General features: G+C 67.5%; 106 protein-coding genes, 1 pseudogene and 1 riboswitch (1 of these 108 running past the window's edge). Of the genes and pseudogenes, 45 read left to right on the forward strand and 62 right to left on the reverse strand.

Going from position 1 to position 112,001, the window contains the following annotated elements:
- Window positions 1-36: 36 nt before the first annotated feature.
- Window positions 37-229: riboswitch (cobalamin riboswitch) on the forward strand.
- A gap of 215 nt (window positions 230-444) precedes the next feature.
- From BLA15945_RS00005 to BLA15945_RS00015, 3 genes are all read left to right on the forward strand, one after another.
- Window positions 445-2,373, forward strand: coding sequence for a TonB-dependent receptor domain-containing protein (locus BLA15945_RS00005; protein WP_174991132.1), 1,929 nt, complete (start codon window positions 445-447; stop codon window positions 2,371-2,373).
- Window positions 2,374-2,483: 110 nt separating this feature from the next.
- A complete protein-coding gene (locus tag BLA15945_RS00010) occupies window positions 2,484-3,056 on the forward strand; it encodes a TetR/AcrR family transcriptional regulator (protein WP_059240471.1) in 573 nt (190 codons plus the stop codon).
- Between the two features lie 22 nt (window positions 3,057-3,078).
- A complete protein-coding gene (locus tag BLA15945_RS00015) occupies window positions 3,079-4,089 on the forward strand; it encodes an alpha/beta hydrolase (protein ID WP_174991134.1) in 1,011 nt (336 codons plus the stop codon).
- Window positions 4,090-4,103: 14 nt separating this feature from the next.
- Here BLA15945_RS00015 and BLA15945_RS00020 read toward each other — a convergent pair whose 3' ends face one another.
- Window positions 4,104-4,742 carry a LysE family translocator gene (locus BLA15945_RS00020; RefSeq protein ID WP_059240469.1) on the reverse strand — a complete coding sequence of 213 codons (639 nt, stop codon included), beginning with the start codon at window positions 4,740-4,742 and terminating at the stop codon, window positions 4,104-4,106.
- Window positions 4,743-4,858: 116 nt separating this feature from the next.
- Here BLA15945_RS00020 and BLA15945_RS00025 point away from each other — a divergent pair, with 116 nt between their 5' ends.
- Complete coding sequence (locus BLA15945_RS00025; RefSeq protein WP_174991136.1) at window positions 4,859-5,320, forward strand: Lrp/AsnC family transcriptional regulator; 462 nt, start codon at window positions 4,859-4,861, stop codon at window positions 5,318-5,320.
- A gap of 173 nt (window positions 5,321-5,493) precedes the next feature.
- Here BLA15945_RS00025 and BLA15945_RS37990 read toward each other — a convergent pair whose 3' ends face one another.
- The gene (locus BLA15945_RS37990; protein WP_230950387.1) at window positions 5,494-6,282 is read right to left on the reverse strand and encodes a collagen-like triple helix repeat-containing protein; all 789 of its coding nucleotides are present in this window, start codon (window positions 6,280-6,282) and stop codon (window positions 5,494-5,496) included.
- Window positions 6,283-6,307: 25 nt separating this feature from the next.
- Between BLA15945_RS37990 and BLA15945_RS37995 the strand changes: the two genes are divergently transcribed.
- Together BLA15945_RS37995 and BLA15945_RS00035 are read left to right on the forward strand one after the other, a co-directional pair.
- Complete coding sequence (locus BLA15945_RS37995; protein ID WP_407045077.1) at window positions 6,308-6,853, forward strand: hypothetical protein; 546 nt, start codon at window positions 6,308-6,310, stop codon at window positions 6,851-6,853.
- A gap of 373 nt (window positions 6,854-7,226) precedes the next feature.
- Window positions 7,227-7,682 (forward strand): cupin domain-containing protein, encoded by a 456-nt coding sequence (locus tag BLA15945_RS00035; protein ID WP_059240465.1) that lies wholly within the window; start codon window positions 7,227-7,229, stop codon window positions 7,680-7,682.
- A gap of 9 nt (window positions 7,683-7,691) precedes the next feature.
- Here BLA15945_RS00035 and BLA15945_RS00040 read toward each other — a convergent pair.
- The 5 genes and pseudogenes from BLA15945_RS00040 to BLA15945_RS00060 form a co-directional block, all read right to left on the reverse strand.
- Window positions 7,692-8,009, reverse strand: a pseudogene (locus tag BLA15945_RS00040) (copper-binding protein).
- A gap of 91 nt (window positions 8,010-8,100) precedes the next feature.
- On the reverse strand, window positions 8,101-8,892 hold the full coding sequence (locus tag BLA15945_RS00045; protein ID WP_174991140.1) for a DUF2182 domain-containing protein: 792 nt from the start codon (window positions 8,890-8,892) through the stop codon (window positions 8,101-8,103).
- The gene (locus BLA15945_RS00050; protein ID WP_059240463.1) at window positions 8,889-9,533 is read right to left on the reverse strand and encodes a DUF1326 domain-containing protein; all 645 of its coding nucleotides are present in this window, start codon (window positions 9,531-9,533) and stop codon (window positions 8,889-8,891) included. Before BLA15945_RS00050 ends, BLA15945_RS00045 begins: the two co-directional genes overlap by 4 nt.
- Window positions 9,534-9,700: 167 nt before the next feature.
- Entirely contained in the window at window positions 9,701-10,000 is a 300-nt protein-coding gene (locus tag BLA15945_RS00055) for a hypothetical protein (protein WP_059240462.1), read from the reverse strand.
- A gap of 104 nt (window positions 10,001-10,104) precedes the next feature.
- Window positions 10,105-11,007, reverse strand: a complete 903-nt coding sequence (locus tag BLA15945_RS00060; protein ID WP_059240461.1) for a LysR family transcriptional regulator — start codon at window positions 11,005-11,007, stop codon at window positions 10,105-10,107.
- Window positions 11,008-11,221: 214 nt separating this feature from the next.
- Here BLA15945_RS00060 and BLA15945_RS00065 point away from each other — a divergent pair, with 214 nt between their 5' ends.
- The 3 genes from BLA15945_RS00065 (at window position 11,222) to BLA15945_RS00075 (ending at window position 15,119) form a co-directional block, all read left to right on the forward strand.
- Window positions 11,222-12,991 carry an adenine deaminase C-terminal domain-containing protein gene (locus BLA15945_RS00065; protein WP_233464088.1) on the forward strand — a complete coding sequence of 590 codons (1,770 nt, stop codon included), beginning with the start codon at window positions 11,222-11,224 and terminating at the stop codon, window positions 12,989-12,991.
- Between the two features lie 185 nt (window positions 12,992-13,176).
- Window positions 13,177-13,887, forward strand: coding sequence for a YczE/YyaS/YitT family protein (locus BLA15945_RS00070; RefSeq protein ID WP_059240459.1), 711 nt, complete (start codon window positions 13,177-13,179; stop codon window positions 13,885-13,887).
- A 155-nt stretch (window positions 13,888-14,042) separates the two neighbouring features.
- The gene (locus BLA15945_RS00075; RefSeq protein WP_407045080.1) at window positions 14,043-15,119 is read left to right on the forward strand and encodes a porin; all 1,077 of its coding nucleotides are present in this window, start codon (window positions 14,043-14,045) and stop codon (window positions 15,117-15,119) included.
- A 103-nt stretch (window positions 15,120-15,222) separates the two neighbouring features.
- Here the strand turns inward: BLA15945_RS00075 and BLA15945_RS00080 are convergent, their stop codons facing one another.
- The 6 genes from BLA15945_RS00080 to BLA15945_RS00105 form a co-directional block, all read right to left on the reverse strand.
- Entirely contained in the window at window positions 15,223-15,471 is a 249-nt protein-coding gene (locus tag BLA15945_RS00080) for a hypothetical protein (RefSeq protein WP_059240458.1), read from the reverse strand.
- Between the two features lie 115 nt (window positions 15,472-15,586).
- Window positions 15,587-16,114 (reverse strand): acyltransferase, encoded by a 528-nt coding sequence (locus BLA15945_RS00085; protein ID WP_174991144.1) that lies wholly within the window; start codon window positions 16,112-16,114, stop codon window positions 15,587-15,589.
- A 2-nt stretch (window positions 16,115-16,116) separates the two neighbouring features.
- Entirely contained in the window at window positions 16,117-17,061 is a 945-nt protein-coding gene (locus BLA15945_RS00090; protein WP_174991146.1) for an electron transfer flavoprotein subunit alpha/FixB family protein, read from the reverse strand.
- Window positions 17,062-17,077: 16 nt separating this feature from the next.
- On the reverse strand, window positions 17,078-17,827 hold the full coding sequence (locus tag BLA15945_RS00095; protein WP_174991148.1) for an electron transfer flavoprotein subunit beta/FixA family protein: 750 nt from the start codon (window positions 17,825-17,827) through the stop codon (window positions 17,078-17,080).
- A 38-nt stretch (window positions 17,828-17,865) separates the two neighbouring features.
- Entirely contained in the window at window positions 17,866-18,654 is a 789-nt protein-coding gene (locus tag BLA15945_RS00100) for an SDR family NAD(P)-dependent oxidoreductase (RefSeq protein WP_059240454.1), read from the reverse strand.
- Window positions 18,655-18,716: 62 nt separating this feature from the next.
- The gene (locus BLA15945_RS00105) at window positions 18,717-19,553 is read right to left on the reverse strand and encodes an alpha/beta fold hydrolase (protein ID WP_059240453.1); all 837 of its coding nucleotides are present in this window, start codon (window positions 19,551-19,553) and stop codon (window positions 18,717-18,719) included.
- 137 nt (window positions 19,554-19,690) lie between these two features.
- Between BLA15945_RS00105 and BLA15945_RS00110 the strand changes: the two genes are divergently transcribed.
- The 6 genes from BLA15945_RS00110 (at window position 19,691) to dmpG (ending at window position 26,455) form a co-directional block, all read left to right on the forward strand.
- The gene (locus BLA15945_RS00110; RefSeq protein ID WP_059240452.1) at window positions 19,691-20,470 is read left to right on the forward strand and encodes an SDR family oxidoreductase; all 780 of its coding nucleotides are present in this window, start codon (window positions 19,691-19,693) and stop codon (window positions 20,468-20,470) included.
- A 153-nt stretch (window positions 20,471-20,623) separates the two neighbouring features.
- Window positions 20,624-22,189: a DUF1302 domain-containing protein gene (locus BLA15945_RS00115; RefSeq protein WP_174991150.1), complete on the forward strand. Its 1,566-nt coding sequence runs from the start codon at window positions 20,624-20,626 to the stop codon at window positions 22,187-22,189.
- 37 nt (window positions 22,190-22,226) lie between these two features.
- A complete protein-coding gene (locus tag BLA15945_RS00120) occupies window positions 22,227-23,609 on the forward strand; it encodes a DUF1329 domain-containing protein (RefSeq protein WP_059240450.1) in 1,383 nt (460 codons plus the stop codon).
- Window positions 23,610-23,711: 102 nt separating this feature from the next.
- Window positions 23,712-24,494: a 2-oxopent-4-enoate hydratase gene (dmpE, locus tag BLA15945_RS00125; protein WP_174991152.1), complete on the forward strand. Its 783-nt coding sequence runs from the start codon at window positions 23,712-23,714 to the stop codon at window positions 24,492-24,494.
- A 13-nt stretch (window positions 24,495-24,507) separates the two neighbouring features.
- Window positions 24,508-25,407 carry an acetaldehyde dehydrogenase (acetylating) gene (locus BLA15945_RS00130; RefSeq protein WP_059240448.1) on the forward strand — a complete coding sequence of 300 codons (900 nt, stop codon included), beginning with the start codon at window positions 24,508-24,510 and terminating at the stop codon, window positions 25,405-25,407.
- A 16-nt stretch (window positions 25,408-25,423) separates the two neighbouring features.
- Window positions 25,424-26,455: a 4-hydroxy-2-oxovalerate aldolase gene (dmpG, locus tag BLA15945_RS00135; RefSeq protein WP_059240447.1), complete on the forward strand. Its 1,032-nt coding sequence runs from the start codon at window positions 25,424-25,426 to the stop codon at window positions 26,453-26,455.
- 143 nt (window positions 26,456-26,598) lie between these two features.
- Here dmpG and BLA15945_RS00140 read toward each other — a convergent pair whose 3' ends face one another.
- Window positions 26,599-26,883 carry an HU family DNA-binding protein gene (locus tag BLA15945_RS00140; protein WP_059240446.1) on the reverse strand — a complete coding sequence of 95 codons (285 nt, stop codon included), beginning with the start codon at window positions 26,881-26,883 and terminating at the stop codon, window positions 26,599-26,601.
- Between the two features lie 639 nt (window positions 26,884-27,522).
- Here BLA15945_RS00140 and BLA15945_RS00145 point away from each other — a divergent pair.
- Together BLA15945_RS00145 and BLA15945_RS00150 are read left to right on the forward strand one after the other, a co-directional pair.
- A complete protein-coding gene (locus BLA15945_RS00145) occupies window positions 27,523-28,599 on the forward strand; it encodes a porin (RefSeq protein WP_174991154.1) in 1,077 nt (358 codons plus the stop codon).
- A 408-nt stretch (window positions 28,600-29,007) separates the two neighbouring features.
- The gene (locus BLA15945_RS00150; protein ID WP_233464090.1) at window positions 29,008-30,387 is read left to right on the forward strand and encodes an MFS transporter; all 1,380 of its coding nucleotides are present in this window, start codon (window positions 29,008-29,010) and stop codon (window positions 30,385-30,387) included.
- Between the two features lie 43 nt (window positions 30,388-30,430).
- On the opposite strand, the gene BLA15945_RS00155 is transcribed toward BLA15945_RS00150, so the two are convergent.
- The 3 genes from BLA15945_RS00155 to BLA15945_RS00165 all read right to left on the reverse strand — a co-directional run bounded on the left by BLA15945_RS00155 (window position 30,431) and on the right by BLA15945_RS00165 (window position 32,984).
- Complete coding sequence (locus tag BLA15945_RS00155) at window positions 30,431-30,673, reverse strand: hypothetical protein (protein ID WP_059240443.1); 243 nt, start codon at window positions 30,671-30,673, stop codon at window positions 30,431-30,433.
- Window positions 30,670-31,917, reverse strand: a complete 1,248-nt coding sequence (locus BLA15945_RS00160) for an alkaline phosphatase family protein (protein ID WP_174991157.1) — start codon at window positions 31,915-31,917, stop codon at window positions 30,670-30,672. The genes BLA15945_RS00155 and BLA15945_RS00160 overlap by 4 nt, the downstream gene beginning before the upstream one ends.
- 170 nt (window positions 31,918-32,087) lie before the next feature.
- Window positions 32,088-32,984: an AraC family transcriptional regulator gene (locus tag BLA15945_RS00165; protein WP_174991159.1), complete on the reverse strand. Its 897-nt coding sequence runs from the start codon at window positions 32,982-32,984 to the stop codon at window positions 32,088-32,090.
- A 167-nt stretch (window positions 32,985-33,151) separates the two neighbouring features.
- Between BLA15945_RS00165 and BLA15945_RS00170 the strand changes: the two genes are divergently transcribed.
- Window positions 33,152-33,931, forward strand: a complete 780-nt coding sequence (locus BLA15945_RS00170; protein ID WP_174991161.1) for an SDR family NAD(P)-dependent oxidoreductase — start codon at window positions 33,152-33,154, stop codon at window positions 33,929-33,931.
- A gap of 113 nt (window positions 33,932-34,044) precedes the next feature.
- Window positions 34,045-34,854, forward strand: coding sequence for an alpha/beta fold hydrolase (locus BLA15945_RS00175; RefSeq protein ID WP_059240440.1), 810 nt, complete (start codon window positions 34,045-34,047; stop codon window positions 34,852-34,854).
- 171 nt (window positions 34,855-35,025) lie between these two features.
- Here the strand turns inward: BLA15945_RS00175 and infA are convergent, their stop codons facing one another.
- From infA to BLA15945_RS00275, 20 genes are all read right to left on the reverse strand, one after another.
- The gene (infA, locus tag BLA15945_RS00180; RefSeq protein WP_006483034.1) at window positions 35,026-35,289 is read right to left on the reverse strand and encodes a translation initiation factor IF-1; all 264 of its coding nucleotides are present in this window, start codon (window positions 35,287-35,289) and stop codon (window positions 35,026-35,028) included.
- A 467-nt stretch (window positions 35,290-35,756) separates the two neighbouring features.
- Entirely contained in the window at window positions 35,757-35,960 is a 204-nt protein-coding gene (locus tag BLA15945_RS00185) for a cold-shock protein (RefSeq protein WP_006483056.1), read from the reverse strand.
- A gap of 281 nt (window positions 35,961-36,241) precedes the next feature.
- Window positions 36,242-37,321 (reverse strand): Rieske 2Fe-2S domain-containing protein, encoded by a 1,080-nt coding sequence (locus BLA15945_RS00190; protein ID WP_059240439.1) that lies wholly within the window; start codon window positions 37,319-37,321, stop codon window positions 36,242-36,244.
- Window positions 37,322-37,388: 67 nt separating this feature from the next.
- On the reverse strand, window positions 37,389-39,851 hold the full coding sequence (locus BLA15945_RS00195; protein WP_059240438.1) for an efflux RND transporter permease subunit: 2,463 nt from the start codon (window positions 39,849-39,851) through the stop codon (window positions 37,389-37,391).
- A gap of 94 nt (window positions 39,852-39,945) precedes the next feature.
- Window positions 39,946-40,908: a WD40/YVTN/BNR-like repeat-containing protein gene (locus tag BLA15945_RS00200; RefSeq protein WP_174991163.1), complete on the reverse strand. Its 963-nt coding sequence runs from the start codon at window positions 40,906-40,908 to the stop codon at window positions 39,946-39,948.
- A gap of 149 nt (window positions 40,909-41,057) precedes the next feature.
- Window positions 41,058-42,263, reverse strand: coding sequence for an acetyl-CoA C-acyltransferase (locus tag BLA15945_RS00205; protein WP_059240436.1), 1,206 nt, complete (start codon window positions 42,261-42,263; stop codon window positions 41,058-41,060).
- Between the two features lie 17 nt (window positions 42,264-42,280).
- The gene (locus tag BLA15945_RS00210; RefSeq protein ID WP_059240435.1) at window positions 42,281-42,766 is read right to left on the reverse strand and encodes a MaoC family dehydratase; all 486 of its coding nucleotides are present in this window, start codon (window positions 42,764-42,766) and stop codon (window positions 42,281-42,283) included.
- Window positions 42,766-43,566 (reverse strand): SDR family oxidoreductase, encoded by an 801-nt coding sequence (locus BLA15945_RS00215; RefSeq protein ID WP_059240434.1) that lies wholly within the window; start codon window positions 43,564-43,566, stop codon window positions 42,766-42,768. Before BLA15945_RS00215 ends, BLA15945_RS00210 begins: the two co-directional genes overlap by 1 nt.
- A complete protein-coding gene (locus tag BLA15945_RS00220; RefSeq protein WP_059240433.1) occupies window positions 43,563-44,759 on the reverse strand; it encodes an acyl-CoA dehydrogenase family protein in 1,197 nt (398 codons plus the stop codon). The genes BLA15945_RS00215 and BLA15945_RS00220 overlap by 4 nt, the downstream gene beginning before the upstream one ends.
- Window positions 44,756-45,988, reverse strand: a complete 1,233-nt coding sequence (locus BLA15945_RS00225) for an acyl-CoA dehydrogenase family protein (RefSeq protein WP_174991166.1) — start codon at window positions 45,986-45,988, stop codon at window positions 44,756-44,758. The genes BLA15945_RS00220 and BLA15945_RS00225 overlap by 4 nt, the downstream gene beginning before the upstream one ends.
- Window positions 45,989-45,991: 3 nt before the next feature.
- A complete protein-coding gene (locus BLA15945_RS00230; protein WP_174991168.1) occupies window positions 45,992-46,870 on the reverse strand; it encodes an SDR family oxidoreductase in 879 nt (292 codons plus the stop codon).
- Between the two features lie 33 nt (window positions 46,871-46,903).
- The gene (locus BLA15945_RS00235) at window positions 46,904-48,055 is read right to left on the reverse strand and encodes an acetyl-CoA C-acetyltransferase (protein WP_174991169.1); all 1,152 of its coding nucleotides are present in this window, start codon (window positions 48,053-48,055) and stop codon (window positions 46,904-46,906) included.
- Window positions 48,052-49,122: an acyl-CoA dehydrogenase family protein gene (locus BLA15945_RS00240; protein ID WP_174991170.1), complete on the reverse strand. Its 1,071-nt coding sequence runs from the start codon at window positions 49,120-49,122 to the stop codon at window positions 48,052-48,054. Before BLA15945_RS00240 ends, BLA15945_RS00235 begins: the two co-directional genes overlap by 4 nt.
- A 35-nt stretch (window positions 49,123-49,157) precedes the next feature.
- Complete coding sequence (locus BLA15945_RS00245; RefSeq protein WP_059240428.1) at window positions 49,158-50,327, reverse strand: acyl-CoA dehydrogenase family protein; 1,170 nt, start codon at window positions 50,325-50,327, stop codon at window positions 49,158-49,160.
- Complete coding sequence (locus BLA15945_RS00250; protein WP_174991171.1) at window positions 50,324-51,139, reverse strand: enoyl-CoA hydratase family protein; 816 nt, start codon at window positions 51,137-51,139, stop codon at window positions 50,324-50,326. The genes BLA15945_RS00245 and BLA15945_RS00250 overlap by 4 nt, the downstream gene beginning before the upstream one ends.
- Before the next feature lie 19 nt (window positions 51,140-51,158).
- The gene (locus tag BLA15945_RS00255) at window positions 51,159-52,259 is read right to left on the reverse strand and encodes an NAD(P)H-dependent flavin oxidoreductase (RefSeq protein WP_174991172.1); all 1,101 of its coding nucleotides are present in this window, start codon (window positions 52,257-52,259) and stop codon (window positions 51,159-51,161) included.
- Window positions 52,256-53,176 carry an enoyl-CoA hydratase gene (locus BLA15945_RS00260; protein ID WP_059240425.1) on the reverse strand — a complete coding sequence of 307 codons (921 nt, stop codon included), beginning with the start codon at window positions 53,174-53,176 and terminating at the stop codon, window positions 52,256-52,258. Before BLA15945_RS00260 ends, BLA15945_RS00255 begins: the two co-directional genes overlap by 4 nt.
- Before the next feature lie 8 nt (window positions 53,177-53,184).
- Window positions 53,185-53,982 (reverse strand): CoA-transferase subunit beta, encoded by a 798-nt coding sequence (locus tag BLA15945_RS00265; protein WP_174991173.1) that lies wholly within the window; start codon window positions 53,980-53,982, stop codon window positions 53,185-53,187.
- A gap of 10 nt (window positions 53,983-53,992) precedes the next feature.
- Entirely contained in the window at window positions 53,993-54,886 is an 894-nt protein-coding gene (locus BLA15945_RS00270; RefSeq protein ID WP_059240423.1) for a CoA transferase subunit A, read from the reverse strand.
- Window positions 54,887-54,895: 9 nt separating this feature from the next.
- A complete protein-coding gene (locus BLA15945_RS00275) occupies window positions 54,896-55,792 on the reverse strand; it encodes a VOC family protein (RefSeq protein ID WP_059240422.1) in 897 nt (298 codons plus the stop codon).
- Window positions 55,793-55,995: 203 nt separating this feature from the next.
- Between BLA15945_RS00275 and BLA15945_RS00280 the strand changes: the two genes are divergently transcribed.
- Entirely contained in the window at window positions 55,996-57,351 is a 1,356-nt protein-coding gene (locus BLA15945_RS00280) for an acyltransferase family protein (RefSeq protein WP_217468141.1), read from the forward strand.
- 136 nt (window positions 57,352-57,487) lie between these two features.
- Here the strand turns inward: BLA15945_RS00280 and BLA15945_RS00285 are convergent, their stop codons facing one another.
- The gene (locus BLA15945_RS00285; protein WP_174991175.1) at window positions 57,488-58,228 is read right to left on the reverse strand and encodes a hypothetical protein; all 741 of its coding nucleotides are present in this window, start codon (window positions 58,226-58,228) and stop codon (window positions 57,488-57,490) included.
- 935 nt (window positions 58,229-59,163) lie between these two features.
- Between BLA15945_RS00285 and BLA15945_RS00290 the strand changes: the two genes are divergently transcribed.
- The 3 genes from BLA15945_RS00290 (at window position 59,164) to BLA15945_RS00300 (ending at window position 61,986) form a co-directional block, all read left to right on the forward strand.
- Complete coding sequence (locus BLA15945_RS00290; RefSeq protein WP_174991176.1) at window positions 59,164-59,889, forward strand: lysozyme inhibitor LprI family protein; 726 nt, start codon at window positions 59,164-59,166, stop codon at window positions 59,887-59,889.
- 223 nt (window positions 59,890-60,112) lie between these two features.
- Complete coding sequence (locus BLA15945_RS00295; protein WP_174991177.1) at window positions 60,113-60,778, forward strand: class I SAM-dependent methyltransferase; 666 nt, start codon at window positions 60,113-60,115, stop codon at window positions 60,776-60,778.
- Between the two features lie 11 nt (window positions 60,779-60,789).
- The gene (locus BLA15945_RS00300; protein ID WP_233464091.1) at window positions 60,790-61,986 is read left to right on the forward strand and encodes an acyltransferase family protein; all 1,197 of its coding nucleotides are present in this window, start codon (window positions 60,790-60,792) and stop codon (window positions 61,984-61,986) included.
- A 131-nt stretch (window positions 61,987-62,117) separates the two neighbouring features.
- On the opposite strand, the gene BLA15945_RS00305 is transcribed toward BLA15945_RS00300, so the two are convergent.
- The 7 genes from BLA15945_RS00305 to BLA15945_RS00335 all read right to left on the reverse strand — a co-directional run bounded on the left by BLA15945_RS00305 (window position 62,118) and on the right by BLA15945_RS00335 (window position 70,396).
- Window positions 62,118-62,891, reverse strand: coding sequence for an SDR family NAD(P)-dependent oxidoreductase (locus tag BLA15945_RS00305; protein WP_059240418.1), 774 nt, complete (start codon window positions 62,889-62,891; stop codon window positions 62,118-62,120).
- A gap of 32 nt (window positions 62,892-62,923) precedes the next feature.
- Window positions 62,924-64,510, reverse strand: coding sequence for a FadD3 family acyl-CoA ligase (locus tag BLA15945_RS00310; RefSeq protein ID WP_275054990.1), 1,587 nt, complete (start codon window positions 64,508-64,510; stop codon window positions 62,924-62,926).
- Between the two features lie 39 nt (window positions 64,511-64,549).
- Entirely contained in the window at window positions 64,550-65,593 is a 1,044-nt protein-coding gene (locus BLA15945_RS00315) for a ferredoxin--NADP reductase (protein ID WP_174991179.1), read from the reverse strand.
- 15 nt (window positions 65,594-65,608) lie between these two features.
- Window positions 65,609-66,127, reverse strand: coding sequence for a flavin reductase family protein (locus BLA15945_RS00320; protein WP_059240415.1), 519 nt, complete (start codon window positions 66,125-66,127; stop codon window positions 65,609-65,611).
- Entirely contained in the window at window positions 66,124-67,884 is a 1,761-nt protein-coding gene (locus tag BLA15945_RS00325; protein WP_059240414.1) for an FAD-dependent oxidoreductase, read from the reverse strand. Before BLA15945_RS00325 ends, BLA15945_RS00320 begins: the two co-directional genes overlap by 4 nt.
- Before the next feature lie 10 nt (window positions 67,885-67,894).
- Window positions 67,895-69,088: an acyl-CoA dehydrogenase family protein gene (locus BLA15945_RS00330; protein ID WP_174991180.1), complete on the reverse strand. Its 1,194-nt coding sequence runs from the start codon at window positions 69,086-69,088 to the stop codon at window positions 67,895-67,897.
- Window positions 69,089-69,256: 168 nt separating this feature from the next.
- Entirely contained in the window at window positions 69,257-70,396 is a 1,140-nt protein-coding gene (locus BLA15945_RS00335) for an LLM class flavin-dependent oxidoreductase (RefSeq protein ID WP_059240412.1), read from the reverse strand.
- 260 nt (window positions 70,397-70,656) lie between these two features.
- Between BLA15945_RS00335 and BLA15945_RS00340 the strand changes: the two genes are divergently transcribed.
- Entirely contained in the window at window positions 70,657-71,007 is a 351-nt protein-coding gene (locus tag BLA15945_RS00340; RefSeq protein WP_047903137.1) for a VOC family protein, read from the forward strand.
- A gap of 47 nt (window positions 71,008-71,054) precedes the next feature.
- Here BLA15945_RS00340 and BLA15945_RS00345 read toward each other — a convergent pair whose 3' ends face one another.
- On the reverse strand, window positions 71,055-71,915 hold the full coding sequence (locus BLA15945_RS00345; protein ID WP_059240411.1) for a LysR family transcriptional regulator: 861 nt from the start codon (window positions 71,913-71,915) through the stop codon (window positions 71,055-71,057).
- Between the two features lie 158 nt (window positions 71,916-72,073).
- On the opposite strand from BLA15945_RS00345, the gene BLA15945_RS00350 reads away from it, so the two are divergent.
- Window positions 72,074-73,462 carry a DHA2 family efflux MFS transporter permease subunit gene (locus BLA15945_RS00350; protein ID WP_059240410.1) on the forward strand — a complete coding sequence of 463 codons (1,389 nt, stop codon included), beginning with the start codon at window positions 72,074-72,076 and terminating at the stop codon, window positions 73,460-73,462.
- A 9-nt stretch (window positions 73,463-73,471) separates the two neighbouring features.
- Here BLA15945_RS00350 and BLA15945_RS00355 read toward each other — a convergent pair whose 3' ends face one another.
- Window positions 73,472-73,852, reverse strand: coding sequence for a DUF4377 domain-containing protein (locus BLA15945_RS00355; RefSeq protein ID WP_059240409.1), 381 nt, complete (start codon window positions 73,850-73,852; stop codon window positions 73,472-73,474).
- A gap of 222 nt (window positions 73,853-74,074) precedes the next feature.
- Here BLA15945_RS00355 and BLA15945_RS00360 point away from each other — a divergent pair, with 222 nt between their 5' ends.
- Window positions 74,075-75,250, forward strand: a complete 1,176-nt coding sequence (locus tag BLA15945_RS00360; protein ID WP_059240408.1) for a helix-turn-helix transcriptional regulator — start codon at window positions 74,075-74,077, stop codon at window positions 75,248-75,250.
- 152 nt (window positions 75,251-75,402) lie between these two features.
- A complete protein-coding gene (locus BLA15945_RS00365; RefSeq protein WP_174991181.1) occupies window positions 75,403-76,596 on the forward strand; it encodes a tyrosine-type recombinase/integrase in 1,194 nt (397 codons plus the stop codon).
- A gap of 34 nt (window positions 76,597-76,630) precedes the next feature.
- Here BLA15945_RS00365 and BLA15945_RS00370 read toward each other — a convergent pair whose 3' ends face one another.
- The 7 genes from BLA15945_RS00370 to BLA15945_RS00400 all read right to left on the reverse strand — a co-directional run bounded on the left by BLA15945_RS00370 (window position 76,631) and on the right by BLA15945_RS00400 (window position 81,917).
- The gene (locus BLA15945_RS00370; RefSeq protein ID WP_059240407.1) at window positions 76,631-76,849 is read right to left on the reverse strand and encodes a YXWGXW repeat-containing protein; all 219 of its coding nucleotides are present in this window, start codon (window positions 76,847-76,849) and stop codon (window positions 76,631-76,633) included.
- Between the two features lie 61 nt (window positions 76,850-76,910).
- Entirely contained in the window at window positions 76,911-78,068 is a 1,158-nt protein-coding gene (locus BLA15945_RS00375; protein ID WP_407045078.1) for a DUF1501 domain-containing protein, read from the reverse strand.
- A gap of 2 nt (window positions 78,069-78,070) precedes the next feature.
- Complete coding sequence (locus tag BLA15945_RS00380) at window positions 78,071-79,465, reverse strand: DUF1800 domain-containing protein (RefSeq protein WP_174991183.1); 1,395 nt, start codon at window positions 79,463-79,465, stop codon at window positions 78,071-78,073.
- A gap of 224 nt (window positions 79,466-79,689) precedes the next feature.
- Window positions 79,690-80,193 carry a periplasmic heavy metal sensor gene (locus tag BLA15945_RS00385; protein ID WP_059240404.1) on the reverse strand — a complete coding sequence of 168 codons (504 nt, stop codon included), beginning with the start codon at window positions 80,191-80,193 and terminating at the stop codon, window positions 79,690-79,692.
- A complete protein-coding gene (locus BLA15945_RS00390; RefSeq protein ID WP_059240403.1) occupies window positions 80,190-80,609 on the reverse strand; it encodes a hypothetical protein in 420 nt (139 codons plus the stop codon). The genes BLA15945_RS00385 and BLA15945_RS00390 overlap by 4 nt, the downstream gene beginning before the upstream one ends.
- The gene (locus BLA15945_RS00395) at window positions 80,606-81,391 is read right to left on the reverse strand and encodes an RNA polymerase sigma factor (RefSeq protein WP_174991184.1); all 786 of its coding nucleotides are present in this window, start codon (window positions 81,389-81,391) and stop codon (window positions 80,606-80,608) included. The genes BLA15945_RS00390 and BLA15945_RS00395 overlap by 4 nt, the downstream gene beginning before the upstream one ends.
- A 226-nt stretch (window positions 81,392-81,617) precedes the next feature.
- The gene (locus BLA15945_RS00400) at window positions 81,618-81,917 is read right to left on the reverse strand and encodes a YXWGXW repeat-containing protein (RefSeq protein ID WP_059240402.1); all 300 of its coding nucleotides are present in this window, start codon (window positions 81,915-81,917) and stop codon (window positions 81,618-81,620) included.
- 301 nt (window positions 81,918-82,218) lie between these two features.
- On the opposite strand from BLA15945_RS00400, the gene BLA15945_RS00405 reads away from it, so the two are divergent.
- The 8 genes from BLA15945_RS00405 (at window position 82,219) to yddG (ending at window position 91,704) form a co-directional block, all read left to right on the forward strand.
- Entirely contained in the window at window positions 82,219-83,904 is a 1,686-nt protein-coding gene (locus tag BLA15945_RS00405) for a purple acid phosphatase family protein (RefSeq protein WP_059240401.1), read from the forward strand.
- A 97-nt stretch (window positions 83,905-84,001) separates the two neighbouring features.
- On the forward strand, window positions 84,002-84,289 hold the full coding sequence (locus tag BLA15945_RS00410) for a hypothetical protein (RefSeq protein ID WP_174991185.1): 288 nt from the start codon (window positions 84,002-84,004) through the stop codon (window positions 84,287-84,289).
- Between the two features lie 234 nt (window positions 84,290-84,523).
- Window positions 84,524-85,255: a GntR family transcriptional regulator gene (locus BLA15945_RS00415; RefSeq protein WP_059240399.1), complete on the forward strand. Its 732-nt coding sequence runs from the start codon at window positions 84,524-84,526 to the stop codon at window positions 85,253-85,255.
- A gap of 85 nt (window positions 85,256-85,340) precedes the next feature.
- Window positions 85,341-86,660, forward strand: coding sequence for an NAD(P)/FAD-dependent oxidoreductase (locus BLA15945_RS00420; RefSeq protein ID WP_174991186.1), 1,320 nt, complete (start codon window positions 85,341-85,343; stop codon window positions 86,658-86,660).
- Between the two features lie 135 nt (window positions 86,661-86,795).
- A complete protein-coding gene (locus tag BLA15945_RS00425; protein ID WP_174991187.1) occupies window positions 86,796-88,127 on the forward strand; it encodes an MFS transporter in 1,332 nt (443 codons plus the stop codon).
- 81 nt (window positions 88,128-88,208) lie between these two features.
- Window positions 88,209-89,117 (forward strand): dihydrodipicolinate synthase family protein, encoded by a 909-nt coding sequence (locus BLA15945_RS00430; protein WP_174991188.1) that lies wholly within the window; start codon window positions 88,209-88,211, stop codon window positions 89,115-89,117.
- Window positions 89,117-90,619: an aldehyde dehydrogenase gene (locus tag BLA15945_RS00435; protein ID WP_174991189.1), complete on the forward strand. Its 1,503-nt coding sequence runs from the start codon at window positions 89,117-89,119 to the stop codon at window positions 90,617-90,619. Before BLA15945_RS00430 ends, BLA15945_RS00435 begins: the two co-directional genes overlap by 1 nt.
- 140 nt (window positions 90,620-90,759) lie before the next feature.
- On the forward strand, window positions 90,760-91,704 hold the full coding sequence (yddG, locus tag BLA15945_RS00440) for an aromatic amino acid DMT transporter YddG (RefSeq protein ID WP_155627282.1): 945 nt from the start codon (window positions 90,760-90,762) through the stop codon (window positions 91,702-91,704).
- Window positions 91,705-91,763: 59 nt separating this feature from the next.
- Here yddG and BLA15945_RS00445 read toward each other — a convergent pair whose 3' ends face one another.
- Both BLA15945_RS00445 and BLA15945_RS00450 read right to left on the reverse strand, forming a co-directional pair.
- The gene (locus BLA15945_RS00445; RefSeq protein ID WP_059240979.1) at window positions 91,764-92,396 is read right to left on the reverse strand and encodes a LysE family translocator; all 633 of its coding nucleotides are present in this window, start codon (window positions 92,394-92,396) and stop codon (window positions 91,764-91,766) included.
- Window positions 92,397-92,514: 118 nt separating this feature from the next.
- On the reverse strand, window positions 92,515-93,411 hold the full coding sequence (locus tag BLA15945_RS00450) for a LysR family transcriptional regulator (RefSeq protein ID WP_174991190.1): 897 nt from the start codon (window positions 93,409-93,411) through the stop codon (window positions 92,515-92,517).
- A gap of 314 nt (window positions 93,412-93,725) precedes the next feature.
- On the opposite strand from BLA15945_RS00450, the gene BLA15945_RS00455 reads away from it, so the two are divergent.
- Window positions 93,726-94,574 carry a sulfite exporter TauE/SafE family protein gene (locus BLA15945_RS00455; protein WP_059240392.1) on the forward strand — a complete coding sequence of 283 codons (849 nt, stop codon included), beginning with the start codon at window positions 93,726-93,728 and terminating at the stop codon, window positions 94,572-94,574.
- Between the two features lie 369 nt (window positions 94,575-94,943).
- Here BLA15945_RS00455 and BLA15945_RS00460 read toward each other — a convergent pair whose 3' ends face one another.
- On the reverse strand, window positions 94,944-95,894 hold the full coding sequence (locus tag BLA15945_RS00460) for a LysR substrate-binding domain-containing protein (RefSeq protein WP_174991191.1): 951 nt from the start codon (window positions 95,892-95,894) through the stop codon (window positions 94,944-94,946).
- Here BLA15945_RS00460 and BLA15945_RS00465 point away from each other — a divergent pair.
- From BLA15945_RS00465 to BLA15945_RS00475, 3 genes are all read left to right on the forward strand, one after another.
- Window positions 95,893-97,323, forward strand: coding sequence for a D-serine ammonia-lyase (locus tag BLA15945_RS00465; protein ID WP_174991192.1), 1,431 nt, complete (start codon window positions 95,893-95,895; stop codon window positions 97,321-97,323). The two genes, BLA15945_RS00460 and BLA15945_RS00465, sit on opposite strands and share 2 nt — an antisense overlap.
- A gap of 53 nt (window positions 97,324-97,376) precedes the next feature.
- Complete coding sequence (locus BLA15945_RS00470) at window positions 97,377-97,634, forward strand: hypothetical protein (protein ID WP_174991193.1); 258 nt, start codon at window positions 97,377-97,379, stop codon at window positions 97,632-97,634.
- Window positions 97,635-97,929: 295 nt separating this feature from the next.
- The gene (locus BLA15945_RS00475) at window positions 97,930-98,229 is read left to right on the forward strand and encodes a DUF4148 domain-containing protein (RefSeq protein ID WP_059240977.1); all 300 of its coding nucleotides are present in this window, start codon (window positions 97,930-97,932) and stop codon (window positions 98,227-98,229) included.
- A gap of 98 nt (window positions 98,230-98,327) precedes the next feature.
- Here BLA15945_RS00475 and BLA15945_RS00480 read toward each other — a convergent pair whose 3' ends face one another.
- From BLA15945_RS00480 to BLA15945_RS00490, 3 genes are all read right to left on the reverse strand, one after another.
- Window positions 98,328-100,103 carry a sensor domain-containing diguanylate cyclase gene (locus tag BLA15945_RS00480; RefSeq protein WP_059240389.1) on the reverse strand — a complete coding sequence of 592 codons (1,776 nt, stop codon included), beginning with the start codon at window positions 100,101-100,103 and terminating at the stop codon, window positions 98,328-98,330.
- Window positions 100,100-101,230 (reverse strand): extracellular solute-binding protein, encoded by a 1,131-nt coding sequence (locus BLA15945_RS00485; protein ID WP_059240388.1) that lies wholly within the window; start codon window positions 101,228-101,230, stop codon window positions 100,100-100,102. The genes BLA15945_RS00480 and BLA15945_RS00485 overlap by 4 nt, the downstream gene beginning before the upstream one ends.
- Window positions 101,231-101,399: 169 nt before the next feature.
- The gene (locus BLA15945_RS00490) at window positions 101,400-102,122 is read right to left on the reverse strand and encodes a FadR/GntR family transcriptional regulator (protein WP_059240976.1); all 723 of its coding nucleotides are present in this window, start codon (window positions 102,120-102,122) and stop codon (window positions 101,400-101,402) included.
- Window positions 102,123-102,390: 268 nt separating this feature from the next.
- Between BLA15945_RS00490 and uxuA the strand changes: the two genes are divergently transcribed.
- The 6 genes from uxuA (at window position 102,391) to BLA15945_RS00520 (ending at window position 109,319) form a co-directional block, all read left to right on the forward strand.
- Window positions 102,391-103,452: a mannonate dehydratase gene (uxuA, locus tag BLA15945_RS00495; protein WP_174991194.1), complete on the forward strand. Its 1,062-nt coding sequence runs from the start codon at window positions 102,391-102,393 to the stop codon at window positions 103,450-103,452.
- Between the two features lie 71 nt (window positions 103,453-103,523).
- Window positions 103,524-104,834 (forward strand): MFS transporter, encoded by a 1,311-nt coding sequence (locus BLA15945_RS00500; RefSeq protein WP_174991195.1) that lies wholly within the window; start codon window positions 103,524-103,526, stop codon window positions 104,832-104,834.
- A 130-nt stretch (window positions 104,835-104,964) separates the two neighbouring features.
- Window positions 104,965-106,398: an aminotransferase-like domain-containing protein gene (locus BLA15945_RS00505; protein WP_174991196.1), complete on the forward strand. Its 1,434-nt coding sequence runs from the start codon at window positions 104,965-104,967 to the stop codon at window positions 106,396-106,398.
- A gap of 101 nt (window positions 106,399-106,499) precedes the next feature.
- On the forward strand, window positions 106,500-106,895 hold the full coding sequence (locus BLA15945_RS00510; RefSeq protein WP_174991197.1) for a hypothetical protein: 396 nt from the start codon (window positions 106,500-106,502) through the stop codon (window positions 106,893-106,895).
- A gap of 205 nt (window positions 106,896-107,100) precedes the next feature.
- The gene (locus BLA15945_RS00515) at window positions 107,101-108,885 is read left to right on the forward strand and encodes a nitrite/sulfite reductase (protein ID WP_174991198.1); all 1,785 of its coding nucleotides are present in this window, start codon (window positions 107,101-107,103) and stop codon (window positions 108,883-108,885) included.
- Window positions 108,882-109,319, forward strand: coding sequence for a DUF934 domain-containing protein (locus tag BLA15945_RS00520; protein ID WP_059240382.1), 438 nt, complete (start codon window positions 108,882-108,884; stop codon window positions 109,317-109,319). Before BLA15945_RS00515 ends, BLA15945_RS00520 begins: the two co-directional genes overlap by 4 nt.
- Window positions 109,320-109,401: 82 nt before the next feature.
- Here BLA15945_RS00520 and BLA15945_RS00525 read toward each other — a convergent pair whose 3' ends face one another.
- Together BLA15945_RS00525 and mprF are read right to left on the reverse strand one after the other, a co-directional pair.
- Window positions 109,402-110,682 (reverse strand): virulence factor family protein, encoded by a 1,281-nt coding sequence (locus BLA15945_RS00525; protein ID WP_174991199.1) that lies wholly within the window; start codon window positions 110,680-110,682, stop codon window positions 109,402-109,404.
- Window positions 110,679-112,001, reverse strand: partial view of a bifunctional lysylphosphatidylglycerol flippase/synthetase MprF gene (mprF, locus tag BLA15945_RS00530; protein ID WP_174991200.1) — the 3' portion only. Its footprint extends 1,272 nt past the window's final position; the window shows 1,323 of its 2,595 coding nt (coding positions 1,273-2,595); its start codon lies beyond the right edge, outside the window; it ends in the stop codon at window positions 110,679-110,681. Before mprF ends, BLA15945_RS00525 begins: the two co-directional genes overlap by 4 nt.

Consider the following 112,001-nt stretch of genomic DNA (forward strand, 5'->3'; position numbering starts at 1 on the left):
ACGGTGCTTTGATAGATTTTGAAGAACTTTGGTGCTATGGTTCTTCGCTACGATGGTTCCCGGAGACGGGATCAAAAGGGAACGCAGGAGGGGCAACGCCTCGAAGCTGCGGCTGCCCCCGCAACTGTGAGCGGCGAATCCGTGCCACTGCATGCCACTGGGAAACCGGGAAGGCCTGCACGGATGACGACCCGCGAGCCAGGAGACCTGCCATCGACCCGAGGTCCAGCAGCCGCACCGGGCGGGGTGTCCCGATGCGCAAGCACCGCCGTTGGCGGTCGCCCGTTGCATGGACGACCCGACCTCAGGATCCGTCAGATGTCCTTCGTTCCCGAATCCGCTTCCCAGCCGGAAGCGTCGCACCGACACGCCGTCGGCATGCACAACCTGCCCGCCCTTCGCTCGCGACCGCCGTACGCGCAACACGCCTTCTCCCGCTGTCTCATGAACATTCGCCATCTGCTCGCCACGTCCGCCGCCACCGCGCTGCTCGCCCCGATCGCCCATGCCGCCGGCGACACCGCGCTCCAGCAGCCGCCCCAGCCGGCGGAAAGCGTCGACCTGCCGACGATCAGCGTGACCGACACGCGTCGCCTGCCCGAATCGTTCGACGGGCGCTATGCGACGACCCAGGTCCTCACGCGAACCGACCTCGACCGGCTGTCGCCGAGCGACCCGAGCATCACTCAGGCGCTTGCGACGCTGCCCGGCGTGACCGTTTCGCAGAACGGCGGCCCCGGTTCGTCCGCATCGGTCAGCATCCGTGGCTCGTCGGCGAGCCAGGTCGCCGTGTTCATCGACGGCATCCGCATCGGCTCACCCACCACCGGCATCGCGCCGTGGGCCGACCTGCCGACGGAAGCGTTCGAACGGGTCGAAGTGATCTCGGGCCCGGCCGCCGCGTCGTTCGGCGCCAACGCGATGGGCGGTGTCGTGCAGCTGTTCACGCGCCGCTCGTCGAGCCAGCCGAACCAGACCACCGTGTCGTTCGGCGGTGGGTCGAACAAGACGTTCGACACGCAGTTGCGCACGTCGGGCACAGTGCCGTCGACCGGGCCGCTCGCCGCGCTCGGCGGGCTCACCTACTCGCTCGGCCTGCACACGTACAACACGGCCGGCATCGATTCGACGCGGCCGGTCTTGCCGTATCACGAGGACGGCCGCAATCCGTATCACGCGCAGGATCTCGATGCGCGCCTCGGTTACGCGCGCGACAACTGGTCGGTCTCGACGTTCGCGCTGTATCACCGCTCCGACCTGTCCTACGACAACAGCGGCTATCCGAACCGCCAGCTCGATCACCAGCTGACGACCGGTCTCGCGTTCCATCTCGACATCACGCCCGATACGCAGTTCGACCAGTCGTTCGGTTATGCGAACGATCGCCAATTCCTCTACGCGAGCGATCCGGCCATCCCGACCGACCAGATCAATTCGCAGCGCATCAGCACGTCGACCTCCCTGACCCATCAGGAGCGCGGGTTCCACCTGTTCGGCCTGCCGCTATCGGGCGAGAGCAAGCTCGGGTACGACTTCACGCGCGAACAGGCGTTCCTGCCGATCGACGCGCCCGGCGGCATACCGACGCGCAACGACTCCGCGTTCTCGCTGCATCAGTCGGCCACGCTCGGCAGCGTGACGCTGTTCCTCGCGGGGCGTCGCGAGATCATCGCCGGGCAAGGCGTGAACACCGGCAATGCCGCGCTGTCGTGGGCGATCACGCCGGTCTATACGGCGCGCGTGTCGTACGGCAATGCGTTCCGCCTGCCGAGTTTCAACGACCTGTACTACCCCGGCTACGGCAATCCGAACCTCAGCCCGGAACGCAGCACGTCGGTCGAGGCCGCGCTCGACGCGAACACGTCGTACGGCACGTTCACCGCCGCGATCTACGACACGCGCGTCAGCAACCTGATCGCGTACAACCCGGCGACGTATTCGCCGATGAACATCGGCCGCGCGCATATCCGCGGGATCGACCTGTCGTACAAGGGGACGATCGGCCGCTACACGCCGGTGAGCGTCGCGATCGGCCTCCTGAATCCGCAGGACGAGACCCATGACAGCTGGCTCAACCGCCGGCCGCGCCAGACGGTCAGCCTGAACGTGGACCACACGTGGGACGAACTGCACCTGCACGCGCTCAGCACGGGGGCGTCGCTGAACTACGGCGGGACGACCTTCGACGATCCGGTCAACACGACGTACCTGCCGTCGTACCTGACCGTGAACCTGCGCGCGTCGTACCGGATCAATTCGCACCTGACGGTGTCGGCCACGCTGTCGAACCTGTTCGACCGGCAATACATGACCGCGTACGGCTACAACACGCTCGGGCGGACTGCGTTCGGCAAGGTCAGCTACACGTTCTGACGGCGCGTCGCCTCGGCGCCTGCGTCGCGGGCGCCGGCACGCACGGGAAATTGACATCGCAGCAAAAACTAATAGAATTAGGTTTTTGACTAACCTACATAGCATCCGTCATGGCACGTGCCGGCATTACCGTGGACAAGCTCGTCGAAGCTGGCGCGCAGCTCGCCGATGAAACCGGCTTCGAACAGCTCACCGGCGCAGCGCTCGCGCGGCATTTCGACGTCAAGCTGGCCAGCCTGTATTCCCATATCCCGAGTTTCGACGACCTGAAGAGCCGGATCGCGCTGTTCGCGCTGCAGGAGCTCGCCGATCGCGCGACCGACGCACTGGCCGGCCGCACCGGCAAGGACGCGCTGGCCGCGCTCGCGAACGTCTATCGCGACTATGCGCGCGCGCATCCCGGCCGCTTTGCGGCCGCGCGCCATCCGGTGAGCGCCGAGCGCGCCGCCGGGAGCGCGGGCGGCCGGCTCGTGAGGATGACCTCGGCCGTACTGCGCAGCTACGACCTGCCGGATGCCGAGCAGGCCCATGCGATCCGCCTGCTCGGCGGCTTCTTCATGGGCTACGTGACGCTCGAAGGCGCCGGCGGCTTCTCGCACAGCGCGCCGGATTCCGATGCGTCGTGGTCGCGCAGCCTCGATGCGCTCGACGTGATGCTGCGCCACTGGCCTTCGGCCGCATGACGCGCCGGCTGGAATTCAAGCGATGAAAGACAAACCTGACGGCGTCGTACTGGCGAGCCGTGTCGTGCCTTTCCCGGCATCGATCAGCGACGAAGCGCGAAGCGCGTTGCAACGACTCGTCGGCAACGACGGCGTGCCGCTGAATGCGCTGCACGTGATGCCGGCGCTGGACGATCGCGACGCGTGGATGCGCGTGAAGGCGGCCGCCGATGAGCACTACGCGGCCGCCGTCGAGAAGCTCGCCGGGTATCTGCGTTCGAGCGTCGAGACGATCCGCGCCGGCCACGCGGACGTGCATGTCGCGACGCCCGAAGCGCCGGTGTCCGATGCATGCGCCTACATCGACCTGCACGGCGGCGCACTGATCGTCGGCGGCGGCGCCGCGTGCCGCGCCGGCGCGCAGATGCAGGCCGACCGGCTCGGCATGCGCTGCTACGGCGTCGACTACCGCATGCCGCCCGGCCATCCGTATCCGGCCGCACTCGACGATTGCATCGCGGCCTATGCGCACGTGCTGGCGCGCCACGCGCCGGAAAACGTCGTGATCGGCGGCCGCTCGGCCGGCGGCAATCTCGCAGCGGCGATGGTGCTGCGCGCCCGCGACGAAGGCTTGCCGCTGCCGGCCGCGCTGGTGCTGCTGTCGCCGGAAGCCGACCTGACCGAATCCGGCGACAGCTTCGAGACCAACCGGCTCGTCGATGTCGTGCTGCCCGCGTCGCTGATGCCGAACAACCTGTTGTACGCGAACGGCGCCGATCTCGCGCATCCGTACCTGTCGCCGCTGTTCGGCGATTTCGCCGCCGGCTTCCCGCCGACGTTCATCCAGAGCGGCACGCGCGACCTGTTCCTGTCGAACGCCGTGCGCCTGCATCGCGCGTTGCGGCGCGCGCAGGTGCCCACCGAGCTGCACGTGTTCGAAGGGATGCCGCACGGCGGGTTCATGGGTGCGCCGGAGGACATCGAGCTGAGCCAGGAGATCGCGCGCTTCGTGCATGCGCATTTGCCGGCGCTGCCTGCCGCAGGCACTCGCTAGAACGGCGCCCCGCGTCAGGACCCGAGCAGGCCGCGCACACCCGCGACCAGCTGGATCGCGCCGAATACCGCGATGACGGCGGCCGACACGCGCGACAACCCGTGCATGAACGCGAACGACAGCTTCGTGCGCAGCGCCGCAGTCGCGCTGCTCAGGCACAGCCACCACGTGGCGGAACCGATGAACACGCCGGCGACCATCCACGCCACGGCCGGCCACATCGCGCCTTCCCGCGCAGCCTGCAGCGGGCCGAGCGCCGCGAAAATCCCGACGAACGACACGATCGTCATCGGGTTCGACAGCGTGAGGCCGAACGTCGTCAGGAAATCGCGCAGGACGGTCGTGCGCGGCAGGTCGCGTTGCACCGCCGACGCGGCCGGCGCCTGACGCCCGATCGTCCACGCGAGCCACACGAGGAACGCGCCGCCGCCAATTTTCAGGCCGACGGTCAGCATCGGGAATGCGGTGACGATACCCGCAATGCCGAGCGCACCGAGCAACCCGTAGATCGCATCGGCACACGCGGCGCCGATGCCCGTCGCGAACCCCGCCTGAAAGCCGCGGCTCAGGCTGCGCTGAATGCACAGCATGCCGATCGGGCCGACCGGCACCGCGATCGACAGCCCCATCACGACGGACTTGATGAACAACATTGCCTGCTCCTTGCGACATCCCGCGGGTTGAACAGGCATCGTAGGGAAAGTCCGGTCATCGCTGAATGCGGTTTTTAAGGAAAAATGGGGGCTCCACCTTAAAAAATCCCGCCGCGATGGATGATCTGGACTGGAAGGTACTGGCGCTGTTGCAAGCGAACGGCCGCATCAGCTATACGGAACTCGCGCGTCAGGTTCACCTGTCGGTGCCGGCGGTGACGGAGCGCGTGAAGCGCCTCGAGGCGTCCGGCGTCGTCGAGGGTTACACGGCCCGGATCAATCCGGCCGCGGCCGGCTACCCGGTGAGCGCGCTGATCGGCATCACGGTGCCGCAGCCGGCCAAGGCGAAATTCCTCAAGCTGCTGGAGTCGATTCCCGAAGTCGTCGAATGCCGTCACGTGACGGGCGCGGATTCGTACGTGATGCGGTTCGTCGCAACCAGCATGACCCATCTCGAACAACTGATCGAGCGCATCAACCTGTACGGCGAAACGCGCACGTCGATCGTCATGTCAACGCCCGTGCCGGTGCGCGGGCTGGCACGGCCGCCGTCGAAGGTCGACGGCACCCGCGCCTGACCTGTCGATCGACACGGTACGGCCGGCCTCGTCGCGACCGTCGCGAGTGGCGATGACCGGCCGATCTCCGGCCGGCGGCCGGCCATCCGACGTGCCCGGGACGATCGGCACGCGCCGGTTACTTGCCGGTTACTTGCCGGTTACTTGCCGGTTACTTGCCGGTTACCTGCCGGTTACTTGCCGGCGACGCCGCCGGTCACGCCACCGAGCAGGCCACCCACCAGCGACGTAACGGGTGCGAGCGGATTGCCCGCGCCGCCCGACGCCGTACCGGCCCCGGGCCCGTTCACCACGGTCGCCGGTATGCCGCCGACGACGCTGGTCACCAGACCGGAAACCGGCACGCCGCCGTTCGCGCCTTTCGGACTCACGAGACCGCCTGCATTGGTCACCGTGTTGCCGACCGCGAAAGCGACCTGTCCGAGGGCGCCGACGATTGGCTGCGACGACGCGGACGTCACCTTGACGCCTGCCGACGTGATCGCTGCACCGACTTGCCCGAGCAGGCCGGCAACCGGCTGTCCGAGGCCCGTCGCCGTGCCGACCTGCTGCGTAAGCTGGCCGGTGGTCGTGACGAGTGGCGTGATCGCGTTGCTGATCGCCTGCGTAGTCTGTTGCACCGGGCCCGACGACAGGGTCGCGCCGAGTGTTGCGCCACCCGCCTGGAGACCGCCGGCCACCGTGTCGAGCAGGCCGCCGACCGGCGCCGTGACGGGCGCCAGCGGCGCGAGCGGCCCGGTGCCGAGCGCCTTCACGGCCTGGCTCAGGCCGGTGACCGGGTTACTCGTCGAACCGACGATGGAACCGAGGCCGGCAACGGTCGTGCCGACCGGATTCGACGCGATGCCGATCTGGCCGATCCCGTTGCTCACCGCATTGGAGGTATCGCGAATGATCGTGCCGGCGCCGATGACCGTGTTGCCAAGCCCCGCCGTCACGTCCTTGCCGACGGGGGGCGTCACGCCTTTGATCGTCGTGCCCGCTGCCATGACGACGCCGCCGATGGAACTGATGATGCCGTTCGTGCCCGGCGTACCGCTGCTCGAACCGCTGCTGCTGGTGCCGCTGCTGCTGGTGCCGCTGCTGCTGGTGCCGCTGCTGCTGGTGCCACTGCTGCTGGTGCCACTGCTGCTCGTGCCACTGCTGCTCGTGCCGCTGCTGCTCGTGCCGCTGCTGCTCGTGCCGCTGCTGCTCGTGCCGCTGCTGCTTGTGCCGCTGCTGCTCGTGCCGCTGCTGCTCGTGCCGCTGCTGCTCGTGCCGCTGCTGCTCGTGCCACTGCTGCTCGTGCCGCTGCTGCTCGTGCCGCTGCTGCTCGTGCCGCTGCTGCTCGTGCCACTGCTGCTCGTGCCACTGCTACCGCTCGTGCCGCTACTGCTTGTGCCGCTGCTACCGCTCGTGCCACTGGTCCCGCTCGTGCTCGTCCCGATGTTGTTACCCGGCAGCGTCGGCGCCGTGATGTCGCCGCCGCCGCATGCCGCCAGCGCACACGCCGCAGCGATGGCCGCGACCGCAACATTTGCATTGATGAAATGATTGTGCATGGAAATCCCCGTCCGTTTTTTTGCTCGATCCTTCCAGCAAGCATCTACCGTGCCATCGCCATCAGGATCTCTGACGATCCGGCCATCGCATCGGATCGCGCCGCCCCGCCGCGCCTCACGCGGGTGACGCCCGGCACCGTCGCCCGCTCGATCGGCGCATGCGCACCCTACGTTCCGGTAAACCGTGCGTAACACGCATCCGGCGTTACGTAGCACCGCGCGACAAATGACCGGGCGCGACGTCGCCGCTCTCCTTCGCGCACACCCAACGGTGCTATCGTCGATACCTGCCCCGATATCCCCGCCATCGGCGCCATCGGCGCCACCGGCGCCACCGGCGCCCCGAACCCCGGACCAGACAGACGATGAACAATCCGCGAGAAATCCTGACCGCCGCCGAGATCACGGCAATGGAACCGGAACATTCCGTCCATCCGTTGAACGCGAATGCCGCGCGCCTGAAGCGATCTCTGGGTGATGCGACCGGGCTGACGCAACTGGGCTTCCATCTGATGACCTTGATGCCGGGGCACGAATCGACCGAATATCACCGGCACCTGTACGGGGAAGAATGCGTCTACGTGCTGTCCGGAAGCGGCGAAGCCACCATCGACGGCCAGACCTGCCCGGTCGGCCCGGGAGATTTCATGGGATTTCCGCGCGGCGGCCCCGCGCACACGATGCGCAATACCGGCGACGCGCCGCTTGTCTATATCGTGGCCGGCGATCGTCCGGAGCACGACGTGTGCGACTACCCGAATCTCGGCAAGCGGTTGTACAAGGCGGGCGCCAACAAGGTGTTCGTGGATCACGACGCATGACGTCACCCGTCACGGCCGCTTTACGAGCTTTACGAGCTTTACGACCGTGAGCGTGCCGTTGACGTCTTCAACCCGGACCCTCACCTTGTCGCCCGCCTACAGCGGCGGGATCATGCCCGCATCGCCGACCTTGAACGCCATCGTCATCGGCGGCATCCCGACGTTGTCGAGCGTGCCGTGCTTCAGCGTCACCCGCCCGCGCCCGGCGTCGATCTCCTTGACCTCGGCGTCGGACAGCTTCGCATCCGGCGCCGATATCGACGTATCGCCCATGTTCGTGCCGGACATGTCGCCGCCCGCGAACACCGGTGTCACCACGAAGACCATCGCGCACCGCGCGGCGACGGCTTGAAAGCACGTCTGCACCGCTAGCCTTCCATCGGGCCGGGCACGTTCCGCTGTACGCCGGCGCGGCGCGTCACACGATCAACGTGACACCGGCCCACGCGATCAGCACGACGCCCAGCACGCGGCCGATGCGTTCGCCGCCGGGCAGGACTTTTTCCGCGAACACGAACAGCGACAACGCGGCGATCCACACGACGTTCATCACGCCACCGACGAACAGCAACGCCATCAGCAACCAGCAGCAGCCCACGCAAACCACGCCGTGCCGCACGCCGAGCAGAAAACTGCCGGCCACGCCCGGCCGCCAGTGCGCGACGAGGAACGCGGCCGGCGCACGGCATTGCCGCAGGCACGCGCGTTTCAGCGGCGAGAATTGATAGAGCCCGGCCAGCGCCAGCACGATCGCGGACAGCACCGCGCTCTTCGACCACAGCATCATGGCGGAGATCAGCCCGGCCGGCTGCAACATCGCCTGCAGCAACGCCGCGCCGATCGAGAACGCGAGCCATGTCGTCAGATAGCCGGCCAGCAGCGACACCGACGTCAACGCTGAGCCCGCCTCCCCGCCGCCGCGCTGCCGCAGCACACGCCGGTACAGCATCACGAGCGGCGCGGCGCCGGGTGTCATCATCGCGATCATCATCACCCACCACATGACGATCACGGTCGGCAGCGACGGGTCCATGCTGCCCATGCCGCCCGCGAGCCGATGCGGAAAGAGCGCGACGGTCGTCATGTCCAGCGCCGACATGCCGGTTCCCGCACCCGTCCACAGGTAGAACCAGCAGATGCCGACGAGCACGGCCATGCCGAGCAGCGTGATGACGCGCTCCCGCCCGAGCCAGGTGTCGAACGGGGTCATGCCGCGACGCGATGCCGGATCAGCCCGTGGTTGTTCAGGTGCAGCCGCGCGAACTGCGCATAGGTACCGTCGAGATTCAGCGCGATGTTGCCTTGCGAGCGGCCCGTGCCCGAACCGATTTCGGCCAGCTCATACTCGAAACCGTTCGGCAGGTCGATCCGCACGCGGTGCTCGGCGCCCGTCACCGGGTTGCGGATCGGTTCGCCACTGGCGTCGAACACGCCTTCCACGTGAATCTGGCCGCGCCGCGCATCGACATCGACGTCGAAATCGATCTTCGTGAAGATCGGATCGAACGCATGCTCGAGCGTCGACGCATACACCGAGAACATCGTCGCGAACGGATCGGTATCCTGACCGGTCATGATCTTCAGCACGGCGTCGCGCTGCGCCGGACTGGCGCGCTCGTCGACGATCGGCTGGCACTTGCCCCGGCCTTCGTGCACGGCGCCCGGCCACTGGAACACGACCGCGATCCTGACGCCGTCGAGCACCACGTCGCCGTAGTGACCGCTGTCGATCGACAGCGCCCCCATCGCTTCGCAATTGCCGTGGGTCGGCAGTGCATTGAACTGGCACGGGCAACCGTACGAGCAATTACAACTGATCATTTCGGTACCCTGAATCTCCCAAGGCGTCATGGCTCCACCTCGCGCGTTTCAATACATGAACGCTTCGAATCTAGTGCACGGTATCGGGGAAATCAAAGCACGGATGGCAGCGTGAAAACCCGGCGTGCCGGCCTTACGCAAGACATTGCGACGCATGCCCGCAAGGCGGCGCTGGCGATCGTCCCGGCGCCCGGATCTCACACGAACAGCGACGCGACGATCGCACACCACACCAAACTCGCGCCACACAGAAACACGCGCCGCGCGACGAACATCCGCGATTCGTCGTCGGGCGTTTTCATCGGCGACGTCGCGAGAAACGGCACGCTGGCGAGGCACGCGAAGCCCGCGAGCGCGGGTAAGATCACGACGTAGTCGCCGAACCGCCAGGGCAGCGCCTCGTGCCAACCCCAGTAGCCGAGAAACAGCATGCCCAGCGAAAACATCGTCGCGGCGGCCGAACTCAGCGCGACCACCGATCCCGTCGGAAATTGCATGGGCGTCTCCCCTCGCGCAGCGCGCGATGCCGGATCATTATCCCGGCACGAAAGGGAAAAACACAACGATTGCCGGTGTGCGCGAGCCCGCTGCGCCGAGCCGCTCAGCTACTCATCTCGCCGAGGATCGTCATGATCTCCTCGGCCAGCAGCAGGCTCGCCAGCCCCCGGCCGTGCTTTTCGCGGCGCACGAGCGCGAGCACGTTGCGGCTGAACGCGCGATCGCGGATCGGCCGGTACGTCAGGCTCTCCTGCCGGTATTCCTCCGCGATGTCGAATTTGCTCAGGAACGCGATGCTTTCGCTCGCGGCAGCAAGCCGCTTCATCGTCTCGATCGAATTGGTGCGGAATGCCGGCTCGACGTCGATCCCCGCCTCCTCGAACGTATCGGCGACGATGCCGTGCATCAGCATCGCGCGATCGGCAAAGATCAGCGGATACGACGCGCAGTACGCGAGCGGAATCGATTCCATTCGCGCGAGCGCATGCTTCGGCGACATCACCGCGCCGAGGCTCGTATCCATTTCCCACAGGCTTTCGAGCTGCGGCGACGGCGGCAGGTTGAAGCCGAGGCCGAGATCGGCTTCGCCGCTGGCGAGCGCGTCGGCGATCTCGCGCACGGACATCACCCGAATCGAAATCCTGACGTGGGGATGCTGAGCGCAGAAATTCGCGGCCGCGGTAGACGCGATGCCACTGGCCAGGCCGGTCACCGTCGCGACGATCGCCTCGCCCTTCTGCAGCGTGTTGAGATTGCGGATCTCGGCCTCGACCTGCCGGTACTCCGACATCGTCCTGCGCACGTGGGCCAGCAGGATCTCGCCGGCCGGCGTCAGCCGCAGCCCGCGCGGCAGGCGCTCGAACAACGGCTCGCCGATCTCCTCCTCGAGCAGCAGCACGTGCTTGTTGATCGCGGACGGCGCGACGTGAAGCTTTTCGCCGGCCGCGCGAATCGAGCCGCACCGCGCGACTTCGTCGATGTAGCGCAGCAATCGTGAATGGAGCATGGCACCGGTCTCCTGGAGTCGGCCAAGCGTACTCGAAAAGCGCACGCTCCGCGCAAAAAACGCTGCTTTTTAGAAACGGTGAATTCGGTTTTCATGAGTCCTGTCGCGTTCGTGGGCCGACGGCACCGCCCGGCCGGTACGCGCACGCTGCGGCGACCGCGTTTGCTGCGGCGCAAAAGCAGGTTCAAACCAACCGATGAAAGCGAGACAAGTCATGTACCAAGCAGTCAGCGAGAGAACGGCCGGCACCGCCGGACAACGCGACCAGGTGGCCGCCCACTACGACCAGGTGCGCGCGATTTTCGACATTCTCAACGGGAAGAAGGAAGCCGATCTCCTGCTGAAGAATCTGAACATCCTCGACGTGCACAGCGAGACGGTCTATCAGGGCTCGATCCTCGTGTACGACAAGCGCATCGTCGCGCTGAACCCCGACGAAACCGCGATCCGCGTGCGCGAGGTATTCGATGGCGAAGGCCTCTACGCGATTCCCGGGCTGATCGACGCGCACATCCACTTCGATGCGCAGCTCGCGCATCCGGCCGCGTTCGCCGAGGCGATCGTGCCGTGCGGCACGACGACGATCTTCTCGGAATGCCTCGATTTCGTCAGCGCCGCCGGTGCCGAGGCCGTGCCGGCCACCGAGCAGTTGTTCCGCGATCACGACCGCCTGCCGTATCGCGTGTTCGCGTTCGCGCCCGGCAAGAAGACCTCGGTCGACGTGACCGACGCACTGCTGAAGATGGACCCGGTGATCGGCCTCGGCGAACTCGCGCATCTGACCTACAGCGTGGGCAACGACGACGACTTCCGCAAATCGGCGCTGGGCCGCGCGAAAGGCGGTTTCATGAACACGCACTGGGGCGTGACCGCGCTGTCGGACATGATGCTGAACTACATGCCCGCGATCGGCGCGTTCGCGAACCACGACGTGTGGAAGGAAGACGACATCGAGAAAAGCGTGCGCTACGGGCTGCAGACGCAGATCAAGTTCGGCGTCGGCAGCCCCGAGGTGATCAAGATCATGCTGCGCGCGATCGTGAAGCGGAAATGGCCATCCGAGAACTTCCAGCTGTGCGCGGACAACATCTCGGTGGACCGGCTGCTGACCAAGGGCCACATGGACTGGATCGTGTCGCTGTGCGCCGAGATGGGCATCGATCCGATCCAGGCGATCAAGATGGCGACGCTCTACACGGCGCGCGCATTCCGGATGGACAACCGCTTCGGATCGCTGACGCCGGGCCGCTTCGCCGATATCGTGCTGACCGACAGCCTGTCGAAGATCAACCCGCGCTACGTGTTCAAGGACGGCGAACTGGTCGCCCGCGACCGCAAGCTGCTGAAGCAGGCCGACGTCGACTACTCGGGCATGGTGAAGCAACCGGTGCCGGGCCTCGGCGACCTGACGCCCGCACAACTGGATCTCGTGCCGCTCGAGGTCTCCGAAGACGGCACGCAAGCGAAGGTCTACCTGTTCGACGTGTACGGGCGCGGCCACGAGAAGTTCTTCCAGGAAGTGTGGGTGCCGTTCCGCGACGGCAAGGTCGTGCCGGAGGTGGCGGGCGTCACGCTCAACCGCATCGCAGTCGTGCAGCGCTATGCGAACGGCAAGCGTCACGTGGTCAACGGGCTGTTCAAGGGCGTGTCGATCGAGCGCGGCGCGGTGGCGACGTTCTGGCCGGCGCCGAAGGCGTACTTCGTCGCGGTCGGCCGCGACAGCGACGAGATGTGCCATTGCCTGCGGCAGGTCGATTCGTACGTGGGCGGCTGCGTGGTGACCGACGACCGCGCGGTGAAAGCCGTGCTGCCGCTCGACATCTACGGCGTGATGGCGAACATGAACCTCGCCGATCTGCTCGGCGCGACGCGTTCGATCGACCAGGCACTCGAAGCGCTCGGCAACCGCAATGAGGGCGAACCCGTGGTGAACAAGCTGCTGACGCTGTTCATCTCGCTCGACCGCTTCGGCTTCATGGCCTGACGCCGGCCTGCAGGAGGAGACGACCGGCGGGCGCCCACGGGCCCCGCCGGCTATGGGAAGCGCGGATGGCACCGGCACTTTCGCCCGGTTACCTTCGTGCGTGCCCGCCCACGACAGCGCATCGCGCCGCCGGCCAACCGGCGCCCCGACACGCGCGGCAACACGAAGACCACCAAGGGACCACCATGGCGCACCATGCAAGGGAAGCGGAAGTCATCGATACCGGCAGCCTCACCCGGCGCTGGATCACCTATGTCGTCGGCATCTACATCCTCACGCTCGGCATCAGCTTCGCGATCCGTGCCGGCATCGGCATCTCGCCGCAAAGCAGCCTGACGCGGACGATGACGCTCGTCTACCGGCCGCTGAGCCAGGGCACGTACAACTTCATGCTCGAGCTGTTCATGCTGTTCCTCACGTTCCTGGTGCTGCGCAAGGATTTCCGCGCCAGGCACCTGGCGTCGCTGATCCCGGCCTTCGTGCTCGCCAGCTGCCTCGACCTGAACCTGATGCTGACGCGCTCGATCGGCTTCCAGGACTACCTGCCGAAACTGGGCCTGCTCGCGTTCGCGGATGCGCTGCTGGCGTTCGGCTTGTTCCTGATGATCCGCGCGAACCTCGTGCTGATGCCGATCGACATGTTCGTCAACGCGATCTTCGAGCGCACCGGCTGGCGCTGGGGCGACATCAAGACGAGCTTCGACTGCACACTGCTGCTCGTCAGCGCGGCGATCGGTCTGGCCTTCCTCGGCAAGCCCGAATTCATCCGGGAAGGCACGTTCATGAACGCGATCCTGGTCGGGCAATACATCAAGCTCTATTTCTTCCTGTTCCGGAAGGCCAGGGGCATGACGGCGTCGCTGCAACGCCGCTCGCTGGAGCACCGCGCCCACTAGCGCCCTTCGCTTCGCCCGGTGCCGCGGCGCAGCCGCACACCGGTTCCTGCGCGGCTTGCGCGCCGCTCCCCGCCTTGCATCCCGGCACCGACGCTTCGTTCGCGGCGCCGGCTTCCGCTCGCCGTCAGAAAGAGTGAAGAGAACCCATCATGCCGATCAAACGCATTTGCATCGCCACGCTGAACCGGATGGTTCGCCTGGCCGCCCCCGTCGCCGCATTGGCGATCTGCACACACGCGCACGCGCAATCGACCGTGCAGCTGTACGGCATCGTCGACGCGTGGGCCGGCTACCAGCGCGTGCCCGGCAACCCGGGCGCCGTGCAACAGGGCGGCGGCGGGCTGTCGACGTCGTTCTGGGGATTCGGCGACCAGGAGGATCTCGGCGGCGGCTACACGGCCGTCTTCGCGATCGAAGGCTTCTTCCGCCCGCAGAATGGCCGGTTCGGCTCGTTCGACGGCGACCCGACGTTTTCCCGCAACGCGTATGTCGGCATCGGTTCGCCATATGGCGCGCTCGTGCTCGGGCGGCAGAGCAGCCTGCTCTACCTGCAATCGGCGAAGTTCAATCCGTTCTACGCGTCGTTCACGTTCTCGCCGACGATCGTGCAGCTCTATTCCAGCCTCGGCACCTACCCCGGCTTCCCGACCGACCAGGGTATACCGGGCGGCACGTCGTGGAGCAACGCCGTCCAGTATTCGACGCCTGACTTCGGCGGGCTGAGCGGCGCGGCCATGTACGCGCCCGGCAACCAGCCGGGCGAGAACGGCGCGAAGAAATTCGCTGCGCAGGCGCAGTTCACGCGCGGCGCGCTGGCCATCGGCGCCGTCTACCAGTACCTGAACTTCAGTTCCGCACCGGGTGATCTCGGCAAGCTGCTGAAGGGCTTGCGAAGCCAGACGGCCGCGCAGATCGGCGCATCGTACGACCTGCGTGTCGTGAAGCTGTTCGGCGAATACACGTATCTCGGCAACACGCTGGCAGGCGGAAACTTTCACGTGAACCTGCTGCAGGGCGGCGTCACGATCCCGGTCGGCATCGGCCGGATGCTGGCGTCGTATGCGTATTCGCGCGACAACAGTGCGCTCGACCAGGCACGCAGCACGGCGTCAGTCGGCTACGACTATCCGCTGTCGAAACGCACCGATGTGTATGCGGGGTATCTGTACGATCGCGTGTCGAACCTGTCGGCCGGTTGCACCTACGGCGCGGGGATCCGCACGCGGTTCTGACGGTTCCGGTGGCATGGCGCCGCCGGCGCAACGCGTGATTGCACCGCGCCGATCCGCGTTGTCACGGATTGACAGCGATCGCGTTCGACCCGCTCGGCGGCGGCTAACCCGGCTTCTTCGCGGCCTGCGCAACGGAAATCCAGCCGACCACCGCCGCGGCGACCCAGCAACAGGTGATCATCAGGTCCAGATCCATCAAGCCTTCGAAGTTCGTGCTGTTCTCGAAACTGCAACGCTGATAGCCCCTGACCCACATGCAGCCGCTGATCAGTTGCTGAATGTGCATGTAGATGCTGTACACGGCCACGGCTGACGCGATGACGGCGACCCGCAGGCTGATGCTCTTCTTCATGGGCGCTGAACGCGTGGATGGACTCACGCCGATCTTAAGCCAATGACGATGCACGATGCAATCGATCGGTTATCGACCCGATTGACCGCCCCGCGCGAATGATGTGCGGTCTTGGTCAACCGTCGACCGACCTGATCGTCCTCAGGCAATCCGCCGCCAGTTGCTGATAAATCCGCGTCCCGTTCGCCTTCGCTTCGATCTCCGCATCGCTCAGCCGCCGCACGACGCGCCCCGGCATGCCGGCGAGCAGCACGCCGCGCGGCACGTCGTAACCGGCCTTCACGAACGCGCAGGCCGCGACGATCGTCGTCGCGCCGATCGTCGCACCGTCCATCACCACCGCGTTCATCCCGATCATCGTGTCGGGTTCGAGCGTCGCGCCATGCACGATCGCGCCGTGGCCGATGTGGCTGTTCACGCCGAGCCGGCACGTCTCGCCGATCCCGACATGCAGCACGCAGCCGTCCTGCACGTTGCTGCCGTTCTCGACGACGATCGCGCCGAAGTCGCCGCGCAGGCTTGCATGCGGGCCGATGTAGCAGCGCGCGCCGATCGTCACGTCGCCGATCACGACCGCGCTCGGATCGACATACGCGGACGGATCGACGCGCGGCCGCATCCCGTTGAATTCGAACAACGGCATCGTCAGAGCGCCGCGACCGCTTCCGGCACGAGCGTGAACAGGTCGCCGACCACGCCGTAGTCGGCCACGCTGAAGATCGGCGCGTCCGGATCCTTGTTGATCGCGACGATCACCTTCGAATCCTTCATGCCGGCCAGATGCTGGATCGCGCCCGAGATGCCGACTGCAACGTACAGCTGCGGCGCGACGATCTTGCCGGTCTGGCCGACCTGGTAGTCGTTCGGCACGTAGCCGGCGTCGACCGCCGCGCGCGATGCGCCGAGTGCGGCCTGCAGCTTGTCGGCCAGCGGCTCGAGCACCTTCGTGTAGTTGTCGCCGCTACCGAGGCCGCGCCCGCCCGACACGACGATGGTCGCACTGGTCAGTTCCGGCCGGTCCAGCTTCGTCACTTCACGGCTCACGAACTGCGACTGGCCTGCGTCGGGCGCTGCCGCGATCTTCTCGACCGTCGCATTGCCGCCTTCGGCCGCCACCGGATCGAAACCCGTCGCACGCACCGTGATGACCTTGACCGGATCGCTCGACTGCACCGTCGCAATCGCATTGCCCGCGTAGATCGGGCGTTCGAATGTATCGGCCGACACGACGGCCGTGATCTCGGAGATCTGTGCGACATCCAGCTTCGCGGCGATACGCGGTGCGATGTTCTTGCCGCAGGCGGTCGCGGGCGCGACGACATGCGAGTACGCGTTCGCGACGTTCATCACCGTCGCTTCGACGTTCTCGGCCAGACCGTCTGCCAGGTGCGGCGCATCGGCCAGCAGCACCTTCGACACACCGGCGATCTTCGCCGCTGCGTCTGCAGCCGCTTGCGCATCGTGGCCAGCGACCAGAACATGCACGTCGCCGCCGCCCGCTGCGCCGAGTGCCTGGGCTGCCGCCACGGCATTCAGCGTCGCGGCCCTGATCGATGCATTGTCATGCTCGGCAATTACCAGAATCGTCATTTCGTTGCGTTCCCTGTTACAGCACCTTGGCTTCGGTCTTCAGCTTCGCGACCAGCGTGTGCACATCCGGCACCTTCACGCCGGCCGCGCGCTTCGGCGGCTCGTTCACGTTGAGCACCTTCAAACGCGGCGTCACGTCCACGCCAAGGTCGCCGGGCTTCACGATTTCCAGCGGCTTCTTCTTCGCCTTCATGATGTTCGGCAGCGTCACGTAGCGCGGCTCGTTCAGGCGCAGGTCGGTCGTCACGACTGCGGGCAATTGAAGCGACAGCGTTTCCGCACCGCCATCGATTTCGCGCGCGACCGTCGCACGGCCGTCGGCGATCACCACCTTCGACGCGAACGTCGCCTGCGGCAAACCGGCGAGCGCGGCCAGCATCTGGCCGGTCTGGTTCGAATCGTCGTCGATCGCCTGCTTGCCGAGGATCACCAGTTGCGGCTGCTCCTTGTCGGCCAGCGCCTTCAGCACCTTCGCGACGCCGAGCGGCTCGACCCCGTCATTCGATTCGACGAGGATCGCGCGGTCCGCGCCGATCGCGAGCGCCGTGCGCAGCGTTTCCTGCGCCTGCGCCACGCCGACCGATACGGCGACCACTTCGGTCACGACACCGGCTTCCTTCAATCGCACGGCCTCTTCCACCGCGATCTCGTCGAACGGGTTCATCGACATCTTCACGTTCGCGATGTCGACGCCCGTCCGGTCGGATTTCACGCCGACTTTCACGTTCGCGTCGACCACGCGTTTCACTGCCACGAGCACTTTCAACTGCCTGTCTCCTGTTCCGTTGCGCGTACCGACTCGCGTTAGCGCGCGGTGTACCCGCCGTCGATCACGAGCTCCGCGCCCGTCACGTAACGACCGGCCGGCGACACGAGATACAGGATGCCGGCCGCGATGTCGCGCGGGCTGCCGATCTTCGCCATCGGCACATGCGTCTGCAGATAACCGAACACGTTGTCGGGGTCCTGCCCCATCTGGCGGAACGCGTCCTCGAGCATCGGCGTGCGGATATAGCCCGGATGCACCGAGTTCGCGCGGATGTTCTTCGCCGCGTACAGCATCGCGTCGACCTTCGCCATCATCCGCACCGCGGCCTTCGATGCGTGATACGCGGGCACGTCGGGGCCGCCGACGATCCCGTACATCGACGACAGGTTCACGATCGACCCGCCGCCGGCCGCGTCGATATGCGGAATCGCCGCGCGCGTGCACAGGAACACGCCGTTCACGTTCACGTCCAGCACGCGCTGCCACTGCGCGAGCGTGAGCTCGTGCGTCGGCACGTTGTGCCCTTCGATGCCCGCGTTGTTCACGAGCACGTCGAGGCGCCCGAAGCGCGCGACGATCTCGCCGAACACGCGCGCCACGTCGGCCTCGTGCGTCACGTCGAGCGACCAGAACGCAGCCTCGCCGCCCTGCGCGCGGATTTCCTCGACCAGCGCTTCCGCCGGCTGCGACAGCACGTCGAGAATGGCCACGCTCGCGCCGGCGGCGGCCAGCGTGCGCGCCGTCTCCGCGCCGATGCCGCGGGCGCCGCCGGTGATCGCGGCGACCTTGCCGCGCAGGTCGAACAGTTCTTCGATGAGTTTCATGGTGTCTCCGTAGGTTCAGAGGGGCCGCTCGCCTGCGCGGCGGCCTTGAGGGGCATCCGGCGTTATCGCGTATTCCGCGTCGCCAGAAAATCGAGGCATTCCCGATTGAAATAATCGGCGTGTTCCACCATCACCCAGTGGCCGCACCGGTTCATCAGCACGAAGCGCGCATCGCGGCAGCGTTCGAGGAAGGTCAGTGCGCCGCCAACCGGATTGAAGCGATCGTCCGTACCCCAGAATCCGAGTATCGGGCAGCGCAGGTCGCCGAGCGCGCCGGTCAGGTTCGGCACGCTCATCGTCGACAGCACTTCGGTCGGCTGCTCGACGCACACCTTCATCCGCTCGGCGACGAGCGCGTCGGTGACGATCGCCGGGTCGTGCACGAGCAGCGTCAGCAGTTCGCGCATCGTGTCGTCATTCATCTGGCGATTGGTGAACAGCTTCACCATCCGCTGGATCCCTTCCATCCGGAAATAGGTTTCGCGATCCTCGACGCCGCCCGGCGCCATCATGATCAGCCCGTCGATTTCGTCCGGATAGTCGAGCGCGTACTTGAGCGCGATCGCGCCGCCGAGCGAGTTGCCGAGCAGCACGGCCGGTCCGATCCCGAGCGCGGCCAGTTGCGCATGCAGCGCGTCGACGAAGAAATCGAGCGTGTAGGCGACGTCGGACGGCTTCGACGATTGCCCGTAGCCCGGCAGGTCGACGACGATCGCGCGATAGCCGGCCGCCGCGAACGCCGGGACGTTGTGCTTGAAGTTGCTGAAGCCGCTGGCGCCCGGGCCGCTGCCGTGGATGAACACCACGGGCCGGCCCTCGCCCGCCTCGAAATGGTGCAGGCGCATGCCGCCCGGTACGTCGGTGAAGATGCCGGCCGGCGGCGTCGTGAGGGTCGTCATCGCGGGTTGTCTCCTTCGTCGTTCGATGGATGCCTGCCACGATGATTGCGCCGCCAGCCCCGGCCGGCATCATCCTTTCAGACTACGAAGCCGCGCGCGCTTCTTCCTATCATCGGCCCACCGAAACGGAGGCAACGATGAACGGATTCGACTACAGCGGCAAGACGGTGCTCGTGACGGGCGGCACCAAGGGTATCGGGCGGCGTATCGCCGAGGGGTTTCTCGCGGCAGGCGCACGCGTGTTCGTGTGCGGGCGCAGCGCGCCCGACACGCCGCCATCGGCCAATGGCCGCACGGCGGCCTTCGTCGCGGCCGACCTGCGCGACATCGAGCAGGTCGACGCGATGCTCGCGACGATCCGCGCGACGGCCGGCGGCCTCGACGTGCTCGTCAACAACGCGGGCGGCTCGCCGTTCGCGCTCGCGGCCGATGCATCGCCGCGCTTCACCGAATCGATCGTGCGGCTGAACCTGATCGCACCGCTGCAGCTCGCGCAGCGCGTGAACGCGATCATGCAGCCGCAGCCCGAAGGCGGCGTGATGCTGTTCATCGGGAGCATCAGCGCGTCGCGGCCGTCGCCCGGCACGGCCGCATACGGCGCCGCGAAAGCGGGCCTCGTCAACGCGGTCACGTCGCTCGCGGTCGAGTGGGCGCCACGCGTGCGCGTCTGCGCGATCAGCCCGAGCCTCGTGCAGACGGAATCGGCCACCGAAGGCCACTACGGCGACGACGATGCGCTCGATGCGATCCGCGCGACGATTCCCGCCGGACGGCTCGCGACGCCCGACGACGTTGCATCCGCCTGCCTGTTCCTCGCGTCGCCCCATGCGTCGTACACGTCGGGCGCGAACCTGCGGCTCGACGGCGGCGGCGAACGGCCCGCGTTCCTGTCGGCCGCGCAGGCCGACGCACGCTGAACCACGCCATGCAAGCGGTGCGGGGCATTCGTTTCCAGTCCTAGGGAAGTCATCTAGTTCATTTTGACGATTCCCTGCTACCGCGATCTCCCTACTCTGCCTCTCACGACAACGCACAGACGACCGTCGTCGATACCCCCAAGAGGAGACACCATGCATCAACGGATTTCGCGCCGTACCGACAAGCGGGCAACCGCCACGCTGTCGACGCTGGCCGCCGCACTGCTGACATGCGCCGTTCCCGACGCGCATGCAGGCAGCACGATCGGGCTGGGCGCCGACACGACGCTGGACTACACGTTCACGCTCAGTTACGGCCTCGGCATGCGCACCCGCGCACCGAGCGGCAATCTGCTGACGCCGGCGAACATCAACGGCGACGACGGCGACCGCAACTTCGCGAAGAACAAGCTGATCGAGAACCAGGTCAGCCTGCTCGGCGAAGTGAACCTGAAGCACGACGACTGGGGCGTGTTCGTGCGCGCGAGCACGTTCTACGACCAGGCCTATCACCGCCCGAACTACAACGATGCGCCGGGCACCGTGAACCAGTCGGGCCAGTACAACAACTTCACGAGCGATGCGCGCTACTGGTCGGGCGGTCACACGACGCTGCTCGCCGCGTATGCGTACAACACGTTCCATATCGGCTCGACGAGCCTGAACGTGAAGGTCGGCGACCAGGTCGTCGCATGGGGCGAGAGCCTGTTCTTCCCGAACATCGCAGGCGCACAGGGCCCCTCCGACGCGACCAAGTCGTACATGGCGGGCGCGCAAGTGAAGGACATCCTGCTACCGGTGCCGCAGATCTCGACGCAGTGGCAGGTCACGCCGAACTTCAGCCTGCTCGGCTACTACCAGTTCTCGTTCCAGCAGAACCGGCTGACCGCGCCCGGCACGTACTGGAGCTACTCCGACGTGACGGGCCCCGGCGCGCAGTACATCATCGGCCCGGGCGGAATGATCATTCCGCGCGGCCCCGACGACAAGCCGAGCGCGAGCAACCAGTGGGGGATCGGCGCGCGCTTCCGCGTGCTCGGCGACACCGAGCTCGGTCTGTACTACCTGCACTACAACGACATGAACCCGAGCGTCGTCACCACGTACTTCCCGACGCTCCAGTACCAGCAGACCTACTTCAGCAACATCAAGCTGACCGGCGCGAGCTTCTCCACGCAGGTCGGCCCGGTGAACGTCGCCGGCGAAGTGTCGTACCGCCAGGGCGCGGCCGTGCTCGTCAATACACCGACGGGTGTGCAGTCGACGCGCGCGAACGTGCTGCAGACCAACCTGTCCGGCATCTACTCGATCGGGCCGAGCTTCCTCGCGAATTCGCAGTCGCTGACAGGCGAAATCACGTACGTGCATGCGGGCGGCATCTCCGAGCTCGACGGCTCGACGACGCTCGCGAATTCGCGCAACGCGCTCGCCATGGAGATCGCGTGGACGCTCAGCTACAAGAACGTGTTCAACGGCTGGGATCTCGACGTGCCGCTGACCTACGCGCACGACCTGACGGGCACGTCGCCGCTCGCCGGCGCGCTCGGCTCGCTGACGGGCCAGGGCGACCACCGCGTGACGGCCGGCGTGACCTTCACGCGCCTGAGCAACCTGCAACTGTCGCTCGTCTACGCAAAGTTCCTCGGATCGCCGAACCCGGTCACGCGCCCGCTCGCGGATCGCGACTACGTGCTGGCCACGGCGACCTACCACTTCTGAGCGGCCCGGCCGCTCGTCACTCAGCAAGAGGATTGTCATGAAGAGAATTCGTCTCCCCCTCCTGCGCGCGTCGGTGATGGCCGCGTGCGCGCTCGCTGCGACGGCATCGTTCCCGAAGGTCACGCCGGACGACCTGAAGGCGCTCGACGGCACGCTGACGCCGATGGGCGCGGTGCGTGCCGCGAGCAAGGACAACAGCGTGCCCGACTGGTCGGGCAAGTGGCTCGGCACGCCGCCCGACGTGCAGTACAAGCGCGGCGGCCGCTACCCCGATCCGTACGCGAACGAGAAGCCGGTCGCGACGATAACCGCGGAAAACATGGCGCAGTACGCGGAGCACCTGACCGACGGCCAGAAGGCGATGTTCAAGCGCTATCCGGCGACGTTCAAGATCATCGTCTATCCGAGCCACCGCGACTTCCGGTATACGGACGCTGTCTACAAGGACATCCGCACGTACGCGCCCGATTCGACGATGACGTCCGACGCGAACGGCCTCACGAACGCGCCGCCGCAGGCGCCGTACCCGATCCCGAAGACCGCGGCCGAACTGCTGTGGAACCAGCGGATGTCATCGGCAATCGGCACCGAGCAGGCGATCTACGACCAGGCGGTCGTCTACTCCGACGGCAACATCGCGTGGGGCAAGGTGCGCTACGACATCTACTCGCCGCGCAATGTCGGCAAGTACGACGTGAAGAGCGACCTGAACAACCGGACCTACGCGCGCGTCGCCACGGAGCTGCCGCTGTCCGACCGCGGCTCGATCACCCTCTCCTTCACGAACTGGGACAAGGCCGGCGCGGACAACTCGTCGCGCACGTGGATGTACAACCCGGGCACGCGGCGCGTGCGGCAGGCGCCCGAGTACGGCTACGACCAGCCGATGGGCCCGGGCGGGTTCCGCACCGTGGATGACGACCGTCTCTTCAACGGCTCCGGCGACCGCTACGACTGGAAGATCCTCGGCAAGCGCGAGATCTACGTGCCGTACAACGACTACAAGGCGATGGACAGTTCGGTGAAGTACAGCGACCTGCTGGGCAAGAACCACGAGAACCCGGCGTATATCCGCTATGAACTGCATCGCGTGTGGGTGCTGCAGGCGACGCTGAAGAGCGGCTATCGCCACCAGTACGCGAAGCGCGTGCTGTATCTCGACGAGGATACGTGGATGACGCCGCTCGCCGACAACTACGATGCGCGCGGCCTGCTGTGGCGTACCAACGTCGCGACGTCGCTTTATGCGTTCGATGCGAAGACGTTCTACCCGGGCGTCGTGTTCTATCACGATCTCGTCTCCGGCGCATACATGGCCGACCGCCTGACGAACGAAGGCCCGATGCCGAAGCTCGACAACAGCCCGCAGTTCAACGAGGCGTACTTCTCGCCCGACGCGATCCGCAGTTCGGGTAACTGACGTATCGACTGACGCGGCACGCCCGCGCCCCCGCGCCGGAGCCCGTGCTCCGGCGCACGACGCCGCCCGCGACGGCGGCCTTTTCCATTCGAGGGCCCTTTCATGTCTTCCCGCCTGCATACGACGCTCGGCGACGAACTGTACGCCGCGTGGCACGCGCGCGCACCGGTCGCGCCGCTGTCGAACCGTCCGCGCCGGCTGTCGCTCGACGACGCCTACCGCATCCAGCAACGCTTCATCGAGCGTCGCATCGAACAGGGCGAAGCGGTCGTCGGCAAGAAGATCGGCGTGACGAGCCAGGCCGTGCAGGACATGCTGAACGTGCGCCAGCCCGATTTCGGTATCCTGCTGTCCGGCATGCATTACGCGGCCGGCGAGGCGATTGCCGCCGACTCGCTGATCGCGCCGCGCGCCGAGGGCGAGATCGCGTTCATCCTCGCGCACGACCTGCGCGGCCCCGGCATCGACCGCACCGACGTGATCGCCGCGACGGCCGCCGTCGCACCCTGCTTCGAGATCGTCGATTCGCGCATCAGCGACTGGGCGATCCGCATCGAGGACACCGTCGCCGACAACGCGTCGTGCGGCGTGTACGTGCTCGGCGATGCGCGCGTCGACCCGCGCACGCTCGATCTCGCCGCGTGCGAGATGACGATCGACAAGAACGGCGAGCCCGTCGCGCAAGGACGCGGGGATGCGGCGCTCGGCCACCCCGCCGACGCGGTCGCGTGGCTCGCGAACACGCTCGCCGCGTACGACGTGCCGCTGCTGGCCGGCGAGATCGTGCTGTCCGGCTCGCTCGCGAAACTGATTCCGGTCACGGCCGGCGACACGCTGTCGATGCACATCTCGGGCATCGGCAGCTGCGATGTCCGCTTTATCTAAAGGAAGAATCCTGATGAAGAAAATCAAATGCGCACTGATCGGGCCCGGCAACATCGGCACCGACCTGCTGTACAAGCTGCGCCGCTCGACGGTGCTCGAACCGGTGTGGATGGTCGGCGTCGATCCGGCATCCGACGGCCTCGCCCGCGCGCGCGAGTTCGGCCTGAAGACCACCGACAAGGGCGTCGACGGGCTGCTGCCGCACGTGGCCGCCGACGACATCCGCATCGCTTTCGACGCGACGTCGGCGTACGTGCACCGCGACAACTCCGACAAGCTCACCGCGCTCGGCGTGAAGATGATCGACCTGACGCCCGCCGCGATCGGGCCGTACTGCGTGCCGCCGGTGAACCTCGACGCCCATCTCGACAGCGCGCAGATGAACGTCAACATGGTGACCTGCGGCGGCCAGGCGACGATCCCGATGGTGTACGCGGTATCGCGCGTGCAGCCGGTCGCGTACGGCGAGATCGTCGCGACCGTGTCGTCGCGCTCGGTCGGCCCCGGCACGCGCAAGAACATCGACGAGTTCACGCGCACGACGTCCGGCGCGATCGAACAGGTCGGCGGCGCACGCAAGGGCAAGGCGATCATCGTGATCAACCCGGCCGAGCCGCCGCTGATCATGCGCGACACGATCCACTGCCTGACCGACGGGCCGCCCGACGTCGACGCGATCACCGCGTCCGTGCATGCCATGGTCAAGGAAGTGCAGCGCTACGTACCCGGCTACACGTTGAAGAATGGCCCGGTGTTCGACGGCAATCGCGTGTCGGTGTTCATGGAAGTCGAAGGGCTCGGCGACTATCTGCCGAAGTACGCGGGCAACCTCGACATCATGACCGCCGCCGCAGCCGCCACGGCCGAGCGTTTCGCCGAACAGATGCTGGCCGCGACGGCCGCTACCGCTTGAGTCGAGGAGTCACACGATGTCACTTGCAGGCAAGAAGATCACCGTCCACGACATGTCGCTGCGCGACGGGATGCACCCGAAGCGCCACCAGATCACGCTCGACCAGATGCGCAACATCGCGCGCGGGCTCGACGCGGCCGGCGTGCCGCTGATCGAGGTCACGCACGGCGACGGCCTCGGCGGCGCATCGGTCAACTACGGTTTCCCCGCGCACACCGACGAGGCGTACCTGAGCGCCGTGATTCCGGAACTGAAGCAGGCGAAGGTGTCGGCGCTGCTGCTGCCCGGCATCGGCACCGTCGAGCATCTGCGCATGGCGCACGAACTGGGCGTCGGCACGATCCGCGTCGCGACGCACTGCACCGAGGCCGACGTGTCGGAGCAGCATATCGGCCTTGCGCGCACGCTCGGGCTCGATACGGTCGGTTTCCTGATGATGGCGCACATGTCGTCGCCGGAGCAGCTCGTCGTGCAGGCGAAGCTGATGGAGTCGTACGGTGCGAACTGCATCTACATCACCGATTCGGCCGGCCACATGCTGCCCGACGACGTGACCGCGCGAATCAGCCAGGTGCGCGACGCACTGAAGCCGGAGACGGAACTCGGCTTCCACGGCCACCACAATCTCGCGATGGGCGTCGCGAACTCGGTCGCCGCGGTTGCCGCCGGCGCGAACCGGATCGACGCGGCCGCGGCCGGCCTCGGCGCCGGCGCGGGCAACACGCCGATGGAAGTGTTCGTCGCGGTGTGCGACCGGATGGGGATCGAGACGGGCGTCGACGTGTTCGCGATCTCGGACGTCGCCGAGGATCTCGTCGTGCCGATCATGGATGCGCCGATCCGCCTCGACCGCGATGCGCTGACGCTCGGCTATGCGGGCGTCTACTCGTCGTTCCTGCTGTTCGCGAAGCGCGCGGAGGCGAAGTACGGGATTCCGGCGCGCGACATTCTCGTCGAACTGGGCCGGCAGCGGCTCGTCGGCGGCCAGGAGGACATGATCGAGGATGCGGCGCTGACGATGGTGCGGGCACGGGAGGTGGCGGCGTAATCACGCGGCTTCATCGCCGGTCGTACGGGACGGGGCACATGCCCCGTCTTTTTTTTGAGGACGGTTGTTGCGCCGGGCGGCGTGTCGCTCGAACGGTACCGTTCGATCTGCGCCGCCAGCTGGCTGGCGCCCCGCCGCCCCGCTTACTTCTTGATCGCATTCACCGCACTCTTGAATGCGGTGCCCGCGGTGAACTTGACGGTCTTCACGGCCGCAATACGGATCTCTTCTCCGGTCGACGGATTTCTGCCCACTCGGGCCGCGCGCTTCCCTTGCCTGAACGAGCCGAAACCGACCAGCTGAACGGCTGCGCCGGCCGCGACCGCGCCGACGATCGTATTGATCACCGTGTCCACTGCTTCAGTGGCCGCGACCCGGTTCAAACCGGTGGAAAAAACCACGGCGTCAACCAATCCTTGTTTATTCATCAGTGGCTCCTGCGTCAAAAGAAAAACCGGTATTCGTGTTACCGGCCTTGTTGTATTCGCGATGTCCTGCTGCGGTTCGCGTAGCGCGTGCCACGGCCGGCCGTTCGAAACGGCGCAAGACCCGCTGCGACTGCCATCATCGGCAACCCGGCAAGGCTGCACCGAAACGGCGCATCGCACGTCGTCCAACCGGACCATATGACAACGATTGCAATCCGTCTGTCAGGTACCTGGAGGACACCGTCCGGCCTGCTTCGTCAGTGTCTCTCCGGTATTGCGCGACAGCGCCCGATCCGGAAAATGGTAAATGTTCGTCCATATCGGCTGCGCATGAAATCCATCGCATAAATGGCGCTGTATGAGCGTATACGCCGATATCGACATGCATCCCGGCGCATAACCCTGACTTATACGGCTTGGCGTATACGCATGATGCCCTTCGTCCAATGGCTGATCAGAAGCAACAAATTTACGATTCAACCTCATTCTGACGAGGCAATTCAGAAGCGGATAAATCACGCGGTTTCATTTGGCCTCGATCGCGCCTCACACCGCCGTCCAATCGAATTCCCCTTCTTACCCCGGGCAATGCATTACTCGAAACCAGTCAGCCCGCCATCAATCAATACAGGAGACCTCATGAAGTCATTCGCTCGCCGTGCGTCGCGCACGTCCGTCAAGCTGATCGCCGCAGCCGCCTGCGTGGCGGCAGCTGTGCCCGCCCATGCGCAGTCGAGCGTGTCGCTCTATGGTCAGGTCGACGAATGGGTCGGCGCAACCAAGTTCCCCGGCAGCGACCGCGCATGGAACGTGAGCGGCGGTGGCATGTCGACGTCGTACTGGGGCATGCATGGCGCCGAGGATCTCGGTGGCGGCTACAAGGCGATCTTCACGCTGGAAAGCTTCTTCCGCGCGCAGAACGGCCAGTACGGCCGCTTCCAGGGCGACACGTTCTTCGCGCGCAATGCGTACGTCGGCATCGATTCGCCGTACGGCACGGTGACGGCAGGCCGCCTGACGACGCACCTGTTCCTGTCGACGATCCTGTTCAACCCGTTCTACGACTCGTACACGTTCTCGCCGATGGTGTATCACGTGTTCCTCGGCCTCGGCACGTTCCCGACCTACCCGAGCGATCAGGGTGCGGTGGGCGATTCCGGCTGGAACAACGCGGTGTCGTATGCATCGCCTTCGTTCGGTGGACTGAACTTCGGCACGATGTACGCATTCGGCAACCAGGCCGGCGACAACGGCTCGAAGAAATGGAGCGCGCAGTTCAACTACGCGAACGGCCCGTTCGCGGCAACCGCCACGTATCAGTACGTGAACTTCAACAACGGCCCGCGCGACCTGAGCGCGCTCGTCGCCGGGATGAAGAGCCAGGGCATCGCGCTGGTCGGCGCAACCTACGACCTGAAGCTCGTGAAGCTGTTCGGCCAGTATATGTACACGAAGAATGACCAGGTCGCCGGAAGCTGGCATGTGAACACTGCGCAAGGCGGCGTGTCGGTGCCGCTCGGCGCGGGCAACGCGATGGCCTCGTACGCGTATTCGCGCGACGCAGGCGGCCTCGACCAGACGCGCCAGACCTGGGCCGTCGGCTACGACTACCCGCTGTCCAAACGCACGGACGTCTACGCCGCGTACATGAACGACCGCATCAGCGGCCTGTCGAACGGCGACACGTTCGGCGCGGGGATTCGCGCGAAGTTCTGATCGCAGCGCTGCTCCGAACGTCCGGAAACGTGGGTCACGCGCGCTGCGTCATCCCGGTTCCGGGCACGTCGAATGCATCCACGGCAATCTCGCTGCGCTTCGGTCAACTCAACTGCGCCGACGTACCTCCTTCGCACGGCGTAGCTGCAGCATTTTCCCTTTGAACCGCAGCCCCGCAGCACCGCAGCACCGCAGCACCGCAGCACCGCAGCACCGGCAGGATATTCCAGCATGCTGGCCATGCCGCAAGCCAGGCCGCAACGCATGACGGGCACGTGTCGCGTCTTTCGACGTGATCGGTCATGACGGCAGGCACACCGTTTGCATGTCCTCGCGCTCGTCTGCTGACACCACGCTGTCAGCAGACGGCATCTAAGCTCGATGGACCGAAACCCGAGGAGCACGCCCGTGGCTCATACCGGAGGACTCGCCGCACTGGCCGAGCGCACCGCCAAACGGCGCGGCCTCACGCTCCTGACCCTCTGCCTCGCCGTGCTCGTCGCACAGGTCGACACGGCCGTCGTGAATCTGGCGACGCGCGCGATCGGCGACTATTTCCACGCCGGCGTCGGCGCGTTGCAATGGGTCGTCGACAGCTACAACCTCGCTTACGCGGTGCTGCTGCTGACGGGCGGGCTGCTCGCCGACCTGCACGGCCGGCGCCGCCTCTTCATCGCCGGTACCGCGCTCTTTACCGTCGCGTCGCTGGCGTGCGCGCTCGCCCCGTCGGTATCGGTGCTGATCGCCGCGCGTGCGCTGGCCGGCGTCGGCGCGGCGCTGCTGCTGCCGGCCTCGCTTGCGATCGTGCGCGTCGTGTGGCGCGATCCGGTCGAGCGCGGCCGCGCGCTCGGCATCTGGGCCGCGTGCAACGGCGTGGCGATGGCGATCGGCCCAACGCTCGGCGGCGTGCTGATCCGGCACTTCGGCTGGCGCAGCATCTTTTTCGTGGTCGTGCCGTTGGGCATCGCGGCGATGCTGTTCGCGATTCCGGCCGTGCCCGAGTCGTCCGATCCGCGTGGCCGGCATGTTGACGGTGCGGCGCAAGTCGCGGGGGCGCTCGGGCTCGGCGCGCTTGCGTATGCGGCGATCGCGTTCCGCGATTCTGCGGCCGCGTGTGCGTTCGCGGGCTGCGTTGCAGTTGCGTCGTTCGTCGCCTTCGCGGCGATCGAACGCCGCCGCGGCGAAGCCGCGCTCGTGCCGCTCGACCTCTTCCGGATCAGCGCGTTTCGCGGCGCGATCGCCGCGACCACCGGCATGACGTTCGGCATGTACGGCGTGCTGTTCCTGCTGCCGCTGACGTGGCAGAGCACCGGTCGTCTCGATTCGACCGGCGCGGGCCTTGCGCTGCTGCCGATGGCACTCGTGTTCATCGTCGTGTCGCCGTGGTCCGGCCCGCTGTCCGAGCGCCTCGGCACGCGCACGACGATGGCCGGCGGCGTCGCGGTGATCGCGAGCGGGCTCGCCGTGATCGGCGCGTCCGCCGGTTCACCGGGCCTGCTCGATGCCGAGATCGGCCTCGCGTTGACGGGGCTCGGGATGGGCATCGCGACCGGCCCGCTGATGACCATCGCGGTCGGCGCGGTCGAGGCCGCGCGCTCGGGCACCGCAAGCGCGCTCGTCAACGTCGCGCGGATGACCGGCGCGACGCTCGGGATCGCGGTGCTCGGCACGCTGTTCGCGGCCGCGCACGGCGGCGCGGCAGGCTTGCGCGCGGCGATGTTCGTCGGCGCGGCCGTGCAACTGACGGGCGCGGTGGTGTCGGCGGTCAGCGTGCAGCAGGCAACGTGACAGGCGGCGTTCCTGCTGGGTACGGCGCTACCGCACTATCCGCTCAGTGATGTTTCCCGCCGTGCTTGCGCGCCCGGTGCTCGGCGCGTTTCTGCAGCAGCGCCGGCATCAGCTCCTCGATATATTGCCGCGCCTGTCCGCGCGTGACGATCTCGCTGAAGCGCTGGTGCGCCTTGTCCTGGCCGACCAGCGCCGCATGCGCCTTCCTCAGGATGTGCAGATACGCGATCAGGCTCGTGCCGTCGCGCACGGGCAGCGCATCGCGCGGGTCCGGGGTCGTACTCATGTTCCGATCCTTTGCGGACAATCCGTCCGGCACGTTGTCGTCACGAGCGCCAGCAGGTCGTTGGCGAGCCGGTCGCGGTCGGTCAGCGGCGCACAGCCGAACAGCCGCTCGAGCGTCGCGGCGACCGACGCATGGTCGTACGGCGTGTGGTCGACCTGCCCGGCCGCGACCCACGGCGAAATCACGATCGCCGGCACGCGCACGCCATACACGTCGAAACCGAAGCCGCTCGCGTTCAGCGTCTCGGCCGCGCCGTCGTTCGGCGGCGGCGCGGCGCCCGGCCGGACCGAATCGTAGAAACCGCCGTGCTCGTCGTAGACGATCACGAACAGGCTGCTGTTCCACACCGGCGAATTGCGGATCGCGTTGTACACGCGCGCAGCGAGCTGGTCGCCGCCGGCCAGCCCGTCCATCGGATGCTGCGAACTGCCGTTTTGATAGGTGCCGTGCACGATGTCGCCGTAGCCGGGCTCGATGAACGTGTAGCGCGCCGTGTAGCCGGCCGCGAGATCGGCTTCGAAGTGCGCGAGATCGTCGACGTCGAAGAAGCTGATGCCCTTCAGCGACGCAACCTGCGGCACACGGCCGAGCGGGTCGCCGGTCTGGTCCTGGTAGATGCGCCAGTTGCCGTCGCCGAGTGCGCCGAAGATCGAGCCCTTCGGATAGGGAAAGCCGTCGAATGCGTCCCATCCGCCCATCTCTTCCTTGGTCGGCGAATGGTCGAGCCCGGCCGACGACGCGCCGTGCAGGAAGAAGCGGTTCGGCCAGGTCGGCCCCGGCATCGACGCATGCCACGCATCGCACAGCACGAACGCATTCGCGAGCGCGTACAGCGACGGCGCCTGCGTCGCGACGTTGACGCCCTGCATGATCTTGCCCGCGTCGGCCGGCTGCGGCGGCGTGCCTTCGGAATGCGACGTCGCGTAGTTCGACACGAAGCCCGTATTGCCGACCGGCGGATAAGCCTGCCCTTTCACGAACGGCACGCCCGCGCCGCACAGCTGCTCGAGCACGTCGGTGAATTCGTGGCATGGATCGGTCGGCATCCGGTCGGGTGCGCCGCCACCGAACGGATAGACCGCGCCGCCATACGCGTTGCTGTTGCCCGGCGACGCGGCGACGATGTCGGCGATGCCCGACAGCGCGAACAGGTGATCGAAGGAACGGTTCTCGAGCATCAGCACGAACACATGCTGGATGCGGTCCTGAACGGACGGGGATGCGGGGGCTGCGTCTGCACTCATGGCGCCTCCTGGCGTCGCGCGACGAATGTCCGGCTGGCACGGTCGTTGGCCCGCTGAAAGCCACTGAAGGGATTGAAAGCCACACGCGCGGGCCGCGAATTGCCGACGAGTGTACGACCGCGCCGCCCCGCGCGTAAAGCGTCATACGAACCGCGTCACCGCGTGTCGGTTCAGCCCTCGACCGGCGCGGTTTTCAGCGTGACGACATCGCGCCGTGGCGGCGCGCCGAACATCCGCGCGTATTCGCGGCTGAACTGCGACGCGCTTTCGTAGCCGACGCGATACGCGGCCGTTTCCGCGTTCGCCGCGCCGGTCACCATCAGGTGCCGCGCTTCGAGCAGGCGCAACTGTTTCTGGTACTGCAGCGGCGTCATCGATGTCAGCGCCTTGAATTGCCGGTGAAATGCCGACGGGCTCATCTGCGCGACGGCGGCGAGCTCCTCGACGCGAATCGCCTCGGCAAACTGGCCGCGCAACGCATGGATCGCCGCGACGACGCGCTGGGCGTGACCGTTGGCGAACACGACGCGCGAGACTTCGCCGCCGTGCGGGCCCGCGAGCAGCCAGTAGCAGATCTCGCGCATCACGAGCGGCGCGACGACCGGAATCGCGGCCGGCATATCGAGCAGCCGCATCATCCGCAGCATGCAATCGGCGAGCGGCCCGCCGAAATCGGTCACGCACACGCCATGCCCGATCGGGCCGGCCGCCTGCGGCGGCGCATCGAGCCGTTCGAGCACGTCGCGCATCATCGCGAGATCGAATTCGAGCACGATGCCGAGGAACGGTTCGGTCTCGCTGGCCTTCACGATGCGGCTCGTCGCCGGCATCTCGACGCTGACGACGAGCGCGCGGCCGGGCCCGTAGTCGTAACGCCGCCCGCCGAACGTGGTCCACTTCGCGCCTTGCACGACGACGCACAGCGCGGGTCTCATGATCAGCGGCGCGGGCAGCCGCTCGCGGTTGGAACGCAGCAGGATCAGCCCGTCGATCGCCGTCTCGAACCGGCGTTCGTCGCCCTGCTCGCCGGTCAGGCGCGCGACGCGTTCGACCAGTTCCTCCGACATGGTGCAGCCCTCCGTATCCCGATGTGCGGATGGTACACGCGGCACCGCGCGCATCGGGGCGGCCGGGCAGGATCAGGCAAGAATACAGCCGGTTCCGGCATTCATCGGGGACGACGGCCGCCGTACGCTTGCGGCTGTCCGTCACCGACTTCGACCAGGAGCACAGCATGACTGCAGTACATTCCACCGGTACCGCTCGGAAAATCGCCGTCGTCACCGGCGGCAGCCGCGGGCTCGGCCGCAACACGGTGCTTCACCTCGCGCAACGCGGCGTGCGCACGATCTTCACCTACCGCTCGAATCGCGCGGAAGCCGATCGCGTCGTCGCGCTGGCCGCCGACGCCGGGCAACCGGCGCTCGCGCTGCCGCTCGATACGGGCGATACCGCCACGTTCGGCCGCTTCGCCGAACAGCTCCGCGACGCGCTTTCAGGCTGGGGCGCCGACCGCTTCGACTTCCTCGTCAACAATGCGGGCACGTCGCATCACGCGCCGATCGCCGAGACGACCGAAGCCGATCTCGACGCGCTCTATCGCGTGCACTTCAAGGGGGTGTTCTTCCTCACGCAGACGCTGCTGCCGCTGATCCGCGACGGTGGCCGCATCGTGAACGTGTCGTCGGGCCTCACGCGCGTCGCGGTGCCCGGCAGCGCGGCCTACGGGTCGATGAAGGGCGCGGTCGAGGTGCTGACGCGCTATCTGGCGAAGGAGCTCGGCCCGCGCGGCATCGCGGTGAACGTCGTCGCGCCGGGCGCGGTGGCGACCGATTTCAGCGGCGGGATGGTGCGCGACAATCCGGAGGTCAACCGGCGCGTCGCTGAATGGACCGCGCTCGGCCGTGTGGGCGAGCCTGACGACATCGGGCCGATGATCGCGTCGCTGCTGTCGGACGACAACCGCTGGGTCAATGCGCAGCGCATCGAGGTGTCGGGCGGGATGGCGCTCTGAGCGTTGACTTTCGCCGGGCGGCCCGATACGATCGATGCACTTTCAAGACGCCCTCCCGGTCCGCCGGGAGGGCGTTTCGTTTTGGTTCACCAACCAGAAGGAAACGACTTGAAATGAACCCGATCGACCCCGCCCTCGCCGCCCGCCCGGACGGCCGCCACGAGGGCCTCGGCTACCTGCAGCACGGCACCGGCCCCGAATGCGTGATGGTGCTGCACGACTGGCTCGGCGACCATACGAACTACGCGGCGCTGCTGCCGTATCTCGACGAAACGGCCTTCACGTACGTGTTCGTCGACCTGCGCGGCTACGGCGCATCCCGTCACCTGAGCGGCGCGTATACGATCGACGAAATCTCGGCCGATTGCCTCGCGCTCGCGGATCGCCTCGGCTGGCAGCGCTTTCACGTGATCGGCCATTCGATGACGGGCATGGCGACGCAACGGCTCGCCGCCGATGCGCCGTCGCGCATCAAGAGCGCGATCGCCGTGTGCCCGGTGTCGGCGGCCGGCAACCGCCTGCCCGGCGACGCACGCGCCTTCTTCGCGAGCACGACCGTCGACGACGACGCGTTTCGCCGGCTCGTGCGGTTCGTGACGGGGGGATTGTCGGCGCGCTGGGCCGACCTGAAGCTGCGGCAGAACCGCGAGCGGGTGGCGCCCGGTTGCCGGCTTCCGTATCTCGACATGCTGACCGGCACGGATTTCGTCGATGAAGTGCGCGGGCTCGACACGCGTTTTCTGGCGATCGTCGGCGACAAGGATCCGGGGCTCGACGCGCCGGCGATGCAGGCGACCTTTCTCGCATGGCATCCGAACGCAAAGCTCGTGACGATACCGAATTGCGGGCATTACCCGATGCAGGAATGTCCGCCGTACTTCGCGAAGGTCGTCGAGGATTTCCTGCGGGACGCGGCTGCCTGAGCGTTGCGCACGCGCGGCGGCCGGTAAAGGCGGGACTGGCCGCCGCGGCGCGATGGCGCCGCCGGCGACCGACGAACGGCACGCAGCGTGCCGTTCATCCGGTTCGTCCGGCCGTGTGGCCGGACAGGTTTCGACCGGGGGCGCGATGTGCCGCGCGCCGGCCGTCGCCGCTCAACGACGCGGCTGGCCGCTTCGCGGCGGACGCGGGGAATTCGCGTCCTTGTGACGGAAGTTGATACGGCCCTTCGTGAGGTCGTAGACCGACAGTTCCAGCGTCACGCGGTCGCCCGCGAGAATGCGGATGTGGTTCTTGCGCATGCGGCCCGACGCGTACGCGCCAACCACGACGCCGTTTTCCAGCGTCACACGGTATTTGCTGTCCGGCAGCACTTCGTCGACGATCCCGTCGAGTTCCAGCAGTTCTTCTTTTGCCAAACCAATTCCTCCAGACAAGGTGATAGACCGCGGCCGCGGCGATCTGCCCGGCGCCGCATCCCGCAACGGGACGGCCGCCGGCAGGCTGCCGGGGATCGGTTCGTTCAGACGGGCCAAGGGCCTGTCTTGCGATCGGAGCCCGGCGCGTTGCGGCGTTCGGGCGGTCGGTGGCGGCGGCGGGATGAGCGCCGCGCAAGTCGGGACCGCGCCAGCTACGACATGGCGGCGGTCTGCTCAGGTTGATGCGTTGAAGCGGTGATGCGCTCGCGAAGCAGCGTGCGCTTCGCAAGGGCGTTGCGTCGCATGCGGGTTACGCATGCGATGAGGGAGGCGTCACGACCGATGCATCGAGAATGTCGCGATGCATCGGTCGTGCGCATCGGAACGCGCAGGCCGCCGTCATGCGGCGCCCCGCGCGATACTCCATCCGGCCTCGGCCGCCGACCGGCGACCGCTGCCGATGCGGCTTACTGCGGCGTGATGTTCGACGCTTGCAGACCCTTCGGGCCACGCTTCACTTCGAAGCTGACCTTCTGGCCTTCGGCCAGGGTCTTGAAGCCCGTGCCGCGAATTTCCGAGAAATGGGCGAACAGATCGTCGCCGCCGTTGTCCGGGGAAATGAAACCAAAGCCCTTGGTTTCGTTGAACCACTTGACGGTACCGGTATCCACAAATACTTCCTTAATACAAACGATTGAACATGCGCCCTCGACGGGCACAGAAAGAATCAAAGAGGGAGAGACCAACGACTGCCGCACAGCGTGCGGCGAATGATGAGCAATCGAACTTCTTGACGACTTCGGTCTAGGACACTACGCGGGAGTGGGCGTTTCGTCAAGTCATTTTGGTGCGACGCACAAGCGAAGGTGCCGCCGCGCCTTGTACGGCGGGGGTTGCCGGCCGATGCCCCCCGTTTCGATGCGCCCCTGTTTTTCGGCCGGCCTGCCCGTTTTTACTGCGGCTCGAACACGTGATGCAGCGCCGGCGGCTCGCCGCCTTCCCGAATCCGCATCTCGAACGCCTTGCGCGCGACGCTCGTCGGCCGCACGTCGGCGGCGTCCAGGTAGAACTGCGAATACCAGTCGCGCATCTGGTACAGCGGGCCGTCGCCTTCGCACAACAGCGGGTTGTCGATCCGCGTCTTGCTGTGCCAGATGTCGACGTCCTCGTAGAACGCGCGCTGCGCTTCCTTCACGTACGCGTTCGCGATCTCCATGTTCTGCTCGTCGGTCAGCCCGGCCACCTTCTTCACGATCACGCCGTAACGCAGCTCGAAGCTGTTCATGTCGATCGGCACGTGGCAGTTCAGCAGCACCGAGTGGATCGGCTGCCCGTTGCTCTGCCCCGTCATCTGCGTGATGTGCACGGCCGGCCCGAAATAGGTCGACAGCGCGGTCAGGCTGTCGCCGCCGAGCTTCTCGCTGCGGCCGACCATGAGCTGCGTCGCCTTGTGGTCCTCGAACAGGTTCGCGAAATAGTCGATCGGCGCGTGGTGCACGGTCGCGAAGTGAGCGACATCCGAGATGTTGTCGACCAGTTCACGGCAGTTGGCCTGGATCACCATCTTGTCGACGACCCAGTCCGACCATTCGTCGGAGAAGCACACGTCGAGGCGCGGAATCGCGACGTCGGCCGGCGGCGCATTGCCTTCCGGGTCGTTCCACACGAACAGCAGGTTGTTTTCCTCGCAGGTCGGCCACGCGCCGATGCGCGCCTTCGGCGGAATCCGCTTGCAGTACGGGATCGACGCGCACTGCCCTTCGCCGCTCCACGCCCAGCCGTGGAACGGGCACACGAGGTTGTCGCCTTCGACCGTGCCGAGGCTCAGGTCGGCGCCCATGTGCGGGCAGTACGCGTCGACGACGTTGACCTTGCCGGTCGAATCGGCGAACGCGGCAAGCTTGCGGCCGAAGACGTTCAGCGTATGCGGCTTGCCGTCCTTGTAGTCGCGGGCGAGCCCGAGGCAGTGCCAGCCGCGCGCATAGCGCTGCGCGAGCGGCTGGGCTTCGATCTTGTAAGGGCGTGCGGACATGTGGGTTGACTCCTTCTTTGGGAGAACGCGCGGCGGCCGGCCGCGCGCGGGGGAAATGGGGCGCCGTTCAGCGCATCGGGTTGCCGGGTTCGAACGCGGGCGACGGCTTCAGCGGCGCGGGCGTCGCCTGCAACGGCTGCGGCTGCTTCGACACGCGGCGCTCGGCACGCTCGACGCCGAGCCACGCGGCAAGCGCGGGCAGCAGGAACACCGCGCCGAACAGGTTCACGAGGAACATGAACGCGAGCAGCACGCCCATGTCGACCTGGAACTTCAGTGCGGAGAACGCCCACGTGCCGACGCCGATGAACATCGTGACGGCCGTGAACAGCGCCGCGGTACCGCGCTGGCGCATCGCGTCGGCGAAAGCGTCCGGCAGCGTCGCGCCGTGGCGGATGTCGTGCTGCAGGCGCTCGTACAGGTAGATCCCGTAGTCGACACCGACGCCCACGCCGAGCGTGATCACCGGCAGTGTCGCGACCTTCAGCCCGATGCCGAGCCGCGCCATCACCGCATTGCACAGGATCGACACCAGCGTGAGCGGCACGATGATGCAAAGCACCGCGCGCCACGAGCGGAACGTCACCGCGCAAAGCAGCGCGATCGCCCCGAAAATCGACAGCAGCATCGCGACCTCCGCGTCGCCGACGGCCTCGTTGGTCGCGGCCATCACGCCGACGTTGCCGCCCGCGAGCCGGAACGCGACGTTCGGCGTCGGGTTCTCGGCCGCGAAGCGCTTGATCTCGTCGACGATGTGCGCGATGGTCGTGCCTTCATGGTTCTTCGTGTAGATCAGTACCTGGATCGCCTTGCAGTTCGCGGTGTTCATCCCGTTGTCGGGGTCGAACGCATTGGAACCCTGCGTGAGCCCGTCGCTGGAACGCGGCAGCGCGGCCCAGCGCGGGTTGCCTTCATTGAACGCGGCGATGAACACCTTGCCCTGCGACGACACGCTCGTCACCGACTGCACGCCGGCCACGCCGCGCATGTTCATCTCGAACTTCTCGATCGCGCTCATCACCGGGTAATGCAGGCACGCGTCGTCGAAGCCGGTCGTCTCGACGATCACCGACAGCACGTCCACGCCGATGTTGTACTGGTGCGTGATTGCCGCGTTGTCGATGTTGTAGCGCGAGTTCGTGCGCAGTTCGGGCGCGCCCGTGCCGATGTCGCCGATTTCCAGCTTGCGCGACTCGAGCGTGCCGTAGGCGAGCAGCGCGAGCGCGATCGCGAACACGCCGAGCGCCGGCGCCGGCCGCGCGAACACCGCGAAGCGCGACCACATCGGGCTGCCGCCGGCCGCCGCCGTGCGCTGCGCGCGCGCCAGCGTGCCGCGTTCGAGGCGCGTGTACGACAGCAGGATCGGCAGGAACACCTTGTTCGTGACGATCATCAGCAGCACGCCGAGGCACGCGGTGATGCCGAGCTCGCGCACGATGTCGATCTTGATCCGCATGATCACCATGAAGCCGAGCGCGTTGGTCAGCAGCGCGACGGTGCCCGGCACGAACAGCTTGCGGAACGCGTCGCGCGCGGCGTCGACCGACGACGCGCCGCGCACCAGCGCCTGCTTCCACGCATTGGTCATCTGCACCGCGTGCGAGACACCGATCGAGAAGATCAGGAACGGCACGAGGATCGACATCGGATCGATGCCGAGCCCGAGCAGCGGCAGCGAACCGAGCAGCCAGACGACCGGCAGCAGCGCGACGACGAGCGCGAGTACCGTGGTCTTCAGCGAGCGCGTATAGGCAAACAGCAGCGCAGCCGTCACGAGGAACGCGAGTGCGAAGAACGCCATCACGCCCGCGATGCCGTTCTCGACGTCGCCGACCAGCTTCGCGAAGCCGATGATGTTCACGTCGATGCCCTGCTTCGCATACTTCGCGCGGATCTCCTCGAGCTGGCGCGCGACCGCGCTGTAGTCGAGCCGCTTGCCGGTCGCCGGATCGGTCTCGCGCAGCTCCGCGCGGATCAGCGCCGACTTCAGGTCGTTGCCGACGAGGCGCCCGATCTGCCCCGAACGCGCGACGTTGCGGCGTACTTTCGCGAGATCGTCCGGGTTCGCGCTCGAGAACTGGCCGGGCACGACCACGTCGCCGCGGAAGCCGGCCTCGGTCACCTCGGTGTAGTGGACGTTCGGCGTGAACAGCGAGAACACGCGCGAGCGGTTGACGCCGGGGATGAAGAACACGTCGTCGGTCGCATGGCGCAGCCCGTCCATGAACGTCTGGTTGTAGATGTCGCCGTCGCCCTTCCAGCGCAGGCTCACGAGGATCGTGTTCGCGCCGGGGAACGCCCCCGCATAGCGCTCGAACACCTGCATGTACGGGTGCTGCATCGGGATCATCTTGTTGAAGCCCGGATCGAGCTTCAGGCGCGTCGCGGACAGTCCGAGCGCCAGCGTCACCGCGACGCACAGCAGCATCAGCAGCTTGCGTTGGCGGATGATCGTATTGGCGCAGCGCTCGACGAACGTCGCGAGGCGCGACGCAGGGACGGCTTCAGGGGGGCGTGACTGGTCGTTCATGGAATTCTCGTGTCGGTACGGACTGGCGATGCGAAACGAACGGAAGCGTGCGGAAACCGGCGGCTGCATCTGTCGCGGCCGCCGCGGCCGCGCGTCAGGACGGCGACGCGGCGAGCGGCGCGACGCCGGATTCGCCGCCGAGCAACAGCGCACCGTGGCCCATGTCGAGCACGGCCGCGAGGCTCTGCACGCCGCCGAGCTTGCGCACGTCGAAGGTCAGCCCGCCGTCGCGCGATGCGACGATCGCGCCGCCCTGGCCGACCAGCACGAGTTCGCCGTCGGCAAGCTGGGTCGCGCCGAAGTACGACACCGGCACGTGGCTGTCGACGTGCGTCCAGGTCGCGCCGTGATCGGTGCTGCGCACGACGTTGCCGCGCATCCCATACGCGACCCAGTCGCCGTTCGCGAGCATCAGCGCGCCGAACAGCGAACCCGCATACGGTGACGCCAGCTTGTCCCACGTGGCGCCGTTGTCGCTCGAGCGCAGCAGCGTGCCGCTTTCGCCCGCGATCAGCAGGTTGCCGTGGCCGTCGCCGACGATCGCGTTCAGGTGGCGATCACCGGCCGGCGTCTTCACGGTCTGCCAGTTGACGCCGGCGTCGTCCGAGCGCAGCAGCTGGCCGAAGCTGCCGGCCGCGAACAGCGGGCCGTCCGCGGTGCCCCATATCGACAGCAGCGGATCCGAATGTTCGTGGTCCATGTGGACCTCGCGCCAGTGCACGCCCGCGTCGTCGCTGCGGACAATCAGGCCGTCGTGACCGACCGCGATCCCGAGCGTCGGCGTGATGAAGCGCACCTGCGTGAGGGTCGATGCCTGGTCATGCGCGATCGACGCCGGCCGCCAGTGCGCGCCCGCGTCGTCGCTCAGCAGGATCACGCCGCGTTCGCCGACCGCGACGATGCGCGTCGTGCCGGCGCGGGCGAGCCCGTTGATCTGCAGCCGGTCCGCGTGGATCGCGGTGGCCGGGAACGCCGGCAGCGGGCGCGGCGAAAACGCGAACAGCGCGGCGCCGAGCACGAGCGCCGACATCGCGAGTCCGGGCAAGGTTCGTTTCATGCTTGTCTCCTGTGTCTGCGTTCGACGGTGGTTCGCGCCGAAGCGCCAGCCGCCGCCGGCTGCAAGTCTCCGGGCCGCCGGTCGTTGCCGCGGCCTCGAATGGTCCTGACTGGATGGCCGCGTGTGCGGCGCGGCCTGCCCGCGTACCGCTACGCGCCGACTTCGAACAGCGCAGCGGCACCCATCCCGCCGCCGATGCACATCGTCACGACCGCGTGCCGCACGCCGCGCCGCGCGCCTTCGAGCAACGCGTGCATCGTCATGCGCGTGCCCGACATCCCGAACGGGTGGCCGAGCGCGATCGCGCCGCCGTCCACGTTCAACCGGTCGTCGGGAATGCCGAGCATGTCGCGGCAGTACAGCGCCTGGCACGCGAACGCCTCGTTCAGCTCCCATAGCCCGACGTCGGCCACCGTCATCCCGAAGCGCGCCAGCAGCTTCGGAATCGCGAACACCGGGCCGATGCCCATTTCGTCCGGCTCGCAGCCGGCCACCGCAAGGCCGCGGAACGCGCCGAGCGGCGTCAGCCCGCGGCGCACCGCTTCGCTGCGCGACATCACGACCACGGCCGCCGCGCCGTCCGACAGTTGCGACGCATTGCCGGCCGTCACGAACTCGCCCTGCTCGACGACCTTGCCGCCGCTCCACGACGGCTTCAGCCCCGCGAGCCGTTCGGCCGTCGTGTCGGCGCGCACGCCTTCGTCGCGTGCCGCGCGCAGATCCTCGTGGCCGGCCGGGTTGCCTTCCTTGTCGAACAGCGCGCGCCGCACGTCGAGCGGTGCGATTTCCGCGTCGAAGCGGCCGGCCGCCTGCGCGTCGGCGGTGCGCTGGTGGCTCTGCAGCGCGAACGCGTCCTGCGCGTCACGCGAGATCCCGTAGCGGCGCGACACGATCTCGGCCGTTTCCATCATCGCGATGTACGCGGCCGGCTGGTGGTCGAGCACGGCCTGCGAACGCGCGCGATAGGCGTTCTTGTGCTTGTTCTGCGTGAGCGAGATCGACTCGACGCCGCCGGCGACGACGATCCGCGCGTCGCCCGCGCCGATGCTGCGCGCGGCGCTCGCGATCGACATCAGGCCCGACGAACACATGCGATCGATCGCCATGCCGGGCACCGACGCGGGCAGCCCGGCCGCCGCGGCCGACAGGCGGCCGATGTTGTAGCCCTGGGTGCCCTGCTGCGCGGCGCAGCCGATCAGCACGTCGTCGACGTCGACCGGCGCAACGCCCGCGCGTTCGAGCGCGGTGCGCACGACGTGGCCGCCGAGCGCGGGCGCTTCCGTGTCGTTGAACATGCCGCGAAACGCCTTGCCGATCGGCGTGCGTGCGACGGAAACGATGACTGCGTCTTCCATGTGCTGGCTCTCTGAATCTAGAAGTAGTAACGGCTGATCGTGTCGGCGACGCAGCCGGGCTTCGCTTCGCCGTCGATCTCGACGGTCACGCGAATCCACGCCTGCACGCCGCCTTCGAGCGGCTCGACCCGCAGCAGCTCGCCGACGCCGCGCACGCGCGCACCGACCTTCACCGGCGCCGGGAAACGGATCTTGTCGCAGCCGTAGTTGACGCCGAGCCGCGCGCCGTCGATGCGCACGATCTGCGGCAGGAAGTAATTGACGAGCGAGAGCGTCAGGTAGCCGTGCGCAATGCACGCGCCGAACGGGCCATCCTTCGCGCGCGCCGGGTCGACATGCACCCACTGGTGATCGCCCGTCGCATCGGCGAAACCGTCGATGCGGCGCTGGTCGATCGCGAGCCACGCGCTCGCGCCGAGCGTGTCGCCGACCGCGGCCGCGAGTTCGCCGGGGTGCGCGAACACGCGCGGCGTCGCGAGCACGGGTTCGAGGGACGTGTCCATCATGCGTGCTGGCTGCTGACCGACAGCACTTCGCCCGTCATGTACGACGCGTAATCGCTTGCAAGAAACACCATCACGTTCGCGACCTCCCAGACTTCGGCGGCGCGCCCGAAGGCTTCGCGCGACGCCAGTTGATTCAGCAGATCGGCCGGAGCCGACTTCTTCAGAAAATCGTGCATCGCGATGCTCGGCGCGACCGCGTTGATGCGCACGCCGTACGGCGACGCCTCGAGCGCCGCGCAGCGCGTGAGCGCCATTACGCCCGCTTTCGCGGCCGCGTAGTGCGCCTGTTCCGCCTGCGCGCGCCAGCCGAGCACCGATGCGTTGTTGACGATCGCGCCGCGGCCTCGGGCCTGCATGTGCGGCAGCATCGCGCGCGTCATCCGGAACGTCCCGGTAAGGCTAATGTCGATCACGCGCGACCATTCGGCATCGTCCATATCGACGATGCGGGTCGACCCGCCGAGTCCGGCGTTGTTGATCAGCACGTCGACGCCGTCGAGCTTGTCCTGCGCGTCGGCGACGAGCGCCTGCACGTCGGCCTCGACCGCGACGTTGCACAGACGGCCGTGGATCTGTTGCAGCCCCGTTTCCGCGCGCAGCGTTTCGACAGCCTGCTCGAGGCGCTTTTCGTGGATGTCGGAGATGAACAGCGCGCGGCAGCCTTCCTCCGCGCAGCGGCGTGCGGCCGCGAAGCCGATGCCGGCACCGGCGGCGGCCGTGATCAGCACCGATTTGCCGGCGAGCAGCTGGTGGCCCGGCACGTAGGCCGGTGCTTTCTGGATCTGGGGTTCGTTCATGCTGTGCCTCGTGGTTCTCTGGGCATGCCGAGCCCGCGCTCGGCCATGATGTTGAGCTGGATTTCGTTGGTGCCCGCGTAGATCGTGTCCGCGCGGGAGAACAGGAACACGCGCTGCAGATGGGTGAGCTTTTCGTCGGCCGGATCGATCACGTTCGCGCGCGGGCCGAGTGCGTCCATCGCCAGTTGGCCGAGGTCGCGGTGCCAGTTCGACCAGAAGTACTTGTAGATCAGCGCCTCGCGGCGCAGCGGCGCGCTCGCGTCGGCGTCGTCCGCGCCGGACAGCATCCGCAGCGCGTTGTAGCGCATCACGCGCAGCCCGGCCCATGCGCGGCCGATCCGCTGGCGCAGCACGGGGTCGCGATCCGCGCCCGATTCGCGCGCGGCGTCGATCACCCATTCGAGTTCGCGGACGAACTGCATCTGCTGGCCGAGCGTCGACATTCCGCGCTCGAAGCCGAGCAGCGTCATCGCGATCCGCCAGCCGTCGCCCGGCGCACCAACCAGGTCGCGCGCTTCCGCACGTGCGCCGTCGAAGAACACTTCGTTGAATTCCGCACCGCCGTTGAGCTGCTTGATCGGGCGGATCTCGACACCCGGCTGGTCGAGCGGCATCAGCAGGAACGACAGCCCCTTGTTGCCCTTCGACTCGGGATCGGTGCGCGCCAGCACGAAAATCCAGTCGGAATCGTGTGCAAGCGACGTCCACACCTTCTGGCCGACTACGCGCCAGGTGCCGTCCGCGTCCTGTTCGGCACGCGTACGCACGTTGGCCAGGTCGGAGCCCGCGCCCGGCTCCGAATAGCCCTGGCACCAGAACTGCGTGCCGGCCAGGATGCCGGGCAGGAAGCGCGCGCGCTGGTCGTCGGTGCCGCACGCGACGAGCGTCGGCCCAAGCAGCCCTTCGCCGATATGGCCCATCCGCCCGGGGCCGCCCGCGCGGGCGTATTCCTCGTGGAAGATCACCTGCTCGGCGACCGAGAAGCCACGCCCGCCGGCGCTCACCGGCCAGCCGAGCCCGGTCCAGCCGCCCTTCGCCAGGGCCTGCTCCCACGCCTTGCGCAGTTCCGGCCATGCCTCCTCGTCGCCGGGGCCGCCGCGGTATTTCAGGCACGCGAATTCGCCGGTCAGGTGCGACTGCACCCAGTCGGCCACTTCGTGCCGTAATTGCTGTTCGCGCGTTTCGCTGTTCATTGGAGTGCTCCTGCGCGCGCGGCCGACGGACGGGACGCTGCCGCAACCGACGGCGCGAGCGTGTCGTCGTGCTGCGAGGCACCGTCGTCGATCGCATGACAGGCGATCCATTCGAGCAGTTGCGGCGTGCCGCCGAACTGCGCGCCCGACGCCTGTGCACGCTTGAAATAGAGATGCGGGTCGTATTCCCACGTGAAGCCGACGCCGCCGTGCAGCTGGATCGCTTCCTGCGCGCAAAACGCATACGCGTCGTTCGCGGCGGCTTTCGCAGCCGCGATGTCGGCGCGCAGCGCGACGCCCGGTGTTGCGCCCGCTTCGGCGTCCCACGCATGCGCGGCGCCGAGCACGGCCGAGCGCGCCGATTCGATCAGCACCATCATCTGCGCGCAGCGGTGCTTGACGGCCTGGAACGATGCGATCGCACGGCCGAACTGCACACGCTGGCTCGTGTAGTCGAGCGTCAGGTCGAGGCATTGCTGCGCGCCGCCGAGTTGTTCGGCGGCCAGCGCGAGCGCCGCGAACCATGCGGCGCGTTCGAGCACCCGTGCAGCAGCGGCGCCGCTGGCGAACAACGCGTCGCGGGGCAAGCGCGTGTCGTCGAGCGCCACGCGAGCGATCGGCCGCGTCGCGTCGAGCGTGTCGAGCGGCGTGACGGTCAGGCCCGACGCCGATGCCACGTCGATCGCGAACAGTCCGATCGCCTGCCCTTCGTTTGCGATTCGCGCGGGAATCAGCAGCAGGTCGGCACGCGCACCGTCGATCACCTGTTCGATCGTGCCGGACAGCGCATAGCCGCCCGCCGCTTCTTCCGCAACGACCGGCAGTCGCCCTACACCGGCCGGCAAGTCGAACGGCAGCGCGAGCGTCGCGCTGCACGTGCCGCCGGCGATGTTCGCGAGCCAGCCGTTCGCCAGCGGCGTGTCGCGGCCGGCCAGCGCGGTCGCCGCGAGGCACGCGGTCGGGAAATACGGCACGCACGCGACGCGCCGGCCGAGCTGTTCCATCAGCACCGTCTGCTCGACCGCCCCGAGCCCAAGCCCGCCGGCTGCTTCCGGCAGCGCGAGCGCGTTCCAGCCCAGTTCGCCCGCGAGCGTGGCCCACAGCGCGTCGTCGCGGCCGGCCGACTGCTCGAGCGCGCGGCGCACGTCGGCCGACGCGCTGCGTTCGGCGAGCACGTCGGCGGCCGCGTCGCGGATCATCGCCTGTTCGTCGGTGAGCGCCAGATCCATCTGTCAGCTCCCGTACACGCGCTGCGCGGGCCGTGCATCGGCGAGCAGCTGCGCGACCGCCGGGCCGACCTCGGCCGCCGCCCAGCGCGCGCCGCGATCGACGCTCGGTCCCGTGCGCCAGCCTTCCGCGACCGCGATCATCCCGCCCGCGACCTCGAACACCTGGCCCGTCACGTCGGCCGACAGCGTGCTGCCGAGCCACACGACCAGCGGCGCGACGTTGGCCGGATCGAAATAGTCGAAGCCGCCGTCCTCGGGCTTCTTCATCATGTCGGCGAACACGCCTTCGGTCATCGACGTGCGCGCGGCCGGTGCGAGCGCATTCACGCGCACGCCGTAGCGCTGCAGCTCGGCCGCCTGCATCAGCGTGAGCGCGGCGATGCCGGCCTTCGCCGCGCCGTAGTTCGACTGACCGATCGAGCCTTGCAGGCCGGCGCCCGAACTCGTGTTGACGATCCGCGCATCGACCGTGCGGCCCGCTTTCGCCGCATCGCGCCACACGCGCGCCAGCACGCTCGACAGGCAGAAGTGGCCGCGCAGGTGCACGCGCATCACGTCGTCCCAGTCGGTTTCGGTCATGCTCGTGAACATCTTGTCGCGGCAGATGCCCGCGTTGTTGACGAGCACGTGCACGTCGCCGAACGCTTCGCGCGCCGCGTCGACGATCCGCTGCGCGGTGTCGGTCTGCGTGATGTCGTCCGAATTCGCGAGCGCGCGGCCGCCACGCCTGGCGATCTCGTCGCACACGGCCTGCGCGGCGTCGTGCCGGATGTCGTTGACGACGACCGCCGCGCCTTCGGCCGCGAATGCCAGCGCGTATTCGCGCCCGAGCCCGCCGCCCGCGCCGGTGATGATGACGGTGCGTCCGTTACAGATTCCCATGCTTGTGCCTCGTGGATCGTGAAAGTGACGCGCTCACAGGCGCTCGATGATCGTGACGTTCGCGAGGCCGCCGCCTTCGCACATCGTCTGCAACCCGTAGCGGCCGCCGGTGCGTTCCAGCTCGTGCAGCAGCGTCGTCATCAGCCGCGCGCCGGTCGCGCCGAGCGGATGGCCGAGCGCGATCGCGCCGCCGTTCGGGTTGGTCTTTTCAGGCGGGAAGCGCGTGTCGGCGAGCCACGCCTGCGCGACCGACGCGAACGCCTCGTTCAACTCGACGACGTCGATCTGCGCCAGGTCGAGCCCGCTCTTCTTCAACGCGGCCCTGGTTGCCGGAATCGGCGCGGTGAGCATCCACAGCGGATCGTCGCCGAGCACGCTCAGGTGATGGATGCGCGCACGCGGCGTGAGGCCGTAGCGCTTCAGTGCATCTTCCGACACGATCAGCAGCGCGGCCGCCGCGTCGCAGGTCTGGCTCGCGACGGCCGCCGTCAGCGAGCCGCCCGGCGTCAGCGGTTCCAGCGTCGCCATCTTCTCCAGCGACGTATCGGGGCGCGGCGTCTCGTCGTGCATCACCCCTTCGAGCGGCACGATTTCCCGCTTGAAATGGCCGGCCTCGATCGCCGCGACCGCGCGGCGGTGGCTTTCCAGCGCATAGCGCTCCATCGCGTCGCGCGACAGGTTCCAGTGCTCGGCGATCCGCTGCGCGGCGACGAACTGCGACACCGGCGCATCGCCGAAACGTGCGCGCCAGCCGGCGCTGCCCGAGAACGGGTCGGTGAAGCCGAGCGGTGCCGCGCAGGTCATCGCGGACGAGATCGGGATCTGCGTCATCGTCTGCACGCCGCCCGCGACGACCACGTCCTGCACGCCGCTCATCACGGCCTGCGCGGCGAAGTGCACGGCCTGCTGCGACGACCCGCACTGGCGGTCGACCGTCACGCCCGGCACCTGCAGCGGCAGCCCGGCTGCGAGCCAGCAGGTGCGCGCGATGTTGCCCGCGAGCGGGCCGATCGTGTCGACGCAGCCGAATACCACGTCGTCGTATTCGTCGGCCGGGATCGCGTTGCGCTCGACGAGCGTCTTCAGCACGAAGCCGCCGAGATCCGCCGCATGCACGTGCGCGAGCCCGCCCTTGCGGCGGCCGGTCGGCGTGCGCAGCGCGTCGACGATATAGGCTTGTTTCATTGGTTGGATTCCTCGAGGTCGAAGGTCTGCGCGGGGCCGATCGGCAACGCGTCGCCGAGGATCGCGTCGGCCACGCGGGCCTTGTGGAACGCGCTGTCGCCCCAGCTTCCGGAGAGCGCCCAGATGCGCTTCATGAAGATCTGCAGGTCGAGTTCCCACGTGTAGCCGATCGCGCCGTGTACCTGCATCGAGTGGCGCGCGGCCAGTTGCGCGGCCGACGTCGCCGCAAGCTTCGCGTGCGACACGAACACCGCGCGCTGCGGGTGATCGTCGGCGATCGCCTGCGCGGCGCGCGCGACCACCGGCCGCGCGAACTCGTAGCGGATCGCGACATCGGCAAGCAGGTGCTTGAGCGCCTGATACGAACCGATCGCCTTGCCGAACTGCTTGCGCTGCGCGCTGTAGTCGATCGCAACGTCGAGCACGCGCTGCGTGAGGCCGAGCAACTGCGCGGCGACCGCGAACGCGCCGTGATCGAGCGCGCGGTTCAGCAGCGGTGCGGCATCGTCGGCCGACGCGATGCGGGTCACCGCCGACGGTTCCCAGTCGAGCGTGAACAGGCGCCGCGACGGGTCGACGCTGTCGACCGCCCGCCATGCGCACTGCGCGGGGTCGACGCGGTGCAGTTCGCCGCGGTGTTCGCACAGCAGCGTGTTCGCAACGTGCACGTCGGCCGCGTACGGGTTCACCGGATGTACGAGCGCGACGCGCGCGCGCCCTTCGGCGATGTCGCGCAGCAGCGCGTCGCGCCAGTCGCTCGCGGGCAGCCGCGCCAGTACGCCGGCCGACACGAGCGCCGTGTCGAGCAGCGGCTCGGGGCTGCCGAAATATCCGTAGGCCTGCGCGAGCAGCGCCCATTCCACTTCCGTCAGGCCGAGGCCGCCCTGCACCTCGGGCACCGACACGGCGGTTAGCCCCTGCGACGCGAACAGCGCCCACAGGTCATCCGAGCGCCCGGTCGGCGTCGCCCAGAGCTCGCGGATCAGCTCGGGCGTCATCTCGGTCATCAGCAGGCGCTTCACGCTGTCCGCGAGCGCTTCCTGGTCTTCATCGAATACGAAATCCATGGGATGTCCGTTCAGTGAGGGGGGCGCCGGCGCCGTTATGCGCGCGGCATGCCGAGCATCCGTTCGGCGACGATGTTGCGCTGGATCTCGTTGGTGCCCGCGTAGATCGTGCCGGCCTGCGCGAACAGGAAGCCGTCGAGCCAGTGGCCGAGCGTCGCGTGCTGCGCGGGCGTCTGCGGAACGACCTCGCCGTGCGCCCCGAGAATGTCGAGCGCGGTCTGGTGCATGCGCAGGTCGAGTTCCGACCAGAACACCTTGTTGGTGCTCGATTCCGCGCCGATATGGCCGCCCTTCAGCAGCCGGCTCGCGGTCGCATAGGTCGACAGCGCATAGGCCTGCGCATCCATCCAGGCCTGCACCACGCGCTCGCGCAGCGTCGGGTCGCGATCCGCGCTGTCGCGGTGCGCGAGATACAGGTCGCGCAGTGCCTGCGCGGTGCGCTGAAAGCGCGCGGGCGAACGCAGCATCAGCCCGCGCTCGAAGCCGGCCGTCGCCATCGCGACCTGCCAGCCCGCGCCTTCGGCCGCGAGCCGGTTCTCGACCGGCACGCGCACGTCGTCGAAGAAGATTTCCGCGAAACCCGTCTGCCCGTTGAGCTGCCGGATCGGCCGCACCGTGATGCCCGGCGCGGACAGCGGCACCATCAGGAACGTGAGGCCATGGTGGCGCGACGATTCGGGATCGCTGCGGAACAGCCCGAACAGCCAGTCGGCCCACACAGCGCGGGTCGACCAGATCTTCTGGCCGTTCAGCACGTATTCGTCGCCGATACGGGCTGCGGTCGTGCGGATCGCGGCCATGTCCGAACCGGCATTCGGCTCCGACCAGCCTTGCGCCCACACGTGCTCGCCGGCCGCCATCGCGGGCAGGAAGCGCGCCTTCTGAGCGTCGGTGCCGAAATCCATCAGCGTCGGGCCGAGCAGGAAGATGCCGTTCTGGTTCACGCGCATCGGTGCGTCGGCACGCCAGTACTCTTCCTCGAAGATCAGCCACTCGATCAGGTCGCAGCCGCGCCCGCCCAGCTCGCGCGGCCACGTGACCATGCTCCAGCGGCCCGAGTGCAGCGTGCGCTCCCATTCGCGGTGCGCGGCGAAGCCTTCCTCGGTGTCGAAGCTCGGCAGCCGCTCGCGCGGCACGTGCGCGGCGAGCCATTCGCGGATTTCCGCGCGGAACGCCTGCTGTTGCGGCGTATAGGTCAGGTTCATGCGCGTGCCTCCCCGGCGGTTGCCTGCGCGTCGAAACGCGCATCGCGCTTCTCGACGAACGCGGCGCGCGCTTCCGTCGAGTCGTTCGTCATGTACGCCTGCAGCGTGAAGCCCTGCTCCCAGCGGTACTTGTCCTCGAGATTTCCGTCCTCGACGCCGTTCAGCGCCTCCTTCGCGAGCCGCACCATCGCCGGGCTCTTCTCGGCGATCTTGCGGGCGATCGCGAGCGCCGCGTCGCGCAGCGTGTCGCGCGTGACGACCTGCTCGACCGCGCCGAGCCGGTACGCTTCGGCCGCGTCGATCATGTCGCCGGTGAAGTACATCGCGCGGACCTTCTGCACGCCGAACAGCCGCTGCAGGTGCGCGCCGCCGCCCATTGCGCCACGGTCAATCTCCGGCACGCCGAAGCGCGCGCAATCGGCCGCGACGACGATGTCCGCCGCGCCGCAGATGCCGATCCCGCCGCCGAGCACGAAGCCGTGCACGGCGGCGATCACCGGCTTCGGGTTGCGGTGCACCGCGCGGAACGTCTCGTAGTTGCCCGCGTTGACCGACACGATCCGTTCCGGATGCGCGGCCAGCTCCTTGATGTCGACGCCCGCGCAGAAGCCCCGGCCCTCGCCGCGCACGACGATCACACGCACGTCGTCGTCCGCGCCGAGCGCGTCGAGCGCACGCGAGAGCGCATGCCAGCCCTGCGCGTCGAGCGCGTTCACGGGCGGCTGGGCGATCACCAGTTCGGCGATGCCGTCTGCGCGATCGATCCGGAACGGCATCGCGCCGGCCGGTTGATTGGATGCTGTCATCTCCATTGCCTCCCTGTGATGTGTGTCATGCGGCCTGCGCCGCTGCCGCGCCGCGCAACGCGGCCAGCGCATCGATCCGCTCGCAGGCTTCCGTGACGATCCGCGCGATCAGCGCGTCGCACGACTCGATCGCACCGATCATCGCGGCCGCCTGGCCGCTCGGCAGCACGCCTTCATCCGGGCGGCCCTCGACGATCGCGCGCTGGATCAGGAACGGCGCGTTCGCGGCCATCAGCGTCTGGCTCGCCGTGTAGTCATGCGAGCGCAGCGCCTTGATCGCGAGGCCGAGCATGTCGCCCGTGCTCAGCCCGTTCTGGCGCCGCCATGCCTCGGCGGTCTTCAACGCGAACCACGTGCGGCGCAGCGGGCCGAAGCGTTCGAGTTTCAGCAGATACGGGTTGTCGATCATTCGTTGCGGCAGCCCGTCGAGCGCGTCCGACACGCGGATGCGCGCCGGGTCGCCGACCGCGACGTAGCGGTCGAGCGTCTCGCGCGGCACCGGCGATTCGGCGCTCATCAGGAAGCGCGTGCCCATCGCGATGCCGGCCGCGCCGTACGCAAGCGCGGCAGCCAGTCCGCGCCCGTCGAAGAACCCGCCGGCCGCGACGACCGGCACGCGCACCGCATCGAGCACCTTCGGCAGCAGCAGCGTGGTCGGCACCGAGCCCGTGTGGCCGCCGCCTTCCGCACCCTGCACCGTCACGATGTCCGCGCCGAGTTCGACGGCCTTCGCCGCATGCTTCGGCGCGCCGACGGTCGGCATGCAGACGATGCCGGCGTCCTTGAAGCGGCGGATCGTCTTCGCATCGGGCCCGCGGCCGTAGCTGACCGCGCGCAGCCGGTGCTTGATCGCGAGATCGACCACCTGTGCGGCGTTCTTCTGGAACATGTGGAAATTGATACCGAACGGCTTGTCGGTCAGCGACTTCACCTTCAGGATCTCGGCCTCGACCTGCTCCGGCTCGATCGTCGCGCCCGCGAGGAAGCCGAAACCGCCGGCGTTCGCGGTCGCCGCGACGAGCCGCGCGTCGGCCACCCAGCCCATCGCGGTCTGCACGATCGGGTAACGGCAGCCGAGCAGGTCGCACAGCGGCGTATGCAGCGGGCTCTGAAGCGTCGTGCTCATGCGGCGGCTCCGTTGACGGCAACCGGGGCCGCCGCGTCGCCGCGATCCGCGCCGTTCGGCTGGCGCTGCGAGCTGGCCATGCTGCGCGCGTCGTAGCCGCCGAGACGATCGCCACTGACGAGTTCGTTGTGCGCATGCGCGAAGTGATGCCACGCGAACGCCGCATCCATTGCCGCGCGCTTGCCTTGCAGTTCCTCGACGTGGTTCAGCGCCTGCTTGGTGAGCGTGAGCCCGAGGCGCGGCATCGTCGCGATCTTCGCGGCGATCGCGTAGGTCGCGTCGCGCAGCCGCTCGCGCGGCACCACGCGGTTGACCATCCCCATCTGGTACGCGCGCTCGGCCGGCATCCGCTCGCCGAGGAACAGGAATTCCTTCGCGATGCGCGGGTTCAGCTCGTAGGCATGCGCGAAATACTCGACGCCCGGAATCCCCATCCGCACGACCGGATCCGCGAAGAACGCATCCTCCGACGCGACGATCAGGTCACACACCCACGCGAGCATCAGCCCGCCCGCGATGCATGCGCCCTGCACCATCGCGATCGTCGGCTTCGGCAGGTCGCGCCAGCGCCGGCACATCCCGAGGTATACCTCCTGCTCGCGTGCATACAGGAATTCGCCGCCTTCCTTGTCGACGTGGTCGTACCACAGCGACGCGCGATCGAACGATTCGTGGATGTCGCGGCCCGGCGTGCCGATATCGTGGCCCGCCGAGAAATGCTTGCCGGCGCCCGCGAGCACGATGGCCTTCACTGCGTCGTCGTGCGCCGCGCACCGGAACGCCGCGTCGAGCGCATACGTCATCTTCGAGTTCTGCGCGTTGTGATACTCGGGGCGGTTCATCGTGATCGTCGCGATGCCGTCCTCGACCGCGTAGTCGACGACACCGTCGCCGAACGTCATCTGGGTCGCTTCCATGTCGGATCTCATCCCCGGCGCGGCGCCGGATTGTTGCGCACGATCGTCGCGCGCAGGTTGTGCGGATCGAGCGCGCGCACGATGCGCAGGTCCTCCGCGTTCGGCGGCGCCGTCGTGCCGATCTCGGGTGCGGCGATCAACGGGAAGCCCGTTGCGTCCTGCACTTCGTCGAAGCTCACGCCGGGGTGCAGCGAACGCACGCGGATCGCATGGTCGGGGCCGCCGAAATCCATCACGCACAGGTCGGTGACGATGCTGCGCAGGTCGACGAAGGTCTTCATCCCCGGCATCCGGCGCGCCGGGTTGTAGCCGACCGTGCACACCATGTCGACTTCGCCGTCGACGAACGTGCGCTTGCCGTGGCCGCTGACGAAGAACGAGTTCGCGTGGTTCGTCGTATTGCCGGGGAAGCCGCGTGCGCCGAGCAGCTGGGTTTTCGGGCGGTCGTAGTCGTCGCCGAGCCACGAGATGTTGGCCTGGCCGAAACGGTCGATCTGCGTCGGCATCACGAGCGCATGGCGGCGGCCGTGCCACAGGCAGTCGAACACGCGCTCGTAGGTCATCCAGCCGCTCGCCTTCACGCGATAGCCGTCGGGGCGCGGGCCGAGCGGCACCGGCTCCTCGACGAGATACGCTTCGCCGTCGGTCAGCATCAGCCCGCTGTTGTACGCGAGCCGCGCGAGGCCGGCCGCGAGCCGCGGGCCCGTGCCGATGCCGGTCGCCAGCACTTCGCCGTCGTCGCGCCAGAGTCGCGCGGACGCGACGATCATCAGTTCCGCGAGGGAATGGTCGAGAGATTCGCTCACAGGCGCTCCTTTACAGAATCGGCAACGGCAGCGTCGTCACGTGCGACAGCCCGCCGACGCCTTCGAGGTACTGGCGTTCGTCCTGGCCGACCACGTCGCGCAGGTACGCCGCCGTTTTCGCATCGTCTTCCGCGCTGGCGCAGTACGCGCGCAGGTGCGGCAGGTCCCAGCCGTAGGCCGGCCCGCACGACGTCGGGTGCGCGCCGCCCGGCGCGTGCACGACGCCGTTGACGAGCGAGCGCTCGAACGGGTTGCGTTTGGCGGCATCGAGGTCTTCGCTCGCAAGCGATGCGTCGACCGTTTCCGACGACACGTAGCAGCGCTGCGCGGCGCGCGCCATCCACGCATCGAAGAACGGATCGGGGCCGTCGATGCGCGTGTTGCCCATCCGGTCGGCCGCATTCACGTGCAGCAGCGCGACGTCGAGTTCGATCGCCGGCATCGCGAGCAGCGTCTCGCCGTCGTCGTACGGCGATTGCACCGTGCGCAATTGCGGCGCGTGATCGAGCAGCGCGGTGCCGAGCCCGGCGCGCGTCGGCAGGAACGGCAGGCGCGCGGCCGCCGCGCGCAGGCCGAGCTGCAACATCCCTTCGTCGAGTTCGAGCACGTCGATACGGCCCTGTTCGCGGGCGCGGCGGAAATGCGGCTCGAGCGGGATCACGTCGAGCGACACGAAGCCGAACACCGCCTTGCGCACCTTGCCGGCCGCGCACAGCAGGCCGACATCGGCGCCGCCGTACGCAACGATCGTCAGGTCCTTCAGGTTCGAGCGCGCGATTTCGCGCACCAGCGCCATCGGCTTGCGCCGCGGCCCCCATCCGCCGATGCCGATCGTCATGCCGTCGGCGAGTTGCGCGACCACGTCGCGCGCGGACATCGTCTTGTCGAGAGGTTTCATCGTCATCGTGCTGGCTTACCGGTATCCGATGCTGAAATCGTGGCCCCACTGGCTCACCTTGGTGGCCTCGAACACCGCGTGCTTCGACCAGTCGACCGTGAGGCCGCCGAAGCCGTATTCGAGATCGAAGCCGCCGGGGGTCTTCATGTAGAAAGAGATCATCTGGTCGTTGCAGTGGCGGCCGAGCGTCGCGGACATCTTCACGTCGTGCGCGGCGACGCGATCCAGCGCGCGGCCCACTTCGTCCATCGAGTCGACTTCGGTCATCACGTGCACGCAACCCGACGGCACGGCCATCTCGAACAGCGCGAGGCTGTGATGGCGCGCGTTGCGGCAGTGCATGAAATGGATGCGCTTTTCCGGTTCGGCCGGATCGGGCGTGAACTTCACGCGGTAGATGTCGGACAGCTCGAAGCCGAGCACGCCGCGCACGAACGCGTCGGTCGCATCGAACTGCGGTGCGGGCAGCACCGCGTGGCCGAGCCCCATGTCGCCGGTGACGAACCGTGCGACGCCCAGCGGCGACACGAAGCGGCGGAAGTCGCAGCGCGCGCCCCAGTACAGCTCGTGGCGGTTGCCGGACGGGTCGCTACACCACGCCATCGCCTGCACGCGGCGCAGCGCGGCTTCGTCGCGCGTCGCGCGCACCGGCTCGACGCCCGCGCGCTGCAGTGCCGCCAGCGCGGCGTCGAATGCGGCGCCGTCGGGCAATTCCCAGCCCGACGCGAAATAGCGGTCGGTCGCGCCGGGGACGATCACGTAGCGGAAATCACGCTCGTCCATCTTCAGGTACAACGCGCCGTCGGGCGCATCGAGCGCCTGCATGCCCAGCACGTCTTCCGCGTAGCGGCGCCACGCATCGACGCGCGTCGCCTCGACGACGACGTAGCCAAGCGCACGGACATCGATCATGTCGGCCTCCTCCTGGTTCAGAATCCGTTGTTCGTGTAAGGATTCTGGCCGGTCGGGGGTGGCGTTACATCGTCTGTTGGGACGAGAGAAGCGGCGGGAAAAAGCCGGGGTGGCGGCGCGAACGGTGTGCCGGACGGGGATCCGGTGGCAGGGTGCGGCGCGAGCGGCTGCCGCGAGGTCGTACGGTCCGGGCATCGGCCGGATTGCGTCCCGGAAGACGATCGCGCCCTTGTTCCCAATGCGAACGAACGGGCTGCCCCCGCCGGCGCGGCCTTGTCGCGGCTGCCGGGCCGGAGAATTCACCGCAGGCACTTTTGTTAAACTTCGCCGTCCAACCGCCTCTTTCACCGATGACGAAGTACGCCCCTTCCTCCCCAAGCCAGCGTGTATTCGGACTGGATGTACTGCGCTCGGTCGCCGTCCTGCTTGTGCTGGCCTGTCACACGGTCGCGCATGGCGCACCGCCCGCGTGGCTGAAGTGGTATTTCTGGGCTCAAGGGACCATCGGCGTCGAGATCTTCTACGTGCTGAGCGGCTTTCTCATCGGCAGCATACTCATCAAGTCATACAAAACCGGCAAGCTCCGGGCGCCGCGCGACATTCTCGATTTCTGGAAACGTCGTTGGGCACGAACGCTGCCGCTTTATGCGTTCTTCCTGCTCGTCTATCTTCGGTTCGACTACCACGGCCCGGCCACCCTCGACGTCGCGTGGCCGTTCTTCCTGTTCCTGCAGAACCTGGCCTGGCCGATGGCGCCGTTCTTCGAGCACTCGTGGAGCCTCGCCGTCGAAGAATGGTTCTATCTGCTGCTGCCGTGCGCGTTTCTTGCCGCGCTCACGGTACTCAGGACGAACGGGCGGGCGTTGCTCGCGACCTGCGCCGCATTCATCGTGCTGCCGCTCTGCGCCCGGATCTATTTCGGCTGGCACGCGCAATCGCTGGCCGATGTCGATCGTTACGTGCGATCCATCGTGATCTGCCGCCTCGACTCGCTGTTCATCGGCGTCATTGCCGCCTATCTGCGCATCGAGCGGCCCGCGATGTTCGCCCGTTTCGCGAAGTCCTGGAAAATGCCGCTGGCGTTGTTTGTCGGCCTGACGTTCTATTTCGCGTTCGGTGCGCCCTATCTCGCCGGCAACGGCCTCCTGCGTGTGATGTTCTTCCCGATGCTGTCGATCGTCATCGCCGCGCTGCTGCCCGCAGCGATGCAGGTTCGCACATCCGGCAGCCGTCTGTTCGACCGTTTCATCGGCTGGACCAGCAAGATTTCGTATTCGCTGTATCTCGGTCACATCTGCATGCTGACGCTCGGGCTCGGTCTCTTTGCCAGTCGCGGCATCTCCGTTGACGGGCAGCTCGCGACGGCCGCGCTCTACATCACGCTTGTCTGCCTGTACTACGCATTCGCGACCCTGACCTACACGTTCATCGAACAACCTTATATTCGCCTTCGAGACAGATCGATGGGGAACACCGACGATCGCAGCGGCGCGGTTGCGATCACGAGCGACAAGCATACGGCCCGAACCGAACCCGAGAAAGTCGCCGGATACCATTGATGCGTCGCATACGGAAACAGCCGCCGGCCGCGCAGCTTGCCGGCGGATCCGATGGCGGCTCCCGGATTGCGGGCAACCGCCGGCACGGCCTTGCCGGCAATACCGTACCCGGAAAGTACGGCGACCGCGCATCCGCTCAGAACCGGTACGAAATCCCGATCTGCAAGACCGGATACCACCGATATCGCGACATCACCTGTCGCAGTTCATCGAGCCCGCTCGCGACCAGGACCTGACTCTTCGCCGGCCCGGCCGCGGCAGCCAGTTCGGGCGACAGCGTGTACGAGCACTTCGGGATCCCGTACGCGACACCGATATCGGCGACGAATCCAAGCCCCTTCGACGCCGGCCGGTGCCCGTAGCCGATCCCGACATACGGCATCACGGTCGGATAGCGCGCTTCCGCCACCGCGTACATCCCCGGCAGCGCCGGATAGCGCTTGCCGCCGAACACGTAGGTCCCGTTGGTCGGCACCGACACGCCGCGCAGCTCGTCGTCGTTGAAGCGCAGCCCGATCGTCGCCCGGAAGCCGCTGCCGTGCCACGGAAAGATGTCCGCGTACAAGCCGCCCTGGCGCAGTTTCAGGTCGTCCTGATAGCGATTGCCGGCCACCGTGAAGTCATGCGAAAGGTCGATCGCATTGAAATCGGCATGCGCACCCAGCATCGAATTGAAGCTCACGGCAGCCCCGATGCCGACGCCTTGCGTGCCGCCCTGCAGGTAAATTTCCTGCGCGTGCGCGCTCGCGACGAACATCACCGCGACCGCTGCCCATTGGTTCACTGTCGTTTTCACGGGCGCCTCTCCCGACTTGTGCCGGGCGCGACGCTTCGCGCCCGCGGCCTTCGTCGCGATGCGCGGTGCGAACCCCGGCACGACACCTTGCAAGCACGCTTGCTGTTCGACGGATCGGGAACGCGGTGCGCCGTGCGCATGACCGATACCTCATGCGCGGCGCATGCGCCGTGACACGCGGCGCCCGCGATCCGATCCGATTCCCCGTTTGTTTCAATGTCGCTCCACGCCGCCGATGCACTGATCGTTCTGGCGAGATTCGTCTGCACAGGCGGCACCGGGTCAATCGCAAGGCACGTGCCATATAACGCAAACCCACGCGTGGCAAGCGTCGCGGCTCAACACGCGCTATCGCGCAGCGCGAAACAGGGGGAAATGTTTCAGGAACGCATCGATATTCGGCGCGCAAACCCGCCACGCGCGATTGTGTGCGCACGCATCGATATCGCGATGCGCGCAAAACAAGGCCGGGCGGCCGTCAGCGCGAGTTCGTCACCGTTACCGCCGGGCACACGTGGCGGCATGCATCGAAGAAGCGTTGCAAAGGTGCGACCTCGCACGAAGCGCGTGCGAGGTCGACGCGCAAGCTTGCCCGGCGAGTCAGGGTGAATACGGATGCCGGTGTGTTCTCATGCAAACGCAATCGCGGCATGCAGATTTACCGAATTTTTGTATTCGCATCCGAACATAGTGCCTTGGTACAATCCATTGACCAAGACAGGTTGATTTAGAAATCCACACCGCCACCAAAAAATTGCGGGCGATACATTTCACCTCGCATATCCGGGAAAACCATCGGAAATTAATAATATCAATCGACTATCGGGGGAATTGTGAAACAAATAGCACTTATTCTATTGGCTGCAACCCTTGTAATCGGTTGCAATTCGAAGCAATCCGACAACAGTGCTCCGTCGTCAGCGGCGAGCCCCAGTACGTCAAGCGACACCTCCACGCCACTGCAACCGTCTCCAGCTGTAGCTCGTGTGCCGCAGCCCCCTTCACACAACTATGCAATGAGCCAAGATGGCACGTATGGTTACGAGCCTGCGCTTAGTGAAGATGACGTACGGGCAGGAAAAGCGGCGAAGGCGCTTGTCATGATGCGCTACGTCGGCGTTAGGGATGGCAACTATATTCTGCTCTTGGTCGACGAAGACAATCCGAACATTTCTAATCGTATTACTTGTTCGGCGCCCTGTAATTTTGCCAAGTCGCAAACCATGGCCGGCGACTCGATTCTGAAAACCGAAACTATACGGGTTGTACCTAACTCCCTGATCGGTGCGATGATCGAAGATGCAATGGCAGGGCAACTAACACCCTATGGTCAACGCACGCCAACATCGAATCAAGCTCAACAGTCGGCAATGCCCGCACTCTCGACACCATCAACCCTGCCTGCCGCTCAGCCAGTGGCAAGCCAATCTACAAGCGACGCAACGACTTCCGCTCTGCAGCAAACAAGCTTCGACTGTACAAAAGCCAAGTCCATTCCAGAATTTCTCATCTGCCACGATCCGGATCTCGCTGCGTCCGACCGCGATCTTGCCGCGACATACCAACAAGCAAAAGATGCCGTCGTCGACAAGTCGGCCTTCGTGGATCGAACACGCAAACAGTGGAACTTCCGCGAGAAGAATTGTCGCGACAAGGAATGCCTGACATCGTGGTACGCCTACCAGAAACGCGTGCTAACGAAGATCGCGCAAACCGGCGACGTTAACGTCCAAGACAACTGAGGCGACTTGGGTGACTCCAAAGCCCGCTTGTCCGAGCGGGCATTTTTGTCCGATATCCAGTGCCGTGCTCACGGCACCAGGAATCACAATCCTGTATTCCATCCCCATCCGGAAAGGCCTCCGATTACCGCGCGGATCCTCGCAACACCCAATATTTCGTCGCCCGATGACAGCCTGCCAGCGGATGATAGAATCGTCCGTCCATACCCTCTGGACGGACACAATGCAAAAATTGCAGTGGTCTAGCGGAATCGATAACGAAATCGAATTCTGGTCGAAGTGGTTGGAGACAAAGGGCGGTGCGTGGCCAGAAGACTTTCAGTTCCGCATCAACCCCGACACCGAAGTACATCAGTGGATGGCCGAACTGCTGAACGGCATCCCGAATCCGAAGATCCTCGACGTGGGCGCCGGCCCGATGACGGTGCTGGGCAAGAAGATGAACGGCCTGCCGCTGGACATCACCGCCGTCGATGCGTTGGGTGACCTGTACAGCCGCCTGGATTTCCCCTCAGGGCTTCCCCTCATCAAAACCCGGCAGTGCGAAAGCGAGTGCCTGACCACGATGTTCCCGGCCGACACGTTCGACCTGACTTATGCGAAGAACACGCTTGACCACAGCTACAATCCGGTCGAAGCGTTTCGGCAGATGATCGCCGTGACGAAACCCGGTGGCTTCATCGCGACCGAGCATGCAGCGAACGAGGCGCTGAACGAGAACTGGGAAGGCTTCCACCAGTGGAACTTCCACGTCGTCGGGCGCGACTTCAAGATTTCGGATCGAACGGATACCTTCAGCGTCTCGCAGGCGATCGAAGGCATCGCGCAGATCGTTGAACTGTCCCCGGATCATTCCGACTACATCGGTTGCGTGATCCTGAAGCTTTAGCCGATACATCAGTGACGACCCATCAGAACAACACGGGTGCGCAACCGCGCACCCCGCTTCCCCGTGACTTCAACATGCCGAGCGACGTTCCCTATCTGAACGGCTTGCGCGGCATTGCCGCAACCTGGGTCGTCATCGCCCACTGCATGATCTGGGGCGGGTGGACGCTCACCGCGATACCGGACCCGAAGATCGCCGTCGATCTGTTCATGACGATCTCAGGCTTTCTGATGGCCTACAACGCCCGCCGACGAGAGTCGATCGAGCCCATGACGCACCCCGCCACCTGGGCCCGGTTCTATATCCGCCGGTACTTCCGCATCGCACCGGCCTATTACCTGTCGCTCGCGTTCGCGGTCCTCGCATCGGCGCCCTTTTTCGACGGCTACAAGGCACTCCAGTCGATGAACCCCGGATTCTGGGGAAGCGGCGGCATTTACGATCCGTACACGATCAGGTTCACCGCGGCCAATCTGCTCGCCCATGTCACGTTCGTTTTCGGAGCGATACCGAAATACACGTTTGCGACCATGCTGCCCGACTGGAGCCTCAGCCTCGAGATGCAGTTCTATCTCGCGTTCCCGCTGCTCTATCTGCTGATGCGGAAAGTCGGCCCGCTGACGGCGTCGATCGTACTGGCCGCCCTCGCGCTCGCGGCAAGCCACGCGCTCGCCGGCGTGTTTCCGGAGCCGGGCTTCCTGCCGTTGAAGCTCTCGCTGTTCGTGACCGGCATGCTGATCGCCGAGATTCCGTTCGGCACGGACAAAACCGCCACGATCCTGATCGGCATGCTGGCGTTGCTGCTGCCGTTCGCTCAAACGTCGAGCTACGCTGCCCAGTCGTGGCTCCTTCCGGTCATTTCCGCGTCGCTATACGCGCTGACGGTCAACCGGAAACCGGTGTCGTCGCTGCTGCAACCCGTCGCGAACCGCCTCGGCGGCCGGCATGCCCATGCGCTATCGGATGCCTCGTACGGCATGTATCTTTTTCACGGCTTCTTCATCGCGTTGACCGGATTGGTGCTGTCGGGCGAGTTTCCCCGCCTGGCGGCACACGGCAACATCAGGACGATCGTCCTGTTGGCCGTTGCGTTGCCGGGCTCGCTGCTGGTATCCCCGCTCATCCACCGCTTCGTGGAGCAACCGGGTATCGCGCTGGGCAGAAACGCAGCCGCATTCCTGTCGCAGCGCACCTCGGGATCGCGCTGAGTCGGCGACGGAAGGCATCGGTCCGGTCATGCCGGCGTGCGCCGCGATACCGCAGGCATGACCGGCCCGCCAATGCAAAGGCCGCTCGCAACGAGCGGCCCGTCCGGCACGATCGGTCGGCCGCGCGACAGCTACAGCCCGTACCCCCCGGAAACATTCAACTGCTGCCCCGTCACATAATCAGCCCGATCCGACGCCAGGAACACGGCCGCCCGCCCGACGTCGTGCGCCTTCCCCCAGCGCTTCAGTGCGAGCATCTTCTGCGTCTCGTCGATCCACGCCTGGTCGAACTGCCCCTGTTCGAGCAGCACCGGAAACATCCCGGCCTCGATCACGCCGACCAGGATCGAATTCGCGCGAATGTTGTAACGCCCTTCCTCGCGCGCCAGCCCCTTGACCAGCGCCTCGTTCGCCGCCTTCGGCGCGACCGACAGCCCGTCGCGATCGGGCCAGCGCAGGTGTCCGGCCGAGCCGAGCGTCACGAACGACCCGCCGCCCGATGCGCGGAAATGCGGCAGCGCAGCCTTCGCGGCCACGAAGAAACCGATCGTCTCGACATCGATCGCGCGGCGCCAGTCGTCGTGCGTCATGTCGCCGATATGGCGCTGGTTCACGAACGGGCCGGCGGCCCACACGACCGTGTGCACGCGACCATGCGCGTCGATCGCGGCTGCGAGCGCGGCATCGACCTGCGCGGGATCGGTCACGTCCACGCAGTGCGTGGTGGCCGCCGCGCCTTCGCCGCGAACGTCGCGCGCGACGCGCTCGGCGACGTCGGCCTTGCTGCGATAGCCCACCGCGACCGGTACGCCGGCGCGCGCAAATTCGAGCGCGACGCCCTGCCCGATCCCTCCGCTACCGCCGAACACGAGTACCGCGCCCGGCGGAAATCCGTTGTCGTTCATGCGTTCATCCCGTTCATGTGTCGCCTCATCGCTCAGGCCGCCGCCTCGGTCGCTGCGCGCAGCCGGTACTTCAGCACCTTCCCCGCCGCGCTCGTCGGCAGTTGCTCGACGAACGTGAAAAAGCGCGGCACCTTGTAGTTCGCCATGTTGCTGCGCGCCCAGTCGTTCAGCGCATCGGCATCGGCCTGCGCGCCCGGGCGCAGTACGACATACGCGTGACCGACCTCGCCGAGGCGCGTATCGGGCACGCCGACCAGCGCGACCTGCGCGATCGCCGGATGCGCGGCGAGCAGCCGCTCGATCTCCGCCGGATAGCAATTGAAGCCGCCGACGATGAACATGTCCTTGATGCGGTCGGTGATCTTCAGGTTGCCGTTCGCATCGACGCAGCCGAGATCGCCGGTATGAAGCCAGCCATCGGCATCGACGGTCTCGCGCGTCGCGTCCGGCTGGTTGAAGTAACCGCGCATCACGTTGTAGCCGCGCACCCAGATTTCGCCGGTCTCGTCCGGCCCGAGCGGCACGCCGCCCGGCCCCGCGATGCGCAGCTCGACGCCCGGCATCGGCCGGCCCGACGTATAGGCAACCGTCTCCGCATCGTCGCCTTGACGGCACAACGTCGCGAAGCCGCACGATTCGGTCAGTCCGTAGCCGGTCAGCACCGTCTCGAAGCCGAGCTCCGCACGCATCCGCTCGATCAGGCTCGGAGCGATCGCCGCTGCCCCCGTCACCGCGATCCGCAGCGACGACAGGTCGCGCGTCGCGCGATCGGGCGCGTCGAGCAGCGCGTAGTACAGCGTCGGCGGGCCGGGCAACACCGACACGCGGTCGTCGGCCACGCGCCGCAGCACGTCGGCCGGCTGGAACACGAGATGCGGCAGCACGGTCGCGCCGCTCGACAGCGCGGCGAGCCAGCCGGCCTTGTAGCCGAACGTGTGGAAAAACGGATTGACGATCAGGTAGCGGTCGTCCTGCCGTACACCCGCGATCGCCGCCCACGCCTGCGCGGCGCGCAGGTTCTGGCCGTGCGCGGTCATCACGCCTTTCGGGCGGCCCGTCGTGCCGGACGTGAACATCAGGTCCATCACGGTGTCGGGCGTGACCTGCGCCTCGCGTTCGCGCACCGCGGCAAGCGGCACCGCCGCGCCGCGTGCGAGAAATGCGTTCCAGGTCTCGTCGCGCGCGCCTGAAGGCGGTTCGCCGTCGAATACGACAACGCGCTCGAGCATCGCAGGCCGGTGCGGCGCGAGCATCGCCGGATACGATTCGCCGAGGAAGGTGCCGCAGCAGAACAGCAGCCGCACGCCGCCGTCGTGCAGGATGCCGCCGACCTCCATCCCCTTCATTCGCGTATTGACCGGCACGAGAATCGCGCCGACCGTATGGATCGCCAGCGCCGCGACGATCCATTGCGGCAGGTTCGGCGCCCAGACCGCCACACGGTCGCCGGCGTCGATACCGCTCGCCAGCAGCGCACGGGCCGCATCGAGTCGTGCGGCATCGAGTTCCGCGTAGGTCAGCCGGCCGTGCTCCGACTCGATCGCCGGATGCGCGCCGTGGCGCGCGGCAGCCCGCGCGATCAGCGCGGGCGTGGTCAGGATTTCGTTGTCCATCGTCATAGATCAAGGTTGCCGTGCGCGCCGCCGGCGCGGCACGGCTCAGTCGGGAAACACCACGCGCAGCGCATCGCTCGCGGGCCGCGCGCAACAGGCGAGCGTCCAGCCGGCCGCAATCTCGTCGTCGTCGAGCACGTGGTTGCTGTCGAGCACGACCTCGCCGCGCTCGATCCGGCACATGCACGCGCCGCATTGCCCCATCCGGCAGGAATTCGGCGCAGGGACACCCGCACGCAGCATCGCATCGAGCAGCGTTTCGCCGGGCGCACTGTCGAACGCGAATGCGTCGCCGTCGAGCACCGTCTCGATCGCCGCGCCGTCGCCGGACGCCGCCGTTGCCGCGGCTTGCGCCGCGGTGTCGGCCTGCGCCGGCGCATCGGGCAGCGACGCGAATCGCTCGACATGCACGCGCGCACGCGGCAACCCGAGGCCGAGCATCGCGGCCAGCGCGTTCTCCATGAACAGCGCGGGCCCGCAGATGAACGTCTCCTGCTGGCTGAACGGCCGCGCGAGCTCCTCGAGGTGACGCTGCTGCGGAATCCCCTGCACGCTGTCGAGCCAGTGGATCACGCGCACGCGGCCCGGATGACGCTGCGCGAGCTGCTGCAGCTCGTCGCGGAAAATCACCGAGCGTTCGTCGCGGTTCGCATAGATCAGCGTCAGCATCCCGCGCCCGCGCACGAGCGCCGATTTCAGGATCGACAGCACCGGCGTGATGCCGCTGCCGCCCGCGAACAGCAGCAGGTCGCCGTCGAGCGTGCGTGGCGTGAACACGCCGGCCGGCGGCAGCACGTCGAGCGCGTCGCCTGCCTTCACGCGGTCGCACAGCCAGTTCGACGCGCGGCCGTCGCGCACGCGCTTGACGGTGATCTTCGGCGCCGCGTCGATGCCGGGTGCGCTCGACAGCGAATAGCAGCGCGCGACGGTCGCGTCCGCACACGGCACGTTCAGCGTCAGGAACTGCCCGGGCCGGTACGTGAATGCGTCACGTAGCCCGGCCGGTACGTCGAACACGAACGAACACGCGTCGTCGCTTTCGGCAATCACTTCGGCCACGGTCAGCCGGTGGAAGCGTGGATCGCTCATGGCCAGATCCTTGCGTCACGCGGCCACACGGGCCACCGGCGCGCCGGGCGTCGTATACGCGCCGTCGAGATAGACGAGCGGATCGACGTCACCGCTCATCAGCACCTCGCGGATGCGCCCGATGAACACCGTATGCGTGCCGTATTCGAAACGGCCGTCCTGCTCGCACACGAGGCTTGCCTGCGAATCGCGCAGGTACGGCACGCCGTGCGGCGACGTATCCCAGTCGCCGGTCGTGAAGCGCGCCTCGCCCTTCAGGCGGCCGCTGCAGTCGATCGCGATGCCTTCGTGCCGCGCGGACAGCACGTTCACGCAGAACGGCGCGCCCGCATCGAGCGGTGGATACAGCGACGCGGTGCGGTTGATGCAGATCAGCAGCGAAGGCGGATCGGTCGACAACGAATCGACCGCCGTCGCGGACATCGAGTAGCGCCGGCCGTCGTGCGTGCTACTGATGACCGTGACGGAGCGCGCGAGGCGGCGCATCGCGAGCAGCATGTCGGTGCGCAGTGGATGGTTGGTGAGATCGCTCATGATCGGACTCCGTCAAGTTCAGTCGTGGATGGCCGGGCCTGCCGGCCTCCGGCCTCGGCTGCGCGAGCAGCCAGGTGGTCGGCGGCGAGATACCCGAAGGTCATCGCCGGACCGAGCGTCGAGCCCGCGCCGGGGTAGCTCGTGCCCATCACCGATGCGCTGGTGTTGCCGATCGCATAGAGGCCGTCGATCGGCTCGCCATCGGCACGCAGCACGCGGGCGTGCACGTCGGTGACGAGCCCGCCCTTCGTGCCGATATCGCCCGCATCGACCCGCGCCGCGTAGAACGGCGCTTCGTCGACCGGCCCGAGACACGGGTTCGGCGTATTGCGCGGATCGCCGTAGTAGGTGTCGAACGCGTTGTCGCCCTTGCCGAACGCTTCGTCGACGCCGGTGGCCGCGTAACGCGCCATGTCGCGCAGCGTGTCGTGCAGGCCGGCCGCGTCGACACCGATCTTCGCGGCAAGCGCATCGATCGTGTCGGCCTTCACGAGTACCTCGCGAAACGCTTGCGGAATCCGCGCATCGGGCATCATGGACGCCGGCATGACCGGCCCGCACGGATACTTGCGGCGAAAGCGCGCGTCGAACACCATCCACGCGGGCACGGTCGCGCCGGTGCGCGCATGGTCGCGATACATCGCGGGCACGAATTCCGAATACGGCGCGGCTTCGTTGACGAAGCGCTTGCCGAGACCGTTGACGATCACGCAGCCCGGCAGGTTGCGTTCGACGAACAGCCCGCGCTGCTTCTCCTCGCCCGCGACGCGGACCGTCGGCACACCCCACACGTGCTCCATCAAATCCAGCGCGCCGCCGAGCCGGTGGCCTTCGGCGATCGCGTCGCCGGTGTTGGACGGCGGCGTCGCGCTCCACTGCGCCTGGGTCGGTTGCGGCAGGTAGCGCTCACGCATCGGCTGGTTGCGCTCGAAGCCGCCCGCGCCGAGGATCACGCCGTGCCGCGCGGCGATCGTCACCGGCTGCCCGAAGCGTTGCGCGCGCACGCCCGTCACGCGGCCGTCCACATCGAGCAGGTCGCGCATCGGCGTGTCGAGCCACACGGGCACGCTGCGGTCGAGCAGCGCACGACGCAAGCCGCCGATCAACGCGTTGCCGAGCGTCAGGCGCCGGTCGCGCCGCGTGCGGCGGCGCATGCCGAAATCGAGCCAGTAGCGGCCGAACTGCCTGATCGTGAGCGTCATGAAGCCGGGGCCGCGCGCAAACAGCGTGTGCGCTTCCTTCGACGTCACCGCGAGACGCCCGAAGATCAGCGTGCCGGGCGACGGCGGCCGCAGCCGGTCGAACTCGTCGCCGAGCAGCCCGCCGTCGAACGGCATCGGATCGAGCGCGCGATAGCCCGGCATCGCGCCCGGCAGCTTCTGGAAATAGTCCGCGTATTTCGGCAACGCCTGGAAGCGCACGGGTGTCTTCGATTCCAGATAGCGCAGCATCTCCGGCGCGCGATCAAGATACGCGTCGAGCCGCTCGGGTGTCGACGCGCCGGCCACGCACGCGTCGACATAGCCGCGCGCGGCCTCGCGCGAATCGGTCGCACCGAGTTCGGCGATATGGTGGTTGCACGGAATCCAGATGCCTCCGCCCGAAACGGCCGACGTGCCGCCATACAGCGCCGTCTTCTCGATCACGACGACGGACAACCCGTGGTCGGCCGCGCGGCACGCGGCGAGCAGCGCGCCCGCGCCCGAGCCGACGACGACCACGTCGAACGTGTATTGCTGTGCTTGCGTGTCGTTCATCACGGCCTCGTCAGATGAAGAAGTCCGTGTTTTCGCGGCCGAGCATCACCGCGCCGAGGTTCTGGCCGAAGCGGTCCACGTTGTTCGCGTAGTGCGCGCGGGCCGCGTGCAGATCGAGGAAGCGGCGCACCAGCGGATTGCGGTGATAGATGCCGTTGCCGCCCGCATAGCGCAGCAGCGTATTCGCGGCCTGCGCGCAGCGCTCGGCGACCTGTGCGGACTGGTAACGGAAATGCACGCGACGCTCGATCGACACGGCGGGCCCGCCGGTCACCGACGCCATCAGTTCCGCGAAATTGCGCTTGAGCAGCACCTTCATCTCGTCGATCGCGACGGCCGCGTTCGCACACGCGTTCTGCGCGCCCGGATCGTCGGTCGTCTTCGCGCCGCTGTTCGCGGACACGCGCGTTGCCGCATAGCCGGTGAAATCGTCGAGCGCGCCCTGCAGCGCGCCGATGCACGACGTGCACACCGCGCGCACGAAGATCTGCGCGAACGGCAGCTTGAACAGCGGCGCGTCGTTGAGGGCGAGACCGGGGCTCGTGCCCATCATCCCGTCGATCGCCTTGTGCGTGCGGTACGCAGGCACGAACGCGTCGTCGACGACGATGTCGTGGCTGCCGGTCGCGCGCAGGCCGAGCACGTCCCAGTCCTGCTGGATCCGGTAGTCGGATTTCGGCAGCAGAAAGGTCCGGTATTCAGGCGGCTGGCCGGCTTCGGCCGGTGGCACCAGCGCACCGAGGAACACCCATTCGCACAGTTCGCTGCCGCTCGAGAACTTCCAGTGGCCCGACAGGCGGAAGCCGCCGTCGACCGGCGTCACGCGACCGACCGGCATGTAGGTCGACGCGATCAGCGTCGCCGGATCGTGGCCCCATACGTCCTGCTGCGCGCGTTCGTCGAACAGCGCGAGCTGCCAGTTGTGCACGCCGACGACGCCGTACACCCACGCGGTCGACATGCAGCCGCGCGCGAGCGCCATCTGGATGTCGAAGAAGGCCTGCGGATCGAGCTCGTGGCCGCCGTAGCGCTTCGGCTGCAGCACCTTGAAGAAGCCGGCGGCCTGCATGTCGGCGATCGTCTCGGCGGGGATGCGGCCCTGCGCTTCCGCCTGCGCGGCGCGGCCGGCCAGTATCGGCGCCAGTGCCTCGGCCCGGGCGATCAGCGTGGCAGCCAATGCGTTCGAATCGTTGTCGCGATGCACGAATGTCTCCTGTGGAACGGGGGCTGCGCCGTGGCACCCGCCCCGCTCTCGTTCAAAGTTGTTCGGCGCGGCCTGGCCGCGGGCGATGCTCGCCACCACCGATGGTCGGCTTCGCGCGACCGCGCCGCATCGTCCGACCGGACGGGACGACGGGCGCGGCCTCATGCATCACGCGCAGGCGCGTTCCTTCTCGCGGTTGAAGAACGGGATCACGTGCTCGCCGATGTTGCGGATGGTCTCCATCTGCGCTTCATGCGGCACCGTGCCCATCTGGCACAGGAACAGCACTTCGTCGACGCCGGCCTCCTGCAGGCGGCCGACATAGCCGATGCAGTCGTCCACCGTGCCGTACGCGTGGTTCGGGTTCATCATCGCGAGCGCCGGGTCGGCGAAGTTCACGACGACTTCCTCCGACGCGAAGCGCGAGCGGATCACCATCTCGCCGGTGTCGGCCTGCACGAGATCGTCGCCCCACTTCGCCGGGTCCGGACGCTCGCCGCCCGTGTACCAGTACGCGAGCGATTCCATGAAGTAGCGCTGGCCGCGGATGCCGATCTTGCGGGCCGCCTGGCCGTCGGCCATCACGACCGTCGGGCACAGCGCCGCGAGGTGCTGGGTCGGGCGGAAGCCGACCTGGTCTTCCGGCTTGCGGTTCGCCCACGCTTCACGGTAGACGGCGTTCTTCTTCGCGACTTCGTCGGGGCCGCCGAAACCGAGCACCAGCGCGCCCATCCCGCGCTGGCCGGCGCGCAGCAGCGCATCGGTGTTCGTACACGCGAGGTACATCGGCGGGTGCGGATCCTGGAACGGCTTCGGGTGGATCGGGCGCTTCGGGATCTTGATGTACTTGCCATCGTGCTCGATCTCGTCCTGCACGAACATCTTCGGCACGAGATACATCGATTCGTCGATCATCGGCTGCAGTTCGTTGAGGTCGTAGCCGAACGCGCCGGCTTCCTGCTGGCTGCCGCCCTTGCCGACGCCGAAATGCACGCGGCCGCCCGACAGGATGTCGAGCAGCGCGACGCGTTCCGCCACCTTGATCGGGTGGTTCATCGCCGGCGGCAGGCACACGACGCCGTGGCCCAGGCCGATGCGCGTCGTGCGGCCGGCCAGGTAGGCAAGGAAGGTTTCCGGCGCGCTCATGTGCGCATAGTTGGTCAGCGACGTGTGCTCCACGCACCAGATCGTGTCGAAACCGACCTGCTCGGCGAGCAACGCCTGCTCGACCGTCTCCTTGAACACCTGGTGGTCGCCCTCGCGCGATGCGTCGGTGGTCTGGGCTTCGTAGATGAGGGAAAACTTCATTGCGTGCGTCTCCATGTATGTTGGACGAGTCGGGGTCGTGCGGCCCGCCCGCACGATACGGACGAATAGCGACGGTCCACGAATGGGAGTGTCGGCGCGCCGGCTGGCGTGGGCATCATCTGTTCGGAGTATCTGTATGCCGGCGGGGACAGAGGGGTTTCACCGTCATCCGATCGGACTGCGTGACGGCGCGAGCGACGCGCTAGCATCGACCGGCGGCGCATTGCACGCCGCCCTCATCAAGACAAGGGAGAACCGGAATGAAGGTATCGATGCTGCTGTATCCGGTCGACGACATCGACACGGCGCTGCCGCTGTTCGTCGACGGACTGGGCCTGAACGTGAAGTTCCGCGACGGCGACCGCTATTGCGCGCTCGACGGCGGCCCGCTGACGATCGCGCTGGTCGCGGGCGACGAGCAGATCGTCGAGCGCGCGGCGCTCACGCTGCGCGTCGACGAGGACGACGACCTGTATGCGGCCATGGCGCGGGTCGTGAAGGCCGGCGCATCGGTGCGCGTGCCCGTGCAGGCCGGGCCGCACGAATACCGCGCGGTGCTGGAGGACAAGAACGGCGCGCTGCTCGTGATTTCGCAGAAGCGGTCAGCCTGACGACGCGCGGCGCGGGCACGCCGCACGCAACACAGGCGCAAGCGGCGTTACGCGTCCGCGCCCGACGCGCGCAGGTCGCTGGTTTCGAGCAGCTCGAGCAGCGTGCCGGCCGGCTGGCTCAGCCGCTTCGCGGCGAGCGCGATGAATTCGACGTCCGGCAGCACGGGCAACCCGTCGCCGTTCACGGGTGGCGCAAGGCCACGCGCGGACAGGTATTGCGACGTCGCGGTCAGCCCGAGCCCCGCACGGGCGGCCGCGATGCAGCCCGGCTGGCTGCTGCTCGAACACACGACTTCCCAGCCGATCCCCTTTTCCGCGAGCGCATTCAGCACCACCGCGCGCGTGACGCTCGGCTCGGCCACCAGCACGAGCGGGAGCGGCCGCTCCAGGTCGACGACGGTGCCGGGCCGCGCGACCCATTCGAGCCGTGCGCGCAGCAGCGGCGTGCCGCGCCGCTCGCCGAGCCGCCGCTTGCCGATCATCAGATCCAGCGCGCCTGCATCCATCAGTTCGTAGAGCCGGCTCGTCATGCCGGTGGTGATTTCCAGCGCGACGTCGGGATGCGCAGCGCGGAACCCGGCAAGCACGTCCGGCAGCGCGACGAGCGCGAGGTCGTCGGACGCGCCGAGCCGCACACGCCCCTGCAGCCGCGGCTTGCGGAACTGCGATTCCGCGCGGTTCAGCGCCTGCAGGATCACGTTCGCATGCACGAGCAGCGCCTCGCCGTCGGCCGTCATCGCGATCGAATGCGTGTCGCGCACGAACAGCCGCCGGCCGACGCTCTCTTCGAGGCGACGGATGTGTTCGCTGACGCTCGACTGGTTGAGCCCGAGCTGCCGCCCCGCTTCGGTGAAGCTGCGGCAGTTCGTGACGGTCGCGAAGGTCTTGAGCCAGACGGGATTGAGCATTCCGCATTGTCATCGGCAATTCCGATGACAGTCAATGTCTTGAGGCGGCTTCCCGATGACCACCGGAATCGGTACCATCGAGCGCTTGAAGTCCGGCAGGCGCCGCGCGACCGCGCACCGGCGCACCTGCGCCGGGCTTTCGCACCACCGATTTCGCCATGTCCCGGGAACCCACACACTCCGCGCTGCTCTGGATCGTCGCCGCTGCATTCTTCATGCAGTCGCTCGACACGACGATCGTCAACACCGCGCTGCCTTCGATCGCCCAAAGCCTGCATGCGTCGCCGCTCGCGATGCAGCCGGTCGTGGTCGTCTACACGCTGACGATGGCGATGCTCACGCCGGCGTCCGGCTGGCTCGCCGACCGGTTCGGCACGCGCCGCGTGTTCTCCGTCGCGATCCTCGTGTTCGTGCTCGCGTCGATCGGCTGCGCGGCGTCGCACACGCTCGGCCAGCTCGTCATTGCGCGCGCCGTGCAGGGCATCGGCGGCTCGATGCTGCTGCCGATCGGGCGGCTCGCCGTGCTGCGGCGCGTGCCGGGCGAGCAGTACGTCGCGGCGATCGCGTTCGTGTCGATCGCCGGCCAGCTCGGCCCGATCGTCGGGCCGACGCTCGGCGGCTGGCTCACGCAGGCGATTTCATGGCACTGGGTGTTCATCGTCAACGTGCCGGTCGGCGTGGTCGGTTTCATCGCGGTGCAGCGCTACCTGCCGCACGACCAGGCGACGCAGCCGCCACCGTTCGACTTCGTCGGCTGTGCGCTGCTGTCGGTCGCGATGATCGCGCTGTCGCTCGCGATCGACCCGCCCATGCCCGCGCATCGCGCCGCGTGGGCGGCCGGGCTCGCCGTGGCCGGCCTCGCGAGCGCACTCGCGTACCTGCCGCATGCGCGGCGGCGCGCGCAACCGCTGTTCCGGCTCGGGCTGTTCCGCGAGCCGAATTTCGGTTCCGGGCTGCTCGGCAACCTGCTGTGCCGGATCGGCACGAGTTCGGTGCCGTTCATGCTGCCGCTGCTGATGCAGGTGCAGCTCGGCTATACGCCGCTGCAATCGGGGTTGATGATGCTACCGGCCGCAATCGCAGGCGTGATCGCGAAACGCTGGATCGCGCCGCTCGTGAAGCGCTTCGGCTATGCGGCGTTTCTGGTCGTGAATACGGCAATCGTCGGCTGCGCGATCGCGGGATTCGCGCTGGTGTCGGCGCGGCCCGCGCCGGTGCTGGAAGGTGTGCTGCTGATCGTGTTCGGCGCGGCGAACTCGATGCAGTTCGCGGCGATGAACGGCGTGACGCTCAAGGGGCTCTCGCATGCCGACGCCGGCAGCGGCAACAGCCTGTTCACGATGATGCAGATGCTCGCGATGGGCCTGGGTGTGTCGATCGGCGGCGGGCTCGTGAACCTGTTCGCCGCCTATTGGGGCTCGATGGCGCACGGATTCATGCTGTCGTTCGCGTGCATGGGGGCCGTCACGTTGCTGTCGTCCGCCGTGTTCCGGCGGATCGATACGGTCGCACCGCCGACCCATGCGGCGGCGCGATCGTCCGCGTAAGCGCGGCCGTCAGTTCACCTGACGGCGTTCGACCACGCGCTTGAGCACCCAGCGGATCGACGAACCGTCGGCCGGCGGCTGCGCGACGTGGTATTCGTCGATTTCAAGCGTGTACAGGTAACCGGGCTGATAGGCGAACCCTTCGATGCCCGCGTACCACAGGCTCCACGGCTCGCTCGGGCTGCTGCGCACCTGCAGGCACTCCATCGGCGCGACGCCCATGCAGCGCGCGGACTGCGGCGCGACATAGACGGTCCTGGTCACCGGCTTGCCGTCGGCCGGGCGGGCCGCATTCGGTGCCGTGGCGGCCGCGTCGGTCTGGCATCCGGCGAGGAGCGTGCTGCCGGCAATGACGGCCGCGCCAAGCAGCGTTCGGGTCTTGTGAATCATCTGATGTGCCTCTGGAAGCGTTGGAGGGCCGATTAGACGCCCGGCGCGGCGAGAAAGTTCACAATTACCTTACAGAACGTGCCCGCCCCCCTCATTTATGGGATGTCGCGCCTATCCCGATACGTTACCGTGTTCCGGTGCCGCCGCGCGTATCGCCGCCGGTGGCCGAACGTGCACGCCAAGCGCATCGCGACCCGGCGGCCGAAACAGGAGACAACCCGAATGACCACGGCGCCCCCGGCCCTGCCGCCGAACCTTGCCCAATCGAAACTGACGCTCGAGCAGTTCGACGCTTTGCTCACGAAAATCTACGAAGGCCCGCTCGAGGACGTGCCGTGGGGCGCCGCACTCGAGCAGATCCGCGTGCACCTCCACGCGAACTACGTGACGATGATCCTGCGCTGGCCGGCCAGCGGCCATACAGGGCTGATGATCAACGCGTCCGAGGAGAGCGCACCGCTGACGGGCGTCGCGTCGTACAACAACTATTACTACGCACTCGATCCGTTCGTGAACCTGCCGGCCGATCGCGTCGTCACCGTCGACGAACTGCTCGGCGTCGGCGTGTGGCGCAACAGCGCGATGTATGCGGAATTCCTGCAGCCGTTCGACGTCGGCTATCTGATGGGCGCCGACCTGCGCACGCACGACGGCGTCGAGTGCCGCTTTCGCGTCTGCCGTTCGCATCGCGGCCACGCGTTCTCCACAGCCGACAAGGCCGTCTGCAACGCGCTGCTGCCGCACCTGAAGCGCGCGGTGCGGCTGCACGCGAAGTTCGGGATGGTCGAATCCGAGCGCACGCTGTATGCCAGCACGATCGACCGCATGCTCGTCGGCACCGCGATTCTCGACGAGCGCGGCACGATCATGCGGACCAACTCCGTCGCGGACGAGATCTTCGCCGAATGCGACGGCCTGCGCGTGCGCGGCGGCACGCTCGAAGCGTCGTATCCGCTGGAGGACCGCAAGCTGCAGAAACTGATCCGCCAGGTGCTCGCGGAACGCACGGGCGTCACGCCGTCGGTCGCGCACGCGATCGCGGTGCCGCGCCCGTCCGGCAAGCCGCGGCTCGGCGTGCTGATCCGTGCGGTGCCGTTGAGCGAGTGGTCCGAGGACAACCCGCGCCGGCCGGCGTGCGCGATCTTCATCCGCGATGCCGAGCGCAAGTCGCAGGCGTCGCACGACATCGTGCGCAAGCTGTTCGACCTCACGCCGGCCGAGACCGCGCTGGCACTCGCGCTCGTCAACGGGCAAACGCTCGAGGAAGCGGCCGACGAACTCGCGATCAGCAAGAACACCGCGCGTTCGCACCTGCGCGCGATCTTTTCGAAAACCGGTGTCACGCGGCAGGCCACGCTGGTGCGGATGTTGTTGAACAGTGTGCTGTCGCTGGGGTAACGGGCGCTTCGTCACCGGCCAGTCGATCGCCTCCGACGGCGGTTTCACCGTGCGGTGATCGTGTACCATCGGCGCTTCCCGATACGCATTGACGCGCTGCCGTCGTCCGCCCGGCCATGCCCGCGCGGTTCGTGCAGCGCGCCTCCCTTCGCATGCCCTCACCCGTTCCGTCCGACGCCGCGCTGCGCCCGCTGCCGATCGATACGCTGACCGTGCCGGCCTCGCTCGACGGACGCACCGGCTCCAACCGTTCGGGCAGCGCGCATCCGCAGATCGCCGCGACCAACGATCTCGACGCCGTGCGCGCCTGGCTCGCGCGCTTCGTCGACACGCCGACCACGTTCCAGAACTACCGCAAGGAAGCCGAGCGTCTGCTGCTGTGGGCCGTGATCGCGTGCGGCAAGCCGCTGTCGTCGCTCACGCACGAGGATCTCGTCGTCTACCGGCAGTTCCTGCTCGCGCCCGCGCCGGCCGACCTGTGGTGCGCAAACGGCGGCCGCAAGCATCCACGCGACGATCCGCGCTGGCGGCCGTTCTACGGGCCGCTGTCGGCGGCCAGCCAGCGGCAGGCGCTGGTGATCCTGAACGTGATGTTCTCGTGGCTCGTGCAGGCCGGCTATCTGGCCGGCAACCCGCTCGCGTTGTCGCGGCAACGGCAGCGCCGGCCCGCACCGCGCGTCACGCGCCATCTCGGGCAGCCGCTATGGCAGTCGGTCAAGGACGCGATCGCCGCGATGCCGCGCGACGATGCGCGCGCGTGCTTCCATGCGGATCGCGCACGCTGGCTGTTCACGCTGCTGTATCTCGGCGGGCTGCGCATCACCGAAGCGGCCGATACGACGATGGGCCAGTTCTTCTGCCGGCGCGACGCGAACGGACACGACCGCTGGTGGCTCGACGTCACGGGCAAAGGCGGCCGGCAGCGGCTCGTGCCGGCCACCGGCGAGATGATGGCCGAACTGTCGCGCTACCGGCGCGCGCATGGCCTGCCCGCGCTGCCGTCGGACGGCGAGCCCACGCCGCTCGTGCTGCCGGTCGGCCAGGCGCGCAAGCCGCTCACGCGTGCGGCGCTGCATAGGATCGTGAAGCAGGTGTTCCGGCACGCGGCCGACCGGCTGCGTGCGAACGGCGAAGCCGGCGCACACGCGGCTCAGGTGCTCGAACAGGCGTCCGCGCACTGGCTGCGCCACAGCGCAGGCTCGCACATGGCCGACGGCCGCGTCGACCTCCGGCTCGTGCGCGACAACCTCGGCCACGTGTCGCTCACGACGACGAGCCAGTACCTGCACGCGGACGACGACTGGCGGCATCGCGAGACGGAAGAGAAACACCGGATCGGGTGGTAGCCGGCATCCGCACCACGCCGTACATCAGGCCCGGTCAGTACACGCCCACCCAGTGCCCGGGCACCCACGCCCAGTGATTGCCGGCCCAGCGGTAATGGCCCTTCGCCCAGCGATAGCCCGGCGCGGGCGGCGGCGGCGCCACTTCGACGAGCGGCGCCGGCTGCGGCGGCCGCACGGGTTCGACCACGCAGGCGGACATCAGCACGGCACTCGCGCTCACCAGCACGGCAAGCGAAGCGGATCGGATCTTCATCGTCAATTCTCCCTGTTGTGTGTGTAATCGGTCGGCGGGCACGAACGCGGCATGCGCCGCGTCACGCAGTCCCGCGAATCAGGCCGCTCATCGGCCGCGTCGCGCCGCTTTCCGCGAACAACGCGGCTGCGGTGCGGCGTGGATCGAGACGCAGGCTTTCGGCAGCCGCGCCCGAGATCAGCGCGTCGAGCGACGCAGTCGGCTTCAGGTCGCGCCCTTCGTACAGGTCGCCCGGCCGCAGCCCCGGCCAGTCGGCGATCACGCGGCCGCCGGCGACCGCGCCGCCCGCGAGCATCGCAACCGATGCCTGCCCGTGATCGGTGCCGCCCGTGCCGTTCACCGCGGCCGTGCGGCCGAACTCGGTCGCGACCAGCACCGTGGTCTGCTGCCAGGCGGGCCCGAGGCCGTCGCGCAGCGCGGCGAGCATCGTGTCGAGCGCCTTCAACTGATTCGCGAGCCGCGCGTTCTGCGCGCTGTGCGTGTCCCAGCCGCCCGTCTCGATCATCGCGATCCGCGGGCCGTCGTCGCGCGCGAGAAACGTCGCGGCGAGCTTGCCGACCCCGGCCGGGTCCTGGCGCGCATGCGCATCGCCGGCGAGACCGCGTGCCTCCATCGCCGACTGCCACAGCGGGCCGAGCTGCGCGTCGGCTTCGTAGAGCGCGGACACGCGCGCAAGCAGGTCGTCCGGCGCGGCCGGCAATCCGGACGGCGCATACGACGCGGCCTGCACGGTGCCGCGCAAGGCGAGCGGCACGGTCGGCGCAAATGCAATGGCGCTGTCGCGCGTCGCCGGCAGCAGCGCGGCGAGCCGGTTCAGCCAGCCGTCCTTCACCTGGTAGGGCGCACGGCCGCCGGTTTCAAGCACGTTCTGGCCGTCGAAATGCGAGCGGTCGCGATACGGCGACGCGATCGCGTGGACGAACAGCGCCTGCCCGTCGCGGTACAGCTGCGCGGTCTGCGCCAGCGATGGATGCAGCGCGAACGTGCCGTCGAGCCGCGTCGCGGCCGTCGTGTCGATCGCCAGCGGGCCGCGCAGCGACGCATACGCGGGCTCCGCATACGGGACGACGATGTTCAGGCCGTCGGCCGCCCCGCGCTGGATCACGAACACGAAACGCCGGTCGGTCGCGACGTTCGCGAACACGATTTGCGGTGCGACGAGGATCGCACCCGCGCCGGCGGCGGCTACGCTCAGGAATTGTCGGCGGGACAGTGCCATGGTCATCTCCGTTGGAAATCGGGCGAAACGAGCAGCAATGCGAGCGACGTGGTCGCACTCTCCGCACGCGACAGCGCAGTCGCGGTCGGCGCGCTCATCGAACCGGCAAGCAGCGTGCCGCCGAGCGTGCGCGGGTCGAGCCGGTCGCCCGTGCGCGCGGCGAGGCGCTGGGCGATCTCGACGCGGCGCACGAGCGCGTCGGGCGCGGCCCAGCTCGCGGCGACGTCGTCGTAGCCGGCCGGCGAGCCCGGCCGCCATACCGGCTGGCCGAGCTGCGCGAGCAACGGCGCGGCCTTCAGGTCGCCCGTATCGCGCCAGCCGAGCCCGCGCAGCGACGACACGGCCCACTCCCACGGCGTCTTGAACTTGCGGTTGACCGGCGACCACGCTTCAGGCGCATCGACGAGCGCGCGATAGACGGTCGGCAGATCGCCGCCGCTCGCATCGAACGCGCGGGCCAGCCGGTCGGTCAGCGCGGGCGGCGGATTGTCGGCGACGAAATGACGGGCGAGCTGGAACGCGATGTGCCGGCCGGTTGCGTCCGAGCGTGCGAGGTCGTGCAGGATCGCGCGCGCCTGCGCTTCGCCCGGCTGATCGTAGGTGCGTCCCATCACCGTGCGCGAGCCCGGTTCGTGCAGCTTCGGGCGGAACACAAACGCGCCGGGCGCCGCATCGCCCGGCTGCGGCCCGCGCCCGCCGGCGATGCTCCAGCCGGTCAGCGCACGCGCGAATTCCGTCACGTCGGCTTGCGTGTAACCGGTGCGCACGCCGAGCGTATGCAGTTCCATGATTTCGCGCGCGAGGTTCTCGTTGAGCCCGCGCTTCGCCGACGGATTGCGTGCTTCGGCGCGCAGCGCAGCCGGGCTGTCGGGGCCGACCGAGCGCGCCTGGTCGAGAAACACCTGCATCGCGGGATGCTGCTCGACGGCGACGAGCATGTCCTCGAAGCGACCGAGCACGTGCGGGCGGATCGCGTCGCGTTCGAACGCGCCCGCATACGCGGCCACCTGCCCCTTGTCGACCGATACCGCGAAATGGTTCGCCCAGAAATGCACGAGACGTTCGACGAACGGCGCGGGCGTGTTCAGCGCGCTGTTCATGCGTGCGGCGACGGCGCTGCGATACGCGTCGTAGCCGTCGCGCCGGATCGATTGCGCGGTCGCGCGCTTCGCGGCTGCGTCGTCGCCCGTCATCGCGTTGCGCGCATTCGCGAAGCGCGTGGCGAGCGCGATCGCGTCGGGCTCGCCGGCCCACGCGGCAGGCCGTGCGTCGTAACGGTCGAATTGCGCGACGAGCGCCGCCTTCGGGTCGGCGGGCGGCGCTTCGTCGGCCCGCGCGCCGAGGCCGAAGCGGTTCAGCGCGATCGCGGCTGGCGTGGTGTCGTTCGGGTGGTCCATGACGGGCTCTCTTGCGGTGCGTACCCACGTTCAACGCGGGAACACCGGGAAATCCGTCGCGGAAACGAAAAATAATCTTGATCGGCGGAAGTCGCGCAGTGCGATCGCGTCGGTCATCGATGGACAACGACCGCGCGATCGACCGAAACCCGCGCACGCATTGCGCGTGACCGATAGCACTCGACGGCGACACGCAGCTCGCGTGTCGCCCCCGGCGCGAGGATTTACTGGCTCGCCGGCGCGCCCTGCTTCTTCTGCAGCTTCGGCGGCAAACGCCAGTTGCCGCTGCGCTGCAACCCGTCGACGAACTTCGCGCGCTCGTCGGGCGCCAGCGTCGCCGCGAAATCGACGACGCTGCGCTCGACCTGGGTACGCATCGCCGTATCGGCCGCGCGTGTGCGGTCAAGCGCGGCGTCGATCGCCGCGCGATCGAGTTGCGGCGCGGCGAGCAGATCCAGCACGGTGATCCGGCCGTCGCGCCCTTCCCGCGCAAAATCGCGGCCGTCCTTGCGCGCCGCCTTCAGCGCGGCGGCGAACTCGCGCTGCCGCGCGTCGGGCAATTCGTCTGCCGCGAATCGCAACGCGGTGCGCGATGCCGGTGCGCCTGCCGCATGCAGGTCGCCATGCGTCGAGAACCACTGATAGGCGCCGCCGCCGATCGCGCCGAGCATGAACACGTTCAGCACGACCGAGCCGACGAGGATGAATTTCCAGCCGCGTTCAGTCATTCGTCACTCCAGTCCACGCTCGGACCGCCGAACGTCGTCGTCAGATAGCCCGGTTCGTGCTGCGACGTCGGTGCGCTGCCGAGCATCAGCATCGACACGGCCACCGCGCCCGCGAGCGCACCGGCCAGGCCGACACCGGCGAACGCCGCACCCGACCACCACACATTGCCACGCCGGCGCGCACGCTGCGGCGCGGGCGCCGTCGCGACGATACGCTCGACCAGCGACGGAGCGGGCGGTGCGACCGTGTCGTACGCGAGCCACGCATCGAGGTCGGCCGCGTCGTCCAGTGCGAGCAGCGCTTCACGCGGGTTCGCTTGCGCCCACGCCTCGGCGGCCGCGCGCTCGCCGGCCGGCCAGCGCCGCGCGTCCGAGCCGTACGCGGCGACGATGGTACGAAATCGTTCGGGTGTCATCGCTTGTCCTCGCTTGGTGGGTCGCCGGCCAGTTGCGCGCGCAGGTTGCGCCTCGCGCGGGCCAGCAGGCTTTCCAGCGCATCGACGGTGATGCCCATCAGGTTGGCCGCTTCCACATTCGACATTTCCTGATAGTACTGGAGCACGAGCGCCTCGCGCTGCCTCGGCGGCAACGCAGCCAGCGCCTGCCGCACGCGCGCGTCGCGCGAACGCAGCTCCGCATGCGCGGCCGGCTCCGGTTGCGTGTCGGGCACGTCGGGCAGCGTATCGACGGGCTCCTCGCGCCGGCCGCGCAACCGGTCGTAGCACAGGTTCAGCACGACGCGATGCAGCCACGTGTCGAAGCGCGCCTCGCCTTCGCGCCAGCGCGGCGCCTGGCTCCAGATTCGCAAGAACGTCTCCTGTGCGACGTCCTCGGCTTCGTTCCGGTCGCCGAGCATGCGCGTCGCCAATGCGAGCAGCCGCGGCAGCTTGCGCGCGACGAGCACGCGCACGGCCGACGAATCGCGCGCGCCGACGCGCGCGACGAGTTCCGCGTCCGGATCGCGGTCGCTGCGGTCGTTCAACGCCGCCTGCTCCGTCGCGCGGCGCGCGGGCGCCGCACTGTCACGGCAGGTGTACCCGCCGCCCGGCTGAAGCTCATCGTCGTGCTCTCCTTGCATGCGTCGGGCCATCACCGGACGGCGCCACTCCGACTGTTCGCCAACGCCGTGCGCATCGCGCCCTGCGTCGCACACGGCGTCGGCCATGTCCGTGTCATCGACATCCGGTTCGCACGGCATATCGATCCTGTCTGCCGGCCGCGCGACCGTCGGCCGGCGCGCTCAATATACGACGACCGGCGCCGGCCGGTAATACACCGGACGGGCCGGCACCACGACGCAGCCGGCCAGCACGAAGGCTGCAACCGCCAGTATCACGATGGTTCGGAAAGGCATGGCTTCGACTCATGAGGTGGCGTGAAGAATCCGCCGCGCCGGCAACACGTGCCGCGCGACGGCGTACGCGTCAGGCCCAGTGACCCGGCACCCAGCGCCAGGCCGGGCCGCGTGCGGCCCAGTGCCCGGGCACCCAGTGGTAACCGACACGCACCATTTGCCAGTGGCCCGGAATCCAGACGTAACGGCCCTGCCGCCAGTGCCAGTGCCCCTGGTCCCATACGTAACCCGCGCGCGGCGCCGGCATCACCTCGACGCGCGGCGGCGGCGGTGCGTAAGGCGCGACGATGACGGCCTGCGCGAATGCGGCGGAGGCCGCGAGCGCGGCCACGCATCCGGCGGCGAATCGCAATGGCACAGAAAGTTTCATGAAAGACTCCGAAGTAACGGGCATCGACCAGAAGCGGCCGTTCATGCGTTAAACGGCGCGGGCGAAAAAATTCCGTCGCGGAATCTGCAAATAAATCTCGTGAGGATCGAACGGAGGTCGAAGCGGGCCGGCTGCCGCGATGCGCGACCCCGCGGTTGCCGTCCTGTCACACCGCGGCAAAACTGCCCTTCGACAATGCATGCGACCGGGATCCCGCTCGTTTCCGGCCCACGCCCCGGCCGTGCTCTCGCATGGCCGCGCGGTTCCGCATCTCGCGTCCCCATCAACGAAAACACCGACCATGTCGAACCAGGACACTCTCCCCGATCAGCCGAACGAGCCGGCCGCCTCCGTGTCGCGTCGCGGCTTCCTGAAACTCGCCGGCGTCTCCGGCCTCGCCACCGCTGCCGGCGGCCTCGCGGCCGCCCGCGCCGCCACGTCGACCCCGGACGGCACGCCGGAACAGGTTCACCTGACGTGGGGCAACGACCCCACGTCCGATGTCGTGATCTCGTGGGCGTCGCTCGCATCGGCCGTCAATCCGCGCGCCCGCATCGTCGCCGACGGCGAGCCGGCGCGCACCGTGCACGGTGTCCAGCGCCTCTACACCGACGGCCTGAACGGCGAGACGGTGTTTGCGTACCACGCGCGCGTGCACGGGCTGAAGCCGAATACGCGCTACCGCTACGAGATCACGGCCGACAACGACAGCAATGCCGCGCAGCCGTTCTCCGCGAACTTCTCGACCGCGCCGCGCGGCCGTGCGCCGTTCCGCTTCACGAGCTACGGCGATCTCGCGACGCCCAACGGCGCGTGGGTGCTGTCGTCGCCGCAGAGCCGCTTCGCGGTGCAGGCCGTCGAGCAGTTCCAGCCGCTGTTCCACCTGCTGAACGGCGACCTCTGCTACGCGAACCTGAACCCCGGACACCAGCCCGAGGTGTGGCGCGATTTCGGCAACAACAACCAGACGTCGGCCGCGAACCGCCCGTGGATGCCGTGCCCCGGCAATCACGAAATCGAGTTCAACAACGGTCCGCAGGGGCTCGACTCGTATCTCGCGCGCTATACGCTGCCGGAGAACGGGACGCACTTCCCCGGCCGCTGGTACAGCTTCCGCGTGAGCTCCGTGCTGTTCGTGTCGCTCGACGCGGACGACGTCGTGTACCAGGACGCCGCCGCGTTCGTCGGCGGCCCGGCGCCGCTCGTGCCGGCCGCGAGCACCGGCCGCCCGCCGATCGAGCCCGGCACGTCGTTCTACGTGCGCGGCTACAGCAACGGCGAGCAGACCCGCTGGCTCGAACGCACGCTCCGTCATGCCGCGCATGACGACGACATCGACTGGATCGTCGTGCAGATGCACCAGGACGCGCTCAGCTCGTCGAAGACGGGCAACGGTTCCGACAAGGGCATTCGCGAAGCCTGGCTGCCGCTGTTCGACCGTTACGGCGTCGATCTCGTGCTGTGCGGCCACGATCACGACTACGAGCGCAGCTATCCGGTACGCGGCTGCAATCACCGCGCGGGCGTCGACGCGACGACCGGCGAAGTGGTCGAGACGCTGCAACCGCGCCCGGTCGGCTCGAACGACCCGGACCGCACGAAGTTCGACACGAGCCACGGCACGATCCACCTGATCCTCGGCGGCGGCGGCACCAGCGCACCGCTGGACGTGTACGGCGAAAACCCGTCGACCGGCTTTGCCCAGGCGAAGGTATTCACGAAGCCGAACCGGCCGGTGCCGGGCACCGCGCCGAACACGTTCGTGCGCCAGCCGGCCGACGCGCTCGAGGATGCGATCTGGTCCGCGCGCCGCGACACGGGCACCGGCTACGGGATTGCGGTGTTCGACCACGATCCGGGCAAACCGGGCGGCCATACGACGATCACGATGCGCTACTACCACGCGCCGGGCGCCGACCAGCACCCGACCGCGCAGTACGAGCTGTTCGAAACGATCGAGCTGAGCAAGAAGCGGCACGAGCGGTGATTGGGCCGGCGCCCGCTGCGGCGGGCGCCGGTTGCCTGGCCGTCGACGGACGGGATGCGGTGGCCCGGGTTAGACTGCCCGCCTCGCACACCGGCCCATGCAGATGAGCTTCGAATACCGCATCCACACGACTCCGTCGGCCGCCGCCTTCCATGCCATCGCGAATGCGCTGCGACAGGCGCATGGCGACATCGACATCGATCCCGCCCGACACCGGCTCGAGGTTCGGGCGGACACCGGCGGCTGGCCGCCGATCGGACTGTCTGCCGACGAAGACGGCTTCTTCCTGGTCACGACGCTCGGGCCAACGCGGAACGCCATGCTCGACTCGATCGGACATGCGCTGTCGGCGATCGGCGCAGTCTGGCGCATCGATGACGCATGACCCGCGGCCCCTTCCAGCGACTCGCCTGACCCGGCCGCACACGCCGCTTCGCTCCAGCGTCGACGCCCGCCGTTCGGCCCGCGCGGCTCCGCCCCTATAAGCTACGCATATCCGGACGCGACAGGTCGTGTCCGCACCTGCCTCGTCCGTGCGCCAAGATAACGCGTAAACCCTTATTTTTACTTAGTCTATTCTCAACCTAAACTGTGTCTACAGTTTGTAGACAATGAAATCATGTCGAGACAGAAGCTTCAGACTGCCGCGCCGGATGCCGAATCCGGCGGTTCGGCAGATCGCAAGAACATCATGGCGGAGACACTGCGGCGGCGCATCGTGAGCATGGAGCTCGCGCCCGGCGCCGTGGTAGACGAGCTCGCGCTCAGCGAGGAGTTCGGGCTCTCGCGCCCGCCGGTACGCGAGCTGATGCGCCAGATGGCGGCGGAAGGCTATCTCGAGCTCGAGCCGAACCGGCCGGCCCGCGTGTCGCCGATGGGTTATCAGTCGCTGCGCAGCTTCTTCCTGGCCGCGCCGCTGATCTACGTCGCGACCACGCAGCTGGCGGCAAGCCACGCGACGGCGGAAGAAGTGGAACGGCTGAAGGCGATCCAGGCGCAGTTTCGCGCGGCGATCGAGCAGAACGATCTTCAGGCGCGCGTGCTGCAGAACGACGCGTTCCACTTCGAGATCGGCCGGATCGCGCGGAACGCCTACCTGATGCCGAGCCTGCGCCGGGTGCTGATCGACCACGCGCGCCTCGGCAAGATTTTCTACCGCTCGCCGACGACGAGCGACATGCAGCAGGACCTGGAAAAAGCGGTGGAGCAGCATGACGAGATCATCGAAGCGATTGCGCAGCGCGACGCGCAGCGCGCCGGTGAACTGGTCCGCAGCCACATGGAGCTGTCGCGCCGCCGCATGGCCGAGTACGTGATTCCCGAAGGCCTCGACGTACCAATCCAGTTTTAATCACCGCGCAAGACGGTGCACGTTCGATCGTGCGCCGATTCTTCATGGTTACGATTAGTACTCTTTACAGATATTGGATTCAGGAATGCAGAATGTTACATCGCTTCCCTCCGACGACAAGATGTGCGGCTGGTATCACACCAGCCGGCAGCGCCAGCCCAGGCCGTCGCACAGCGGGGAATCCGGCGCACGCTGGGCCGTCGTCGGCGCCGGTTTCACCGGCCTCGCAGCCGCCCGCCAACTGGCACTGAATTTCCCGGATGACGAGATCATCCTCGTCGATGCGCAGGAAGTCGGCTTCGGCACGTCGGGACGCAATGCCGGTTTCGCGATCGACCTGCCGCACGACATCGGTGCCGACGACTACATCGGCGACATTCCGACTGCCCGTACGACGCTGAAACTGAACGTGCTCGGCCAGACGATCCTGCGCAGGCTCGTCGCCGAGCACGGCATTGACTGTGCGATGAGCGCGTCCGGCAAATACCAGGCGGCCGTCGAAGCACGCGGCATTGCCGTGCTCGACGCGTACCGCCGCGGCCTCGACAAGCTCGGGCAACCTTACGAGATGATCGAAGGCAAGCATTTGCCCGACCATATCGGCACGTCGTTCTACCGGAAAGCACTGTTCACGCCCGGCACCGTGCTGATCCAGCCATCGGCGCTCGTGAAAGGACTGGCCGACTGCCTGCCGCCGAACGTGACGCTGTACGAGCACACCCCGATCACCGACGTCGAGTACGGCGAAAGGATCGTGCTCGCACATCGCAACGGCCGGATCACGGTCGACAAGCTGGTGCTCGCGAACAACGCGTTCGGCATGCATTTCGGCTTTCTGCAGCACACGATGCTGCCCGTGTTCCTGTATGCGAGCCTCACGCGGCCGCTGACCGGCGCCGAACAGGCGCAACTGGGCGGCAAGCCGTTCTGGGGCGTGATTCCGGCCGACCCGTACGGCAGCACGCTGCGCCGCACGCACGACAACCGCATCCTGGTGCGCAACAGCTTCAGCTTCAACCCCGACGGCCGCCCGCGGGAGAAATACCTGCCGCGTTTCGCCGACCGGCATCGGCTGTCGTTCGAGCGCCGCTTCCCGATGCTGCCGGAAGTCGAGTTCGAATACACGTGGAGCGGCTCGCTCGCGCTGTCGCAAAACCACAAGGGCTTCTTCGGGCAACTTGCGCCAAACGTCTATGGCGCACTGTGTTGCAACGGGCTCGGCATCACGCGCGGTACCGTGACGGGCACCCTGCTCGCCGACTGGCTGGCCGGCAAGCGCAGCGACCTGATCGATTTCCTGCTGGAAACGTCGGGACCGAACCGCACCCCGCCGCAACCGTTCCTGTCGATCGGTGTCAACGCGACCCTCTGGTGGGGCCAACGCAAGGCGGGACTCGAAAGCTGAACCGGCTGAGACGAACGTAGCACCGGCAAGAAGCCCCTGGAAAATCGATACAGATTCACGCATTACGCTTAGTACACCACATCAATAAATCGCGCGATCGTATTCCGCGCTCAATTTCATGGAAGGAGACAGGCAATGTCAACGAATCGCAACTCCATCGAGGATGTCCCGCTCAATGGATTCCATCAGCTGCTCACGATCCGCTCGGGCGGCGGCTGGCTCATGGACGGCTATGTGCTGAGCATCATCGGCGTCGCGATGGTGCAGTTCTCGGCCGCACTCAGCCTGACCAACTTCTGGCAAGGCATGGTCGCCGCATCCGCACTGATCGGGATTTTCTTCGGTGGCTTCCTCGGCGGCTGGCTCAGCGATCGGCTCGGGCGGCAAAAGCCTTACTTCTTCGGCCCCGTCATCTTCTTCGTCTGCTCGCTTGCGCAGCTCTGGGTCCAGTCGGGCGAAGCGCTGTTCGTGCTGCGCTTCCTGATCGGCATCGGCGTGGGCATCGAATACCCGGTGGCCGGCTCGCTGCTCGTCGAGTTCATGCCACGCAAGTATCGCGGGCCACGCCTCGCGATGCTGACGATCATCTGGTTCTTCGGCGCGGCGCTCGCCTATATCGTCGGCAACATCATCCTCGGCAGCGCCGGCCCCGACGCGTGGCGCTGGGTGCTGGCCAGCCCGGCCGTGATCGGCCTCGTCCTGTTCGTCGTGCGCATCGGCACCCCCGAATCGCCGCGCTGGCTGCTCAGCAAGGGCCGCATCGCCGAGGCCGACGATGTCATCCGGAAAGTCTACGGCCCGTCGTTCTCGGTGAAGAACCTGCCGGAAGAACAAGCCGGGAAGAAGATCTCGCTGTGGGCACTGCTGCACTCGGGCTACGGCAAGCGGATGCTGTTCGTGTCGGTGTTCTGGAGCTGCTCCGTGATTCCCGTGTTCGCCGTCTATTCGTTCGCGCCGCGCGTACTCGAAGCGCTGCACCTGACCGGCAAGTGGGAATCGTTCGGCTCCGTCGCGATCACGCTGCTGTTCGTGGTCGGCTGCATCATCGCAACGCGGATCATCAACGAACTGGGCCGCCGCGCGATGGTGATCCACAGCTTCCTGTGGTCCGGCCTCGCGCTGCTGGGCCTCGGTGCGTGCGCCGGTGGCTCGGCCGTACTGATCCTCGTGCTGTTCGGCGCGTATGCGGTGCTGATCGGCGGCGCGCAGGTGCTGCAGCTCGTGTACCCGAACGAAATCTTCCCGACCGACATCCGCGCGTTTGCGGTCGGCATGGGCGCGTCGCTGTCGCGCATCGGCGCGGCCATCGGCACCTGGCTCGTGCCGATCGCGCTGCAGACCGTCGGCATCGGCAACACCATGTACGCCGCTGCTGCCGTCTCGTTCGTCGGGTTGGCCGCCTCGCTCGCACTGGCGCCCGAGACGCGCTCGCTCAGCCTGCAGGAAGCCGCGTCGCTCAACCACTGACCCCGTCACCCGCGCGCTGCCGCGTTCGCGGCCGCGCGCCTTTCGTCAACCCGACTGTTTCCATTTCCGCGGAAGAACATCATGAATTTCGAAGGCATCTACACCCCGGCCATCACGCCCCTGAACGACGCCGGCCAGATCGACAAGACCGCATTCGCCGACGTGATCGAATCGCTGATCGCGGCCGGCGTGCACGGCATCATCATCGGCGGCTCGACCGGCGAGTACTACGCGCATACCGCACAGGAACGCTTCGACCTCGGTGCGTGGGCGCGTGAAGTGATCGGGTCGCGCGTGCCGCTCGTGATCGGCACCGGCGCGGTGCGCACCGAAGATTCCGTCGAGTACGCGAAGGCAGCGAAGGCCGTGCGCGCCGACGCGATCCTGGTCGGCTCTCCGCCCTATGCGCTGCCCACGCAGCAGGAGAACGCGGCACACGCACTGGAGATCGATCGCGCAGCCAACCTGCCGATCATGCTGTACAACTACCCGGGCCGGATGAGCGTGTCGATGGGCCGCGAGTTCTTCCGCACCGTCTGCGACGCATCGAAAAACATCGTCGCGATCAAGGAAAGCTCGGGCCAGCCGGGTCAATTGCACATGCTGGTACGCGAGTTCCCGAACATCAGCGTGTCTTGCGGCTGGGACGACCAGGCACTCGAATTCTTTGCATGGGGCGCACGCAGCTGGGTGTGCGCGGGCTCGAACTTCCTGCCGGCCGAGCACATCGCGCTCTACCGGGCGTGCGCGATCGAAAAGGATTTCGACAAGGGCCGCCGGATCATGTCCGCCATGATGCCGCTGATGGATTTCCTCGAAGGCGGCAAGTTCGTGCAATCGATCAAGTACGGCTGCGAACTCGCGGGGCTGCGTGCCGGCGGCGTACGCGCACCGCTGCGCGCGCTCGACGAGCAGGACAAGCAGGCGCTGGCCGCGATCGTTGCCGGCATCAAGCGTGAAGTCGCCGCCGTCACCGGAGGCAACGCCTGATGGCCGACCTGCTCAGTGCGTCCGAATACGCGGCGCTGGCCGCGGACCTGCGGTTCCCGACCGGGCCGTTCATCGATGGCGCATTCCGCGCGTCCAGCACCGGCGACGCGTTCGCGACCGTCAATCCGGCCACCGACGCCGTACTCGCCCACATTGGCACGTGCAACGCCGCCGACGTCGACATCGCGGTCGCCAACGCGAAGCAGGCATTCGACGACGGCCGCTGGCGCAAGCTTGCGCCGTCGCGCCGCAAGGCCGTCCTGCTGAAGTTCGCCGATCTGCTCGAGCAGCATGCGCACGAACTCGCGACGATGGAAAGCCTCGACAGCGGCAAGCCGATCCGCGAGTGCCAGAACACCGACGTGCCCGAGACGATTCATACGATCCGCTGGCACGCGGAGCTGATCGACAAGATCTACGACAACACGGCCCCTGTCGGCAGTCATGCGCTGGCGCTGGTCGTGCGCGAACCGATCGGCGTCGTCGGGCTCGTGCTGCCGTGGAACTTCCCGCTGCTGATGCTCGCGTGGAAGATCGGCCCGTCACTCGCGGCCGGCTGCTCGATCGTCGTGAAACCGGCAAAGGAAACCACGCTCACCGCGCTGCGTGTCGCGGAACTCGCGCACGAAGCCGGTGTGCCGGCCGGCATCTTCAACGTGCTGCCGGGCGGTGGCAAGGAAGTCGGCGAGCCGCTGGGCCGGCACGCGGACGTCGACATGGTGAGCTTCACCGGCTCGACCGACACCGGGCGGAAGTTCCTCAAGTACTCGGCCGAATCCAACCTGAAGCGCATCGTGCTAGAGTGCGGCGGCAAGAATCCGGCGGTCGTGCTGCCCGATGCGCCCGATCTCGACGCGGTCGCGCAGCACATCGTCAACGGTGCGTTCTGGAACATGGGTGAGAACTGCTCGGCGTCGTCGCGGCTGATCGTCCACGCCGACATCAAGGACGACCTGCTGCAGCGGATCGGCGTGCACATGCGCGAATGGACGATGGGCAACCCGCTCGACCCGGCGCACCGCATCGGTGCGATGGTCAGCAAAGCCCACTTCGAGAAAGTCCGTTCGTACCTCGTGCAAGCCGAAGCGGAGCGCCTGCGCGTCGCATTCGGCGGCCGGACCGGCGACGGTATTTTCGTCGAGCCGACGGTGGTGGACGGCGTGAGCCCGCATAGCCGGCTGTTCCGCGAGGAGATCTTCGGCCCCGTGCTGTCGGTGACGACGTTCACCGACATCGGCGAAGCGATCGCACTCGCGAACGACTCGGTCTACGGGCTCGCCGCATCGGTCTACACCGGCAACCTGAACCACGCGATCCGGCTGTCGCGCGACATCCGTGCGGGTGTCGTGACCGTCAACTGCTTCGGCGAAGGCGACGTGACGACGCCGTTCGGCGGCTACAAGGAATCCGGGTTCGGCGGCCGTGACAAGTCGGTCTGGGCGCACGACCAGTACACCGAGATCAAGACCATCTGGATCGACGTCCCCGCGGACCCCGCGTAAGCGCGCCGCGTTGCATGGCCGGTTGCGGCCGCCGCCTCGTGTGGCGATCGCAACCGGCTTGTTCCGTTTGCGATCGCAGCACGCGCGAACGGCCCCGTATCATCCGAAATCGAATTGGCATGTTGAAACAGGCAGGAAGCATGAAACGCAAGAACAAGGCAACGCTCGCCGGGCTCGGCGCGGTGCTGTTATGGGCCTCGGTGGTCGCGCTCGTCCGCGGCGTCAGTGAAAGCCTCGGCGCGACCGGCGGCGCCGCGATGATCTATACGGTGGCGTCCGTGCTTCTGCTGTTCACGGTCGGCTTCCCCGACCTGAGCAAGTTCCCGAAAAGCTATCTGCTCTGGGGTGGCCTGCTGTTCGTTTCGTACGAACTGTGCCTCGCGCTGTCGATCGGCTATGCGAGCAACGGGCAGCAGGCGATCGAAGTCGCGATGGTCAACTATCTGTGGCCGAGCCTCACGCTGGTCGCCGCCATCGTATTCAACAAGCAGCGCGCAAACCTGCTGGTCGTGCCGGGCGTCCTGCTGTCGATGCTCGGCATCTGCTGGGTGCTCGGCGGCGACCAGGGCCTCGATCCGGCCGGCATGCTGCGCAACGTCGCGGACAATCCGCTGAGCTATGGCCTCGCATTCATCGGCGCGCTGATCTGGGCCGGCTATTGCACGGTGACGGCACGCCTCGCCGACGGCAAGAACGGCGTCACGCCGTTCTTCATGCTGGTCGCCGCCGTGCTCTGGATCAAGTTCGCGATCGAGGGCGGCGGCGGCATGACGTTCAGCGTTCACTCGGTCCTGTATCTCGTGCTGGCGGCGTCGGCGCTGGGGTTCGGCTATGCGGCCTGGAACACCGGCATCATGCACGGCAACGTGACGGTCATCGTCGGCGCGTCGTACTTCACGCCGGTGCTCGCCGCCGCGCTTGCCGCGACGCTGTTGCACGCGCCGCTGTCGGTCGAGTTCTGGCAAGGCGCATTGATGGTGTGCGGCGGGTCGATCCTGTGCTGGCTCGCGACGCGCGGCCGGCGCCGTGAAACGGTCGAACCCGTTCGGGTCGGCAAAGAAGCCGAGGGCAACTGTCACGGCTAACGGTGCACGGCGCTTTCGGCAAGCGCGCCGGACGATTGCCGGCTGTCCGCCGCCGCGCGCTAGCGTTGCGACTCCAGCGCAATCCGCGCGGCCAGTCCGGCCAGCACGGTGCCCATCAACCAGCGCTGCGCCGACGCCCAGAACGGTCGCCCCGCGAGAAAACCCGCGATCGAACCGGCGGCACAGGCGATCAGCGCGTTGACGCTGACGCTCACCGCGATCTGCACGCAGCCGAGCATCAGCGATTGCGCGAGCATGCTGCCGTGTCCCGGCGAAATGAACTGCGGTAGCAGCGACAGATACATCACCGCGATCTTCGGGTTTGCGAGGTTCGTCACGAAGCCCATCGTGAACAGCCTGGCGCGGCTGTCGTGCGGCAGTTGCCGGACCTGGAACGCAGAGCGCCCGCCCGGCTTCAGCGCCTGCCACGCCAGGTACGCCAGATACAGCGCGCCGGCAAAGCGCAGCGCATCGTATGCATACGGCACGGTCATCACGAGCGCGGTGATGCCCAGCGCCGCGCACACCATGTAGAACACGAACCCCAGCGCGACACCGCCGAGCGACACCAACCCGGCGCGGCGACCCTGGCAGATCGAGCGCGAAACCAGGTAAATCATGTTCGGTCCGGGCGTCAGCACCATGCCGAGCGACACGAGTCCGAACGCAAACAGGGTGGGCAAGGCCGGCACGGCAATCTCCTTCGACACACGACGAACAAGGTGCGATCAATGTATTGCATCTTTATCATCGTTGGCATGAATAAAATGCAAGTCGCGCATGAACGGCGTTCATCGTGCCAGCTGGTTGTCAGCTGCCCTTTTTCGCGCGCGTCCGGATTGCCTTTCCTGCGTTCGCACGTTGTGCGTCGACGAGCCTCACGAACGCGTCGGTGACCGCGTTGCCTGCGGTGTTCCACGACAGCCGCACGGAGCGATGCAGCCTCGGCGACAACTCCAGCACGCGGCCGCCGAACGGCGTGTACGTGAGCGTGATGCGCGGAACGATCGACACGCCCATGCCGGCCTCCGCCATCGACAGGATGGTGCGCATCTCGACCACGTTGAATGCGGCGCGAAGCGGTGCGCCGCCGCGCGCGAAATAATCCGCGATCACCGGCCCGCACCCGGCCTTCGAGAAAATGAACGGTGCCGTGGACAACTGCCTGGCCGACACGCGCTTGCGGTCGGCAAACATGCCGTCCGCGGCCACCGCGACGAAATCCTCGTCGAGCAGTGCCAGGTTGTGCGCGAACGTCTTCGTGCCGGCCACCACGCCGACGTCGGCCGTCCCGTCGTCGATCCACCCTTCGACTTCGCTGTCCGTGCCTTCGAGCAGCACCGCCGATACGCCCGGATGCATCTCCTTCAACGCCTCGAGCGCGGGCACCACGAATGCCAGCGAGACGCTCGGCAGCGACGCGACCACCAGCCGCCCTTCGAGCTTGCCGCGCGACAGGCTGAACTGCTGGCGCAGCATCTGCGCTTCCCGCACCACGCTCTGGACGTACGGCCACAGGCGTTCGCCCGCCGCCGTCAGGACGACCGGCTGCCGGTCGCGCCAGAGCAGCTTGACCTCCGTGATGTCCTCCAGCTCGGTCAGCGCATGACTGATCGCGGACTGGCTGCGGCTGAGCCGGTCCGCCGCGGCCGTCAGCGAGCCGAGCTCGACTACGGCCGCCAGGGCCTGCAACTGGGCGAGCGTCATCGGGTTTCCTTGTTCCGGGACCATGTACACCGCGCATGACGCGGGCTTGCGACGTGAATTATATTGAACCGGTGCCTCGTTCACCCGGAGGCCACACGCACCGCGCAGCGCACGCGCCGGATGCCCGGCGCAACGCTCAGGTAAGATGCGTCCTCGAACCGTCGCTTCGATTGACTGCGCATCAGGCTTGCGCGACAGGCCGTGCCATGCGTTCGGATCACCGGTTCACGCCAATCCAGAACAACATGCGTGCAGGATCGCAACGGGCTGCGTCGACCGCGCTCGCTGCCGGATCTGCCGCGACATGCCATTCCATGATGCATTTCAATCTGACTGAAGGTGTGCTGGTCTCCAGCCTGCAGGGGCTCACCTCGCTCGAGCTGGCCGGCATCGCCGTCGCGCTGCTGCTGGGCGGGATGGCCAAGGGCATCACGGGCATCGGCGTGCCGTTGATCGCGATGCCGATCCTCAGCCAGTTCCTGCCGATCCGGCACGCTGTGCTGCTGCTGTCGATGCCGATCATCCTCGGCAACATTCCGCAGGCGCTGGAAGGCGGCCAGGTACTCGCCACGGCGCGGAAGATCGCCGCACCGATCGTCGGCACCGTGATCGGCAACGTCGTCGGGGTGGCGATCCTGCTGTCCCTCAATCCCGGTCACGCGCAGGCGGCATCCGGCGCATTGCTGATCGTGGCCGCGACGCTGATGCTCGCCGCGCCGAAACTCAACCTGCCGCCAGCGTGGCAGAAGCCCGTCGGTTTCGCACTCGGCTTCGGCGCGGCGCTGATGGAAAGCATCGCATCGGTTCCCGGCCCGCTGCTCGCCACCTACCTGATTTCATCGGGCGCGACCGGGCGTGTCTTCACGAAGCAGATTGCGATCATCCTCGTGGTGTCGATCGTCACGCTGATCACGACGTTCAGCGGCGCCGCGCACGCGAGCGGCGCCGACCTCGCGATCTCGGCGGCGGCCAGCCTGCCGGCGATTGCCGGCATGTGGCTCGTTCGCCCGCTGCGGGACAAGATGTCACCGAAACTGTTCCGGATGGTCGTGCTGCTGTTCGTGCTCATCGCGGCATCGCAGATGATCTGGAAATCGGGCGTGTTCCGGCACGGCGGACCGTCTGCCGTCCAGACGGGCAGCGCGCACGCGATCAAGCAGTAGCCGCATGCCGCATGCGCGTCGATCGCGCATGCGTTCTGAAAGCTGCAACGCGTAGTATTCGCGGACCCGGCGTATCGCCCAGCCCCAAGGTGCGGACGATACGTGTCAGGCTTTACTACGCGCACGCTGATGCCGACATCGGCGCTGCCACGTTTTCAGAGGCAAGAAATGGAAACCTATGTGTTGCTGGGCTGTGGATTCGGCCTCGGCCTGTTGATCGCGATCTGGGGAATCTGGTCGCTCAGATAAGCCGCCAGGCCCCGTTCATGCGCAAGCCATCCGTAGGGCAACGGATGGGAAACTGTAGTTTGCAGCCGTGGCTTCAATCTTATTGCTTCGCACTCCGATCCAGTTGTCCCGCAGCGGCCGTTACACACGCCGCTCCGTGTTCGACAGCACGCGCGACCGGGTTTCGCCGAATCGCACGCATTCGGCCTTGAGCCAGTCCGAAAAGGCGGCGGTACGCGGATCGTCCGGGTTGCGCGACAGCAGCATGTAGCGTGCCGGCGCACGCACGTGCGCGCCGAACACATCGACCAGCCGTCCGCTCGCAATCTCGTCATGCACGAGCGCCGCGCGCCCCATCGCGACACCCTGATGGTTCAACGCGGCCGTGATCGCCAGGCTGGAAAAATTGAACTGCGGCCCGTCCAGATGCGCGATCCACGCCGGCCGGACGGCCTCCAGCCACGTGCGCCACTCGACGAACTCGGGCGCGCCGCCCCACGGAGCGGCATCGTGCAGCAACACGACGCCGTCCAGCGACGCCCCGCCGGCGAACGCCGGATGCTGCGCCAGATACGCCGGCGTGGCGACCGGAAACAGGATTTCGTCGAGCATCGCCTCCGCATGCAACCGGCCGTATTGCACCGGGTCGTAGCGCACGGCGACATCGATGTCGCCGGCCTCCATCGCCTGGCGGTCCAGCACCTGGAATTCGGCCTGTACGCGAACCGACACGTTCGGCTGCTGCCGGTGAAATCCGGTCAGGCGCGGCATCAGCCATTGCAACGCAAACGACGGCAGACAACTGACCTGCAGCGGTGCGTCCGACATGCCGAGCGCCTGCAGCGTGCGATGGATGTCGCCGAACGCGCCCGACATCGTCCCGAGCAGAATCGCGCCCTTCTCCGTCAGCCTCAACCCGCGCGCCTGGCGCACGAACAGCGGATAGCCCAGCCGGTCCTCCAGATTCCGGATCTGCTGGCTCACGGCGCTTTGCGTCAGGTTGAACGCGTGCGCCGTCTTCGTGAAGCTCAACAGCCGGCCTGCCGTTTCAAAGCAGAGCAGCGCACCGAGGATCGAACCGTCCAGTCGCATGAATATAAGTCAGGCTAATGTGTTGATTAGAAATCGGCGCTTTTGCGCCGTTGACCGGAATCGTAGCATTTCGGTCCTGTATCCCGATCAACGAACCCGAGGCCGATCCGTGACCGTTACGCTTCAACCTGCCGATCTATTAGCCAGACTGCAATCTCGCCACCCGCTGCTGTGGCTGAACCCCGTGACCGGCCGCCCGTTGCCGCCGGACGCGCCCTCGTTCGACGCCATCGCTGCGGCCGAAGCGAGGCTGGCGCGCTGCGAGCCACTGATGGCCGAGCTGTTTCCGGAGCTCGCGGCCACCGCGGGGAAAATCGAATCGCCGCTGATGCCGGCGGACGGCTTGCAGCGCGCGTTGTCGCACGCGGCCGACGCGCACGGCGCCTGGTTCATCAAGCGCGACGACGCGTTGCCGGTCGCCGGTTCGATCAAGGCGCGCGGGGGCTTTCATGAGGTGCTCGCGCTCGCGGAGTCGATCGCGATCGACCACGGGCTGCTCGCCCCCGCGGGCGACCGGCGGATCCTCGCATCGGCCGCTGCGCGCGCGTTGTTTGCCACGCATACCGTCATCGTGGGCAGCACCGGCAATCTCGGTCTGAGCATCGGCGTGATGGCCGCCGCGCTGGGGTTCGAGTCGGTCGTCCACATGTCGACCGATGCGAAGCCGTGGAAGAAGGCCCGCTTGCGAACACGCGGTGTCAGCGTGGTCGAGCACGACGGCGATTACGCGCAGGCCGTCGCAGCCGGCCGATCGCAGGCATGCCATCAACCGCGCAGCCATTTCGTCGACGACGAAGGCTCGCTGATGCTGTTCCTCGGTTACGCCGCGAGCGCCCGGCACCTTGCGGCACAGCTCGCCGAATCAGGCCGCCGCGTGGACGCCGCACATCCGCTCTTCGTCTATCTCCCGTGCGGTGTCGGCGGCGCGCCGGGCGGCATCACGTATGGCCTCAAGGCGCTGTTCGGCGAGCACGTGCATTGCTTTTTCGCCGAGCCCGTCGCGGCGCCATGCATGCTCGTCCAGCTGGCCGCGGACTCCGGCAAGCCCGTGTCCGTCTACGACGCGGGCCTCGACAACCGGACCGAGGCCGACGGGCTGGCGGTGGCGCAAGCGTCGCATCTGGTCAGCCCGCTGATGGCGTCGCAGTTGTCGGGCGTCTTCACGGTCAGTGACGACCAGCTCTACGCGCAATTGCTCGCGGTTCAACGCGCCACGGGGGTGGAGCTGGAGCCGTCGGCCGCTGCCGCCGTCGGCGGGCCAGGCTGGCTGGCACGCTCGCCGGCCGGCCGGGACTACCTGCGCCGTCACGCGATCGACCTGCACGCGTCGACGCACATCATCTGGGCGACCGGCGGCTCGCTCGTTCCGCCGGAAGAACACCGCCGCTTCCAGTCTCATGCGAAGGCGCTCGCCGTGCCCGGCGCCTGAGGCGTTCCGCCCCGCGCCCTGCCCCGTTCCCGAAGACCGGTTAGACTGTCCGGATGGAACAATGCCGTTATTGCCAGAGAATCCGCGATGAATGGGATTGCCATGGAGACGAATGTCGCCAGGCAATCGCCAAGGCGCTGCGCCGGCAGCGTGCGGGCCTGCCGGTGGTGCCCGACCGCATCCGCAACGAGCTGCCGTCCGGCGCCCCGACCCAGCAGGTGATCGCCGTCCTGTCGCGACAGCGCCTGCGCGCGCGTCGCGGCAACGAGGAACGCCGGGAACGCAAGGAAATCGACGACGACGGGGTCTGATCCGGCCGTCCCGCCGCCCGGCGCCCGCCGCGCCCTCTTCGCCGACCCTTCGCCGACCCTTCGCCGCCGGGCGCTCGCCCGCGCGCCCCATCTGCGTTTCCCTTCCGCGCCCGCCCTTGCAATCCCCGCAACACGGATTAGGGACAGAAGACGTTTATCTCGAAATTATTACCTCGAGCGCAACGATCTTTCACCAAAACTCACGTTTACCCTAGGTCGCCCGACGCCTACGATGTAATCAACCGCTTACGACATGGTGTCGAACGCGGAAAGCCAACAAACATCGGAGGTCATCATGAAATCGCTCGTTTCCGCAGTCGTTGCCGCCGTCGCCCTGTCCGCCTCGTTCGGCGCATTCGCACAAAGCACCGTGACCCGCGCCCAGGTGCGCAACGAACTCGTCCAGCTCGAGAATGCCGGCTACAAGCCGAGCCAGTCGAGCCCGTACTACCCGGCCGACATCCAGGCCGCGCAAGCCCGCGTGCACGGTGTCGACAGCACCGGCTTCGGTTCGCAGCCGGCCGCGGCGGTCGAGGGCGGCGCACCGGTCGTCAAGGCCCAGACCCCGCGCGACTCGGTCTACTTCGGCCACTAAGCCTGCCGCTGCGCGCCCCGCGCGCAGCCCGCCCTTGCAACGAGCCCGTCCCGTGACGGGCTCGTTGCGTTTGCACGGCTCGCGTGGCCGGCCCGCCGTCACCGGCTGCCGCCCGATGCCACGCGGCCGGTTTCGCTCATTGCGTGGCCGCCGCGGACCAGATCCTGATAGCGCACGCACGCGCATTGCGCGGACGCCTTCGCCGCGTACATCGCAGCATCGGCCTTGACGAGCAACTCCTCGGCCGACGCACCGTCAGCCGGAAACTCGCTGACACCGATGCTCGCGCCGACGGCCAAGCGCCGTTCGTCGAATTCCAGTTCCTCGGCCATCACGATCTGGATGCGCGACGCGACATCGCCGATGACCGCCGGTGAACGCACGTCCGCAATCAGCACGATGAACTCGTCGCCGCCGAGCCGCGCGACCATGTCGCCGCTGCGCAGCACGTGGCTCAGCCGCTTCGCGACTGCCACGAGCGTGCGGTCGCCGGCCGAGTGACCGTGCTGGTCGTTGATCTGCTTGAAGCCGTCGAGATCGACGAACATCACGGCCAAGCCCTCGCGCACCGCGGCCGCATGCCGGATCGCGGCGTCGAGACGCTCCATGAACAGCAGGCGGTTCGGCAGCGCGGTCAGCGGATCGTGACCGGCGAGGTGCGTGAGCTCCTGCTGCTTCGCGCGCAGCATCGCGACCTGCGTGCGGATCTCGACGCGCATGCTGTCGAAGCAGCGCGCGAGCACGCCGATCTCGTCCGCACGCGCGACCGGCAATTGTTCGGCGGCCGGATCGTCGAACACGTGCGTCGCGGCGCGCGCGAGCGTCTGCAGCGGCCGCGTGATCGCTCGCGCGAACAGGATCGCGAGGATCACCGCCAGCAGGCTCGACACGAGCACCATCCTGACGATCCGTTCGCCGAGCACGCCGGCCGGCGAGAGCACGTCCGCGAGCGGACGCGCCATCCCGAGCACGACGAAGCGGTTGCCCTCGTCGTGCCCGAACGACGTGCGCGCGAACGCAAACATCTGGCCCGGCGCCTCGTCCGGCTGCGCAAGGCCGTTGAGCGTCACGTTCGCTCGCGCGTCGTCGAACAACGCGCGCGTGGCGGCGAAGCGATCCTGCATCAGCACGCGCCGGCCGCGATCGAAACCGAACGTCTGCGCCGGATCGGGATGCACGAGGAAGTCGCCCCACTCGTTCGCGAGATAGACCGCATAGTCTTCCGGCAGGTCGCGTTCGAGCCGGTCGAACACGCGCGACAGCTCGACGTCGACGACGAGCGCGCCGACCGTCCGGCCCGACGTGTCGACGACCGGCGTGCCCACACGCAGGATCGGCAGCCCTTCGGCCGCGTGCGACCCCGTCTCGTGGTTGATCACGATCGGTGACAGGTAGATATGGCCGGGCGCCGTCGCAAGCGTGTCAAATACGTAGGAGAACTGGCCTTTCTCCTGGAACACGCTTTCGGGCAGCACGACGATGCCGCTCGCATCGCGATCGACACGGATGCGCTCGATCCCGAAATGCCCGCTCGCGATCAGGCGGATCTGCAGGTATTCCGGGTGATTTCTCATGAAGCTGTAATACACCTGCTCGAGCCGCGTGCGGGGCGCACGGTCCGGGTTGTCGCTCCCCGCGACGAGCGCGGACGACGGCAACTGCGCAAGCACGAGCGCATCGTCGGCAACGTCCGACAGCGCGGTCGTGAAGCGTTGACCGAGCAACTGCGTCGACATCAGCAGACTGTGCTGCGCTTCCTGCACGAGCATCGCACGGTTGGCGCGATACGCGTAGTAGCCGGTCGTGCCGGACGCGATCACGCCGATGCAGGCGAACAGCACCGACAGTTTCGACGTGAGCCCGAGCCGGATCATTTTCCGAACCGCTCCGGCCGGTCGCCCGACACGATGCGGCTCCACAACGATTCGCGGCGCGCGATGTTTTCGACCGGCTGGAGCCACACGAGGTGCTGGTGCCCGGTGTCGAGGCCAGGCGGCGGCTCGAGCGTATTCGCGAGCCCCTGGCGCTCGGTCAGCAACGCGCCGATCGCGGGTTCGAGCATGTAGTTGATCCACGCGAATGCAAGCTCGGGCCGTTGCGCGCCGCGCGTGACGGCCCAGCAGTCGAGCCACGCGAGCGCGCCTTCCTCGGGGATCACGTAACCGACGTCCGCGCCCGCGCGCCGCAGCAGCTCGACCTGCTGCGTGCCGTAGTTGCCGAACATCAGCGCCGCGCGATGCTGGACGAACAGCGCGGTCGCCTCTTCGGGAAGCGTGTAATACGTCAGCAGGTTGCGGCGCAGGTCGATCAGCTTGCGCGCGACCTCGAGCGTCTGCGCGGACGACAACCGAAACGGATCGGGATAGCCGAGCGCGAGCGCGGTGAACGAGAAATTGTGCTGTGCACTGTTGAAGTCGAGCACCTTGCCACGGTAGCGCGGATTCCACAGCTCGCGCATCGAGCGCGGCGCGGCCGGCACCTGCTTGCGGTCGTAGATCAGCCCCATCGACGAATATGTGAACGGGATCGCGTAGGTCGAGCCGTCCTGCACGAGCCCGCCGATCGTCGCGAGTTGCTGGAAGTTCGGCAATTGCCGTCGCCGGTTCGGGATGCGCGACAAGTCGATCGGCGCGAGCAGGTGTTCGTGTGCATAGCGCTGGATCTCGGCCGTATTGGCAGCCAGCACGTCGTACGGCGGAGGCGCGGCGCTGTGCATCCGTGTCCACAGCGCTTCGTCGGAATCGACGAACGTCACTTCGACACGCACGTGAAACTGCGCCTCGAATGCGCCGACGATGTCGCTGTCCGCATAACCGGGCCACGCGAGCACGCGCAGCACGGTGTCGTTGACGGTTTCGGGAGAGGCCGCGAAGGCCGGGAGAACGGGCGTCAGTAAGCCCAGCGTCAATATGATGAGCAGCCTGCGCACGGCGCCGCGTGCCTGCGCGCGCGCACCGATTCCCCTGATCAATCGGACCCCGTGTGAATCGCCCGGCTGCATTCGACTGTCCCTTTTCGAGTCGATGCGATATCCCGCAACAAGACCATAAAACATACGGTCGCGCAATCGGAACAAGCCGCACACGGTGCATGCGTTCACCTGCGCCGGCGGCTGAATGCGACGCAGTTACACGCGCCCGTTTCTCCGTCTCCGGCCGCGCAAACGAACGTCAGCGCCAGGCCTGCGTGAACTCCGCGATCACGCGCGACAGGTGCGCGCGCATCGCTTCGCGCGCACCGCCTGCGTCGCGCGCCATGATCGCCGCGAAGATCCGCTGGTGATCTTCCTGCGATGCCTCGCGCAGCGCAGTCGAGTGAAAATGCTCCTCGATCTTGTCCCACAGCGGGTCGCTGCGCGCGCAGTCCCACATCGCCGTGACCATGTGCAGCAGCACCGTGTTGCCGGTCGATTCCGCGATCCGCAGGTGAAACTGGCGATCGGCCGCGTCGTACGCGGCCTTGTCGTCCATCCGCTCGCGCATCGTCGTCAGCGAGAAAAACAGCCGGTCGAGATCGGCGTCCTTGCGTTCGGTCGCCGCCAGCGCCGCGACTTCCGCCTCGATCAGCCCGCGCGCGCGCAGCGTCTCGATCGGCCCCGGGCCGCGCGGCACCTCGAACGTGACCGGTCGCGCGGCATCGGCCGCCGACACATAGATGCCGGAGCCGATCCGCACCTCGACGATTCCCTGCACCTCGAGCGCGATGATCGCCTCGCGCACCTGCGTGCGGCTCACGCCGAACTGGTCGGCCAGGCTGCGCTCCGACGGCAACCGCCCGCCGGCTTCGAACGCCCCGGCGGCCACCATCGCGTGAATCTGTCGCGCAAGACCGATGTAGGAGCGGTCCGCGGCATCGGTGTCGCGGCTGGCAGGCAGGCTGGAAAGATCGGTCATCGAAAGGCTCGCAACGGGCTGGCTGGCGCCGTCGCGGCGCCGGATCGACAAAATGGTACACCAATTCCGGCCCGCATCCGGATTGGCCCTTCGGCCGGTGTCGCAGGCTCGACCCGGAAGCGTCGCGCCGGTCCTTGCCGGTCCGGACAACTGGTAAACCACTATCCCGCATAACTGGCATACCAATCATAATCCACACACCGACGACGGGCCGGCACGCTGCCGCCCGGTCGTCCGTGCATGAACCGCCCAGCCAGGAGCCGCTCCAGTGAAGATGTCTTTCCGTTGGTACGGCGAGTCCGATCCGGTCTCGCTGCAATACATCCGCCAGATCCCGGGCGTCACGCATATCGTGTCCGCGATCTACGACGAACCGGTGGGCGAAGTCTGGCCCGCGCACAAGATCGATGCGCTGAAGGCGACGATCGAACGCGCCGGCCTGCAGTTCGAAGTCGTCGAATCGGTGCCCGTGCACGAGGACATCAAGCTCGGCAAACCGGGCCGCGACCGCCTGATCGACCACTACCGGCAGACGATCCGCCATCTCGGCGCGGCCGGCATCCGCGTCATCTGCTACAACTTCATGCCCGTGTTCGACTGGACGCGCACCGAGTTGTCGAAGACACTCGGCGACGGCTCGACCTGCCTCGCGTTCAGCACCGACGCCGTCGACCGGATCGACCCGAACGACGGCATCGCGCTGCCCGGCTGGGATTCGAGCTACCGGCCGGAACAGCTGCAGGCGCTGCTCGCCGACTATCGCGACGTCGACGAAGCCGCGCTGTGGGCCAACCTCGAATACTTCCTGAAGGCGATCATCCCCGTCGCCGAGGAAGCCGGCGTGAAGATGGCGATCCACCCCGACGATCCGCCGCGCCCGATCTTCGGGCTGCCGCGCATCGTGAAGAACCGCGACGATCTCGCGCGGATCGTGCGCATCGTCGATTCGCCCGCGAACGGGCTGACGCTGTGCTCAGGCTCGCTCGGCGCGGGCCCGCAGAACGACGTCGAAGCGCTGGTGCGCGAGTTCGGCGCGATGGGCCGCATTCATTTCGCACACATCCGCAACGTGAAGGTCGACGCGAACGGCGATTTCGAGGAAACCGCGCACCTGTCGAGTTGCGGCTCGCTCGACATCGCCGCGATCGTGAAGGCGTACCACGACACCGGCTTCACCGGCTACGTGCGCCCCGACCACGGCCGCATGATCTGGGGCGAAACCGGCAAGCCCGGCTATGGCCTCTACGATCGCGCGCTTGGCGCGGTCTACCTGAACGGCCTGTGGGAAGCGCTCGCGAAGTTCGACCGCACGCCGCAAGCAACGCCGTAATTCGCCCTTCGAGGCGGCCGGCGCTGCGGATCGCCGGTCGCCCGTCACGACATTCCGCGCGGAGACACCGCATGCCACGCATCCGATGGGCCATGATCCTGATGTGCTTCCTGGCCAACGTCATCAACTTCATCGACCGCGCGAACCTCGCGATCGCGGCGCCCAGCATCCGCGCCGACCTCGGCCTCGACGCGGTCGGCATGGGCCTCGTGCTAAGCGCGTTCTTCTGGACCTACGCGTTCCTGCAACTGCCGGCCGGCTGGTTCATCGACAAGGTCGGCGTGCGCGTGAGCCTCGCGCTGGCGGTCGGCTGGTGGTCGGTGTTCACCGTCGCGACAGGTGCCGCGCGCGGCCTCGCGCAACTGGTCGGCGTGCGGCTGATGCTCGGCGTCGGCGAAGCGGCCGCGATCCCGTCGTTCGCGAAAGTCGCGTTCAACTGGTTCCCGCGCAGCGAGCGCGGCCTGGCAAGCAGCATCTTCGACAGCGGCTCGCGCGTCGGCTCCGCACTGTCGCTGCCGCTCGTCGCGTGGCTGATCTCGATCGTCGGCTGGCGCGGGTCGTTCGTGATCACGGGCGGCATCGGCATCGTGTGGGCGCTGGCGTGGTGGTTCGTCTATCGCGACCCGGAACGCTACCGTGCGATCGCGCCGGATGCCGTCGATGCGCTGCTCGCGCAACGCAGCACACCGGTCGTTGCGGCCGCAACCGACGGCCCCAAGGTGTCGTGGCTCGACCTGTTCCGCTACCGCACGGTGTGGGGGATGATGATCGGCCTGTTCTGCCTGAACTTCGCGATCTACTTCTTCATCACGTGGTTCCCGAGCTACCTGCTGCAGTCGCGCGGCTTCTCGCTCGCGTCGCTCGGCACATGGGGCATGCTGCCCGCACTGCTCGCGATTCCCGGCGGCTGGCTCGGCGGCTACGTGTCGGACAGCCTGTTCCGGCGCGGCTGGAGCGCGACCGCCGCGCGCAAGACCTGCCTCGTGCTCGGGATGCTGATGTCGTCGTCGATCGCACTGTCGGCATTCGTCGAAAACGTGTGGGCGTGCCTCGGGCTGTTCGCGCTCGCGTATGCAAGCCTGTCGTTCGCGGGCGCCAACGTGTGGACGCTCGTCGGCGAAATCGCGCCGACGCCCGCGCACGTCGCGTCGATCGGCGGCATCCAGAACTTCGCGGGCAATCTCGCGGGGATCTTCATCACGACGTTCACCGGCGTGATGCTGTCGATCACGAAGGGTTCGTTCGTCGTGCCGCTCGCGGTGGCCGGCGTGCTGTGCGTGGTCGGCGCGCTGTCGTACCTGTTCATCGTCGGCAAGGTCGAGCCGCTGCCGCCGCTGCGCGGCCGCGAGAACGGGCGGAATGCGGAGCCGAACGCGGCGTGACGCAGCAGGACAGCGCGGCTGACGCGCGCCGCGCTTTCCTTTTCGAAGCGCGCATCGGACAATGACCCGCGCCCGCCGGCGCGGCGCCACTCCGGCCCGCGCGCGGCGGCGACGCCCTCCGTCCACGCCGATGAAACGCTACGAAACCCTCGCCCACACGATCGCCGACGAGATCCGCAACGGCAACCTTGCCGTCGGCACGCGCCTGCCGTCGCTGCGGCAGATCATCGCGCAGCACGGCGTGAGCCAGTCGACGGTGTTCCGCGCGTATTACCAGCTCGAACAGTGGGGATTGATCCGCGCACGCGAACGCTCGGGCTACTACGTCGCGCCGGGCGCAAAGCCGGCGGCGAGCCCGGCGACGAAACGACGCGCGAGCCGCGCCGGCGCCACGCGCAAGGTCGACATCAGCAACCTCGTGTTCTCGGTGCTCGACGCGGCCACACAACCCGGCATCGTGCCGCTCGGTTCCGCATTCCCGGCGCCGCAACTGTTTCCGCTGTCGCGCCTGGCGAAATCGCTCGCACAGGCCACGCGGCTCGTGAGCCCGTGGAGCACGGTCGTCGACCTGCCGCCCGGCAACGAGGCGCTGCGCCAGCAGATCGCCCGGCGCTATCTCGCCACCGGCATCTCGCAGCCGATCGACGAGATCGTCGTCACGAACGGCGCGCTCGAAGCGCTGAACCTGTGCCTGATGGCGGTCACGCGGCCCGGCGACGTCGTCGCGGTCGAAGCGCCCGGCTTCTATGCGGCGCTGCAGGCGATCGAACGGCTCGACCTGCGCGCGGTCGAGATTCCCGTCGATCCGCGCACCGGCCTCGATCTCGATGCGCTGGCGAACGCGCTCGACCGGCACGACATCCGCGCGTGCTGGTTCATGACCAATTTCCAGAATCCGACCGGCGTCACGCTGTCCGCCGACAAGAAACGCGCACTCGTCGACATGCTCGCGGCGCGCGAGGTGCCGTTGATCGAGGACGACGTATACGGCGAGCTGCATTTCGGCCCCGACTATCCGCTGCCCGCGCGCGCGTTCGACCGTCACGGCCTCGTGATGCACTGCAGTTCGTTCTCGAAGACGCTTGCGCCCGGCTACCGGATCGGCTGGGCCGCCGCCGGCCGCTTCGCCGAGCGGGTGCAGCGGCTCAAGCTGATGACGACGCTGTCGGCCAGCATTCCCGCGCAGGCCGGCATCGCGAACTATCTCGAACACGGCGGCTACGACCGGCACTTGCGCAAACTGCGCGGCGCGCTGCACGCACAGCTCGACCGGATGGACGACGCGCTGCGGCGCTGGCTGCCGCCCGGCGTCGAGTGGGTGCGGCCCGACGGCGGGTACTTCCTGTGGCTCGCGTTTCCCGATCCGATCGACGCGATGGAACTGCATCGCCAGGCGATCGCACGCGGCATCAGCTTCGCACCGGGGCCGCTGTTTTCGGCCGCGCATGGCTTCGAGCGCTGCGTGCGCGTGAACTTCGGCCACCCGTGGAGCCGCGACATCGAGCGCGCGATCCGCGTGCTCGGCGAACTGGTCGCGCAGCCGTCGGTCCGCAAGGCAGGCTGACCGCCCACGGTACGTGAGGTGCGCGCCGCCTGCGGCGCGGCCATGCAGGCAATCCGCGGGCGGGTTACATTGCTGATCCCGCCGCTCCTTCACGATTTTCCATGAGCCAACTGCCTTACCTCGATCACGATGCACTGTTGAAACTGACGGCCGACGCGGCACACGTCACGCAGTCGTGCACGTGCACGAAGACCTCGCTCGCCGGCTGGACGACCCTGCCGCTGTCGCTGCAGGATGCGCAACTGACCGAGGTCGCCACGCTCGTGCCGCCCGGCGATGCCGAACCGACCTATGCGGAATATCATCCGGCCGGCACGCGCTATGCGTCGGACGACGCGCCGATCGCGCTGCGCCATTTCCCGTACAACCGCTGCAGCGTCAGCCGCTGCCGCTCGTGCAGCCGTTTGTTCCTGCGTTACCAGGAGGGCGGCGGTTACTTCATCGACCAGCGCATTCGCGCGCTCGATCCGGCGCTCGTCGTCGACGCCAGCGTTTAACCGCGCCACGGGCAGGGTCGCATGCCCGCCCCTCCACGCCGGCGCCTGCGTGTCGCCGGCCATCTGCTGCGCCTTTTTCGTTCCGATCTGCTGCTTGTCCCGCCGCACCGCGTTCCCTACGCTGTCTTCCGTTGCCTGACACCCGTCGCAACGTCTCTTTGCGCCGCGCGCAATCCACGCCGCGGCGCCTCTCGCGTATCACGTCATGTATCGATATACCGATTTCGACCGGGCGCTCGTGCACAGCCGCGCTGCCCAGTTCCGCGACCAGCTCGAGCGCTGGCAGCACGGCACGCTGAGTGAAGACGCGTTCCGGCCGCTGCGGCTGCAGAACGGCTGGTATGTGCAACGCCATGCGCCGATGCTGCGCGTCGCCGTGCCGTACGGCGAGCTGTCGAGCGCGCAGCTTCGCGTGCTGGCGCGGATCGCGCGCGACTACGACGTGCCCGACGATGCCACCTACCGCACCGCATGCGACGCACAGGCAGTGCTCGGCACGTTGCGCCTGCCGACCCGCAGCGCGCACTTCACGACACGCACCAACGTGCAGTTCAACTGGATTCCGCTTGCGAAGGCGGCCGACGTGATGGACCTGCTTGCGACCGTCGACATGCACGGCATCCAGACGAGCGGCAATTGCATCCGCAATATCTCGTGCGACGAACGCGCGGGTGTCGCGCCGGACGAGATCGCCGACCCGCGCCCGTTCGCCGAAGTGATGCGCCAGTGGACGACGCTCCACCCCGAGTTCGCATTCCTGCCGCGCAAGTTCAAGATCGCGATCACCGGTGCCACCGAAGACCGCGCGGCGACCGACTGGCACGACGTCGGGCTGAAGCTCGTGCGCGACGACACGGGCGCGCTCGGTTTTCGCGTGAGCGTCGGCGGCGGCATGGGCCGCACGCCGATGATCGCGACGCTACTGCGCGCGTTCCTGCCGTGGCAGCACGTGATGAACTACATCGAGGCGATCGTCCGCGTGTACAACCGCTACGGGCGCCGCGACAACAAGTACAAGGCACGCATCAAGATCCTCGTGAAGACCGAGGGGCAGCGCTACATCGACGACGTCGAGGAGGAGTTCCGCCAGATCGTCGTCCTCGACGGCGGCCCGCACACGATCCCGCAGGCCGAGTTCGATCGCGTCGCCGCGTCGTTCGTCCCGCCGCGGCTCAAGGCGCGCACGCTGGACCTGTCCGATGCGAACGCACGCGTCTTCGCCCAGGCGGCCCGACATCCGGCGTTCGCACGCTGGCTCGCCCGCAACGTCGCCGCGCATCGCGACCCGGCGCTGCGCATCGTCACGCTGTCGTTCAAGCGCCGCCTGCAGGCGCCAGGCGATGCATCGCCCGATCAGCTCGACGCGCTCGCCGAGCTTGCCGACCGCTTCTCGGCCGGGGAAGCGCGCGTCACGCACACGCAGAACGTCGTGCTGCCGTGGGTGCACGTCGACGATCTGTTCCTGCTGTGGGAGAACGCACGGGCGATCGGGCTGGCCAGCGCGAACGTCGCGCTGCTGACCGACATGATCGCGTGCCCGGGCGGCGATTTCTGCGCGCTCGCGAACGCGCGCTCGATCCCGGTCGCCGATGCGATCACCGAGCGCTTCCAGGATCTCGACCTGCTGCACGACATCGGCGACATCGACCTGCACATCAGCGGCTGCATCAACTCGTGCGGCCATCATCACAGCGGCCACCTCGGCATCCTCGGCGTCGACAAGGACGGCGCGGAGTGGTACCAGGTCACGCTCGGCGGATCGGACGGCTCGACCGCGAGCGGCCCCGCGCAGCCGGGCAAGGTGATCGGCCCGTCGTTCTCGGCGGACGAGATCGTCGATGTCGTCGATGCGCTCGTCAACGCGTACCTCGACGCGCGAATCGACGCGAACGGCCGCAGCGAACGATTCATCGACACGGTGCGCCGCATCGGCGCGGAACCCTTCAAGGCTGCCGCGAACCACGCGCGTCATCCGGTGGAGCACGCATGAATCAAGCGACTTCGAACACGCACGCGCGCCTCCGCCTGCTGACACCGGCCGAACACGCGGGCGACACGCCGCCGCCCGACGATGCGACGCTGACGATCGGCAACGACGAGGAACTGCCGCCGCTCGCCGCGCGGATCGCGCAAGTCACGCGGATCGACCTGCAGTTTCCGTCGTTCACCGACGGCCGCGCATACAGCCAGGCGTACCTGCTGCGCAAGCGCTACGGCTTCGCCGGCGACCTGCGCGCGACCGGCGAAGTACTGGTCGACCAGTTGCTGCTGATGGAACGCACGGGGTTCTCGAGCGCGGTGCTCGGCGACGACACCGATATCGCGGCCGCCCGGCGGCAGCTCGACCGGTTTCCGGGCTTCTACCAGCGCGATGCGAGAACGGCGATGCCGCCGCAGGACGCGGCGGCGCAGGCAGGAAAATGAAACGGGCGGCTCGCTGGCCGCCCGTACGATGAACCGGAAGCTAACCGGCCGGTGCCCGCCGTCGCGCGAGCGCCGCCGGCGGTCAGCGCGCCGCTGCCGGCTTGCCGAACGCGCCGAGGATCTTCTTCTCGAGCGCGATGTAGTCGCGGCCGAAGTGGTGATCGCCCTGCGTCTTGATCACGTCGGCGCCCGTATTCGCGAGCGCCGGGCACATCGTGTCCTTCTCTTCGGCCCCGTAGAAGCACTGCACCAGCTGCGGCGGCACCTGCGCGATTTCCGGCGCGACCTTCAGCGCCTTGTCGCTCGCGGGCATGCCGAGCCAGCCCGTCACGCGGATCTGGAAATCGGCGGACGGCGCGAAGCCGAGCAACGACATCACCGCAACCTTGTCGCGCAGGTCGGCCGGCAGCCGGTTGTACGCGAACGGCATCACGTCGGCACCGAACGAGTAGCCGACCAGCGCCACGCGGCCCGCATGCCAGCGCGCCATGTAGGTGCGCATCACGCGCGCCAGATCGCGGCTCACTTGCGCGGGCGGCTTCTCGCTCCAGAAGTAGCGCAGGCTGTCGATGCCGACCACCGACACGCCGTCGCGCTGCAGCGCCTCGGCGATCGTCTTGTCGAGATCGCGCCAGCCGCCGTCGCCGGAGATCACGATCGCGAGCCGGTCGCTGCCGCCCCTGGCGGGCAGCTCGACGAGCGGCAGATCCGACACGTCGAGTTCGTCGCCGCTGCTGGTGTCGCGCAGGTGCGACGTAACGAGCGACACGAGCTTCGCGGTGTCGCCCGCGGCGGCCGTTTCGACGAAGCCCGGCATCGCGCGGCGCACGATCGTCGGATCGGGCGGGCACGGCTTGAAGCGCGGATCGAGCTTCACGCCCGGACCGACCGAAACGACACCGGCGATCGTGTTCTCCGGCGCCATCGACAGGATCTGCTTCGCGATCGCGCCGCCCTGGCCCACGCCCGCGACGATCGGCGTGAAATAACGCGACGACTGTGCCAGGCGCTCGAGCTGGTGGCTGACCGCCTCGGCGTCGCCGTCGAGGTGGTGGCAGGTCTCCTGCTTCGCCGCGAGATTTGCCGCGTAACGCTCGGAATCGACACCGACCGTCATCGCCCCGGCTTTCGCGAGCGCATCGGCTGCCTGCTGATCGGCGGCATTCCAGCCGGCCTCACGCGAGAACAGCACGACGAAACCGCGCAGCGGCCCGCTCGGCTTGGTCACGGTAACGGGGCCGTAGCGGCCGCCCGACACGGTTTCGGCTTTCCCTGCGGCCGGCTGCGCGGCGCACGCGGCGCCGGCCAGCATCATTCCCGCGCAGGCGGCTGCCGCCCGCGCGATTCCCTTCGTCAACATCATGAACGCCGACCTCCAGCCAGCAATGACAGATCCGCCAGCGTGACAAACACGCCGACCGAGCCCGAGGCCGCGAGGTAACGCGGCTCCCAGTGCGGTTCGAACTTGCTCTTGAAAGCGCGCAAGCCGCGGAAGTTGTAGAAGCGGCCGCCGAAGCGCCAGACCATCAGGCCGAGCCGGTGCCACGGCGACGGCATCTTCGCCGCCCCCATCCCCGAGAACGGCGCGATGCCCAGGCTCAGCTTGCGGTAACCCGCTTCCTTCAGATGCAGCGCGAGCTGCGTGAACAGATACTCCATCGCGTACGGCGACGCGTCCGGCAGATGGCGCATCACGCCGACCGTCGCCTCGGTGTTGAGGTCGGTCGTCATGAACGTGACGAACGCGATCGGCTTGTCGGCCTGCCGCACGAGCATCACCGACTGCGTCGCGAGATAGCCGTCGTGGAACGCGGCCACCGAGAAACTCTTCTCGCGCGCATCGCGGCTGTCGAGCCAGCCGTCGGAAATGCCGCGCAGCGCCGGCAGCGCGGCCGGCACGTCGCCCGGCGCGATCACCTCGATCGCCAGCGCGTCCTTGTCGCCGCGGCGCAGCGCGTAACGCAGGTGCGAACGGTTCGAACCCTTCAGGTCGAACTGGTCGAGCGCGATATGTGCTTCCTCGCCGAGCTTCATCAGCGTGAGGCCCGCATCGAGATACAGCGGCAGCGCGTTCGCGCGCACCTGGTAGAACGCCGCGCGACCGCTGTGCGCGTGAGCGAGCGCGATGAACTTGCTGATCAGCGCCGGCCATTCTTCCCGCGGCCCGACCGGATCGTGCAGCGCGGCCCACGTGCGGCCGTTCTTCGCGTACATCAGGAAGGCCTGGCGCGATTCCGAGAACAGGAACGACTTGTCGCCCATCAACGCGAGGCCCGCATCGCTGCACTCCTGCGCGCGGATGATCCGTTCGGCGTCGAACAGGTCCTGCGGCACCGGCTTCACGAAGCGGCCCGGCGCCGGACGCAGCAATTGCCACAGCGCGAACAGCGCAACGAACACGCCGGACGCGAGCGTGGCGCGCAGCGCACGCGGCGCGCGCGCATCGAACGAGAAATGCGACCACAGCTCGCGCGTGTACGGCACGTCGCGGAACGCGAAGAACAGCACCCACACGGCCAGCATCAGTACCATCGTCACCGACACGAACCAACTCACCGTGAAGCGCTCGGCGAGCAGCGACGAATGGCGGTTGAAACGGCGCCGGCTGACGAGCAGCAGCACGAGCAGCGTCCCGAGCACGCCGGCCTCGACGAACGCGAGGCCCTTCGCGAGCGACAGCGC

This window comes from Burkholderia arboris, assembly GCF_902499125.1.
Taxonomy (GTDB): Bacteria; Pseudomonadota; Gammaproteobacteria; order Burkholderiales; family Burkholderiaceae; genus Burkholderia; species Burkholderia arboris.

What these genes read in the sequence shown, in the direction of transcription:
- BLA15945_RS00060 (WP_059240461.1), bottom strand. Translation starts at nt 11,007, where the DNA reads ATGCTCCATTCACGATTGCTGCGCTACATCGACGAAGTCGCGCGGTGC.
- BLA15945_RS00270 (WP_059240423.1), bottom strand. Translation starts at nt 54,886, where the DNA reads ATGACGATGAAACCTCTCGACAAGACGATGTCCGCGCGCGACGTGGTC.
- BLA15945_RS00255 (WP_174991172.1), bottom strand. Translation starts at nt 52,259, where the DNA reads ATGAGCACGACGCTTCAGAGCCCGCTGCATACGCCGCTGTGCGACCTG.
- BLA15945_RS00315 (WP_174991179.1), bottom strand. Translation starts at nt 65,593, where the DNA reads ATGAGCGATCCACGCTTCCACCGGCTGACCGTGGCCGAAGTGATTGCC.
- BLA15945_RS00510 (WP_174991197.1), top strand. Translation starts at nt 106,500, where the DNA reads ATGAGCCAACTGCCTTACCTCGATCACGATGCACTGTTGAAACTGACG.
- BLA15945_RS00465 (WP_174991192.1), top strand. Translation starts at nt 95,893, where the DNA reads ATGAATATAAGTCAGGCTAATGTGTTGATTAGAAATCGGCGCTTTTGC.
- BLA15945_RS00005 (WP_174991132.1), top strand. Translation starts at nt 445, where the DNA reads ATGAACATTCGCCATCTGCTCGCCACGTCCGCCGCCACCGCGCTGCTC.
- BLA15945_RS00220 (WP_059240433.1), bottom strand. Translation starts at nt 44,759, where the DNA reads ATGAACAGCGAAACGCGCGAACAGCAATTACGGCACGAAGTGGCCGAC.
- BLA15945_RS00370 (WP_059240407.1), bottom strand. Translation starts at nt 76,849, where the DNA reads ATGAAGATCCGATCCGCTTCGCTTGCCGTGCTGGTGAGCGCGAGTGCC.
- BLA15945_RS00415 (WP_059240399.1), top strand. Translation starts at nt 84,524, where the DNA reads ATGTCGAGACAGAAGCTTCAGACTGCCGCGCCGGATGCCGAATCCGGC.
- BLA15945_RS00425 (WP_174991187.1), top strand. Translation starts at nt 86,796, where the DNA reads ATGTCAACGAATCGCAACTCCATCGAGGATGTCCCGCTCAATGGATTC.
- BLA15945_RS00380 (WP_174991183.1), bottom strand. Translation starts at nt 79,465, where the DNA reads ATGGACCACCCGAACGACACCACGCCAGCCGCGATCGCGCTGAACCGC.
- BLA15945_RS00025 (WP_174991136.1), top strand. Translation starts at nt 4,859, where the DNA reads ATGGATGATCTGGACTGGAAGGTACTGGCGCTGTTGCAAGCGAACGGC.
- BLA15945_RS00115 (WP_174991150.1), top strand. Translation starts at nt 20,624, where the DNA reads ATGCATCAACGGATTTCGCGCCGTACCGACAAGCGGGCAACCGCCACG.
- BLA15945_RS00160 (WP_174991157.1), bottom strand. Translation starts at nt 31,917, where the DNA reads ATGAGTGCAGACGCAGCCCCCGCATCCCCGTCCGTTCAGGACCGCATC.
- BLA15945_RS00450 (WP_174991190.1), bottom strand. Translation starts at nt 93,411, where the DNA reads ATGACGCTCGCCCAGTTGCAGGCCCTGGCGGCCGTAGTCGAGCTCGGC.
- yddG (WP_155627282.1), top strand. Translation starts at nt 90,760, where the DNA reads ATGAAACGCAAGAACAAGGCAACGCTCGCCGGGCTCGGCGCGGTGCTG.
- BLA15945_RS00435 (WP_174991189.1), top strand. Translation starts at nt 89,117, where the DNA reads ATGGCCGACCTGCTCAGTGCGTCCGAATACGCGGCGCTGGCCGCGGAC.
- BLA15945_RS00360 (WP_059240408.1), top strand. Translation starts at nt 74,075, where the DNA reads ATGACCACGGCGCCCCCGGCCCTGCCGCCGAACCTTGCCCAATCGAAA.
- BLA15945_RS00120 (WP_059240450.1), top strand. Translation starts at nt 22,227, where the DNA reads ATGAAGAGAATTCGTCTCCCCCTCCTGCGCGCGTCGGTGATGGCCGCG.
- BLA15945_RS00355 (WP_059240409.1), bottom strand. Translation starts at nt 73,852, where the DNA reads ATGATTCACAAGACCCGAACGCTGCTTGGCGCGGCCGTCATTGCCGGC.
- BLA15945_RS00405 (WP_059240401.1), top strand. Translation starts at nt 82,219, where the DNA reads ATGTCGAACCAGGACACTCTCCCCGATCAGCCGAACGAGCCGGCCGCC.
- BLA15945_RS00035 (WP_059240465.1), top strand. Translation starts at nt 7,227, where the DNA reads ATGAACAATCCGCGAGAAATCCTGACCGCCGCCGAGATCACGGCAATG.
- BLA15945_RS00470 (WP_174991193.1), top strand. Translation starts at nt 97,377, where the DNA reads ATGGAACAATGCCGTTATTGCCAGAGAATCCGCGATGAATGGGATTGC.
- BLA15945_RS00345 (WP_059240411.1), bottom strand. Translation starts at nt 71,915, where the DNA reads ATGCTCAATCCCGTCTGGCTCAAGACCTTCGCGACCGTCACGAACTGC.
- BLA15945_RS00015 (WP_174991134.1), top strand. Translation starts at nt 3,079, where the DNA reads ATGAAAGACAAACCTGACGGCGTCGTACTGGCGAGCCGTGTCGTGCCT.
- BLA15945_RS00475 (WP_059240977.1), top strand. Translation starts at nt 97,930, where the DNA reads ATGAAATCGCTCGTTTCCGCAGTCGTTGCCGCCGTCGCCCTGTCCGCC.
- BLA15945_RS00390 (WP_059240403.1), bottom strand. Translation starts at nt 80,609, where the DNA reads ATGACACCCGAACGATTTCGTACCATCGTCGCCGCGTACGGCTCGGAC.
- BLA15945_RS00205 (WP_059240436.1), bottom strand. Translation starts at nt 42,263, where the DNA reads ATGGAAGACGCAGTCATCGTTTCCGTCGCACGCACGCCGATCGGCAAG.
- BLA15945_RS00410 (WP_174991185.1), top strand. Translation starts at nt 84,002, where the DNA reads ATGCAGATGAGCTTCGAATACCGCATCCACACGACTCCGTCGGCCGCC.
- BLA15945_RS00055 (WP_059240462.1), bottom strand. Translation starts at nt 10,000, where the DNA reads ATGCAATTTCCGACGGGATCGGTGGTCGCGCTGAGTTCGGCCGCCGCG.
- BLA15945_RS00140 (WP_059240446.1), bottom strand. Translation starts at nt 26,883, where the DNA reads ATGAATAAACAAGGATTGGTTGACGCCGTGGTTTTTTCCACCGGTTTG.
- BLA15945_RS00050 (WP_059240463.1), bottom strand. Translation starts at nt 9,533, where the DNA reads ATGACGCCTTGGGAGATTCAGGGTACCGAAATGATCAGTTGTAATTGC.
- BLA15945_RS00225 (WP_174991166.1), bottom strand. Translation starts at nt 45,988, where the DNA reads ATGGATCTGGCGCTCACCGACGAACAGGCGATGATCCGCGACGCGGCC.
- BLA15945_RS00065 (WP_233464088.1), top strand. Translation starts at nt 11,222, where the DNA reads ATGTACCAAGCAGTCAGCGAGAGAACGGCCGGCACCGCCGGACAACGC.
- BLA15945_RS00165 (WP_174991159.1), bottom strand. Translation starts at nt 32,984, where the DNA reads ATGTCGGAGGAACTGGTCGAACGCGTCGCGCGCCTGACCGGCGAGCAG.
- BLA15945_RS00460 (WP_174991191.1), bottom strand. Translation starts at nt 95,894, where the DNA reads ATGCGACTGGACGGTTCGATCCTCGGTGCGCTGCTCTGCTTTGAAACG.
- BLA15945_RS00010 (WP_059240471.1), top strand. Translation starts at nt 2,484, where the DNA reads ATGGCACGTGCCGGCATTACCGTGGACAAGCTCGTCGAAGCTGGCGCG.
- BLA15945_RS00070 (WP_059240459.1), top strand. Translation starts at nt 13,177, where the DNA reads ATGGCGCACCATGCAAGGGAAGCGGAAGTCATCGATACCGGCAGCCTC.
- BLA15945_RS00175 (WP_059240440.1), top strand. Translation starts at nt 34,045, where the DNA reads ATGAACCCGATCGACCCCGCCCTCGCCGCCCGCCCGGACGGCCGCCAC.
- BLA15945_RS00420 (WP_174991186.1), top strand. Translation starts at nt 85,341, where the DNA reads ATGCAGAATGTTACATCGCTTCCCTCCGACGACAAGATGTGCGGCTGG.
- BLA15945_RS00400 (WP_059240402.1), bottom strand. Translation starts at nt 81,917, where the DNA reads ATGAAACTTTCTGTGCCATTGCGATTCGCCGCCGGATGCGTGGCCGCG.
- BLA15945_RS00325 (WP_059240414.1), bottom strand. Translation starts at nt 67,884, where the DNA reads ATGAACGACACGCAAGCACAGCAATACACGTTCGACGTGGTCGTCGTC.
- BLA15945_RS00500 (WP_174991195.1), top strand. Translation starts at nt 103,524, where the DNA reads ATGCCACGCATCCGATGGGCCATGATCCTGATGTGCTTCCTGGCCAAC.
- BLA15945_RS00365 (WP_174991181.1), top strand. Translation starts at nt 75,403, where the DNA reads ATGCCCTCACCCGTTCCGTCCGACGCCGCGCTGCGCCCGCTGCCGATC.
- BLA15945_RS00200 (WP_174991163.1), bottom strand. Translation starts at nt 40,908, where the DNA reads ATGAAACGAACCTTGCCCGGACTCGCGATGTCGGCGCTCGTGCTCGGC.
- BLA15945_RS00480 (WP_059240389.1), bottom strand. Translation starts at nt 100,103, where the DNA reads ATGATCCGGCTCGGGCTCACGTCGAAACTGTCGGTGCTGTTCGCCTGC.
- BLA15945_RS00155 (WP_059240443.1), bottom strand. Translation starts at nt 30,673, where the DNA reads ATGAGTACGACCCCGGACCCGCGCGATGCGCTGCCCGTGCGCGACGGC.
- BLA15945_RS00235 (WP_174991169.1), bottom strand. Translation starts at nt 48,055, where the DNA reads ATGAAACAAGCCTATATCGTCGACGCGCTGCGCACGCCGACCGGCCGC.
- BLA15945_RS00210 (WP_059240435.1), bottom strand. Translation starts at nt 42,766, where the DNA reads ATGGACACGTCCCTCGAACCCGTGCTCGCGACGCCGCGCGTGTTCGCG.
- BLA15945_RS00305 (WP_059240418.1), bottom strand. Translation starts at nt 62,891, where the DNA reads ATGAACGACAACGGATTTCCGCCGGGCGCGGTACTCGTGTTCGGCGGT.
- BLA15945_RS00395 (WP_174991184.1), bottom strand. Translation starts at nt 81,391, where the DNA reads ATGCCGTGCGAACCGGATGTCGATGACACGGACATGGCCGACGCCGTG.
- dmpE (WP_174991152.1), top strand. Translation starts at nt 23,712, where the DNA reads ATGTCTTCCCGCCTGCATACGACGCTCGGCGACGAACTGTACGCCGCG.
- BLA15945_RS00190 (WP_059240439.1), bottom strand. Translation starts at nt 37,321, where the DNA reads ATGTCCGCACGCCCTTACAAGATCGAAGCCCAGCCGCTCGCGCAGCGC.
- BLA15945_RS00310 (WP_275054990.1), bottom strand. Translation starts at nt 64,510, where the DNA reads ATGACGATGGACAACGAAATCCTGACCACGCCCGCGCTGATCGCGCGG.
- BLA15945_RS00295 (WP_174991177.1), top strand. Translation starts at nt 60,113, where the DNA reads ATGCAAAAATTGCAGTGGTCTAGCGGAATCGATAACGAAATCGAATTC.
- BLA15945_RS00260 (WP_059240425.1), bottom strand. Translation starts at nt 53,176, where the DNA reads ATGGAAGCGACCCAGATGACGTTCGGCGACGGTGTCGTCGACTACGCG.
- BLA15945_RS00525 (WP_174991199.1), bottom strand. Translation starts at nt 110,682, where the DNA reads ATGATGTTGACGAAGGGAATCGCGCGGGCGGCAGCCGCCTGCGCGGGA.
- BLA15945_RS00130 (WP_059240448.1), top strand. Translation starts at nt 24,508, where the DNA reads ATGAAGAAAATCAAATGCGCACTGATCGGGCCCGGCAACATCGGCACC.
- dmpG (WP_059240447.1), top strand. Translation starts at nt 25,424, where the DNA reads ATGTCACTTGCAGGCAAGAAGATCACCGTCCACGACATGTCGCTGCGC.
- BLA15945_RS00020 (WP_059240469.1), bottom strand. Translation starts at nt 4,742, where the DNA reads ATGTTGTTCATCAAGTCCGTCGTGATGGGGCTGTCGATCGCGGTGCCG.
- BLA15945_RS00385 (WP_059240404.1), bottom strand. Translation starts at nt 80,193, where the DNA reads ATGACTGAACGCGGCTGGAAATTCATCCTCGTCGGCTCGGTCGTGCTG.
- BLA15945_RS00145 (WP_174991154.1), top strand. Translation starts at nt 27,523, where the DNA reads ATGAAGTCATTCGCTCGCCGTGCGTCGCGCACGTCCGTCAAGCTGATC.
- BLA15945_RS00080 (WP_059240458.1), bottom strand. Translation starts at nt 15,471, where the DNA reads ATGAAGAAGAGCATCAGCCTGCGGGTCGCCGTCATCGCGTCAGCCGTG.
- BLA15945_RS00085 (WP_174991144.1), bottom strand. Translation starts at nt 16,114, where the DNA reads ATGCCGTTGTTCGAATTCAACGGGATGCGGCCGCGCGTCGATCCGTCC.
- BLA15945_RS37995 (WP_407045077.1), top strand. Translation starts at nt 6,308, where the DNA reads ATGACGACGCCGCCGATGGAACTGATGATGCCGTTCGTGCCCGGCGTA.
- BLA15945_RS00335 (WP_059240412.1), bottom strand. Translation starts at nt 70,396, where the DNA reads ATGAAGTTTTCCCTCATCTACGAAGCCCAGACCACCGACGCATCGCGC.
- BLA15945_RS00485 (WP_059240388.1), bottom strand. Translation starts at nt 101,230, where the DNA reads ATGCAGCCGGGCGATTCACACGGGGTCCGATTGATCAGGGGAATCGGT.
- BLA15945_RS00275 (WP_059240422.1), bottom strand. Translation starts at nt 55,792, where the DNA reads ATGATCGATGTCCGTGCGCTTGGCTACGTCGTCGTCGAGGCGACGCGC.
- BLA15945_RS00195 (WP_059240438.1), bottom strand. Translation starts at nt 39,851, where the DNA reads ATGAACGACCAGTCACGCCCCCCTGAAGCCGTCCCTGCGTCGCGCCTC.
- BLA15945_RS00170 (WP_174991161.1), top strand. Translation starts at nt 33,152, where the DNA reads ATGACTGCAGTACATTCCACCGGTACCGCTCGGAAAATCGCCGTCGTC.
- BLA15945_RS00455 (WP_059240392.1), top strand. Translation starts at nt 93,726, where the DNA reads ATGATGCATTTCAATCTGACTGAAGGTGTGCTGGTCTCCAGCCTGCAG.
- BLA15945_RS00340 (WP_047903137.1), top strand. Translation starts at nt 70,657, where the DNA reads ATGAAGGTATCGATGCTGCTGTATCCGGTCGACGACATCGACACGGCG.
- BLA15945_RS00490 (WP_059240976.1), bottom strand. Translation starts at nt 102,122, where the DNA reads ATGACCGATCTTTCCAGCCTGCCTGCCAGCCGCGACACCGATGCCGCG.
- BLA15945_RS00250 (WP_174991171.1), bottom strand. Translation starts at nt 51,139, where the DNA reads ATGGAGATGACAGCATCCAATCAACCGGCCGGCGCGATGCCGTTCCGG.
- BLA15945_RS00245 (WP_059240428.1), bottom strand. Translation starts at nt 50,327, where the DNA reads ATGAACCTGACCTATACGCCGCAACAGCAGGCGTTCCGCGCGGAAATC.
- BLA15945_RS00350 (WP_059240410.1), top strand. Translation starts at nt 72,074, where the DNA reads ATGTCCCGGGAACCCACACACTCCGCGCTGCTCTGGATCGTCGCCGCT.
- BLA15945_RS00375 (WP_407045078.1), bottom strand. Translation starts at nt 78,068, where the DNA reads ATGGCACTGTCCCGCCGACAATTCCTGAGCGTAGCCGCCGCCGGCGCG.
- BLA15945_RS00230 (WP_174991168.1), bottom strand. Translation starts at nt 46,870, where the DNA reads ATGGGAATCTGTAACGGACGCACCGTCATCATCACCGGCGCGGGCGGC.
- BLA15945_RS00240 (WP_174991170.1), bottom strand. Translation starts at nt 49,122, where the DNA reads ATGGATTTCGTATTCGATGAAGACCAGGAAGCGCTCGCGGACAGCGTG.
- BLA15945_RS00100 (WP_059240454.1), bottom strand. Translation starts at nt 18,654, where the DNA reads ATGAAACTCATCGAAGAACTGTTCGACCTGCGCGGCAAGGTCGCCGCG.
- BLA15945_RS00105 (WP_059240453.1), bottom strand. Translation starts at nt 19,553, where the DNA reads ATGACGACCCTCACGACGCCGCCGGCCGGCATCTTCACCGACGTACCG.
- BLA15945_RS00290 (WP_174991176.1), top strand. Translation starts at nt 59,164, where the DNA reads ATGAGCCAAGATGGCACGTATGGTTACGAGCCTGCGCTTAGTGAAGAT.
- BLA15945_RS00520 (WP_059240382.1), top strand. Translation starts at nt 108,882, where the DNA reads ATGAATCAAGCGACTTCGAACACGCACGCGCGCCTCCGCCTGCTGACA.
- BLA15945_RS00515 (WP_174991198.1), top strand. Translation starts at nt 107,101, where the DNA reads ATGTATCGATATACCGATTTCGACCGGGCGCTCGTGCACAGCCGCGCT.
- BLA15945_RS00215 (WP_059240434.1), bottom strand. Translation starts at nt 43,566, where the DNA reads ATGAACGAACCCCAGATCCAGAAAGCACCGGCCTACGTGCCGGGCCAC.
- BLA15945_RS00090 (WP_174991146.1), bottom strand. Translation starts at nt 17,061, where the DNA reads ATGACGATTCTGGTAATTGCCGAGCATGACAATGCATCGATCAGGGCC.
- BLA15945_RS00110 (WP_059240452.1), top strand. Translation starts at nt 19,691, where the DNA reads ATGAACGGATTCGACTACAGCGGCAAGACGGTGCTCGTGACGGGCGGC.
- BLA15945_RS00320 (WP_059240415.1), bottom strand. Translation starts at nt 66,127, where the DNA reads ATGAGCGATCTCACCAACCATCCACTGCGCACCGACATGCTGCTCGCG.
- BLA15945_RS00045 (WP_174991140.1), bottom strand. Translation starts at nt 8,892, where the DNA reads ATGACCCCGTTCGACACCTGGCTCGGGCGGGAGCGCGTCATCACGCTG.
- BLA15945_RS00505 (WP_174991196.1), top strand. Translation starts at nt 104,965, where the DNA reads ATGAAACGCTACGAAACCCTCGCCCACACGATCGCCGACGAGATCCGC.
- BLA15945_RS00430 (WP_174991188.1), top strand. Translation starts at nt 88,209, where the DNA reads ATGAATTTCGAAGGCATCTACACCCCGGCCATCACGCCCCTGAACGAC.